Below are 115,343 nucleotides of genomic sequence, written 5' to 3'. Positions count from 1 at the left end.
GGCAGGAGGCGGTTTCTTCAGAATATCAGAAACTACTTCAAGTACCTCATGAGCTTCAAGTGGTCTATGAGGATGACCTTATGCTGATCGTCAATAAGCCGAGTGGAATGCTGTCACAGAAGGCAAGCGAGTCGGATATTTCTTTAAACGAGAGCATCCTTTCTTATCTGATCCATGAAGGGTTCTTATCAGAGGAGACTTATGCCGTCTTTCACCCGTCGGTTGCCAACCGGCTGGACCGCAACACCTCCGGGATCGTGCTTGCCGGAAAGACCTTAGCAGGGCAGCAGTTCTTATCGGATATTCTGCGGGATCGCAGTGCCAAAAAGATCTACCATTGTATCGTTCGCGGCAAAGTAGAAGAAGAGATGCATTTAAAAGGCTATCTGCTAAAAGACGAACGATCCAATCAGGTGCAGATATTTTCCGATGAAACACAAGATGCCAAACCGATCGAGACAGCCTATCGTCCGCTTGTCGTAGGACCGGATGCCACGCTTTTGGAAGTGCATCTGATTACAGGGCGCAGTCACCAGATCCGGGCACACCTGGCATCTATCGGACACCCGATCGCCGGAGATCCAAAGTATGGAGATATGGTCTGGAACAAAAAACTCCGTCAGGACTTTTCTGTCAGATCCCAACTGCTCCATGCTTATTCCATCACCTTGCCGGATGGACGTACCTTTATTGCAGACGAACCGGAGATTTTTTCACAGATCATGAGAGGATAATTATGGCAACATGGCATTCCAGAGGATTGCGTGGATCGACCTTTGAGGACTTGATCAACCGCACAAATGATATTTACGAGAATAGTAATCTTTGTCTGATTCAAAAAGTACCGACACCCATCACGCCGATCAACATTGATAAGGATACCAGACACATTACTTTGGCATATTTTGACAAAAAAAGTACCGTCGATTATATCGGGGTAGTACAGGGGATTCCTGTCTGCTTTGACGCCAAGGAATGTCACAGCGACCTTTTTCCCTTGCAGAACATCCATGACCACCAGATCAACTTTATGCAGACTTTTGAAAAGCAGCAGGGCATGGCATTTTTTCTGCTCTACTTTACCCAGCGCGACGAATTTTATTATCTGCGCTTAGAAGAAGTCATGCGCTATTGGAAGCGCGGGCAGGAGGGTGGACGCAAGAGTTTCCGCTACGAAGAACTGGATCCCGATTTCTTCTTTCATGCAAAGCCCGGTATCTTTGTTCCTTATCTGGATCCTTTGCAAAAAGATTTATCTATGCGAGATGCTTGACAGTTGTTCTGTCTTTTCCTATAATATGGATAGTTTAGTTGTTTACCACTGCACCATGATAAAGTTTAAAGGAGCCATAAACTATGCAAAATAAGAGATTACATACCCCGGAAGGTGTTCGCGATATTTATAATGATGAATGTGAGAAAAAGCATTATATCTTAGACCGGATGCGACAGGTCATACAATCTTACGGCTATCGTTTCATTGAGACACCGACTTTTGAGTTCTTTGATATCTTCGGACAAGAAGTGGGTACTACGCCGTCAAAAGATCTCTATAAATTTTTTGATCGTGAGGGCAATACCTTGGTCCTGCGTCCGGATATGACCCCGTCCATCGCAAGGGCAGCATCCAAGTATTTTCCGATCGAGACCGAGCCGGTGCGCCTTTGCTATGAGGGCAATGTCTTTATCAATAACAACAGTTATCAGGGCAGGCTCAAGGAAAGCACCCAGTTGGGTGTCGAGTTCATCGGAGAAAATTCAGTCGATGCTGACGGCGAGATCATAGCCCTTGTCGTCAATAACTTAAAGGCTGCCGGCTTAGAACAGTTCCAGATTAGTATCGGTCATGCAGATCTTTTCCGTCAACTCATGAAAGCAGCAGATTTTGATGCAGAGGCAGAAGAAACCTTACGCGACCTGATCTTAAATAAAAACTTCTTCGGCGTGGATGAATTCTTGGAGCGTCATCAGGTAACAGATGATCTGCGCAGCCTCTTTTCCATGTTGGGAAAGATGTATGCCAGTCCAAAAGAATGGGCAGGGATGAAAGAAATCGCCCTTCGTTTCCCGGGTGTAGCGGATGCCCTTTCTTATCTTCAGGAACTTTATGAACTTCTTGAAGTGTATGATGTGACAAAATATGTTTCCTTTGAACTGGGATTGATCAGTTCTTACAGTTATTATACCGGTATCCTATTTAGCGGCTATACCTTCGGAAGCGGCGAACCGATCGTAAAGGGTGGACGCTATGACGGGCTTTTGTCCTACTTTGGAAAAGAGGCTCCGGCGATCGGCTTTGCCCTTATGGTAGACCAACTTTTACTGGCATTGGAGCGGCAAAAGATCGCCATTTCGGCAGGACAGGAAGCAGAGATCATCCTATACACACCGCAGCAGAGAAAGATCGCTGCCACGACTGCAGAGGAACTGCGAAATGCAGGCAAGATTGTCCGCCTGCATCTGATGGATCTGGACAGCCACAGCATAGCGGATTACCGCCAGCGGTATCAGGGACAAAAGATCATTGTATTGGAGGACGAATAAGATGGAAGAACAAAGATATCTGACTTTTGCCCTGGGAAAGGGACGTTTGGCAAAGCAGACGCTTGCCACTTTTGAAAAGATCGGCATTACCTGTGAGGAGATGAAAGATCCGGGCACCAGAAAACTCATTTTTGTCAATGAAGATTTAAAACTCCGCTTTTTCCTGGCAAAAGGACCGGATGTGCCGACCTATGTCGAATACGGCGCGGCTGACATCGGTATTGTTGGAGAGGATACGATCTTAGAGGAAGCCCGAAATATTTATGAGGTTTTAGATCTTGGCTTTGGTAAATGCCGCATGTGCGTCTGCGGACCAAAGGAATCCAAGGAACTCCTGCAGCACCAGGAATTGATCCGCGTTGCTACCAAATATCCGAGGATCGCTAAGAATTATTTTTATAACGAAAAACATCAGACGGTTGAGATCATCAAGTTAAACGGTTCGATCGAACTGGCACCGATCGTGGGACTGTCCGAAGTGATCGTAGATATCGTAGAAACTGGCTCGACCCTGCGGGAAAACGGACTGGAAGTCTTAGAGGAAGTTTGTCCTTTGTCCGCGCGGATGGTCGTCAACCAGGTCAGCATGAAAATGGAATATGAACGCATCACCAAATTGATCGGTGAGTTAAAACAGGCATTATCAATCGAAGGGTAGGTATGGGATATGAGGATCTTAGACTTAAATAAAGAAACAACAAGCAATATTTTGGAATCTCTCTTAAAGAGAAGTCCCAACAGTTATGGCGAATACGAATCACGCGTGGCTGCCATCATCGAGGAAGTGCGAAAGAATCGCGATGCGGCGGTTTTTTCCTACACCAAGCAGTTTGACCGTGCCGAGATCAATGCAGACAATATCGTTGTGACCGATGAGGAGATCAATGAGGCATATGCGACAGTTGCACCAGAACTTTTGGATGTGATCCGCAAGTCCTTGGTCAATATTCGCGCTTTTCACAGCAAGCAGTTGCAGAATTCCTGGTTCACCAGTGGCGAAAACGGCACGATCTTAGGTCAGAAAGTCACACCTTTGGATAAGGTGGGCGTTTATGTTCCTGGCGGAAAGGCTGTTTATCCGTCTTCCGTTCTGATGAATGTCGTTCCGGCAAAAGTAGCGGGCGTTCCTCATATTTATATGACAACACCACCTGGGGCTGATGGCAAGATTGCTGCCTCTACCTTAGTGGCTGCCAAAGAAGCCGGTGTTGATACTATTTATAAAGTTGGTGGCGCCCAGGCGATCGCAGCCCTTGCTTTTGGTACGGAATCCATTCCGAAAGTAGACAAGATCGTTGGTCCCGGCAATATTTATGTGGCATTGGCAAAAAAGGCAGTGTTCGGTCATGTCAGCATCGACTCTATCGCCGGTCCGAGTGAAATTCTGGTTTTAGCCGATGAGACTGCAAATCCAGAATATGTAGCGGCAGACCTTTTGTCACAGGCAGAACATGATGAAATGGCATCTGCTATCCTGATCACGACCAGCCGTGCTCTGGCAGATCAGGTTTCCAAGGAGATCGATTATTTTGTGGCAAGATTATCCCGCAAGACGATCATTGAAAAATCTTTGGAAAACTACGGTTATATCCTGATCGCACCGGATATGGAGACTGCCATTGATACGGTAAATGAGATCGCATCCGAGCATTTGGAGATCGTGACCAAGAATCCGTTTGATACCATGACAAGGGTAAAAAATGCAGGTGCTATCTTCCTTGGCGAATACAGCAGTGAACCGCTTGGCGACTACTTTGCAGGTCCAAACCATGTACTTCCTACCAATGGAACCGCCAAATTCTTCTCTGCCCTCAGTGTTGATGATTTTATCAAGAAATCCAGCATCATTTCTTATTCCAGAGAGGCGCTGGAAGATGTCTACCGTGACATTGTGCAGTTTGCAGAGTGTGAGCAGTTGACGGCGCATGCAAATTCGATTAAAGTAAGATTTGAAGATGTTTAAGATTATGTAGAAAGTAGGGATAAAGGGTGAGTGATGTAAGACGCGCCCACTGTGTGCGCACAACAAAGGAAACAGATATCGATCTGACATTTACGATCGACGGCAGTGGCAAATCGATGATCTCCACGGATATCGGCTTTTTCGACCATATGTTGGAGGGCTTTGCCAGACACGGACTTTTTGATCTGGATGTAAAGATCAAGGGAGACCTGATCGTGGACTGCCACCATACGATCGAAGACTGTGGCATTGTTCTGGGTGAGGCTATCAAGCAGGCACTGGGCGATAAAAAGGGAATCTGTCGCTATGGCTCCTGTATCTTACCTATGGATGAGACTTTAGTGCTTTGTGCCATAGACTTGTCCGGCAGACCTTATCTGTCTTTTGATGCAGAATTTACCACCGATCGGATCGGCTATATGGATACGGAGATGATCCGCGAATTTTTCTATGCCATTTCCTATAGTGCAGGCATGAACCTGCATATACAGGTATTAAAATCCGGCAACAATCATCATATGGCGGAAGCCATGTTCAAGGCTTTTGCAAAGGCTCTGGATGCGGCAACGACCAAGGATCCGAGAATCGCAGACATTCTTTCCACCAAGGGAAGTCTGGCTTAAAATCAATAGAAAGTGAACATACTAAGATGGAACACAAAAATATCGTAGCAACAATCTATTTAAAAGATGGGATGGCAGTGCGTGATCCAAAGCATACCGACGAAAAGCAGGATGTCTTAGAATTGGCACGCCTCTACAACGACAGTGGTATTGACAAGATCATTTGTTATGATCTTTCTTCGGAAGATGAAGAACATGAGAAAAACATTTTAGCCATCCGTGAGATCAACCGTAATATCGAGATCAAGACCTGTGGCGGCGGCAACATTAAGCGACTGGAAGATGTTAAGAAATTTCTTTATGCCGGCTGTGTGGAAGTCATTTTAAACGGCTCCAAGCCATCCGCGATCGAGATCTTAAAGGAAGCCAGTGCCCGCTTTGGAGCGGAGAAAATGCTGGTATCCCTGACAAATGTGGATTTTCTCTTTAAGACCAAGGATGTCCTGGAAGACCATGTCCATGAACTTGTGATCTATGATCGCACACTTTTAAACAGCATTGAGAGCATTACCAATGTACCTTACATTGTTGATGTAGATTCTTACAACTTTAAAGATGTGATCGACCTTTTAAAGTCTGACAAGATCCGTGGTATCTGCGGTTCCTTTATCAACGATACCCAGACCGATATCATGCAGGTCAAATGTGAACTTTCCGATGCCGGCATCAAGATGGACAATTTTGAGCCAAAACTTGCCTGGAGCGATCTGAAAGTAAATGCAGACGGACTGGTGCCTGTGATTGCGCAGGATTATCAGACCGGCGAGGTTCTCATGCTTGCCTATATGAATGAGGAAGCCTTTAACACGACGATCCGTATCGGCAAGATGACCTATTACAGCAGAAGCAGACAGGAACTCTGGATCAAGGGTTTGACAAGCGGACACACCCAATATGTCAAGTCGTTAACCGCTGACTGCGATTATGATACTATTTTAGCCAAGGTATCCCAGGTGGGCGGTATTGCCTGCCACACCGGCGCACCAAGCTGCTTTTTCAATGAGATCATCAAAAAAGAGTACACAGAGCGCAATCCACTCAAGGTCTTTGAGTCCGTTTACCAGGTGATTGCTGACCGCAGGGAGCATCCAAAGGAAGGTTCCTATACCAATTATCTGTTCGATAAAGGTATCGACAAGATTTTAAAGAAAGTCGGAGAGGAAGCGACGGAGATCGTGATCGCTGCCAAGAACCCGGACAACGAAGAAGTCAAGTATGAAATGTCTGATTTCCTCTATCACATGATGGTCTTGATGGTGGAAAAAGGACTGACTTGGGAAGACATTACACGCGAACTTTCCCAGAGATAAAAGCGAGAGGAATTATACAATATATGAATAAACTAGCACTGTCAGATGATATCTTAATGCAACTCGATAAGCCTGCAAGATACATCGGCAATGAACTGAACATGGTAAAGAAGGATCCCTCCAAGGTCGATATCCGTTTTGCCATGTGTTTCCCGGATGTCTATGAGATCGGTATGTCTCATCTTGGCATCCAGATCCTTTATGAAATGTTTAACAGAAGAGATGATGTTTACTGTGAGAGAGTATATTCTCCCTGGCCGGATCTGCATAAGATCATGAAAGAGGAGGATATCCCTCTTTTTGCGTTAGAAACACAAGATCCCATCAAGGATTTTGACTTTGTTGGCATCACCTTGCAGTACGAGATGTGCTATACCAATATCCTGCAGATCTTAGACCTTGCCCAGATCCCTTTGTGGCAGAAAGACCGTTCGGATCAGGATCCGATCATTTTATGCGGAGGACCTTGTACCTACAATCCGGAGCCGATTGCTGACTTTTGTGATCTGTGCTATATCGGTGAGGGCGAGATCTCTTATGATGCGCTCTTGAGTCTATATAAAGATATGAAGCATGTCGGAAACTACACCAGAGCGGAATTTCTTCGCAAGGCTGCTCAGATCCCGGGCATCTATGTGCCATCTTTGTATGAAGTGACTTATCAGGAAGACGGAACGATCGCAGCCATGACACCGCGTTTTGCGGATGTCCCGGAAAAGGTAAAGCGTCAGGTACTGGTTAATATGGATGAGGGCGCCTATCCGACCAAGCCTTTGGTTCCGTTTGTGCGTGCCACACAGGACCGCGTGGTCTTAGAGATCCAGCGTGGCTGCATCCGTGGTTGTCGTTTCTGTCAGGCAGGTATGGTCTATCGTCCCAACCGTGAAAAGAGTCTGGATCTTTTAAAGACCTATGCCAAGGAAATGTTAGACTCGACCGGACACGAGGAGATCTCTTTGAGTTCCTTGAGTTCCAGTGATTATACCCAGTTGCCGGAACTGATCAATTTCCTGATCGACGACTGCTGTGGAGATGGTGTCAATATCTCCCTGCCATCCCTGCGTATCGACGCCTTTTCTTTGGATGTCATGAGCAAGGTACAGGATGTCAGAAAGAGCAGTCTGACCTTTGCCCCGGAAGCCGGTTCCCAACGGCTCCGCAATGTCATCAATAAGGGACTGACCAAGGATGACATTTTAAACGGTGCCGGTATGGCATTTGAGGGCGGCTGGCAGAAGGTAAAACTTTACTTTATGCTTGGCCTTCCGACCGAGACCGAAGAAGATATGCGTGCCATCCCGGAACTCGCCAATGAAATTGCGGCCCGCTATTATGAGATCCCAAAGGACAAGCGCAACGGCAAGTGCCAGATCACGATGAGCACTTCCTTTTTTGTACCAAAGCCTTTTACCCCATTTCAATGGGCACCTATGTATGAAAAAGGCGAATATCTCCGCCGCGCCAAAATTGTCAACGATACGATGAAGGAGCAGTTAAACCACAAAAGCCTGCGTTATAACTGGCATGAAGCGGATGTGACGGTATTAGAGGGACTTTTTGCCAGAGGCGACCGCAGACTTGCCAAAGCCATTTACGAAGCCTATGAAGAAGGCTGTATGTTTGATGCCTGGTCGGATTATTTTGATGTCGATAAATGGCATGAGATCTTGGAGCGAAACGGTATCTCTCTTGATTTTTATGTCTATCGCCAGCGTCCTTTGGATGAAGTTCTGCCATGGGATTTTATTGATGTTGGTGTGCGCAAGGAATTTTTTGTACGCGAATGGAAGCGTGCGACCATCGATCAGGTGGTAACACCAAACTGTAAAATGCAATGCTCCGGTTGCGGTGCAGCATCATTTGGAGGAGGCATTTGTTTTGAAGGTAAGAATTAAATTTAGCAAGAGCGGCAGTATGGTCTATATCGGTCATCTGGACATCATGCGGTATTTCCAGAAAGCCATCCGCAGAAGCGGACTGCCGATCAAGTATTCCGAAGGTTTTAACCCGCATCAGATCATGTCTTTCGCGGCTCCGCTGGGCGTTGGTCTGAGCAGTTCGGGCGAATATATGGATATTGAATTAAAAGAGTTTGTGCCAAGCCAGGAAGCCTTGCAGCGTTTGCAGGCTGCTATGGTAGACGGCATGGAAGTGACGTCTTTCCGCTATTTGCCGGACAATGCGCAAAATGCCATGTCCTCCGTGAGCGCCGCCTCTTATATTTTATCCTATAAGCACCCGGAGAAGTTTCCTTATACGATTACAGAGTTGCAGGCTGCCAAAAAAGCCTTTTTTGATGATGCAGGGACCATTCCCATCATCAAAAAGACCAAAAAGGGAGAGCGCGAATTGGATCTGAAACCTTTGATCTATGACTTTACCATCTCTGAGGTCTGCAATTCCTGCGGAGACAGCGGTATTATCTTTTCGCTTTTAGTCTCCACCGGCAGTACGGATAATATCAAGCCGGAACTGGTGCTGGATCACTTTTTTAGAAGCATGGGAAAGACCGACTTAGGCAGATATGACTTCTTTATCCATAGAGAGGATATGCTGACCGGTCAGGCTCCGGACTTTGTATCTTTGGGAGAGATCGGTCATGACAAAGAATAATCGTTGCTTTATTACAGAATGGACAAGCGGGCAAAAGCAGATGGAACTTTTGCTCTATCTGGACGCGCACGATCATCCCATCGAGATCCATCCATATGATGCAAGTTCACCATCCTTGATCGGCAATATTTATGTTGCAAGGGTCGATCGGGTGATGCCCCAGATACATGCCGCCTTTTTGAAGGCAGATGACCTGACCTTCTTTTATCCTATGGAAGATACCGCTATGGAAAATATCATCTTTACCGGAAAGAACGGAAAGAAGGATGCCTTAGTGGAGGGGGATGAATTGCTCGTACAGGTCATCCGTGATGCAATCAAATCCAAGGAAATCTGCGTTTCGACCAACCTTTCCTTTTCTTCCGCGCATCTCTTGCTCACGACAGGCAACCGCTTACATGGGATCTCCAAGAAGATCTCTGGGGAAAGGCGAAAACAGATCCAGAGTGGTTTTCTGGACCGGGTTGCAGACGAAAATTTAGGGATCGTTGTGCGAACCAATGCGATGGAATGTGACGAGGATCTCTTATATGCCGAATACCGGATGCTGCAGGATAGCGTGAGTGACCTGCTTTCAAGAGCGAAGCACCTTGTCGCTGGATCACTTCTTTCGGTGTCGGGACAAAGGCATCCTTTTTTTGAGCATATAGATCGTTTTCAAAGAGAAGGTCTGACAGAGATCGTAACCGATGATCCTGTCTGGTATGACCGGTTAAAAGAAACTGATACCGAGGGCATACCGGTACGCCTGTATGCAGATCCTGCCTATTCCCTCAAACAGCTTTACGGCATAGAGCAGATGCTGACCCAGGCGCTTGCCCAAAAGGTCTATCTTTCTTCCGGTGGCTACCTTGTCATTGAGCCGACGGAGGCACTGACGGTCATTGATGTCAACAGTGGCAACAATACCAAAAAGAAAAAGAAGGATGATTATTACCTCTCCAACAATATGGAAGCTGCCAAGGAGATCGCCAGACAAGTGCGTCTGCGCAATATCAGCGGCATCATTGTGGTCGATTTTATCAATTTGAAAAATAAGGAGCAAAAAGACGCACTGACTACTTATATGAAGTCCCTCTTAAAAGAGGATTATGTCAAGGCGAATGTTGTGGATTTTACCCGCTTAGACCTTATGGAGATCACACGCGCCAAGAAATATCAGTCCTTGCAGCAAGCACTTTCATATTGTACGCAATAAAATACAAAATATCGACATAATTTCCGACAAACGATTGACGAAAGCAGATTCCTATGCTAATATATCAAGGTATGCCGCACAACGAGGTTTAAGTTGCATTTTGCACACCGTAGTTGGCGAGTAATGATAATAGGAGGTGCCATATGTACGCAATTATAGCAACAGGTGGTAAGCAGTACAAAGTATCTGAAGGCGATATCATTACCATTGAAAAGCTTGGAGTAGAAGCTGGTGAAAAGGTTACATTTGATCAGGTTCTGGCTATCAGCGATAACGGATTAAAGATTGGTAATCCGACCGTTGAAGGCGCAACTGTAGAAGCTTCTGTCGTTAAAGAAGGCAGAGGTAAAAAGGTAATCGTTTACAAGTACAAGAGAAAGACTGGCTATCACAATAAGAACGGTCATAGACAGGCGTTCACACAAGTACAGATCAATAAGATTAATGGATAATCGATAGGAATTGTTATGATTTCGATAACGATTTTCAAAGATCAGGAGCAGTATCGGGGCATCCGTTGCAGTGGACATGCAGGATTTGAACAAGCCGGCAAAGACATTGTCTGCGCGGCAGTATCCATGCTGGTGATCAATACCATCAATGGGATCGATCAATTCACAGAGGATGCATATGCTTTGGATAGCAAAGAGGACGATACCAAGACATCGAAAAAGAAAAGATTTTTTCCCGGGAAAGAGGAATCCGATAATCTGATTGATTTCCGATTTACGGAGGCCGTTTCCAAGGAATCGAACTTACTTATGGATGTTCTGGTCTTAGGCTTAACAGAGATTTATAAGCAATACGGTGATTCGTATCTTACACTAAAATTTGAGGAGGTGTAGACATGTTAAAGTTGAATCTTCAATTTTTCGCCCACAAAAAGGGAGTTGGTTCTACTAAGAACGGACGTGATTCAGAGTCTAAGAGATTAGGCGCAAAGAGAGCGGACGGACAGTTCGTTAAGGCTGGAAATATTCTTTACAGACAGCGTGGAACAAAGATTCATCCAGGTACTAACGTAGGTATCGGTGGTGATGATACATTATTTGCAACAGCAGATGGTATTCTTCGTTTCGAAAGAAAGGGCCGCGACAAGAAGCAGGCTAGTGTTTATCCAGTAGCAAGCGAAAACTAAGAACATTTTGGTAGACTCGACTATTGTTTAGCCGAGTCTACTTTGTTATATAATAGTATTTAGAAAGCGGATACTACTATATAACAAAGTAATGTATACCAAGTATTTTTTGAAAGGTGTAATCATATGTTTGCAGATCGTGCACGAATTATAATCAAATCAGGAAAAGGCGGCGACGGACATGTCAGTTTCCGTCGCGAGAAATTTGTACCAAATGGCGGTCCGGACGGCGGTGACGGTGGAAAGGGCGGCGATATCATATTTGAAGTTGACGAGGGCTTAAATACCTTGACAGACTATCGCCATCGCAGGAAATTTGCCGCACAGGCAGGCGAAGAGGGCGGTAAAAAGAACTGCCACGGTAAAAATGGAGCCGATCTTATATTAAAAGTACCGGAAGGCACCGTGATCAAGGATGCAGAGTCCGGCAAAGTCATTGCAGACATGTCCGGCGACAACAAACGCCAGATCATTTTGACCGGCGGACGTGGCGGCCTCGGCAATCAGCATTATGCGACTTCCACCATGCAGGCGCCAAAGTATGCCCAGCCGGGTGGCGAATCCATTGAGATCGAGGTACAACTGGAGTTGAAGGTCATTGCTGATGTCGGACTGGTCGGATTTCCAAATGTCGGCAAATCCACCTTCCTTTCCCGCGTGACAAATGCCAAGCCAAAGATCGCAAATTACCACTTTACTACCTTAAATCCAAACCTTGGTGTGGTAGATTTAGATGGCAACGGCTTTGTGATCGCGGATATTCCGGGATTGATCGAGGGTGCCTCTGAAGGCATTGGTCTGGGGCATGAATTCTTACGTCACATTGAGCGTACCAAGGTTATCATCCATATGGTAGACGGTGCTTCTGTTGAGGGTAGGGATCCTCTTGAGGACATCAAGGCGATCAATAAGGAATTAGAGGCCTATGATCCGGCGATCTTGGAAAAGCCACAGGTGATCGCAGCCAACAAGATGGATGTCTGCATGGAAGGCAGTGAGGAGATCATCGAAAAACTCCGCAAGGAATTTGAACCAAAGGGCATCGAAGTCTTTTCCATTTCCGCCGTCAGCGGGCAGGGTGTAAAGGAACTTTTGTATCACGTACAGGAACTCTTAAAGACTTGTCCGGAGGAAGTGACCGTCTATGAGCCTGAATTTGATCCGGCGCTGCGTTTCTTTAGCGAAGAACCGTTTACCGTTGAAGTCAACGAAGAAGGCGAATATGTGGTAGAGGGACCTCGTATCGAGAAGATGCTGGGCTATACCAATATTGATTCCGAAAAGGGATTCCTTTTCTTCCAGCGTTTCTTGAAAGAGCAGGGCATTTTAAAGCAATTAGAGGAACTTGGCATTGAGGAAGGCGATACTGTTCGCATGTATGGTCTGATGTTCGATTATTATAAGTAAGGAGCAAAAGAATGATGAATAACAAACAAAGAGCCTATTTATCAGGTTTGGCAAGCAAAATGACACCGATTTTACAGATTGGAAAATCTTCTCTGACACCGGAGATCATTACTGCCGTAGATGAAGCCTTAGAAGCAAGAGAACTGATCAAGATATCCGTGCTCAAGAATTGTTTTGATGATCCAAGAGCCATTGCAGAGACCATGGCAGAGCGTACCCACAGCCAGGTAGTCCGTGTGATCGGTAGAAAGATCGTTCTTTACCGTGCGGCGAAAAAGCCAAAGATCGAACTTCCAAAATAAAAAAAGGTTGCTTGCTGTGAAAAAAATTGGAATTTTAGGTGGGACCTTCAATCCCATTCACGAAGGACATTTGAATATTGCAAGATGTGCCAGAGATTTTCTTTCCCTGGATGAAGTCTGGTTTTTGCCGGCGGGAACACCGCCACACAAGGATGTTGCAGAACATGTGTCTGCCTGGCACCGTAAGAATATGGTAAATGCTGCGATCGCGTCTGAACGGGCATTTTTGCTCTGTGATATTGAATTAGAAAAAAAGACACCGTGTTATTCCTGGGAGACCTTGGAAGAATTACATGCGCAGTATGGTCAAAATGCAGATTTTTATTTTATCATTGGCGAAGATTCTTTTGCCATGTTCGATCAATGGGTGCATCCGGAGCGCATCTGTGCCGTCTGTAAAATTGTCGTCGCCAAACGTCCACTGGATAAGGCTGCTATCAAAAAAGCCCATCCAATGGCATTTAACGAGCGTATAGAGACATATCGGCAGAAATTCTCGACGGAATTTATTGAGATGCCGGTAGAGGTGATGGATATTTCTTCTTCCTATATCCGCAAATGTCTGCAAGCAGGGGAAATGGAAACGAATTTATCCATGCTACCGGATGCGGTGCTTTCTTATATTGCTGAGCATCAATTATATCAGGCAGACTATCCGCTTTCTTTGATCGATACTTTACAAAAAAAGGTCAAAAGGGAGTTAAAACCGGAACGTTTTGAACATACCTTGGGAGTCATGTATACGGCAGGCAATCTGGCATCCGTCCATGGCTATCCGCAGATAAAGGCCATGGTTGCCGGTTTGCTGCATGATTGTGCTAAATGTCTCAGCGACGAAAAGCGATTAGACATCTGTCATAAGCAAAAAATTACGGTTACAGATATCGAGAACCGGCATCCGCATTTATTACACGGAAAAGTCGGTGCTTACCTTGCAAAAAAGAAATATGATATTACAGATCCACAGGTCCTGCATGCAATTGCTGTGCATACGACCGGCTGTCCGGATATGAATCTTCTGGATAAGATCATTTATATTGCGGATTATATAGAGCCGCACCGTGACAAAGCGCCACATTTGGAAGAGATACGCCGTAAATCTTTTGCAGATATCGATGCCGGACTTTTTATGATCTTGGAGGATTCTGTCCAATATTTAAGTCAGAGTCCATCCGATATGGATCCGATGACTTTAGAAACATATGAATACTATAAAAACTTGCAAAAATAAAAAAAGGAGCAAAATTTATGGAAATCAAGGAAATGGTGAAATTGGTATGTCATGCTTTGGACGAAAAGAAAGCAGAAGACATCAAAGTAATTGATATTAAGGGACTTTCCGTTATGGCTGACTACTTTATCGTTGCCAGTGGCGGAAGTCAGAACCAGTTGCTTGCTATGCAAAATGAAGTAGACAAGGAAATGTATGAGCATGGGATCCACGCAAAGCAGGTTGAAGGAAATCGTTCTTCTACCTGGATCCTGATGGACTACGAAGATGTGATCGTGCATCTGTTTTCACAGGATGACCGGCTTTTCTATAATTTGGAAAAGATCTGGCAGGATGGACGTGTTCTCTCTGCAGAAGAACTGGATAATTTATAAAATGATAAGTCGTAAGGTATAAGAAAACGCAAGGATCCGATCATAGATCCTTGCGTTTATAATTTACGGCATTTGCTGCCTGACGCTTGTGTTCATCCTCCATGGCAGCATAATAATCAATGGTGGTATTGATATTTTCATGCCCTAAAACATCGGCTACCAGACGGATATCGCCTGTCTCACGGTAAAGGGCTGTGCCATAGGTACTGCGCAGTTTGTGCGGTGTGATCTTTTTGTTGGGCACCGCCATCTGTGCATAACGCTTTACCAGACGTTCGATGGAATCTACGCTCATGCGCCGTCCTTGGATAGAGTAGAAGAGGGCAGGAGCATCCGCCTCATATGGCGTGATCAGGGCGCGTTCCGAACAGATATAGTCATCTAAGACCTGATGGATTTCATCACTAAAATACAAGACATCCTGCCCACCACCTTTGCGGACAATGGTCATAGAATTGACATTAAAATCCAGATCGTTTAAATCCAGACCACGACATTCCGAAACACGGATGCCGGTGCCAAGCATAAGGGTCATGATAGCAAGATCTCTTTTCTGGGTCTTGGCGGCATATTTTCTTTGTCTTTCGGTCATAGGCACGCCGGCATTATTTTCAATGACATTTAAAAGTGCCTGCACCTCATAATTGTTCATGCGGACAATGTTTTTATCCTTTTTTAACTTTGGCAATTTGACCAGTATCATCGGATTATCTGAAATATTCTTGCGTTCATAATGATACTGAAATAAACCTCGCAAAGGCGACATTTTCCGTGCGATGGCTTTCTTACCGTTTTCATGCATTTCACCATCTAAATTTAACTCCAGATAACGTTGGTATTCCACAATATCTTCTGATTGTAAGTGATCCAGGACGGACAAAGGGATTTCTGTCAAAGAAAGATCCTTTAAAGTTGAATTATGCGTCTGTAAAAAGCGAAAAAACGTCAGCAGATCGTAACAATAAGATATCAAGGTGCTGGGCTGTGTGGTAAGTTCTTTACTGTAGATATAATCTGCAGCCAAACTCGGCAACTGGTCGATAAGACCGCGCAGTTTGACTTTCTGTGATCTTGTTTTTGATTTGTAATAAGCAGAATCTTTTCCCATAATAAATCCTCATCCATATATAAAAACATTAGGAACTCATAAGAAAACGCATAGCATGCATAAAAGTCTTTGGGTGCGTTTCTATATATAAGTATATCATCTTCTGTCTTTTGGCACAACATCTTTCGGAAAAACAGATATTTATCCGCACGATACATTTTCAAACAAATACTGCTATGTCACCTATTTATTCTCATTCAAATTTATAATCATAGATACCATAGCAGTTTCTTATACATCCGAAGAAAACTTGATTGCCCTTCATCGGATCATAATTGTTGTATTACCTTATACCGATCAGATCGATGCCTGTCAGCCGGCATCCACAGCAAAGTCTGCCATGCGGGCAATGATGCGCTGGCGAACCAGTTTGGCAATTTCCGGTGTCTTCATATCTTTATACTCGTCATAATAGATGGCTGGTAAAAAAACAACCTTGGTCGTAACTGTTCCAAATTCCAAACTGTTGAAAGGCTTGTAGGAATCGATCAATGCAACCGGTACGATCGGTGTTTTGGAACGAACCGCACATTTAAAACTTCCCGGCTTAAATTGCTGTACCTTGTTGCGATTCCTATCATAACCACCTTCTGAAAACAGGATGTATTTCTTGCCCTGCTTGACTTCCTCTGTGATCTCATTGATAACGGTAAGATTTTGTCTGACATTATCCAGTTCCAGACGCTTGGCACCCAACATATCGACCAGTTCCTTGACCAAAAAGGAATTGGACTTTGCCTTGTCCATAACAAAGGAACAGGGCTGCTTGTGAGCATATATAATCCCTAATGCATCATACTTGCCCTGGTGGTTGGGATACATCACATAACCGCCCTCTAAAGGTAAATTCTCGGTGCCATAGACTTCCGTCTTGATCTTGCCGGAAGATTTCATGTAATTGATCAGTTTCTGTGCAAATGCATAACGTACCTGCTCGGAATAACGCTCCGGATGATGGAACATCTTTCGCATCTTGGGAATCAGATATGGTCCACGCTTTACATTGGCAAGTACTACTAAAATAAATCGTAACATAAATTCAATTTCTCCCTCTATCCTGTAGGTAAATATAATTTAACTACAATCTATATTATACTGGTAATAGTGGGAAAAGACAAGCAAACTACTGTACTTGTGCGGAATAATAAGGTATCGTCAGATACTCTCCTGCATGAATGTCATCCCCGGAGATATGGTTGATCTGCTTCACCTCATCAATATAATCGGTATAAGATGCGTAAGAGTCTACATCAGAGTACTCCTTGGCGATAGACCAAAGGGAATCCCCATCCTCTACCTGGACGCTGGTATAATACTTGTACATATTGTGGTCTTGCTTGGCATTGGATGTCATAGCAAAGGCACAGATAACGGTAACCATAATAGCGATTGCCATCAACAAATAAAATAAAATACACTGCTTTTGCTGGATTCTCTTTGTCATATCTCTCATCCTCTTTCTCAAAATGTATCAGAACGAACCTTTGTTCTGGTATTAGAATACAACGCGAACAGATGTTTGTCAAGAAGTTTTTCGAACAAATTTTCGGAATGTATGTTTGCTTTTTATACTTTCCTATGCTATAATCTGAATAAATCATTTATCTATTTGTTTACGAAGGGAGCTTTCTATGGAATACGGACGCATTACACCAAAGCAGCGTGAAATCTTAGAATACATCAAGCAGGAGATCTTAAATAGAGGCTATCCGCCTACCGTCAGAGAGTTATGCGATGCAGTACATTTAAAGTCTACATCTTCTATCCACTCTCATCTGGAATCCCTGGAGAAAAACGGCTATATCCGCAGAGACCCGTCCAAGCCGCGTGCGATCGAGATCGTGGATGACAGTTTTAATCTGACCCGGCGTGAGATGGTCAACGTTCCGATCATCGGTTCTATTGCCGCAGGTCAGCCGCTATTAGCCATTCAGAATATCGAAAATTATTTCCCGATCCCTGCAGAATACATGCCAAATCAGGATACCTTTATGCTCCGTGTCAAGGGCGAAAGCATGATCAATGCCGGTATCTGTGATGGTGATGTGATCATTGTCAAGCAGCAGAATACGGCTTCCAACGGTGATATGGTCGCTGCCCTGGTGGATGATTCTGCTACGGTAAAGACTTTCTATAAAGAAGACGGACACATACGCCTGCAGCCGGAAAACGACAACATGGATCCGATCATCGTCCCGGATTGCCAGATCCTCGGCGTTGTATTTGGTGTCTTCCGCTTCTTCTGATTTTTGCATGGCATATTTATTTACAGGGCTTTGCCCGTTTTCCTGTACCAGGAATTATATAAAAGCATAAAACGGACATTGCCTTGTCATGTAGGATTTCCATACAGACCAAGCGGTGTCCGTTTTCTTTTAAAACATCTGTATTCTTTTTTAGATTAGCCTTCTATTCCGGCAATATCTCCAGTAAATATTTGAAATAATCCGGTAATGGCGCCTCGACCTCCAGATATTCCCCGCTGGTTGGATGCACAAAGCCAATGACCGCGGCATGCAGTGTCTGTCCCTGTAATTTGTAAGGACACTTCTTTGGACCATATAGGACGTCTCCCAATAAAGGATGTCCAATGGACGCCATATGCACACGGATCTGATGTGTCCGACCGGTTTCTAACTTAAATTCCATATAGGAATAATCTTTAAAACGCTTGAGCAGGCGGTAATGTGTAATGGCATCTTTACCATTCTTCTCATTGATCGCCATTTTCTTTCGATCATTAGGATTGCGCCCGATCGGTGCGTGTACCAGTCCCTCATCCTCTGCCGGATGACCGATCACGATTCCCCGATAAATACGGTTGATCGAATGTACCTTGATCTGTTCTGCGATCTTGATATGCGCCTGATCATTCTTACATACGATCAGAGATCCGGTCGTATCCTGATCGATTCGGTGGACAATGCCCGGACGGATCTCTCCATTGATGCCGGACAGCGACTCCTTACAGTGATACATAATGGCATTAACCAGTGTACCATCGGGATGCCCCGGTGCCGGATGCACGACCATGCCCTTTGGCTTATTGACGATCAGAAGGTCTTTATCTTCATATAAGATATCCAAAGGGATATCCTGTGGCTGGATGGATGCTTCTACCGGTTCCGGTACAAATAAAGCGATCGTATCTCCTTTGTTGATGCGATAATTTGCCTTGCAGGCTTTCCCTTGGACAAGGACATTGCCGTCTTTGATCCATTTTTGTATGGCACTTCTGGAAACATCCGGCTGACACTTACATAAAAATTGATCGATGCGCATGCCCTGGTCCTGCTCTGTCACATGATACTCTGCCATAACTACTTGCGCTCCTTTTTCCTGCCAAGTGCTGCCGCAGAGATCTCATCAAACTCCTTGTCCGAATAGACAAAGAGGATCAAAAAGAAGAGGCAGATCACCCCACAGGTCACATAGATATCCGCTACATTAAAGACCGGAAAATTGATCAGTGAAAAATAAATAAAGTCAATCACATAGTGATAAGAGATCCGATCGATAAAATTGCCAATGGCTCCGGCTAATAAAAAGACCAGGATCAGACGCAGAGAGCCATATTCTTTTTTATCCGGCAATTTGATAAAAAGACAGATCATCAGAGCACATAAGATCGGCGTAATGATGCAAAAGAAGATTGTCTTATTCTCCATAATGGAAAAGGCTGCTCCCGTATTTTCCAGATAATGTAACTGCAATACGCCGGGGATCAATATGATATTCCCCTGATCCATCAGATGACTGACTGCCAACTGCTTGGTCCACTGATCAAGAAATACCAAAATTGCAAAGCCGATGAGTGCCAAAATATATTTTTTCGCAAGTGATCTTTTCATCCTGTTACCTCATTCATCTGTAAGCAGAACCTGAATGCCCTCTAATAATTCCTGATCACTAAAGGTCATGTCGATAGCAGCCTGCCCGATTTTTTCCAATACAATAAATTTGATCTTATCGCCCACCATCTTTTTATCGGACTTGGTGTTGGCAAGGATCTCCCCTGCATCATAGTCGGATACACTGACCGGCAGATCAAAGCCTTGAATCATCGCCAAAATATCCTCATACTGGTCTTTTGTGATATGTCCCCGTTTGAAAGACAGATATGCTCCACTGTGCATACCGATTGCCACGCATTGCCCATGATACAAAGAAAAATCAGACATCTTTTCAATGGCATGTCCTATGGTATGGCCAAAATTCAAATAGGCACGTATGCCCTGTTCCTTTGGATCAGTCTCAACCACATTCTTCTTGATCAGACAAGAACCGTAGACCATTTCTTCCAGAATATCCTCATCATGCGCCTGGATGGCAGCCTGATGATCTTTGAGCCACTGATAATAAGATGCATCCCGGATCAGTCCATGTTTGATGATCTCTCCCATCCCGGAAGCAAATTGTAAGTTTGGCAGAGACAAAAGACTATGGATGTTGATATAGACCATACGCGGCATATAAAAGGCACCGACCATATTTTTATATTGTAAAAAGTCTACACCGGTCTTACCTCCGATACTGCTGTCAACCTGCGAAAGCAGGGTCGTTGGCATCTGGATAAAATCAATACCACGTAAATAGGTAGCGGCTGCAAATCCGGTCAGGTCACCGACAACACCACCGCCCAAAGCCAGAAGCAAATCCTTGCGATCAAAGTGGCGTTTTATTAAATATTCATATAATTTCTCTACTGTAGCCATGTTTTTAGAGGATTCGCCAGCATCAAATACAAAGTATTCGACGACTGGAAATGCATTTTTGCAGATCTCTGTCACTTCATTTAAGTATAGTTTTGCCACGTTAGTGTCTGTGACAATGCATATTTTCCGATCTCTGGCAATGCCTTCCTGCTCTAACGCATCCAAAAATCCGTCAAAAGAATGGTTTAAAATGATCTTATAGCAGGGTTTCTCCTGATAATTTACCTGAACCTGTCGTGCCATATCTGTCTCTCCTTTTTATACATACCAGGCATACCTTATATGCAGTCTGCCCTTTTTTGTTGTATTTAAAAATGCCTCGAAACGTAACTTGCCATGACCACGCAGGGAAACGACATCTCCCTCTGCTAAACCCTGATTATGATTCGTCACAAGTGCGCCGTTAATAAAGACATTCTCTCCCAGGATAAATTGTGCTGCCTGCGCCCGGGACAATTTGCATGCCTGTGCCACAAAAGCATCCAGACGATTGGAGGCAATAAAGCCCTCTTCTGTACGGTACTGCATCTCAATATGCAGATCCACAGGCTTTACGCGCTGGGTCATGACCTGGGTATGTTTGATCTTGTATAGTTCCTTTGCGATAAAATCAGCCATCTTCTCTACACAGAAAATATAAGCCGACTTGTCCTTTATAAGGATATCTCCGATCAAAGACCGGTCGATACCCAAGTGCATCAAAGCCCCTAATATATCCCTATGGGACAGATCCTCGGAAAAACGATGGTTGAGTGGCTCTACCTGCACGCAGGAAATCGGATATTCCCAATTATAATAAAGAGCATCAGGCTGGAATGCTACCATCTGACGCTCTGCTTCCTGATAACCTCCATATAATGAGAACCCGGTATAAAAAAGGTTCTCATTCTGATGTAAAAGGTTAATTTCATACATATTGAGGAAATTACTAAATAATACGATCCCTTTTCGGTCTGCCTGATTGGCGAGATCTAAAAAGCGATGTAGGATCTCATCCGGATTGTCACATTTACTCATGATCTAAAATCCTGTCTGAATGCCGGAAAAATCAAAGGCATCCACGATTCCCTGCAGATCACCCGAAATATCAACGGCTGCCGGGGTAATGATAAAGATATAATTGCTTACCTTTTGCAGGTTGCCATCGATCGCATAGCAGCATCCTGAGGTAAAGTCAATGATACGCTGGGCAAGTCCAAGATCCAGACCTTCCATATTTAAGATCACGGTACGATCTGCCAATAATGTTTCGGATATCTCTCTTGCATCTTCAAATGAAGACGGCTTTATAACACATACTTCCATATTTGTACTATTACCCTTTCTACTAGCGCGCATTGGTGTGATCTTTGACGAAGCCTTGGCTGCCGGTTTCTCCTTGACACTTGGTGTCGGCTTTGCCTTGACTACACGAGGCTGCTCATCTTCTTCCTCATCCTCGTCATCGTCTTTCTTGCCGAACAGATGGAAGATAGAATGATCATCGTAATCATCGTAATCATCATAATCGTCGTCATCATACATCTCATCATCGTCGTAGTAATCGTCTTCATCTTCGCCTAATTTCATCACATCAAGCATACGATCAAAAAAAGCCATGATTTATCTCTCCTTAACTAATATCCTTTAGGTGTTTTGATAATTTCTTTTGCCAAAGATTCCTGTCCCGACGCGCACCATGGTCGCTCCCTCTTCGATCGCAACTTCAAAGTCACCCGTCATTCCCATAGACAGAATATCCATAGATACATTATCAATGTTTTGTTTTGCTATGTCAACAGATAACTCCTTTATTTTGCGAAAATAAGGACGATTTTCCTCGGCCTCTACAACATATGGTGCTATTGTCATGAGACCCTTGATCTCGATCGCATCCAGTGTTGCGATCTGTCTGACTAATTCCATGGCATCTTCTCTGGTAACACCAAACTTGCTTTCTTCTTCTGCGATGTTGACCTCTACCAGGATCGGTACGACAATACCCTTTTTCTTTGCCTGGATATTGATTTCTTCCGCCAAGCGGAAACTGTCAACCGAATGGATCAGGGCAACATTGCCAACGATATATTTGACCTTGTTACGCTGCAAATGGCCGATCATATGCCACTTGATGTCCTGTGGCATAACTTCCATCTTTGCACACAATTCCTGTACTTTATTTTCGCCAAAATCACGTTTGCCGGCATCATAGATCTCCTGTAAGTCTTCTACCGGTTTGGTCTTGCTTACAGCGATCAGTGTAACCTCACTCACATCGCGTCCGGCTCTTTTACATGCTGCCTCAACGCGTCCTTCAACTTCTCTTAGATTTTCTTTTAACATGCCTTTCCTCCTCAAAATAAATGTATGGATTGATCAACGAATGATCTGATTTTCCTTTACCAGATCTCCCTGCAACACAATGTGGTCGTACAGGGAAAGTCCATAGGTCGTGCCGGTACTGATAATGGCATAATCCTCGTTCTGATATAAGATATTGATCTGCTTAAATACCGCATAGCCCTTATTGATATTATACACGCCCTGTAAAGATGCTGTCTCAGAACCGATGGTGTAGGTTTCCTGCGAATCCGGTTTTAAAATAACGGTATCCTTTTTGACATCCTCGGAATCAATATAGTAATAATCGTCCGTCTCATAATAGATCGTTGGTGCTACGAACTGCGAATCGCCCTTCTTATCCCGCACCATCAGACCGGAAGAATCGGAATCATTTCCCATAAAGAAATAAGCCTTCGGAACAGTGAAAAATTCTTTTTCCACGATAGCACTGTTTGGAATCTTGAGCCCCGACTCCTCATTTAACAAAAGTTCGATCGGGATAAAACGGGAATCCCCATAACGGGCAACGCTATCATCCAGACTCAGCACCAGATAGTAATCGCCTGCCTTTTCCGTGATGCTGCATGCCGCCCAGGTCGTCGCATTGTCCGCGGCAAAACGGATCTCGATATATTCCATCTTCTCGTCCTGGATGATCTTGACCAGGTCTTCGTCGATCGGCATGATCATATTCCAGTCGTCGGAGGTGATGAGTTTATATGCCGGTTTCCCTGCTTCTACACTCTCCTGCGTCTTTAGATTGGTCACGGAAAGATTGCCCGTATCAAAAGATTCTGATGTGACCTGATCCAATGTCAGCCCCTCATAGCCATCCGTCTGGTAGACGACCACACCGGAGGTCGGTGCCGTATAAATGGAAAATTTTCCTTCCTGCGTCGCCTGTTCGATCTGCGGTGCAATCTCTGACATGAGACTATTGCTATAATACTGTTGCAGATTGGAAGAAAGATCTGACTTAAAGGAATAGACCTTCTGGAACTGATTGCTGTCATAATCATAGACAAAATCACCGATCTGCTTTTGTAGGCGGCTCATATCATTATCCGTCAGTGCTGTCGTATCCGTGGCATGGCTCTTTAACTGCTTGGTAATCTCTCCCGAAGTGTCAATAGAGTAAATATTGGATTTGACTCCTACCTGATCCAGATTGGATGCATAATAAAAAATATCTCCGGAACTATCCGCGTTGACAACCTGCTCCTGACGGATTGCCAGCGCCTGATAGATGTAATTCTGTGCGATCGTCCCCTCCTGTACCTCGTAGACCGTGATATTATCCGAAGTCATATAACTGAAGATATGGAAAAGTACATAAATAAAGATAATACCAAAAATGATCAGTCCGATATTGATCTGTATCTGCTTATGAAATTTTATAATATTATCATTTCTTTTCAAAAAACTGCTCCTTGGCATGTATAATCGCGCCTTACCTGTCCCATACTATCTAAAAAGGAGGTTATCATGAAAGGTTTAGATTATACATTACTCACTCTTGTAATCATCGGTGCAATCAACTGGGGGCTGATCGGCTTCTTCCAATTTGACCTCGTGGCCTTTATCTTTGGCAATATGTCATGGCTATCACGTATCATATATGCCCTTGTCGGTCTGAGCGGACTATACATGATCAGTGCCTATGGCAGAATCCGATCCAATTAAACTTTTATCATGTAAAAAGGTGTTCTCATATAACGAACACCTTTTTTGATACCTTTATCTAAAGTGATAAACAAATCTTTGCATTTAATTCTTCCGGCAATTTTTCCTCTTTTTGTGAAATGCTGAGGACAAAATTCACATGGAATGTCTTGCTGATCACGGATAACTTGTCGATCGCCAGACGAAGTCCTTCTGAGGTGTCAATGTATGCCAGTGTGAGAAAACTATCAATAAAGATCTTCTCAATGCTATTGTTCTGCGAGATCACACCACATAAAAATCCGATCAGTTCATCCGTATCATTGATCGGATAATCCGGCATATTGATCATGCGCACACGAGAATCCAACTGGTACATATATTTGGGACTCTTATCAATGTAAACAAGTGTCCCCAGCACTGTTTTGATCTCCTGATTGACGCGCTCCAACATGTGCTTTGTCTTTCCCGTTCCTTTTTCTCCAACAATAATCTCTACCATAGCGTCCACTCCTTATCTGTGCTTTACGATGGTGCTTCTCCGAATGTATATAACAATTCATTCATGAGATAATATAAATTCAGCGTACAATCTGAATTATATACAATAGAAATGATCGGCTGGTTCTGGTCGTTATAAGAGTAAAGAACCAGACAATAGCCAGCTTCGTAGGTCGTACCGGTCTTGCCGCCAACTACGGTAAACCCTGCCGGTGCGCTCTCCTTGCCATTTAGATAACGATTGGTCGAAACCCAGGTCTGTGACTTTGCCTGCCCGTCTGCCCCGGTATAAGAGACATCATAGGACGGCGTACTGATGACCTGTAAAAAAGTCTCATTCTGTACGGCTGCCTGAAAAATCAGATACATATCATAAACGGTCGTATAATGATCGTCCTCATGTAAGCCGTGCGGTGTCACAAAATGGGAATGTGTTGCCCCAAGTGCGGCTGCCTTTTCGTTCATTAACTTTGCAAAGCCTTCTTCACTGCCACCGATCGTCTCTGCTATGGCGATAGCGGCATCATTACCGCTGCGGAGCATCAGACCATATAATAGGTCTTTTAGTGTCATGGCATCCCCTTCCGCCAGATTGGCTACGGAAGAATCCGATGTCTGGTCGGCTGCATGGGCACTGACCGTCACCTGCGTATCTAAGTCTGCCTGCTCGATCGCAACCAGACAGGTCAGTATCTTGGTCGTGCTTGCCGGATACATTTTGCCAAATAAATTCTGTCCGTAGGTACACTGACCGGTCGCCAGATTAAAGACGCCTCCGGCTCCGGCAACATGGGAATCCACCTGATCGATCCCGAAATTGTCCTGATCGGTCACACACAGATTGCTACCGTAAAAAGATACATCCGATATATTATTGACCTTTGTGATCCCGTATTGATAGGAAGTCGTCTCCAGATCATATGATGTCTGATCAGTGCTCTCACTCCCGCAGGAGACAAGCCCCAATCCAAGACAGGCGACTAACAATAGGGAAAGCAGTTTATCGATACATTTCACGCCACTCAAGATCTCCTCTATCTAAGGATTTGATTAGAAGTTCCGCTGTCGCAAGATTCGTTGCCAATGGGATATTGTTGGCATCACAACAGCGTGCGATCGTGTTGACATCCGGCTCATGGGATTTGGCAGTGAGCGGATCGCGCAAAAAGATCACAAGGTCGATCTCGTTGTGCTCGATCTGTGCAGCCAACTGCTGGGTTCCTCCCAGATGTCCTGCCAGATATTTATGTACGGAAAGATTGGTCACCTCTTCGATCAATCTTCCGGTCGTGCCTGTGGCATACAGGTCATTTTTGGATAAAATCCCACGATAGGCAATACAAAAGTTCTGCATTAATTTTTTCTTTGAATCATGTGCTACTAAACCGATGTTCATAATGCAAATCCCCCTAATTTAATATTTTTTCGCTTGTAATCCAACATTTAATACAAATCCCATACCAAAATACATGGTCACCAGGGATGTCAGACCATAACTGACAAAAGGCAGTGGTAATCCGGTATTTGGAAAAAGTCCCGTAACAACGCAGATATTTACAAAAGACTGGAAACCGACCAGGGCTGCCATACCGGAGCAGATCAACTTACCGGAAAGATCTTTTGCCACCTTTGCCGTCTGGATACATTCATAAACAATAAAAAGAAGTAATAAAATGATCAAGACCGAGCCCAGAAATCCCATTTCCTCACCGGCAACCGAAAAGATAAAGTCGGTGTGGGGCTCTGATATATAATTACCGTTCTTGACGGAATCTACACTGTTATTGTAAAGTCCCTTGCCAAAAAACTGACCGGATCCGATCGCCATGATGGAATTCTGCTGCTGGTAAGCCGTCTCGGGATATTCCTCCGGTTTGAGCCAAGCCAAGATACGCAGGCTCTGGTAGCCCTGTAAAATGGAACTTCCCTTGTTTACAATGACAAGAAGTAAAATGGCAATGGCAGGGATCGTGATCCCCAGTACAATGCCGACCAACTTGTAACTAAGTCCGGTCACAAACATAAGGGATGCAATGATCAAAAAGGTAACGATAGTCGTCGACAGATCCGGCTCTTTTACGATCAGTGCCAGTGGAATGGCTGCTAAGATCGCTGTCTGGATGATAAACTTAGGATTATTGATCTCATCCTCATTACGCATCAGATAAGAGGCAAAGAAAAGGATCAGCAGAACCTTTCCAAGTTCCGAAGGCTGGAAACGGATACCAACATCGATCCAACGGGTCGCGCCCTTGGAACTATCTCCTACCAAAAGAACCAGAGCCAAAAGTCCGATCACGGCAACATAGTAAAGCCGCGAGAACTGTAGGACAAAATCATAATCAATCAGTGCCACGATCCCCATGACGATAATACCAAGGATCATACCTAAGATCTGCTTGTTCTGGTAGTCCGCATCAGCAGAGCCGATGATCAAGATCCCCAGGATTGTGAGTGCCAGAATCCCGATGATCAATTTTATATTCAGATTTTTTAATTTGTAAGTTCGAAACATAAACTACTCTCTTCTATTCTGTCTCTTTTGCCGGCATCAGGATGGTCCGACAGATCGGTAGGATCTCCTTGCCCCGGGTCAGAAAATCTGACGGCATAGCGCATTTCTTATGCATATCGGGCAGACTGCCCAAATACTCTGCATGAAAGGCATGTCTTGCCATCTCCTGCAGCCTGCTGCGGTTGCGTCTTTTTGCCATATCAGGTCCCATCTGATTAAAAATAAGACGGGCTGGAAGTCCTTGCTTTTGCAGAACATGGCAAAAGGATAAGGCATCAGCCAGAGAGGCCTGACTCATGGTCACGACCACAAGTGCCTGATCTACATAGGGAAACATAGCCTGATGTATCGGCGTGATCCCTGCCGGCGTATCGATCAAGACAATATCAAACTGCGCCTTTAATTTTTCGATCAGGCAGGAAAAGGCATCTTCCGGTAAGGAAAAATCATAATTCCTGCTGCCCGGCATAATATAAAATGTACGATTGGAATCCAGTGGTAAAAGAGCCTGCCGATAGGAACAAACGCCCTTTAATACATCCACCAGATTATATATGATCTTATTTTCCAAATGAAAATATAAGTCGAGGTTCCTTAGTCCGAAGTCTGTATCCAACATGACAACGGTCTTATCCATGCGTGCGAATTGGCTTCCAAACATGGCACACAGTGTCGTCTTTCCAACGCCACCCTTGCCCGAAGCGACCATAAACACATCGCCCACAACAAATCTCCTTATAAATGTTTTAATAGTCCACTCCGAAGTGGCTCCGCCAGAAGTTCCTGTTCCCAGACAACGACCGCATATGGCTCGCTCTCACTCTTTCTGGAGCGGAAAGACCATTTACTCGCCACCTTGACATCGCCTGCGACCTTGCCGATCTGCATGTGAGCGGCATTGATCTGATTGGCAGCGATATAGCATTTGTCATCCTCAGGATAACCGGCATAAACACTGCCTTCCAGGCTGCCCATAACGATGACATTGCCGGCGGCCTGAACAATCGCCTTTGACTTGACATCACCAAGGATCACAATGCTTCCGTCTGACGTCACGACATCCTTCTTTGTCACACTACCCATAATAATTTTAGCATTCTCATAAATATTTTCATAGTAGAATCTGTCGATTTTTTCTTTCATTTCGATATTCTTTAATTCGTTATCTTCCTCGATCAAAGAAATCGTAATGTCCGAATTTAACTGGATCGCCTCCACGATGACCGCGGCTTCCTCAGCACTGACCGGACGCCCCTCAATGGAAAGCACAAGTGTGGCAGTTCCAAAGAAACTGCGCGATGTGGCAAATTTTTTGCAGATCTCCCGCACTAATTGTTCAAAAGAAATCTCCCGATCCAAAACCAGTGTCAGTCCATAAGGACTGCTCTTGATCACTACAGAATCTTTTTTAACCATAAGCGCCTCCCTTTTAATCTGTCACACTGTTGGTGGTAGTCTCTGTGTTGGCACCACTCTGCGCAATGTTTTCCAGCGTCTTTTCGCCGAAGTAATAAGACATGATCTCAGCCGCAACAACGGATGCATTGCTGGATCCATATCCATGTGCGATACGGGTCGCAACCGCGATCTCCGGATCTGTATATGGTGCATATCCTACAAAAAGAGCGTGGTTTGGTCGAAGCAGGGACTCCTGCGCCGTACCTGTTTTTCCGGCTGCCGCAACGCTGGTTCCCTTAAATGCCGACAGGTCTTCTACGACCATACGAAGGCCGGAATTTAAGGTCGACCATTCACTGTCCGTCAATGCCGTGATCTGATTTTTCACAGATGGACTGTATGTTGCAACGGTCTCTCCGCTCGCCGGATCCTCCACATGGTCTAAAAGTGTCAGATCGTAGACAGTTCCGCGGTTGGAAACTGCCGTGATATAACGTGCCAATGAGATCGTCGTAAAGTTGTTATCAGACTGACCGATGGCAGCCATGACTGGGAATTCCGTTGCCGGTGTCGGCGTAGACTCATCGATCTCTACGCCCGTCTTGGAATCCAAGCCATACATAGATGCATATTTGGCAAGTTTTTCAATACCCTGACTGTCATTATAATTATTGCTGTTGCCACCAGCCAGATCATACCCCACTTCATAAAAGAAATAGTTGCAGGAAAAACGCAATGCCTCAGCCACATTGATCAGACCATGTGTACTTCGCGGATAGATCCAACATTCCGGTTTATTGCTGACTTTTTCAAACTTACCCTGATCCAGGATCTGGGTTGAAGTCGTAATGACATTTTCTGCAAGCCCGGCGGTCGCACTGACGACCTTGTAGGTAGAACCCGGTGCCGTCTTCTGCTGGGTCGCATGGTTATAAAGCGGTTCCGACTTACTGTTGGTCAGATAAGCATAATAGGTAGAATCCACCGAATTTGCCAGTTTGTTGTTGTCATAGCCCGGATAAGAGACACAAGCCAGAACCTCGCCGGTCTTTGAATCAATGACGACAGCAGATCCGGAACAAGGATCCAGTCCCAACTGCCCCGGTGTGATCTCAAGGTTCTTGATCTTATCCAAGACAAAACTGTAAGCAGAGATACGACCAGACAAGAGTGCATCGTGTGTCGTATCATCCTCCGGCAGAACGCCCTGCTCATATAAAAGAGCACACAACTGGTTGCCGGATATCATATCCTGCTGAATAGCATATTTGTAGACCAGTTTTTCAAAAGATGCATCGGTCTGCAACTGATCCAAGACATAGTCAATCAAAAGACCGTACAATTCATCCGTATCCACATACTTGGTATCTTTTGCATATTTTGTAATGTCGATCCAGTTCTGCTCGATCGCATAGAGTAAGTATTCGTTGACACTCAAAGACTCACTGGTCCATTTGGTCTGCATCTCATCCGAGGCGTCGATCGCATCTTTATCAAAAATGCCCTGTTTTTTCAGATAGGTCACAATGTAAGTCGCATAATCCTGATATTCCTCGGACAGATCCTTATAGACCGTACCGGTGGTCGGCTTAAGCTGGCTTTGCAACTGGCTGAATACATCCGCTGTCTTTTTATCATAAGCAGACTTTACTGCCCTCTCTGTATCCGTTGCATCCGCATCGGAAAACTTTGAGGTATCGATCAGGTTGTTATTGATAAAGGAATGATAGACATCATAGACCGGGATCATGATATCCGATTCTTCTCCTGTCGTATGATAGGTCTTGATATTGGCGATCTTGGAATAGACAATACTTGCGATCTCTTTTTCCAGAGCGCGATAGGTCGCCTCCTGTAGATCCTTGTCGATCGACAGATAGACATCATCCCCGGATTCCGGCTCCTCATAATCCGATACCTGGATCAGATTACCGACACTGTCTACATAAAGTTTTTGTTTGCCCTTGGTACCGGACAGATAATCGTTCATGACCTGTTCGATGCCGGATTTACCAACTACATCCGTCAGTTCGACGGAATCGTCATCCTTCTTTTTTTCGTTGTATTCATCAGTAGAAATGGTACCGGTATAACCGATGATATGTGCAAAATACTCGCTGTCTACATATTTACGGATCGAAGTTTCCTTGATGTCTACGCCGGTCAGTTCATTGCTGTTTTCCTTGATATAGGCAACAGACTCATCACTGACATTGCTGGCTATGGTCGTAGCAATATATTTCTGATAAGAATTCTGTCCGATATTGTAACGCACGATACAGATCTTATAGCGCATTTCTCCATCATATTTGTCGGAAATGTTGTAGCGTTCCTCTCCCATCAGATAGTCCATGATCTGATCCGGTGTGGCTTCCGCTTCATCAAATCCCAGTTTGTCATTGTATTCCAGATCATCAATGCTTGCATGTCCAAAAACATCCGCACGGAAACGCTGTAATGCTGTGCCGCTGTCATTGACAAAGGAATATTGACCGGAAGAAGACCGCGTAATACCAAAATTATTGTCAATACTGTCACCGTTCGCCTCGATATGGGTGATGATGTCAGAAATCTCCTGGTTCATCTTTTTATTGCGGTCTTTTCTGTTCTCATAAGTGCCGTTGTCTTCAATGGTAATGGCGTAGGCAAGTTCATTGTAGGCAAGGAGTTTGCCATTGCAGTCGTATATGTTGCCACGGGTCGCTGCGATCGTCTCATCCTTTTCTACAGTCAGGTCATAATTTTCCTGATAATCGGCACCGCGGACGATCTGCAAGACAAAAAGACGGGTGATCAGTATGCCCGCAAGCAAAACCATAACAGCCGTCAATACACGCAAACGCGACGTAAATATTCGATTCGTCAAAAAATCTTTTATTTGCTCAAACAAGTTTTCTAGAACTCCTTTTATTATCTTTGTCCAATCGCTGATTGATCTTTAAGATGACATAATAAATCGGGATGGCAACCAAAATCGTATAAGTGACCTCCGGTAAAATAAGGTTGGTCAGATAAAAGAGGAAGTCGTATCTTCCACGGAATAAAAACAGAACGACAAAGACTGCAATCCCATAGATCAGGTCACTCAGACCGATCAGGGCAAGCGGTAATTTGATATCATCACCAAAGAAGATCTTCTTGAACAGACCACACAAAAATCCCAGATAAAGATAGAGGATCGCATATAATCCAAAAGTCGTACCGCTAAAGAAATCCAAAATCAGTCCACTGCAAAAGCCTATGATCATCCCTTGTTTGCGTCCTCGCATCAATCCGTAAGAAGTGATGATGATGACCATGATATTGGGTGTGACACCTCCCAGTTCCATGTGTGGGAACACGGTCGTCTGCAATAAAAATCCTACAATGACGATAGCAAGAACCACAAGAATATATTTTATGATACCCTTGATCTCCATGACTACTTACCTGTCTCCTTTAACTGCATGATCACAAGCACATCCTGTAAATGTTTAAAATCGACCACCGGTGTGATCTCGCCCGATTTGGTCAGATTGTTATTGTCCTCTGTGATATCTGTCACATAGCCGATCAAAAGTCCTGGCAGATACTTGTCACTGATGTTGCTGGTAACAACAGAATCTCCTGTGGAAACCTTATCCTCACTGTCTTCTAAATTAGAAAAAGTGATCATGTTGGATTCCGTCATGGACTTGAGATTACCGGATACGATACAGTTGTCATTGTTGGATAAGATCATACCGCTGACATTGCTGGTATCATCGATAATAGCACGTACTACCGCATAATTCTTGCCCACGTCTGTCACGATGCCGACCAGTCCGCTTCCTGCGATGACGTTCATATCTACCTTGATCCCATCCTTGGAGCCTTTGTCGATCGTAAAGGTATTAAACCAGTTGCTGGTTCCCTTGCCGATCACGTGTGCCCCGGTCGTCTTGTAGTCTGCATAAGTCTGATCCAGATCATACAACTCCCGCAAAGTATCCAGTTCGGATTGCTGCAATCTGGTATTGGTCAGTTGTGTGGAAAGTTCGTCTATCTGCTCCTGTAACTGCGCATTCTCTGCGATCAACTGCTCCTTGGTCTTGGTATCATCACTGTTGATGGAGATAGATTCACCCACATAGTCCAAGCCCTTTTGCATTGGCACAAAGACATAGTTACAGATGGTCCGTATCGGTTCTCCCGCATAACCGGTCGCATAGCCGGCAAAGAGCAGCATGATACAGATCACCGTCAAAAGCAATAAAATATATTTACTTGGAAAAGAAGATTTTCCTCTGCGCTTCATAAAATCCTACCTTTATTTAAAAATTCTTGTTCGCATACTATAGCCAAAGCGTTTGTATTTGGCATCTGTCAAAACTTTTTCCAGTCCCAGAGCCGTTGTCTCTTTTGCATGCTCACTAACATTAACCTTAATGTTTGTCACTTCTGTGAACAGATCGGAAAGATCTGCGATGGCTGCACTGCCACCGGTCAGATAAATACCGGAATACACGATATCTTTTGCGAGTTCCGGCGGAACCTTCTCCAAGATCATCTTGATGGAATTGCAAAGATTTTCCAGATCAGACTTGATACCGTCATAAACGGTAGATGCCTGCACTTCCATTTCGATCGGCAGACCGCTTACCACATCACGTCCGACTACCGTCATAGAAGCCTCTTTGCCAGGCATTGCACTGCCGATATTCTCTTTTAACTGACAGGCTGTCTTGCGTCCGATCAAAAGATTAAACTTGCGCTTCATGTGTGTCACGATGGCATCATCCAGATGATTGCCGCCAAATGGCAATAATTCTGTCAGTACCAGTCCGCCCAGGGAAATCACAGAGATCTCTGTCGTATCGGCGCCAAAATCAACGACCATGACACCGGTCGGTTCTGTGATATCCAGATCCATACCAATGGCATCTGCCAGTGGCTTTTCACATAAAAGCACACTGTGTGGCTTGGTCTTGGAACGGGCAAACATATCGTAAAATGCCTTTTTTTCTACCTCTGTGATGTCGGTAGGAACGGCAACCACGATGTCCGATCCCTTGATCCTTGCCTTTGCTTTCTTTTCTAAGACCTCAAATAACATGGTCTGCATATTATCAAAATCAGCGATCACACCAGATACGATCGGAAATGAGACAGCGATCGTCTCCGGTGCCTTCTCATACATAGAATATGCATCATCGCCATAGGCATACATCTGATCTTTGTCTACAATGGCGATGGTATTTTTCACATTGATGATCTCACTGCTGTTGCTGCTATAAATTTTAAGGTTATTGGTTCCCATATCAATTCCATATGAATTGCTCATTTGTTCTTCCTCCGTTGCCTTTGTCAAAACGTTCTTGGCTACATTATTTTATATTAGCATAATTAAATACCCTTAACAAGATTGGCATCATAAAGTTTTTGCAGTGCCATCATGATACCGAGTTTGCCGTGATACCAGGTAAGTCCGCCCTGGAAAAAGGCTGTATATGGCGGGCGGAGCGGTCCGTCTGCGCTGAGTTCGATGGAAGATCCCTGGACAAAAGCACCTGCCGCCATGATGACCTGACTGTCATAGCCCGGCATATCCCACGGCTCCGGTGTCACATAGGAATCTACCGGTGCTGCTGCCTGGATCCCCTGGCAAAAAGCGATCAATCCTTCCGGCTTTTCAAAAGTCACTGCCTGAATGATGTCATGTCTGGACGCACTACCGTTCGGGATGACGGCAAAGCCCAGTCGTTCAAATACATTTGCCGCAAAGATGGCACTCTTTAAGGCTGCGTTTACCACCGTTGGAGCCAGGAAAAATCCCTGGAAGAAAGACTGCATCATGCCAAGGGATGCACCGACTTCCTTGCCCAGTCCCGGTGAGGTCAGACGGTATGCCGCATTTTCGACACATTCTTTCTTTCCGACAATATAGCCGCCGATCGGTGCCAGTCCACCGCCCGGGTTTTTGATGAGGGAACCGACGATCATATCAGCGCCGACTTCCAGTGGCTCTCTCTTTTCTACAAATTCGCCATAACAGTTATCGACCATACAGATGACATCCGGCTTGACCTCCTTGATAAAGGAGATCAACTGACCAATGCGTTCTACCGATAATGTTGGTCTGGAAGCGTAGCCCTTAGAACGCTGGATGGTCACGAGTTTTGTGCGGTCATTGATGGCATTTCTGATCCCATCAAAATCAAATCCGCCATCGGCAAGCAGATCGACCTGGGCATAGGTCACACCATATTCTGCCAAAGATCCCTTAGACGGGCGGATACCGATCACCTCTTCTAAAGTATCGTATGGTTTTCCGACCGGGGATAAGATCTCGTCACCCGGACGGACATTTGACATCAGTGCCAATGCCAGCGCATGTGTCCCACAGGTGATCTGCGGACGTACCAGTGCGGCTTCTCCTTTAAAGCAGGTCGCATAAACCTCCTCTAAGGTATCACGCCCCAGATCGTTATAGCCATAGCCGGTGGTTCCGTTAAAGCACTCGGCACTCACGCGGTGTTTCTGCATGGCTGCCAGCACCTTCATCTGATTGTACTCTGCAACCTCATCCAGTTTTTCAAATCTATCTTTGAGGGATGCCTCCACCTCCAGACAAAAATCTGAAACGGCATCCGCGATCCCAAAGTTTTTATACATTTCTTTCATATCTGATCTATTCTCCTAGTTTTCTTTTTGCATATTTTTTATCATGTAGGTCAAAATAGCGGCATTGTCATAGGAAAAATCCGCCTTATTGATCCAGATAACTTCCGGTTTGCTGTGAAACCAGGTCAACTGCCGTTTGGCAAAATGTCTGGTATCTCTTTTGATGCGGTAGATACCTTCCTCCAGACTGCAACTTCCATCTAAAACATCAAAGAGTTCCTTGTAACCCAGTCCCTGCATAGACACCATATCCTTGGTATAGCCCATTTTCTGCAAATGATCGACCTCATCCAAAAGTCCTTCTTCCATCATCTGATCCACTCGCTTATCAATGCGTCTGTAAAGATTTTCCCTGTCGTCATTTAAAACAAAATAACGGAAATCATAAGGTGATTCTTTTTGTCTTTGTTCCTGATTATGTAGGGAGATCGGCTTGCCGTGCATCCGGTAATATTCCAGTGCCCTTATCACACGTTTGATATTATTGGGATGGATGGCATCCGCGCTGGCGGGATCAACCTGTCGCAGACGATCGTGCAAGGCAAGTGCACCCTCCGCCTTTGCAAAGGCTTCTAATTCCGCCCGGATCTTTCCGTCACTGTCTTCTTTGGAAAAATCCGTATCATACAAAAGTGCCTGAATATAAAAGCCCGTACCGCCGACTGCAATGGGAATATGCCCGCGCTCATAGATCTCTGCCATAGCCTCTTTTGCCATAGCGACAAAGCGCGCCACATGAAATTCCTCATCCGGCAACAACTCATCTACCAGATAATGCCTGATGCCATCCATTTCCTCCGGCCGGATCTTGGCGGAACCGATATCCATATATTTGTAGACCTGCATAGAATCACAGGAAATGATCTCGCCTCCGATTGCTTTTGCAAGAGAGATAGAAAGTTCTGTCTTTCCTACTGCCGTTGGTCCGGCAAGGATGATCAAAGGTGGTTTCTTGCTCATAATTATACGATCCTCTTAAATTTCTTCTCTAATTCATATTTGGTCATGGCTATGATCGTCGGTCTGCCATGTGGGCAATGGTAAGGATTTTCCAAGGATAACAATTCATCCAGCAATTCCTCGATCTCCGGATAAGACAGGCGGTTGTTTCCCTTGACCGCCGCCTTGCAGGACATGGAAGCCACTTTTTCTACGATCATATCGTGACCGTCATTGCCTTTTAATTCGCCGCAGGAAGCCAGCAGTTCCATAAAAAATTCTTTGACATCAAAGGAAAAGAGATTGCCCGGCACACCCTCAATGGCAAATTCATTGCCACCAAAAGAGGAAATGACATAGCCCAATTCCGAAAAGACTTCCTCGTAGCGTTTCAGGATATCCTGCTCTGCTCTGGTCAGTGATACAATGATCGGCGGGCTGACGTATTGTGTCGTCATCTCCTTATCCTGCAACTGCTTCATCATGCGCTCAAATAAGACTTTTTCATGGGCGGCATGCTGGTCGATGATATACAACTTATTGTCATGCTCGATCAGCCAGTAGGTATCAAAGACCTGTCCGATGATACGGTGCTTGGCACGCGCCTGCTCGGATAAAAACGAGGTCTGCTCATAAGTAACCTTTTCCTCCCGGCTCTGGTCCTGCTCTTTTTCCTTTTCCTGATAATACTCCTGGTACTTTCTTTCGTATGGCGTGTCCGCATGGATCTGTGCCGTGATCTTCTGGCGCATTTTTTCCAGACGGGACTTTTCAAAAGGTTCCGGTGCCACTTCTATTATGGTTTCTTCTTTTTTGCTCTCCGGTTCGCATGTTATAGACTCACTCCCCGGATCTGTCGCATCGTTCTCTGTCGTCTTACGCAAAGAAGCAGCCTGCACATTTTCATCTAAGGTCACCTCTGCAATGTCCTCTCTTTGATACAGACGTTCAAAGATCAGCGACTTAAAGATGTCCGCGATTGCCATCTCATCATCAAAGCGGACTTCCTGCTTGGTCGGATGTACATTCACATCCACAGATGCTTCCTTGGTCGTGATCATTAGTACACAGAAAGGATACTGATGCTGCATCAGATAGCCTACATAACCTTCTTCCACAGACTTGGAAAGCAGGGGACTCTTGATATATCTGCCGTTGATATAAAAATTCTCCAGACTGCGGTTGCCGCGCGCCACATTGGAATTACCGATAAAACCGCTGACTTTTAAAAGGTCGGTCTCCTTTTCTACCGCAAGCAGGTTGGATGCGATCTGTCTGCCGTAGATCTGATAAATGGTATCCATGAGATTGCCATTGCCGGAGGTATGTATCTTTTCTTTTTTATTGGAAATAAAGCAGAAAGAAATATCCGGGTGCGACAGTGCCAGCCGCTCCATCAGTTCGGAAATATAGGAGGCTTCCGTCGTGTCTGTCTTTAAAAATTTCTTGCGTGCCGGGGTGTTAAAGAACAACTGATAGACCATGATCGTCGTTCCATCCGGTGCCCCGATCTTATCCAAAGATACTTCCTTAGAGCCCTCGATCACATAGCGCACGCCCATAAGGGTATCTGCCGGTTTGGTGATCATTTCTACCCTGGAGACCGCACTGATGCTGGAAAGCGCCTCACCGCGAAAGCCTAGGGTATGGATATCCGCCAGTTCGGATGCGTCCCGGAGTTTTGACGTAGAATGGCGCATAAAAGCGACAGACAATTCGTCCTCCGGGATGCCACAGCCGTTGTCTGTAATGCGGATATAGGATTTGCCGCCATCCTTGATCTCGACCGTGATGGCAGATGCCCCTGCATCGATCGCATTTTCCACAAGTTCCTTTACGACAGAGGAAGGTCTTTCAACGACCTCTCCTGCCGCGATCTTATCTATTGTCGATTTTTCCAGAACCGCTATCTTATTTCTTACCATCGATTTCTTACCTTTACCTGTAGTTCATTGAGCGCATTCATTGCTTCCAGTGGTGTCATATGACTGATGTCCAGATTGCGGAGTTCGTCAATGATCGCATCATCACTGACCGTATCCAAAAAGGACATCTGTGCCTTGTCTACATCATCCAGTGGCTTGGTCTGTTTTTTGCCGCCTGTCGTCTGCCCTTCGACCGCAATATTTTTTGCCAGGTCTACAATATCATTTTCACAAAGCTGGGTCACAATGCGGTTGGCACGATCAATGACCTCATCCGGCAGACCTGCCAATTTGGCAACCGCGATACCATAACTCTTGTCCGCGCCGCCCGGGACGATCTTTCGTAAAAATACAATATCATCACCGTTTTCTTTTACGGCAATGCAGTAATTATGTACACCCTCTAATTTGCCTTCCAACTCCGTCAATTCGTGATAATGGGTGGCAAATAAGGTCTTGGCTCCGATCAGTTTGACATTGCTGATATGCTCGACTACTGCCCAGGCAATGCTGAGTCCGTCAAAGGTACTTGTTCCCCGTCCGATCTCATCCAAGATCAAAAGGGAGTCCTTGGTAGCGTTGCGCAAAATGTTTGCTACCTCATTCATCTCTACCATAAAGGTGGACTGTCCGCTCGCCAGATCGTCCGATGCACCTACACGGGTAAAGATACGGTCTACAATACCGATATTTGCTGACTTTGCCGGAACAAAGCATCCGATCTGTGCCATGAGTACGATCAATGCACTCTGGCGCATATAGGTAGATTTTCCTGCCATATTTGGACCGGTAATGATGGAAACACGCTGCTTTTTGTTGTCTAAATAGGTGTCGTTATCAATAAAGAGCTGCTGATCCATCATCTGCTCGACCACCGGATGTCTACCACCCTTGATGTCAATCAGGCCGCGCGTATTGATCTTTGGTCTGCAATAATGGTTCTTTTCTGCCACATAGGCAAGGGATGCATAGACATCCAGTCTGGCAATGGCTTTTGCCGTTGTCTGAATACGGGACACCTCCGACGCAATGCGGTTGCGCAACTGCCGGAACAATTCGTATTCCAAGGAGATCAGTTTATCTTCCGCTCCCAAAATGGTATCTTCCAACTCTTTTAATTCCGGGGTAAAGAAACGTTCTGCATTGGCAAGCGTCTGTTTTCTCTGATAATCCGCTGGTACCAGATCCTTATAGGAATTGGTCACTTCCAGATAATAGCCAAAAACCTTGTTGTATTTGATCTTTAGATTTTTGATCCCGGTACGCTCTCTTTCTTTCACTTCCAGTTCTGCCAGCCACTTTTTGCCCTCGGTCTTGGCTTTTCTGAGGCGGTCTACTTCCTCATTGTAACCATCCTTTAAGATGCCGCCGTCTCTGGAAGATATCGGTGGTTCTTCACAGATTGCCGCATCAATATCTGCACAGATATCCGATAAACTATCGATATTTTCAGAAAGTTCCACCAGATTTTTTGACTTAAAGTCTGCCAGCACGGTCTTGATCGCCGGCAGCATGGCAACCGAATTTTTAAATGCCAGAAGATCACGCGGATTTGCCGTCTGATATACGATACGGGTGTTCAAACGTTCCAGATCATAGATCGGATTTAAGTATTCCCGCAATTCTTCTCTTGCCATCATATTATGTAAAAGTTCGTCCACGGCATCCAGCCGGTTAGTGATCAAGTCGGCATTGGTCAGGGGCTGTTCGACATCAGAACGGAGCATTCTTGCTCCCATGGCAGTCTTGGTCTTATCCAAGACCCAGAGCAGGGAACCTCTTTTTTGCTTTTCCCGCAAGGTCTCGACCAATTCCAGATTGCGTCTGGTCGAAGAATCCAAGAGCATAAAATTGCCATTGAGATAAGGCTGCACATGGTTGAACTGTTCCAAGGATGACTTCTGGATCTCGGTCAGATACTTCATCAAAGCGCCGGCAGAAATACTTCCCATAGGAAACTCTTCCAGACCAAGGGCAGACAGCCGACTGGTGTGGAAATGTTCCAGCAAGACAGCCACAGCCAGACGGTCATCAAAATAATGAACATCCAATTTTGCGATGGAGATCTGCATGCGTTCTTTGAGATCCGCAATATCGATACCGCTGATGGTAAAATTCTCATTGCAGATGATCTCCGATGGCACATATTTATTGATCTCGTCCAGACAGGAACGGTTGGAATCCACTTCTGTAACAAAGAAATCCGCCGTCGTCACATCTGCGATCGACAGACCGTATTTGTCACCGTCGAAAAAGATGCCCATAATATAATTGTTCTTGGACTCGTCCAAAGACATAGCATCCATATTGGTGCCCGGTGTTACGATACGGGTCACGGCACGCTTTACCATGCCCTTGGCTTCTTTTGGATCCTCGATCTGTTCGCAGACAGCCACTTTATAACCTCTTTGTACCAGGCGTGTCAGATAGGTCTCTGCTGCGTGATATGGCACGCCACACATGGGAGCACGTTCCTCAAGCCCACAACTTTTTCCGGTCAAAGTCAGTTCCAGTTCCTTGGATACGATCTCAGCATCCTCAAAGAACATTTCATAGAAATCACCCAGACGATAAAACAGGATACAGTCCGGATTGGCATCCTTAGTCTGTATGTAATGCTGCATCATGGGCGTTAATTGTTCAAAATCTACACTTTTATGATTCATAATTCACCTGATATCTCTTTATAATCTCTTCTGCAACTTTCATGCCATCCATGGCAGCAGACGTGATCCCGCCTGCATAACCGGCACCTTCTCCGCAAGGATATATCCCCTCCACACTGCCGACAAAGGATCCGTCTCTATGGATGCGGATAGGCGAAGATGTCCTGCTTTCAATGCCAGATAATATGGCATCTTTTCGGTCAAAGCCTGTCATTTTATGTCCGAACAAGGTCATGCCCTCCACAAAAGATGCATTGATCTCCTCAGAAAAAAGTTCCCGCAGATTGGCAAAATCTGTCTTTCCCTTGGTAAGCGAAGCAAAATCGCCATAGGAAGAACTTTTGACATTGCTGCAAAAATCACCGTATAACTGCTGGGGAACGGCTCCCTTTGCCAGGGTATAAGCCTTCTTTTCCAGTGCCATCTGATAAGCGATCGCTCCCATGGGATCATCTAGGGCATACTCGCCCGCCCCCACGGAAACCACAATGGCACTGTTGGCATTGGCAGAATCCCGCTTGGAATAACTCATACCGTTGACCGCCAGATGTTCCTGCATGGAAGATGCATTGACGACATAGCCACCCGGACACATACAAAAGGAATAGACACCACGTCCGTTTTTTAATTTGGTTGCCATCTTATAAGGGGCTGCCGCCAAAAAGCCCGGCGCATCCTTACCGTATTGCGCCTCCTGGATCATGGTCTGTGGATGTTCAATGCGCAGTCCGACCGCAAATTCCTTAGCACTCATGGAGAGTCCGCCCTCATAAAGCATCTGAAAGGAATCTCTGGCACTGTGTCCTAAGGCAAGCACCGCCACTCCGGCATCCAGCCTAATGCTCTCATTTAGACCTGCCTGTCGGATCTTTAAGGCAGACAAAACGCCATCCTTGACCTCGAAATCCTCAAACTTTGTCTCAAAATAGACAAGTCCACCAAGGCGCCGGATCTCCTGTCGCATATTCTTTACGACTTCCTGCAGGATGTCCGTACCGATATGTGGCTTTGCATCCCAAAGGATCTGCCTTGGTGCCCCAAATTCCACAAAAGTCTGCAAAACAAATTGATTTCTGCCGGTCTTGTCCTTAGTCAATGTATTTAATTTACCATCCGAAAAGGTTCCGGCTCCGCCCTCACCAAACTGCACGTTGGACTCTGTATCAAGCAATCCGGTCTGCCAGAATTTTTCCACATCCGCCTGTCTATCTTCGACTGCGCGTCCTCTTTCCAAAAGGATGGGTGAAAAACCGGCGCGTGCCAGCAAAAGCCCGCAAAAAAGCCCTGCCGGTCCCATACCGACAATAACCGGGCGCTTAGAGAGTGGCTGTTCTCCGCTCTTTGGCATCTGAAAAGTCATCGGTTGATACAGGGAAATGTCCGTATCCTTTGCGCATTTCTTTAGTAACTTCTTTTCCTGATGGATGTCCAGACGAACCGCCACGGTATAAATATAAAAAAGATCCGGCTTTTTCCTTGCGTCGATCGAACGCTTCAAGATCTCTATCTCGTAGATCGATGCCACCGTAATATGTATTTTCTTTGCGACCGCCTGCCGTATGCCTTCTGTCTCCTGCTCCGACACGGCAACCTTTAACTGTCTGATTAAGATCATTTTCTTTTTCCTATACAATGCATGCCTGCAAGGGCTCCGCTGGACCAGGCCCATTGCAGATTATAGCCTCCACAGATACCGTCCACATCAAGGACTTCTCCTGCAAAGAAAAGTCCCGGCACAAGTTCAGATTCCATAGTCTTTGGATCGATCCTGTCGGTCTTTACGCCGCCTGCCGTAACCTGCGCATTGGAAAATCCATGGGTATCCGTGATCTTTACTACATAATGACGCAGGGCTGCCAAGAGGCGGGTCACATCCTCTTTGTCACAATCTCCTGCCAGTTTTTCTGCCGAAAGCCCGGCTCTTTTTAAGATCGGGGCGATCAGTTTGTCGTGCAAGAGTCCCTGTAAACTCTGCTCCAAGGTCAGGTTTCCTTCCCGCATCTGCAAACGTCTCTGTAAGAGTCCTTCCGCCTCTGTCTTAGCATACTCTGGCAAAAAGTCCACTTCCAGACAGACATCTTTTTTCTCCAAGAGTCCATATGCCGCCAGCCGGCTGGACTGAAAGACTACAATGCCTGAAAGCCCATAATCAGTGATCTGTAATTCTCCCCGCCAGAAAGCGGTCTTCTTATCGTCGATCCAGGTCGTGATCCCGGCATCTGCCCGAACACCCGCAGCCATTTTTACCAAAGGATCCGCCGCATGCAGTTGCACAAGTGCCGGTACCGGCTCTGCGATCTCATGCCCCAGACAGGACGCCAGATAATAACCGTCCCCTCGGCTGCCACGGATAGCAGATGCCTTGCCGCCACAGGCAAGAATGACGCTTCCTGCCGTAAAGGTCTCTTTATCCGCCGTAGTAACGAGAAATCCCGGATCTGTCATTTCGATACGCTTGACCTGTTTTTCCATGACCAGCGTCACAGACAGCCTTTGGATCTCTTGTAATAAAGCCTCCTGAACACTCTTTGCCTGCTTGCTCCGCGGATACAAAAGCCCCTCCTGTTCATAGGGCTCAATGCCAAGCCCTCGAAAGAAATCTTCCGTATCCTGCTCTGAAAAGGCAGCAAAGACCTGCTCTAAGAAAGCCCTGTCGGCTCCATAATAATTGTGCAGGTCTATAGCCCGGTTGGTGTAATTACACTTGCCGTTTCCGGTCGCCAAAATCTTTTTTCCAAGTCTATCATTAAATTCGATCACAAGGACAGATGCACCGGCTCTGGCTGCAAAAATAGCCGCCATCATACCTGCGGCTCCACCGCCTGCCACAATGACATCATATCCCCTACTACTAGTATTCTTCATAAAAATCACCACATGTCATTGTAGCATAAGCCCTGTCAATTCTCAACACTGGCGAGGCAGTTTTATATAACTAACTGCTGTAATTTTCCAAAAAGGCAAAGAGATCTTTTTCGCTGGAAAAATCCATGCCGTCTCTTAAGTCTTCGACCACATCTTCCGGCAGGCGCTCCTTTGCGATATCCGTCGTCAGATACTTTTTCCAGTCAACGATCTCATAAACTACGACCGTGTCATTTTCTAAGAGCACCATATACTTTGCCTGGTTTTCACTGGCACTTGGTATGCTGGAATTTTCGGTCAGAAGCATCCTGTCTTCTTCCTCCGCCTCTCTCTGGTCTTTTTCACTTGTTTTTGCAATGGCAAAAAAGATGAGTGCCAGAGCCACCAGTCCAATACATAAAAAAATACAAATACTGTTTGTTCGTTTCATTTTCATCACCACAAACAGTATTTGCATTTCAAAAAAATATATTCATGATTCCTGCAACAAGTGCATTTTCTTTGCCAGCGCAATGATAGTATTGCCTTTTGGCATACGCGCCAGTTCGGATTCTGTCAGTCCCTTCATCAGCAAAAGCAGAACAAAGTAGATCAGAACACCGACACAGATACTAAGAATCGTTGCAATTGCATTGGAATTGATGATCTTGTGCACCAGTTCATAGGACAGGAAAACTCCGATTCCCATCACGATGGACGCAAACAGCGGAATGATATAGGTCTTTTGCAGATTCACGCTTGCTCCACTATAACGGCGCAGTGCCAGATCATTTAAGATGCAGACACACAGTCCGTAAATATTATTAGCGATCACGACCGCATAGATATTCAGATCAAACAGTTCCATCAAAAGGAATAAGGCTATGACATGTACCAACAAAGAGATCACAGCATTGATAACCGGTGTCTTCATGCGGTCGATCCCCTGCAAAAGTCCATTGGTCAGGGTCGATAGTCCAAAGAGTGCAATGGAAATGGTTCCCAGCAGCATGATCATCATAGTCGTCTTGTCTCCATCATGGAATAAAAGCAGGTTGAGCGGTCTGCCCAAGATTGCCATGCCAATCGTTGACGGAATTGCAATGACCATAATAAAACGTGTCGCCAGAGAGATCTGTCGATTTACCGTATCAAAATCTTTGGCATGGTATGCTGTAGAAAGACTCGGTACACTGGATGCCGCCAAAGAAGATGCAATGGAGATCGGCACATTGGTCAGAACAATAAACTGACCGGAATATACACCCCACCATTCCGAAATCTGCTTTGCGGAATAGCCTTGTAAAGATGCGATATTTTTAAATACCCCCTGGTCAATAAGGGTGCTGACATTGTAAACGATCGTGCTGAGCAGGATCGGGAAAATGGTCAGTAAAAGCATCTTTAATACATGTCCATAGGACTCCTGCTCGCGATGATGGTCGCGCCGCATACGCTTTTTAAAGCGTTTCCGATAGACCAGATAAACAAAGAGCACAAATAGGAAAGCCAGAAAGGCACCTGCCGCCGTACCAAGGGTTCCACCCGCAGCACCATAGGCTGCCGCGTAAGCATCCGCATCACCTAATACCGCTCCTACCCTCTTTCCGTAGGAATAAAGCATATAAGCGGCAACCACACTGACGATGGCATTTAAGATCTGCTCCGCTACCTGGGAAAAGGCACTCGGCATCATGGTATTTAAGCCCTGGAAAAATCCTCGGAATACACCGAGCAGAGCCACGACAAATACGGTCGGTGCCAGAACCTTAAGAGCGATTGCACTCAAAGGTGTCTTTAGCAGTGTCCCGGTAAAGTAATCGGCACCAAAATACAAGAGCAAAGCACCAAGCCCGCCACTAACGATAGCAAATCCAAGCGCTCCCTTAAATACCCGGAAAGCATCTTTTGCTCTGCCATTTCCCATTCTGGATGCGACCAGTTTGGAGACCGCCAGCGGCAGACTGAATGATGACATGATCAATATAATATTGTATATACTGTATGCCGTTCCATAATAATCATTACCCGTCTTTCCAATGATCGCCGTCAACGGGATACGATAAATAAGTCCCACGATACGGCTGATAATGGATGCAATGGCAAGGATGGATCCCTGCATAATAAAACTGGCATCACTGTTCTTTGACTTACCCAATTTTTACCTCTTAACTCTTACTGTGCTGATGAGAATTCCTCTTCGGTCGCATAGAATGCGGAGTCATCTGCATACTGACTCTGGATGATGCATACCCATGTCTTACCCTGATTTAAAACGATCTCATTGCCGTCGTTGTCATAGTAATGTGTGATACCGTCATCGCCCTTGCGCCATGTGATGTCGATCATCTTACCCTGGGTAAAGAACTTACCTTCTCCGGAACCGGAAACGGTAATATTTAAGTACTGGGTTCCCTCATAGATACTATTATTGACGTTCTGGAAAATAATATTCGAAACCTCTACCTGCTTACCGTCCACAGCGTCGATCTGCTCAGCGCCAAACTGGTATCTGGCATAGGTCTGGCTATCCTTATTGTAAATAAAATACGGATGGTTGTAGAAATAATACGGCTTTACAACCACACAGTCTGTGCCTGCGGATAAGGTATTTGGACTGTCATCCTCTGCAAAGATATAGTGTCCGTCATAAGATGCATCATACTGTGTGTCGTACCCCTTCTTTGCAATACCGCTGGCGATACCCTCTGCACTCGTATATGCGTTGTGTGGTGCAGCATGTTCGCTGGTACGGTAGAATGTATCTCCCAAAGATCCGTCCAAGCCGCTCAGATTATCCACGATACCGGTAGCAAGCAGTTGCTCGCCCTGTACGCTCTGTCCGAAATGCACATAAATGGCATCAAACTCTGCAGCAAACTGGGCATAATACGGACGACAACTACGCACATTTCCCATCTGTGTCAGATCGGCATAATCTTCGTAGATCGCCATCATTCTGGTGATCGAGCCTTCAACCGGAGCCTCATACAAAACACCGGCAGAATTGATACCATACTGTGGCAGAGCCGCTTTGGTATTCTCTGTCATGACGGCAACGGCACGACTGCGGCCGATCGACTGATCTACCCATTCTCCGGTCAGATAAGATTTGACCTGTCCGTCATGGTTGACTTCTTCCTCTTTTTCAACGACCTCTTTGGTCTGCCCATCATCTTTTTTCTGATGGGTGACAACAAATGCAGCAGTGCCTCCTGCGAGCGCCACTACAACGGCACAGATAATGCCGATCAATGCTTTCTTAGACATTCTTTTCTTCCTCCCTCGTAATATGTAATAAATCTAAGATATAAGACTGTTTTTCTTCCATAAGGGTTGCCTCATCCGGGGTCATATGATCATAGCCCATCAGATGCAGCATACTGTGTGCGATCAAAAAAGCATATTCCCTCTTCCGGGAATGTCCGTATTCTTTTGCCTGCGCCAAAACATGATCTACAGAGATCACAATATCTCCTAAGATCAGTTCATCATTTTCTGATGTTGCCGACAGATCAAGCAAAGAAAAGTCTCCCGGTGCCGGATAATCCATCATAGGAAAAGACAATACATCCGTAGACCGGTCCATTTCCCGGAATTGCTGGTTTAATTCATGGATCGCCGCGTCATCGGTAAGTACCAGGCTCACCTCGACTTCGTATGGAAATTCTTCCACTTCCAAAGCCTTATCAATGACATCCTCTGCCACCTTGCGGTAGTCAAAGGAAAATGGGATATCCACCTCTTCTTCTAATAATAATGTCATAACAAAGAATCCTCCCGGACTAATTTCTCACGGATCTTCAAAAACTGATTGATGCTGATCCCCGACTCGTCATAGATCCCCTTTTGCGATAATTCATTCAACGTCTGATATATTACCATATCTTGGTTCCATGTGCTAGACATAGTATCCTGATCCAAAAGTTCGATCTTGGTCACCAGAGCATCTACCATGTGCACGATCGCCGATTCCGGTGTCTGTGGCAGGCGCAAAATACCCCCGTATTCCTCCATGACCGCCATGACATCAGTCGGAAAACAATGGTTGTTTGCCAGCCGCAGTGCATTGTCAATCTCCGGCTCGCCTTCCATCTTGCCCAGTCGGTAATAAAATCCTGCCATCATAGCACAGGGTGCATCTGCACCGATCTCACCCGCGCAGATCCCCGCTAAACGCGAAACCCGCCTGCCGTGATTGTATTCTGCCATAGAAAACCGTCGGATATCCATGACCAGCGGATAGGTATCTTCCAAAAAAAGCCGATATGATCCTTCCAGTTCTGTCTGATTTTTTTGTAGAAGCCAGGGAACCAGGGCAAGAACTACAAAAGCGTAGGCTATGCCATCCCCCAATCCCCACAAGACCTGTCGGATCCCCAGTGTGTGATGGGAAAGATAATAAAATACGATCGGCAGTAAAAATCCCAGAACAAAATAAAGCAAATGAATGCCAAAAAACGACGTCTTTTCCCTGCCCTGCAAATAAGGGGTCAATAAAATACCACAGATGACCAAAAGGCTATAGCAGACGATCTCATACAGGCTGAGACTTTGTGTGATACCTAAGAGTAAGACCATATAAAGTCCAAGTCCTAAGGCAAGCACATCATCCATTGCCGGAAACAAAAGTATGCCGATCAGCAAGACCGGTGTAAAAAAATGCGGACAAAAGGATCCTGCAAGCAGGACTGCCCACGCCGGCAAGACCGATAAAAATACCTTTTGATAAGAAGCGGACTGCTTCTGGGGAAGTTCTCCTAATAAACGGTGCTTCATCAGGGCAAGCATAAAGATCAGAAAGAAACTGATGTCTAAAGTTACAAGGCATAAAAGTTGATCCAAAAGGATCTCTTGTCCTAGGCAAAGTAAGACCTGCCCCGCCAGGAAAAGAAGTCCCATACCCAGACAGTATGTCAGTCTTTTGCTGGAAATATTATTTTCTTCCACGGTCTTTTCCATGTGTCTTTCCAACCTTTTTCTTTTTGTTTTTCGTATCTTCTTTCTTCTCGTAGACCTCGTATGCGTGTACGATCTTTTGTACCAGAGGATGTCGGACAACATCCGCACCGCTCAATTTACAGATACTGATCTCATCTACACTGCTAAGGACATCCACAGCCACATCCAGACCGGATCTGGCACTTGCCGGAAGATCCTTTTGTGTCGCATCTCCCGTAATGACCGCCTTGGATCCAAAACCGATACGGGTCAGAAACATCTTCATCTGCGCCGGTGTCGTATTCTGTGCCTCGTCTAGGATGATAAAGGCATTATCCAGAGTCCTGCCTCGCATATAGGCAAGCGGTGCCACCTCAATCAGACCTTTTTCCATATTGCGTGCAAAACTCTCTGCCCCCATGATCTGATAAAGGGCATCATACAAAGGACGCAGATAAGGATCTACCTTGCTCTGCATATCCCCCGGCAAAAAGCCAAGTTTCTCTCCGGCTTCGATCGCCGGTCGTGTCAGGATGATACGGCTGACTTCTTCCCGCTGAAAGGCCGTGATCGCCATTGCCATGGCAAGATATGTCTTACCGGTACCTGCCGGACCGATACCAAAAGTGATCATCTGATCCCGGATCGCATCCACATAGGCTTTTTGTCCGATCGTCTTGGGCTTGATCGGCTTACCGGAGGTCGTATGACAGATACAGTCGTCTGCCAGATCTTCCACCGCCTTGGTCGGCAGTTTCTGTTCGGTCAGTCCCAGCAGATAATTGACTTCCTGCTTGGTGATCGTCTCTCCCTTTTTTGAAAGTGCATAAAGACGCTGCATGATATCAGCTGCACTTTTGATCTTGTCTTCCTCTCCGATTACCTTTAAGCGGTCGTCGCGTGCGATAAAGGTAACCGAAAGTGTCTGTTCGATCAGTTTAATATTGGCATCAAACTGCCCAAAGATATTCTCCAGATGTTCTACTGGTATATCAAGAATACATTCTTTTTCACTCATAAATGCTTTCCTTTATATCGGATATTTCCGGCAGGTCCGTTTGTTTCTTTTCGGTCGCCGGAGATTGCAAAAGCAATTCTCCGTGCATGGTGCACAAATCATTACTGTATTCCATAATAACATTTTTATCCATTATTTGAATACCTTTTTCCTCAAAGTTTTTTTGCAAGTCGTCAAGATGTATTTGCATGATTTCCTGCATTTCTTTTTTACTATGTGACGTTTTCTGCAATTTATAGGATTTTTCTGTCAAATAGTTGCAATAGATTGGAAGATCCCAAACGCCTCCCAGAGAGATCGGATGGATCTCTCTTAAGGTCGTATGCTGTGTTTTTCCCAACATATAGGGAACGACATTAAAATAAGAACCATTGGTGCCAAAGACAAGGTATTCCCTACGCTGCCCCATCTCGATCCTTTTCTGATAGGTCATTTCTTCCGCAAAGGAAAAGGCATAGACGCCCTCGATCAAAACATCCCCGTCCGCATTTTTGGGAGCATATGCCAAAGTCTGGTCTCCGGCATCGTTGGTGATGGCGATCCAGCCATAGATCAGGACATCCCCCTTTTTGACATCGCTTCCCTTTTCCACTGCCGCCGTTCCATCGCGTACATAAAGAGACGTGACCTTACCATCGCATGGTGCAAGCAGGTCCATGCCGCTTTTTTCTTCCGTCTGCGCTTCTTCGGCTGCCGCCATCTTTTCTTTCATAGCGATCTGTAAGGAGGAACCTTCCATGGAAACCGATACCCAGATGACCTCCGGAAAATCTGCAAGGATTTCTTTTTCCAGAATCTCGCAATCCATGTCTTTCTTTTTGCTGCCGATTCCCTGTCCTTTCCGGCTCAGATAGGATTCCAGCATTTCCTCCGTCACAAAGGAATTGCCCGACACCCGGATCATCCAGATATAACCTGAGACATAAAAAAGAAGGGCAAGCATGGCGAAGATGCCCAGGACATAGCCAGCCTTGTGACGGTATCTGTGCAAAGAAAAGGGCAGACCGATCTTCTTTTGTATCCGCACCCTAGATTTGGTCTTATGCAGTATGTCATGCAATTTCCAGACATCGTTTCCGTAGAGCATAGCCTGCATATGATAAGGATCCTGACTCTTTACATCCCATAAAAAAATCCCCCGGCTAATACATATTCTGATCAGACGGGGAAGATCATCTCCTGTAAATGCTACGCACACATAGCCTTTAAGAAAACGAAATAAGATCAATGATTCTTTTCCTTTACCTCTATTTTTTCAATGTTTCCGGCAATCTGCATCTCGGTCCTGGTATAATAGCAGATCCGCAGATGATCTCCCAAAATGCTGACTTCCTCCTCCTTGGACTGCACAATGATCAGTTTGTCATGATACTCGATCAGACCCTTGTAATTTTCGATCAAGGCGCTGCGGTTTCCCAGAAGGGTCAATTGGATCATACCGATCATCAAAGGATTTTCCAGCGGTTCCTCCCGCTCTAAAAGATTGCCGATCGTCCTCTTATCATTTTTCATCATAATGCAGTATATGAGTCATGCCAGAAACATATGCCTCAAAAGGTCTTTTTACTTGTGATATGGCTCGCCACGCATAATGCGGTAAGACCGGTAGATCTGCTCCAAAAGAATGACCCGCATCAACTGATGTGGAAAGGTCATCTTTGAAAAACTCAAGGCATAGTCACTGCGTTTTAAAACAGCGGTATCCAAACCGATCGAACCACCGATCACAAAGACCAGACTGGACTTACCCGCCAGTCCCAGACGGTCGATTTCCTTGGATAAGCCTTCCGATGTCAGCATCCTTCCATCGATTTCTAAGGTGATACAATAATCGCTGTCTTTGATGTGTTTGAGCAGACGCTCACCTTCCTTTTTGCGGATCAGATCGTTTTCCGCCTCGGATGCATTTTCCTTGGTCTTTTCATCGGCAACTTCGATCATCTGCAATTTGCAGTAGCGGCTCAGACGCTTTTGGTATTCTGCGATCGCATCACGAAAATATTTTTCCTTGATCTGTCCGACACACAAGATGGTAATATTCATACCTTAATTTCCTCCATATAAGCAAAGCATTAAAGCCACAGGAAATTCCTGCGGTCTTAATGCTTCTTTCTTACTATTGTGGTATATATTTGTAATTACACTCTAAAACGTCACTGGTCTTGCCATGCTTATCTACAAGGATCAGAGATAAGATATTGTTGCCCTCCATCATCTCGATCGGTCCTGTGTACTTGGCAGAAGCCTGTGTCGGTGTCGTACCGTCCCAGGTATAATAGACACTTGCACCTTCCGGCACTTCCACAGTGATCGTCGTTGGCGTCGTGAAACTGCCGCCGGATGGGGTGACAACCGGATAATCCGGGTCAGCATAGGTGATCTTATAATTCTTTTCAACTACCTGACTGGTCTTGTCGTCATTTTCACATACCGCCTTGACCGTCGTCGTGCCCTCCTCTAAAGTAAAGGCTTCCGTATAAAGAATGCCGCCCTCAGTCGGATCACTGCCATCTAAGGTATAATAGATCTTGCCTGTCTTGCAGGAAAGTTCGATGGTGACATCATCATCATATTTTCCTCCGTCTACGGAAAAGACCGGTGCGGACAAGAGGTTGTCATTAAAGAGATCCAGTAGTTTCTGGCTGGAAGCCTGTGTCTGTAAATTGGTCAACTTATCATAATCGCCTGTGGTCAGATATAGAACGATCAGCGATTTGTAGGCAGAAACGTTATCATCATCTTGAGCGATCACCTCTAATAATAAACTTTCCGCTGTATCATATTCTTCCAACTTGATATAGTCATTGGCTGCAAGTATCTTCGCCTTTGTCTTGGTATCGTTCTTTTCTATGGCACGATTGTAATAGACCAAAGCACCTGTATAATCCTCTTTTGTATCCAAAGTCTTGCCCTTGGCGACATAATGGTCGTAAGATGTCATATAAACGGTCAAAAAGACCAGCACAAGACACAGGGCAATGATCCCACCGATCAAACCAGCTCTTGCCTTCTTATTTGCCCAAAGCCCCGCAAAGCCCTTTTTCTTTTCCGGATTTTCTTCTACTGCCTTTTTAGCGGTAGAAGCACTCTTGCCACCGGCGGAAGTCTTCTTATCCGACTGGACATTTTGTCCAGCTGTCTCCGGCTGATTTTCTTCCGTTTTTCCGGCTGATTTTTCTTCTTCCAGAAGGGATATCAGAAAATCATCCTCTAAGATATTGTAGTCCGGCACCATCTGCACCGGTTCCCCACATTTTTTACAAAAAACACTGCCGGCATCAATCTCGGCTCCACATTTACTACATTTCATAGCAATCTCCTATTTTTGCAGATCAACGGATTCCAGACAATTATGCATGAGCATAGCGATCGTCATCGGTCCAACACCCCCCGGAACCGGTGTAATGGCGGAACAATGCGATGCTACCTCATCATATGCCACATCCCCACACAAATGGTTGTTCTCATCCCGATGCATACCAACATCAATGACAACGACTCCCTCTTTGACATAGTCTGCCGTAATAAACTGCTTCTTGCCGATCGCAACGATCAGGATATCTGCCTGTCTGGTCACAGAAGCAAGATCTTTGGTCTTGGAATGGGTCACAGTGACCGTAGCATTTTCGCGCAGCATCAAAAGTGCCATCGGTTTTCCAACGATATTGCTGCGTCCTACGATCACACAATGCTTGCCTTCCATGTCAATATGACTGCGCTTTAACAACTGGATAATGCCTGCCGGTGTGCAGGATACAAAGCCCGGCAGACCGATGGAAAGTGCACCGACATTCTGCGGATGAAAACCATCGACATCCTTAAGCGGATCAATGGCTCTGGTGATCTTGTCCTCGTCCATATGTTTCGGGAGCGGCAGTTGTACCAAAATACCATTTACATCCTTGTCGCCATTTAATTTGTCAATGAGCGCCAGCACCTCTTCTTCGCTGGTATCCTCTGCCAGTTCATAGGACAAAGAGCGGATGCCGATGTACTCACAGGCTCTTTTCTTATTGCGCACATAAACGCAGGATGCCGGATCCTGTCCTACCAGAACCACTGCTAAGGTCACTTCCTGCCCCTGCGCATGCATAGCGGCTACTTTTTCCTTTAACTCGTCCTTGATCTCCTGTGAAATCTTCTTTCCATCAATGATTTCTGCCATTGTATCTTCTCGCTTTCCAGTCTTTTTTAAAATAATCCGGTGATCACACCGTCATCTGAAACATCAATTCCAAATGCTGCCGGCTTCTTTGGCAAGCCCGGCATAGTCATGATGGCTCCTGTAACAACCACCACAAAGCCTGCACCGGCACTTGCATAGACTTCTCTTACATTCAAGGTAAAGCCTTCCGGTCTTCCCAGTTTCTTTGCATCATCAGAAAGGGAATACTGGGTCTTTGCCATACAGACAGGGAAATCTCCCATCCCTAGTTCCGTAATATGAGCCAGTTCTTTTTCCGCAGCCGGTGCATAAGAAACATCTGCGGCACCATAGATCTCCTTGGCGATCGTAGCGATCTTGTCCTTTAATGACATTTCAGACGGATAGATCGGTGCGAAATGACTTTCCTTATGATCTAGGACATCCAAAATGGTCTCTGCCAAGGCAACGCCGCCCTGACCGCCTTTTTCCCATACTTCGGATAAAGCGAAGGCACAGCCGCGTTTCTCACAGAAGTCACGGACAAAGGCTGTCTCCTCCTCGGTATCTGTAATAAAGGAATTGAGGGTCACTACGACCGGCACATCAAATTTCTGTAAGTTTTCAATATGCTTTTCCAAATTGACAATGCCCTTTTTCAAAGCATCCATATTTTCCTCTGACAAGGCATCCTTTGCCACGCCGCCATTGTATTTGAGGGCACGGATCGTTGCTACCAGAACAACGGCATCCGGGTGTAAACCTGCCATGCGGGACTTGATGTCAAAGAACTTCTCTGCGCCCAGATCAGCACCAAAACCTGCCTCTGTCACACAGATATCTCCCATTTTCAGTGCCATCTTTGTCGCGCGCACACTGTTGCATCCATGTGCGATATTGGCAAACGGACCACCATGCACCAGTGCCGGTGTATGCTCTAAAGTCTGGATCATATTTGGCTTCAAAGCATCCTTTAGCAGGGCTGCCATGGAACCGACTGCCTGCAGGTCTGCTGCCGTAACCGGTTCTCCCTTAAAGTTGTAAGCCACGATAATGCGGCCGAGTCTTCTCTTTAAGTCTGCCATATCATCTGACAGACAAAGGATCGCCATGATCTCAGATGCAACGGTAATGACAAAATGATCCTCTCTTACCATACCGTCCATCTTGCTGCCCAAGCCAACGACAATATTACGGAGCACTCGGTCATTCATGTCCAGACAGCGTTTCCATTTGATCTGTCTTGGATCAATGCCAAGTTCGTTTCCCTGCTGGATATGATTGTCTAAAAGGGCTGCCAGCAGGTTATTTGCAGAAGTAATCGCATGAAAATCTCCGGTGAAATGCAGATTGAGATCTTCCATAGGAACGACCTGGGCATAGCCACCGCCCGCAGCACCACCTTTGATACCAAAGCAAGGTCCTAAGGAAGGCTCACGAAGTGCAAGGACTGCCTTTTTTCCTAACTTTGCAAAAGCCTGTCCAAGGCCTACACTGGTCGTCGTCTTTCCCTCGCCTGCCGGTGTCGGATTGATTGCAGTGACAAGTACCAGTTTGCCATCTTCTTCCTTTGCCAAGCGCTCCATACACTCATCTGACAACTTAGCCTTGTATTTTCCATACATTTCCAAGTCATCTGGCGTAAGTCCTACCTGTTCTGCAATTTCGGTGATCGGAAGCATGGTCGCTTCCTGTGCTATTTGGATGTCTGTTTTCATGTTCTCTCTCCTTACATAAGTAAAATGTTGTCTGGTCTCTAGTAACCTCTATCCTAAAAGTCATCGCTGACCGGATATTCCTCTTCCACCGCTGAAACTGCTGATGGATTTAAGAATTGCTCAAACTGGGTCGGTGTCATATGTACCGTTCTAGGTTTGGTTCCCATTTCCGGTCCCACGACTCCGGCCTCCTCCAACTGATCCATAATGCGGGCTGCTCTGTTAAAGCCGATCTTGAAGTTGCGCTGTAACATGCCGATGGAGCCCTTTTCCTTGGATACGATCAGACGACCTGCCTCTGCGAAATAGGAATCCCTCGTATCTTCAAAACCACTGCCGCCTCCGATAGCGGTAGCACCATCACTGCCGTCCGCGCCGGACTCAATATGCTTGGTCACATTTTCATCATAGGAAGCCTCTTCATTGTTACCCTTGATATAGTCGACTACATCCTGCACTTCCTCATCTGAGACAAAGGCACCCTGCACACGCAGCGGCTTGGTATAGCCCTGTGGATAATAAAGCATATCTCCGTTTCCTAAGAGTTTTTCAGCCCCGAACATATCCAGAATGGTTCTGGAATCCACACCACTGTTGACCGCAAATGCGATACGGGACGGCATATTCGCCTTGATCAGACCGGTCACGACATCAACAGATGGTCGCTGGGTTGCTAAGATCAAATAAATACCGGCGGCTCTGGCCTTTTGTGCCAGACGACAGATGGATTCCTCGACTTCCTTGGCGGCAACCATCATAAGGTCTGCCAACTCGTCTACGATCACGACCATTTCCGGCATCTTTTCAAAGGTACCCAATTCTCCATTGGAATTGATCGGTAACTGATAATTATGTTCTTCCAGTTTTTTATTGTAAGATTTGATGTCACGCACACTGGCATCCGCAAATTTCTGATAGCGGTCATCCATTTCCGTAACCGCCCAGTGCAATGCCCCAGCCGCCTTTTTGGGATCGGTAACGACCGGGATCAACAGATGGGGTATGCCATTGTAAATACTAAGTTCAACGACCTTTGGATCGATCATGATAAACTTGACCTCGTCCGGTCTTGCCTTATATAAGATACTCATGATGATCGTATTGATGCAGACGGATTTACCGGAACCTGTCGTACCGGCGATCAAAAGGTGGGGCATCTTGGCAATATTTGCCGTAATGACATTGCCCGCAATATCCCGCCCTGCACAGAAAGTCACCTTGGACTCTGCCTTTTTAAATTCTGCGGAGGAAGCCATTTCCTCAAAGGATACCATGACTTTATTTTTGTTTGGCACTTCGATACCAACGGCTGCCTTTCCCGGGATCGGCGCTTCGATACGGATATCCGTAACCGCCAGATTCAACTTGATGTCGTCTGCCAGATTGGTGATACGGTTGACGCGTACACCCACTTCCGGCTGCAACTCATAACGGGTAACCGTCGGTCCACAGGTGACATCTGTCACCTCTACATTGATGCCAAAATTGCGGAGGGTCTGTTCCAGTTTGTCTGCCGTGGCTTCCAATTCTGCCTTGGAATTTCCGTTTCCGCTCGCCGCCTTCTTTTTCAAAAGTGACAGGGTTGGAAATTTATAGGCTGCCGCCGGCTTTGTCTCCTGCTTGCTCTTGGCGATCTCATCTGCCACCTGATCTGCACTCTTTCGGGTCTCCTGCATGCTTGCCGCTGTCTTGCGTGGACGTTTTTCCGGGGGTGCCACAGCCTCAGCCGCTGTGGGTGCTGCCGTCTCCTTTTCCTCAGCCCTGACAAATTCCGGCGTAGAAGGCATAACTGCCTGCCTTTGTGGCTGTACCGGAGAAGTCGGTCTTACCGGATCATTTTCTGCCTTAGGCGCTTCCGTGGTCACATTGGCGACAGGTGGGGTCGATAACTTAATGCGTCGGCTTGGACGTACCGATTCTGCCTTAACAGTTTCTACCGGCTTTTCCTCATCCAGCCCAATGACAGACGCAGATCCGGTGCACTTGGAAGATAAAGGCACACGCTTAACATTCTTAACCTCGACATCCTTTTGCGGTGCCATATGTACCTGTTCCACCTCATCCGAGGATGCCTGCACCGCCTGGATCTCCGGTTCCATCTTGGTATCAAATGCCACACCTGAGATCTTCCGATCTCTGCGCGGCGCGTTTTCATCTACCTGACCGGCAGCCGCCTGCCGTTTCTTATCGGCCCGGATCCTTGCCAGTCTTGCCTCGCGGTCTTCATTTGGATCTGCATAGCGTCTTTTCTTTCTACGTCTGCGACTGCCTGCCTGCTGTAGCAAAGAGCGTTCCGTAATGAGAATCAGGCAAACGATCATGATGACAAAGGTAAGCACATAAGCACTGATCAGCCCAAAACCTTCCACCAGCCCGGATGCAATCATTCCTCCCAAAAGCCCGCCGCCAGCCTTGCTCTCTCGTCCATAGTAAAAAGCACGCATGGCTGCATAAGGAGCATCCCCGTGGGCAAACAATTCCACCAAAACACTAAGAAAAACCGTAAGCACGCCACCGGCGATCAGTTTGATCGTGGCGATCCGGTTTCCCTGATTGGAAATGCCAAAGAAAGTAGCCACCAGAAGCAGGATGGGAAACAGATAGGCAACCAAGCCGAAAATGCCAAAGAAGAAACTACTGACAGCATTACCTACGATCCCACCGATCCCCAGATTACTCAAAAACAAGAGAACACAGACCGCAAGGAAGATCCACAAAAAGATCTCTTTGATGGCTTCTGCCTTTGCAACATCGACCACTTCCGCCTCGACTGTGACATTTTTGGCAGTTGTTTTCGGTTTTGTCCCCTTTTTCGTCGTCTGTTTCTTTGTGGCTGTAGACTTTTTGCTTGCGGAAGTCTTGGTCGTATTCCGTTTTGCACTTGTCGTTTTATTAGCCATAATTTACGAATCCCCTAATCTTATAATCACATACATCCTACGATCACTGCAATCACACCAACGATCATGCAATATACAGAAAAGATGGTAAATTTCTTCTTGCGGACAACAAGAAGCATGGTCTTGATACAAATATATCCTACGACAGCGGCAACCACCATACCGACAACATAATTGACGATCTCAGAAGATGCTGTTGTTGCAAGACTCAAATCCTTCAGTTCCAAAACGGCTGCCCCAAGCACTGCCGGAATGGACATGATAAAGGAGTATTTTACTGCGAAAGTGCGATCGAAGCCGCTCAAAAGACATGCCGTGATCGTTGTTCCTGAGCGGGATAAGCCCGGAAGTGTAGCAAAGCCCTGACATACGCCGATCACAACCGCATTGCCATAACTTGCGTTTTCTTCGGTCTTTTTACCGGTTTTCACACGATCGGAAATAAAGAGCAAAATACTTGTGATGATCAGACAGATGCCCGGAACCAATACCGTCGCAGATGCTGCTTCGATCAGGTTCTGTCCCAGAACACCCATGATACCGGTAGGGATAGTCGAGACAATGATCAACATAACAAAGCGGCGATACGGTGTATCCACCATCTTGCGGTACTTCTTTTTCCTGGAAGAAGAAAGATTGCCGATCGCGATGCCAACATTGGCAAGAAAGTCGATCACAATAGATACGCCCTCACAGATCAACTCCCAGATATCTTTATAGTAAACAGCAAAAATAGCAACCAGAGTCCCTAAATGCAGTAAAACGTCAAACATAATCCCGGTATCTGTCTGCACATGAAATAATGCCTTAAAAAGTGCAAGATGCCCGGAACTGCTGACCGGCAGGAACTCCGTTAATCCTTGAATCAGCCCCATGAAAATAGATTGCAATAATGACATAATGACCTCCATATATGTGATTTTACCAACTTTTTAATATTACCATATTTTCCAGAAGCTGTCATTATTACTTTTCTACAGATTACACGCCTTTTTGCACCGTCTTTTTGCCTGCTATCATTCTTTCCAAGGTCAGCATGGCATCCCCCAGACTGCCCACATGAGAGATCAAACCTTCATTGACTGCTTCTTCGCCTACCAGAATAGTTCCCAGATCCTTTGCCATGGTATCTTTAGCAAGCATGAGTTCTTCCAGACGTGTCTTTTTGATCGCCGCATGCCTACAGATAAAACCAATGATCCGCTCCTGCATCTGGTTGAATTGATAATAGGTCTGGGGTGCTCCCAGTACGGTTCCACTCATCCGTACCGGATGTGCCAGCATAGTCGCGGACGGCACGATAAAAGAACAATCCGTTGCGACTGCCAGTGGGATGCCGATGGAATGGCTGCCGCCGATCACAAGAGAGATCGTTGGCTTTTGTATGGCAGCAATCAATTCTGCCATCGCCAGACCGCACTCCACATCCCCGCCAATGGTATTTAAGACAAAAAGAATGCCGTCTACAGAGGCATCATTTTCCATGCCGATCAGAAGCGGTATCATATGTTCATATTTAGTTGTCTTAGCATTTGCAGCCAGAAGCGTGTGTCCTTCGATCTCGCCTATGATGGTCACAATTCCGATCCTGTGTCCCTTTTCTGTTGTAATGACTTCCTGTCCATATTCCTTCACACTATCCATTTTAATCTTCCTTTTTCTTTTTAGTGTGCATCAAAGAATATGAAAAAATACAAAAAGCGCCCGTTCCTAAGAACTGACGCATCTTTTTGTATCTATTACGACTCGCCCATCAGATAGGAGTAAAGTCCCTCATAATTGGCTTTAGAGTTTTTCCATGAATAATCTTTTTGCATGCCACGGTCTACCATCTTGTTCCACTCTGCCTTCTTTTCAAAGAAAACATACTTGGAATAATTGACAGTGTTCAAAAGTTCATCCCCATTATAATTGGCAAAGGAGAAACCATCCCCGGTATGCTCATATTCATTGTAAGGGATGACCGTATCCTTTAAGCCGCCTGTCTCGCGCACGATCGGCACGGTACCATAGCGGAAAGAGATCAACTGGGTCAGACCACACGGTTCAAAGCGCGACGGCATCAAAAAGGCATCTGCCGCTGCGTATAACTTGTGAGCCAGATCCTCGGAATAACAGATGTTTGCGGATATTCGATCCGGGTATTTCCATGCAAAGTGACGGAACATATTCTCGTACTGGGCTTCGCCGGTACCGATTACGACCAGTTGGGTGTTGTCATCCACCAGACGCTCGATACAGTAATTGACCAGATCCAGTCCCTTTTGGTCTGTCAGACGTGAGATCAGCCCGATCATGTACTTTTTCTTGTCTACGACAAGCCCAAGCAACTCCTGTAACTTCTCCTTGTTGACCTTTTTGTTTGTTCTAAAATTGGATGCACTGTAATTTTTGAAGATCAAATCATCCTTTGCCGGATCATACATAGCATAGTCAATACCATTGACGATACCGCGCATGTCAAAATGTCTGGCTGACAGAAGTCCGTCCAAGCCCTCGCCATAATAAGGGGTCTGGATCTCCCCTGCATAGGTATCACTGACGGTCGTAATATAGTCTGCATAGACCAGACCGCCCTTTAACATATTGGCACCCTTTTTGAACTCCAATTTGTCCGGTGTAAAGAGTTCCATCGGCAGACCGGAGATCCCCTGAATGGTCTCGATATCCCAGACACCCTGGAACTTGAGGTTATGTATAGTCATGACTGACTTCATGCCCCAGAAGAAAGGATTACCGGCAAATTCTGTCTTTAAATAAACAGGGATCAATCCTGTCTGCCAATCATGGCAGTGGATGATATCCGGCTGAAAGTCAATGAGCGGTAACATGGAAAGTACTGCCTTGTCAAAGAAAATAAATTTCTCGATATCGTAGCGCGTATCCCCATAAGGATAAAAGCACTCAAAGTACTCCAGATTATCGATAAAATAGTATGTGATTCCCTGATACTCATACTGCATGACGCCTACATAGCGCTCGCCGATATAAGATCCCATCCCCATCTGGAAATGACACACATACTGAAAGGAATCACGGTATTGTGGCGGGATACAGGTATAGTCCGGCAGGACCACACGGATATCCCATTCTGATCTGTCAAATTCTTTTGGCAAGGCTCCTACCACGTCAGCCAATCCCCCGGTCTTGACAAATGGCACACACTCGCTTGCCGCAAAAAGTACTTTCTTCATAGTAACCCCTCCTAATGAATCAAAATACTACTCGTCCCAGTTATGATATACTTCTTGAACGTCATCATCTTCATCCAGCAAAGATAAGATCTTGTTGATGTTGTAAAGATCCTGCTCATCTGTAAGTTCTACATAGGTCTGCGGGATCATGGTCACCTGTGCATCTGCCATAGCGATCTTCTCCTGCTCCAATGCTTCACGGACAACAGAAAAATCATCCGGATCTGTCAGCACGATGAAGGAATCTTCTTCCTCTGTGAAATCCTCTGCACCTGCATCCAGTGCCATCATCATCAGATCATCTGCATCCAGATCACACTCTTCCTTGTCAATGATGATCTGTCCCTTTTTATCAAACATGTAAGATACACAGCCCTGGGTTCCAAGACTGCCCTTGCCCTTGGTGAAAGCGCTGCGCACATTGGCAGCGGTACGATTCTTGTTATCGGTCAAAGCATCAACGATGATGGCTGTACCGTTTGGTCCATAGCCTTCATATGTAACCGATTCATAATTGACTGCATTTGCATCACCGGCAGCTTTCTTGATACCTCTTTCAATGGTATCGTTTGGCATATTGTTGGCCTTTGCCTTGGCAATAACATCACGAAGTCTGCTGTTATTGTCAGGATCCGGTCCGCCTTCCTTGACCGCTACTGCGATCTCACGTCCGATAATGGTAAATACCTTACCCTTTGCAGCATCATTTTTCTCTTTCTTATGCTTAATGTTAGCAAATTTTGAATGTCCTGACATAAAATTATATCCTCTTTTCTAAAGTATTCTTATCCAGTGTATCATTTTTTGTTTTATATGGCAAACACCTGTACCTGCCGGATCATTTTTCCTTCTACATCCAGCACTTTGAAGCGGTAGCCCTTGTATTGCACTTCAAAAGTCTCATGTTCCTCCGGGATCTTGTCAATATGGGAGATCAAGAAACCATTTAAGGTCTCGTAGTCCTCTGGGAAGGTAATCCCCAGAACCTCTGCCGCTTCTTCTAGGGAAGTGCCGCCATCCATGCGGTAAAAATTCGGTGCGACCTGTTCGATGGACGCTTCCTCCTTGTCGTGTTCGTCCTGGATATTGCCCACGATCTCCTCTAAGATATCCTCCATAGAAATAATACCGCTGGTCTGCCCATACTCATCCACCACGATCATCATGTGCTTTTTCTTGGACTGCATCTTGGCAAATAAGGTATTTAAACTGTGGGTCTCCGGCACAAATTCCGGTGAGTGCAGTAGTTTGTCAAAATCCCGCAGTTTCTGCCCGTAAGTCTTATGGTCTTTGGCAAAGACTAGTGCATCTTTAATATGTAAAAGACCGATGATATTATCCAGATCGTTCAAATAAACCGGATAACGGGAAAAAGGTGCATCCTGCATAAAGGTAAGCGCCTCGCCAAAGGTCATTTCGCCATCCAGGGCAATGATCTGCCTGCGGTGGACCATGATATCCTTGGCGTCCTTGTCGCCGAATTCAAAGATGTTATGTATCATGGCGGCTTCACTGGCTAACAGCACCCCATGCTCATGTCCCTCATTGACAATGGAAATGATCTCATCTTCCGTGACATCATCCACTTCCTCCTTGGGATCTACCCCAAAAAGACCGCTGATCTTCTTGCTGAGAAGATCATACAAAAGGATCAGAGGTCGAAAAACTTTTCGCAAGGTCTCATAGGCTCCCAGATAGCGCAGTGCGATCTTACAATGCTTTTTGGAACTGATACGATAAAGAGTTCCAAAAAAGAAAACCGCATATAATACGACAAAGACCACATACACAAGAATTGCAAATAAGACCCTTTCCCATGTATTTTCTGCAATGTCCGACAGTCCATTGTAAAGCAGGTAAAAAGAACTTGCTACAATGCCGATCCCGGAAAAAATCCGCAAAAAGGAACTGCTGATGACCAGCAAATGATCATCACTGTGATAACGCTCTAAGCACCCTGCCTTGGCAGGATCCCCTTTTTGTAACTCCTCCAGATCACTGTCGTTGATATGATCGATCGCGATCTTAAAACTACTAATGATGATCTGCATGATAGCACATAGGCAAAATACGATCATGCAGATCAAACACCTGACTCCTTCATCCATGGTATTCTATTCCCTCATTTCCTTTCTTATGTGAAAATCTTTGAAACTGCTATGTAAGCAATTCCAGACTGATCTCTAATGCTTTATCAATCTCAAATAAAACCTGATTATCCAGATGACATATCTTATCCTTAAGTCTGGTCTTATCGATGGTGCGAAGCTGCTCCAACAGTACGACCGAATCCTTGACCAGATCATATTTACCACTATCCAATGAAACGTGTGTCGGCAATTTTGCCTTGTGCAACTGTGATGTGATCGCTGCACAGATCACGGTCGGAGAATGGATATTTCCGACATCATTTTGAATAATCAGTACCGGTCGGATCCCGCCTTGTTCCGAGCCGACGACCGGTCGCAAGTCTGCATAATAAATATCGCCTCTTTTAATTGTCATACTACACTCTCCAAAATTGAATTTATAAATAGTATTTCCACAATTTCAAAAGCTATTCATATTAGATTATGCAAAATAATTCATTTCGTCAACGCATGCGCCGTCCTTCTGATAAAAACGTGGAATGCGGTCTCCCAGATTACATGCCAGTTCATAGTTAAAACGCCCGGACATTTCTCCCAGTGTCTCCATAGAAATGACTGCGTTCCCATCCTGACCGATCAAGGTCACGCGGTCCAGATATTCTGCATCCGGGATATCCGTTACATCCACCATCATCTGATCCATGCAGACCCTGCCCACGATCGGTGCAGGCTTGCCGCGCACAAGCACATAGCCCTTGCTGGATAAAGAACGAGGATAGCCGTCGCCATATCCTACCGGGATCGTCGCGATCCGGCTTTCTCTTTCAGTGACATAGGTGCCGCCATAACTGATCGCACTTCCCGCCGGAAGGGTCTTGATGTGTACGATATGACTGTAAAGAGATAAAATCGGATGCAAAGGAAAGGCATGATCCATCTCCTCTGACGGCCACAGACCGTATAAAGTAATGCCTGCACGCACCATATTTTCATGATAGCCCGGCAGTTCTAAGATAGCGGCACTGTTGCAGCAATGGCATATCGGAAACGTAATGTCCTCTTTTTGCAGTGCTCCTATCATATCCTTGAATAAGCTATATGCCTTTTTTGCATAAGATTTATCCGCTTCATCCGCTCGGGCAAAATGGGTAAAGATACCTTCCAGGCAAAGATGTTTGAGCCCTGCAATCTCTTTGATCTCTTCTACCGATTCCTGACAGACCGGATAGCCGATCCTGTGCATACCGGTATCGATCTTGATGTGGATCAGTGCCTTTTTATGACATTTTTCCGCTGCCGCATCCAAGGCTTGCGCCACATCCTTGCGGTAAATCCCAAAACGGATATCCTGCAGAATCAGATCTTCATAATCTTTTTCAAAGACATAGCCTAAGATCAGAATCATCTTCCCAATGCCTGCTTTTCGCAGTTCCAAGGCTTCTTCTGCCGTTGCAACCGCATAACCGCTGATGCGGTCATTGTCCTCTAAATGCTTAGCAATTGCCTTAGCACCATGCCCGTAGGCATTGGTCTTGATAACAGCCATCATGCCGACGTCCTGCGGCAGTTTTTCTTCCATTGCCTGCACATTTTGATCTAAGGCATCAAAATCTACGATGGCGTAAACACGCCTTTTTTCTATTTCCACTGTCATCTTCCTTCTTTCTGATAGATCGTTTTTATTCCTTTTATGATGTCACCTGCCTGCATGCAAAGATTAGCCTCTGTCCTTGCGGCTTCCTCTCCCGCAAGTCCATGCAGGTAAACGCCCAGTGATGCCGCATCTTCCGGTCTTAAGCCCTGCGCGATCAATCCTGCGATCACACCGGTCAAGACATCACCACTGCCGGCTGTCGCCATACCGCTGCAGCCGCTCGCATTGATATAAGTCGTGGCATAAGGCACGGATACGATCGTAGCCGCATCCTTAAGTGCACAAATGACCTGATAATCTCTTGCAAAATCCTGTGCTATGGATAATTTATGGTCAGTCACATACATAAGCGGACTGCCCATCAGGCGTGCCATTTCACCCAGATGCGGAGTGATGACGGTCTCTGTATGCGGCTTTTTCAGCCACTGTAAATGTTCTGCCAGAATCCCCAACGCATCCGCATCCACCACCATCGGCACTGCAGCATTTTCTAAAGTCGTGCGGACCAGGTTCTCCGCCAGATTAGACTTTCCAAGCCCCGGTCCTATGGCTATGGCATCCGCCCAAGCAAGTTCTTCCAACAACTGCTTTTCATTCCATTTATCATAGGTAACAAGAATGGCTTCCGGGAATCGTGTCAAAATGATGTCACGATTGCATCTTGGTGTATAGACCTTGACCATGCCGGCACCACTCGTCAGAGCACTTTTCGATGCAAGATAAGCCGCGCCTGCCATATCCTCACTGCCTGCGATCACAAGCACCTTTCCCCGGCTTCCCTTGTGATCATCCGGGCTTGCCTGCGGTAGTTGTTTTAGATCTTCTTTTTCCAGGCTCTTACAAGGAAGAACCTGATCTGCCAGACTGCATGATTCGATTCCGATTGCAGATACGATCAATTCACCACAGTATTTTTTCCCCGGATAAAGCATCTGTCCGACCTTGGCAAAAGCAAAGGTTATGGTCGCATCCGCCAAAAATGCCTGCCCCATGATCTGTCCGTCATCCGCAGATACACCGGATGGTATATCCACCGCCAGCCGGTAGGCATCCATGGCATTGACCTCTTGCAAAAGTGCAGGATAGTCACCGCCCAATTCTCTGGAAAGCCCGATACCAAACAGGGCATCCACGATCACCTGGGCGTCTGCAAGTGTATCCGTAGAACTAGACAATTCCATGCCATACTGCCGACAGATCTTTTGCTGCGCCATGTTTTCCGGCGAAGCCTTGGAAAAATCGCCCACCAGGAATACCGACACCTGACCCCCCTCTAAGTATAAAAGCCTTGCAATGGCGAGTCCATCCCCACCATTGTTGCCACTTCCACATAGTATGACGATCTTCTTTTGCCACAAATCTCTTTCATGCAAAAATGAAACAACCGATAACGCGGCTCTCTCCATCAGCACCATGGAAGGCAGACCATAATGCTCGATCGTGCGGCTATCGCATTGTTTCATTTCGCGACTGTTTAAAATATATTTCATACGTCTCCTTTTTGTACATCTTTTGATAACTGTTTGTCCTGGGTCGTATCACCGGACGGGCGATCCTCTCCTGTGATCAGATCCACATCATCATTTTGTACATCAAAAAGATTGATGATATCTTTTCCAAATATATCATGCATATATGCATAGATTTCTTTATTGTTGATCTCCCGATTCTGTTTGCGGATGATGTTCTTTTTTAATTCTACCCGGACCTTTTTGATCCATTCCGCAATCTCCTCGGCTTCTTTGCAATTGGTGCGCAGACGATCATAACAAAAGGTCATGGTCTCCATCATCAGCGCGTCATTGCAGGTCTGTATCTCCTTTGGGATCTCCAAAAGGGCATCCTCGTTGGCTGCGATCTTTTCCTTGACTTCCTCGATCAGCCGTTTGTTCTCGTCCATCTGCCGGCTGTGCGTCTCCTTGTCCTCCTCTGCGTCCATATGCTCTACGATATTCTGCATAAGGGATGACTTGACCTTCTTTAAATCCTTTAACTCCTGCGTCAGGCGTCCCTGCCGCTCCAAGATCTCCTTCAACTGGCTTTCCAGTTCCTGCACCTCTTTGGGCTTGCCATCTAAGGCAAAAAGCCGGTGCCATTTCTGATCCAAGACCAGAATGGGTATTTTTGTTTTCGCCAGTGCTTCTGTAAACGCCTGTCGTTCCATACGCTCACCTTCTTTTGAAAACTATTTTTTGTGGTTGGCAATATTGTAAGAAAGCTGCATCAGACTATCGGATAGATGCACATTCTCTACGACCATATCCTCCACATCATCCAGATCGACATGGGCAAAATTCCAGATGGCATGTACGCCCAGGGAAGATAACTGTGCCGCGGTCGCTTCTGCATTCTGCTTTGGCAGGGTCAGTGCCGCAATATCCACACGTGTTGTCTTTACAAATTCTGGTAATTCCTCCAACATACGGATTGGGATATCTCTTACCTCTTTCCCCTTCAATGCCGGATTGACATCAAACAGACCGACGATCTTAAAACCTAATTTTTCAAACTTAACATAATTGGCGATTGCCTGCCCCAAGTTACCGATACCGATCACGATCACATTGTGTGTCTCATTCAATCCTAAGATCTTGCCGATTTCATCATATAAGTACTGAACATTATAGCCATAGCCCTGCTGACCGAAACCACCAAAATTGTTGAGATCCTGCCGGATCTGGGATGCCGTCACATGCATACAACTGCTGAGTTCGTTGGACGAAATGCGCTCCACTCCTGCATCAAGCAATTCTCCTAAATATCTGTAATATCTTGGCATACGACGAATGACTGCCTGGGATATTTCCTTTTCCACGTTAAATTCCCCCTACTTCCACTGTCAATGATGACATGTATATCATATTTATATAAAAATTATAAATATTTTAAATATATATGTCAAATTTTTAACAGAATCCGCCTATCCTATGCGAAGTCATTTGTCAGTGTCTCCGACAATTCTTCCCAACTTTCATAGAGGGCATCCAATTCTTCCTGTAACTTTTCCTGTTTTTGTGATAATTCATTAAGCTTTGCCGAATTTGTCGCCACATCGTCCTTGGCAAATTCTTCCTCGATCTGACGCAGGTCTTCTTCGCAGGAGGCAATGCGGTCTTCCACCTCTGCCAGACGATTTTCTACCTTGCGCTTTTCGCTCTGGATCTTCTTTTGCTGCTTCCAATCCGTCTTTCCTTCAGATTGTCCGGAAATCGATTCTGTATCACCACGCTTTGCATCTTGTACTGCTTTTTCCTGTGCCATACGCTCTGTTTTCTTTTGGATGAAATAATCATAATTACCCAGATATACGCTGAACTGATGGTTTTCAAGTTCTAAAATCTTGTCTGCAGTCTGGTTGACAAAATAACGGTCATGTGACACATAAAGCACCGTTCCCTCATAGGCATTGATGGCATTTTCCAGGATCTCCTTGGACTCCATGTCCAAATGGTTAGTCGGCTCATCTAAGATCAAAAAGTTGGCACCGGACAACATGAGTTTGGCAAGGGAGATACGTCCACGCTCTCCACCGCTCAGATCGCCGATCCTCTTGTAGCAGTCATCCCCTAAAAACATGAATGCCGCAAGCACATTGCGAATCTTTGTATTGTTTAAGTTTGGATAGGCATCGCTCATTTCTTCAAAGAGTGTTTTGTCATCATCCAAAACCTGTTGTTCCTGATCGTAATAACCAATCGTAACATTTGCGCCGAGCCGGAAAGAGCCGGAATCTGCGGTCACAATCTCATTGATGATCTTAAGCAATGTTGTCTTTCCTGTACCGTTATCACCAAGGATGGCAACGTGCTCACCTCTTTGCAAAAGGAAATCTACGTTAGAAAAGAGCGGCATGCCATCATAGGATTTTGAAAGTCCGATCAGTTCCAGTACATCATTGCCGCTTGTCACATCTGGTTGCAAGGACAATTTCATATGTTCCTGCGCATCGATCGGTTTTTCCATAACATCCATTTTATCGAGGGCTTTCTGACGGCTCTCTGCACGTTTGATGGATTTTTCACGGTTAAACTGTTTTAACTTATCAATGACTTCCTGCTGATGGGCAATGGATGCCTGCTGTTTTTCATATTCACGCATCATGGTCTTACGGATCTCTTCTTTTTGCATGGCAAAGGCAGAATAATTCCCTTTGTAAACATGTGCAGTATGCATGCTGATATCAATAACCTTTGTAACGATACGATCCAGAAAATAACGATCATGTGCTACAATAACAACGGTTCCCTTATAATTCATAAGGAAGTTCTCTAACCACTCAATAGAATTCAGATCCAAATGGTTGATCGGCTCATCTAAAAGCAGGATGTCCGGTTTCATAACAAGGAGTCTTCCGAGAGATACACGGGTTTTTTGTCCACCGGAAAGCATATCCATCGTCTTTGAAAAATCCTCTTCGGAAAAACCAAGTCCACGAAGCACGCCCTGTACTTCCGATTCATACGCATAACCGTTCATATGATCAAAAACATCATGCATCTCATGATAGCGGACAAGCAGTACATCTAAGGCATGGTCTGTCAGTTTTGTCATCTGTTCTTCCATTTTTTGCAGGTTTGTCTGCATTTCCAAAATATCTGTACGCGAAGAATAGACGGTCTGATAGACCGTCTCATTTCCTTCCATATTCTGATACTGCGCCAGATAACCGATGGTGGTATCCTTGGCAAAAACAACCGTTCCTGCATCGGTATCCAACTCACCCGTTATCATCTTTAGCAGTGTTGATTTTCCTGCACCATTATTTCCGACAATGGCTACCTTGTCTCCTTCATTGATCTGAAAAGAGACATTCTTTATGATGTCATCACTTCCGAAAGATTTCGAAAGATTCTGGCAGGATAAAATCATGGCTTCCTCCTATAACATGCCCTCAAGCCTTGTTCTGATGGCTTTGATAAATTCCTCACTATTCAAAACGACTGGATTTGGAATACTTGTGATCAGAGCAAGATCTTTTGTCATCTTTCCATCCTCAATCGTCTTGATGCATGCCTGTTCCAATTTGTCTGCAAAATCGCAAAGTTCCGGTGTGCCATCCAACTCACCGCGTTTTCTCAGTGCGCCTGTCCATGCAAAGATTGTAGCAACAGAGTTCGTGGATGTCTCCTCTCCCTTTAAGTGCTTGTAATAATGTCTCTGTACGGTTCCATGAGCCGCCTCATACTCATAGACGCCCTGTGGAGATACCAGAACAGAGGTCATCATGGCAAGAGATCCAAAAGCAGACGATACCATGTCACTCATGACATCGCCATCGTAGTTCTTACAAGCCCAGATGTAACCGCCCTCAGACTTCATCACACGAGCTACGGCATCATCGATCAGGGTATAGAAATAAGTAATGCCTGCCTCGGCAAACTTATCCTTATAAGACTCCTCATAAATCTCCTGAAAAATATCCTTAAAGGTATGATCGTATTTCTTAGAGATGGTATCCTTGGTCGCAAACCAAAGATCCTGCTTTGTATCCAAGGCATAGTTAAAGCAAGCCTTTGCAAAACTTTCGATAGAATTATTAAGATTATGCTGTCCCTGAACGACACCGGTGCCGGTAAAGTTATGTACCACTTCTCTCGTCTCACTGCCGTCTTCAGCCGTATAAACAAGTTCTACTTTTCCCGGTCCCGGAACAATCATCTCTGTATTTTTGTAGACATCTCCATATGCATGACGCGCGATCGTGATCGGTTTCTTCCAATTCTTTACGCAAGGCTCAATTCCTTTTACGATGATCGGTGCGCGGAATACCGTTCCGTCCAAGATGGCACGGATGGTTCCGTTTGGACTCTTCCACATCTCTTTCAGATCATATTCACGCATACGCGCTGCGTTTGGTGTGATTGTGGCACATTTTACAGCAACGCCGTATTTCTTTGTTGCCTCTGCTGAATCGATTGTCACCTGATCATTTGTCTCATTACGATATTCAAGACCGAGATCATAGTATTCTGTCTTTAAATCTATAAACGGCAGTAACAATTCATCCTTGATCATCTTCCAAAGGATCCTTGTCATCTCATCACCATCCATCTCAACCAGTGGTGTCTTCATCATAATCTTGCTCATGTCATTTGCCTCCTTAGCATTTTCACTATTGTACTTTAGTATAGCAAAACTTTTTACTGTGGTAAAGTCACGAATATTCCATGTCGGTAAGCGTGGGGGCTTACCCCCACTGTTTGCTTGAAAATTCTGGTAAAACTGGATGCATTCTCGTATCCACACTCCATTGCGATTCTTTCCACGGGCAGTGTGGTATCCCGCAAAAGCATCTTTGCTCGTTCCATCTTCATATTGCGAATCACATCTTTAAAATTTTTCCCTGTTGCATTCTGCACAATGCGGATCAACTGGCGTCTGCTATAATGAAACCTATCCTCCAGTTCTTCCAGAGTCACACTGCGATAATTCTCACTAATATACCAAAAAATCTTAGCATATTCCTTTTTCCAGTTGGCTTTACAGTCCTGTGGCAAAACCAGATTCTGTTCATAATAGCGAAGCAAGTGCACAAAAATCGCATTCATGATAGTCTCACACATCTCACTGTGGTATTTTTCCTTGCATTTCTGTTCCTCCCAAAGATGATCAAACAAACGTGCAACCGTCATATCCGGCTTATCCTTTTCTGCCGTATGAAACAGAATATAACTCACATCTTCATCCCCTTGTAATATGCGCTGAAAGAAAGAATACAGCAAGTGATTGCCGGAAAATACCCGAAAGAAAATCTCTAAAAAGGTCCGCTTGCGGATCGCTGATGTCATCGTCCTGCCATCGAGATCTCGCACGCCTTCTCCATGCTCAATATCCGGCGGCACGATCAGCACATCCCCCTCAACGAGTTCTAGTTTCTCCTGACGGAAAAAGCACTGACTTTTTCCCTCCATAACATAAATAATATCGAAATAATCATTCTTATGCCAGTGTGGAAGCATGCCCGGCTGCAAAAAGGCAGATGAAATACTGCTATCATTTTGTAAAAAAATTTCTTCCTGCTGTACACGGAAGATCTCCTGCAGACGCTTTTGCGCATCCTGATCAGGTTCACTTTGTACTTCCAGAAACAATTGTGCCAAGGGTGTCCTATAACTTTGTGGCAATTCGCTGACTGTTTCAAATGCCTGCCAGCGATATTCCCTGTCATTCTCCTCTTTCAGACATTGGGCTGTCCGTATCATGCAGGCAATATAGTCATCGTTCTCCAAAATCTCGCAATCCCCGGAACATAGACTGCGAAAGATCCTCCCATACTCCTTTTGCATTTCCTCTTTCTGTCTCATATAGTCGTCCCTGCTTTCCGATTCTTTTTCCCCTTCGTCAAATGCATTCATGTTTTCTACCTCTGTTGATATACATGTCACTTTCTGCATATTTTTCTGTCATTTTATCCTATTCCTTTTTTTCTTTTTCTGCAATATGCTTTAGGTAGAATTTATTTATTCAAGGAGGTTTTTATGTACACAGAAAACACAAGCATAGGAGAACTCTTAGAGTTGCCCCAGGTCATGGCACTTCTGGAAAAAGCCGCACCACAGATGGTTAGCGGTCCTGCCAAGGGCTACCTGACACCCCTTACACTGGCACAGTTAAAAGTCGCACAACCGGAATCTGCACAACTTGCTGATGCCATACTCGCGCTGGCAAATGGAGCGGACGTGGATCTGACGCCTTTGGATCCAAGTAAGAAGAAGCCCTTCCTAAAGGGAGGTTCAACCGTGGCACAATATGACATTGATGATGTCGATGGCAAGATGTATATGCTCAATCATGCCTTTTCCGGTTGTTTCATCCTTTCCTTTTCCAAACCGATAGATGAACATATCAAAGGTCAGGTCACTTACGATGGAATTCCTGTCAAATACATTCTTTCCACCATGTCTATTGCGGGCGGTGTGCAGTTAATGGGCGTCTATGTTCGCGACATCTGCACCCAATACGGCACAGACTATACCTTCCACTTTGAAGGATTTACTGATACCGACGGTAATGTTATGGATCCACAGGATTATATCATTTCCACGGTTGCTAAAAATCTGCCGGATCCTGCCTACGCTACCCACGAAGCCATCGCGCAAAAGGCTGCTGAGGAAGGCATGGTTCTCTTAAAGAATGATAATGGACTGCTTCCCCTTGTCAAAGATGCTAAACTCGCCGTGATCGGTGAGGAAAATTTCCGTGACGGTGCTGTCGGTGCCGGAAAGATCAATCCGCGCTACCATGTACGCCTTGGACAGGCATTGGCAGACAGTAACTTTATCCTCACTGAAGATGCCGACACCTGTCTTTTTGTAATCTCACGCGCATCCGGAGAGAACTTTGACAACGGAACTTTTCAGGGGGAGTTTTATCTGACCGATGCGGAAGAAAAACAGATTTGCGAAGCCAAGAAAAAATATGCCCACATAATTGCTATCATCAATTCCGGCTATCCTATGGATGTCCGCTGGACACTGGACGTGGCAGTTGAGGCTGTTATCTGGACCGGATTTTCCGGCATGCTTGGCGGTAAGGCACTGGTAAATATCTTAAACGGAACGACCAATCCATCCGGTAAACTTCCGGATAGTTGGAGTCTCGATTACTTTGATATTCCTTCTGCACATAACTTCTATGTTGCACCAAGTGCAGAAGAATCCGTTGGCGCAGATGATGATATCTGGATCGATACCGTGTATGAGGAAGATATCTATGTAGGCTATCGTTATTTTGAAACGTTCAAAAAAGATGTCGCCTATGCATTTGGACACGGTCTGTCCTACACCAACTTTGCCATCCAATCTTTATGCACGGGACAGGACTTATCTCATATTTCCATTTCTGCCACTGTCACCAATACAGGAAAGGTAAGCGGAAAAGAAGTCGTTGAGATCTATGCCACCATCCCGGATGGGAAACTGGAGCAACCGGCACTGCGTCTGGTTGCCTTTGCCAAAACATCACTGCTTGCTGCCGGAGCCTCCGAGATTTTAACACTGGACGTTCCTGTAGAAAACCTTGCTTCCTACGATGAAGAAAGGCATGCCTTTATCACAGAGGCTGGCGAATATCATTTCTATTGCGGGGATGACATCCATGCCCTCACAGAAGTGGCTTCCATTACAGCAACAGAAACCCAGACCATCAAAATTGTTGGTGATTATATGAAACCACCGGTAGACTTTACCCGCCTTTCCAAAAAGGATGAAAACACGTATCCTAGCGGCAAAAAGAGTGGTATCATCGCAGACGTGCATGAACTTCAGCATAAGACCATCCGTGCAAACATTCCGGATACAGAAGCCATCGACGATTCCTTTATCGATGACTGGTCTGTCGAGGAACTAGCCCGCTTCTCTGTCTGTGCAAGTTCCGGCTGGGGTATGCAGGATGTCGGCGTTGCCGGACGCATCTATCAATTGGAAGGACGAGATATTCCTTACTTTGCTGTTGCAGACGGCAATAATGGTGTCAATATCAACAAACCAAATATTGGTATGCCTACCTCTAATCTGGTCTGTGCTAGTTGGAATCCTGATCTGGCTTACCAAGTCGGTCGCGTGATTGCCGAAGAAGCCAGAGAAAACAATGTGCAGATGATTCTGGCGCCGGCCATGAACCTGCATAGGAATCCACTCTGCGGCCGTCATCCGGAGTATTTTTCTGAGGATCCGCTGCTGGGCGGCATCATGGCAGGAAATCAATGCAAGGGATTGGAAGAAAATGGCGTATCTGCATCCATTAAACATGTTTGCTGTAACAATGCAGAATCATCCAGAAAGCGTAATCATTCCATCGTCTCACAGCGTGCCCTCCGCGAACTCTATCTGCGCACCTTTGAGGTAGCCTTTGACATCCACATACCGGATTCTATCATGACCGGTTACAATGCATGTAATGGTGTCTTTACAGCCGAGGACGAAGAGATGATCCAGGGCATCTTCCGAAATGAATTCGGCTTCAATGGCTATGTAATGACAGACTGGAACAGTTACGATACCGCCGATGTTGCCAAAGCCATTGCCGCAGGCAACTGCTGGATGACACCAGGCACTACGGACGATACCTATGTAAGTCCGATTATCGAAGGTATTAAAAATGGCACAATTAGCGAAAATCGACTTCGCCAGAATATCAAGTATATGTATCGCGTCATCCGTAAGCGGACACAGGCCTAAATAAGCCCCTTCTATTTATAGACAGTAAAAAGCAGTTTGTGAAGACAATCTATCATGTCTGATCACAAACTGTTTTTCTATTTTACACTTACATATGTTATCACTTTGTTTATATAACTGGTATCCGACATTCTACCCATGAGCCATCTTCTGTCTTAGCCTGAACCGTGACAACATTGGCATCCGTCACCCGGATGACCGCCAGTGCATTACCGTAGTATGTCGTATATTCCCCGGCATCAAAGCGATCTTCCGTTCTTGGATTGGCACTGCCAAAGCCAAGCAATTTTCCGCCTTCGACGGTAACTTGTACCTTGCTATCCTGATTGGATTCCACATTGCCGGAATCATCCGCGAGCACTGCCTTGACATAAACAATTTCTCCCACAGATACCTCTTTCTTTTCCGGCAGTAGATGAAGCGATGCGTTCTTTGCCGACTGTAGGCGACTTCTGCCGATTTCCTTGCCGGCTGCATCATAAGACACCGCCTCCACATTACCGGTGACATAGGTAGTCTTAAAGATGGCTCTTGCATCCTTTACTTTCTTGCATCCCAAGGATTTTCCATTGACAAGAAGTTCTACTTTGGCAGCATCTGCATAGACCTCAACCATCACCTTATTGCCATCACAGTTTTTCCATGACCAACTAGGGATGGCATTTGTACCACGCCAAGTAGCCTTAATAATCTTTTCATTTGGATGATTGCATGGCTGCACACCGATCAGAGGCTGCTTGGCATAGCCCCAGACTGCCTTTGCCCACATTGCCTCTCCGGTCGGATTTCCCAAAAGATCAAATGCACCTGTATCTGCTAAAAGCCATGGATAAGGCTTGTCAAAACCTTTTGCATCCGCCTCGTAAGACCAAGTGCCAACGCCTGCTTCTCCGATATAATCCCATGCTGTCCACATAAAATCACCGATCAGATATGGATATTTTTTGACCATAGCCCAGTTTCTGGCGATATCCTGCGGAAAAGTCTCGCTACCTACCACAATACGATCCGGATGAATCTGTCCTTCCTTTGCATAGCGCCCAGATGCATAATTATATCCGCAAATATCAAGTATCGCACATCCCGGACTGGTCACTTCATCTGCCTTTCTCCCATTGGCAGCCTTGTTCATACCTGTTCCAACCATGGACGTGATCATGTTAAACATGGTACTGCTCATACCGGCGGCTTTTGCCTCATTACTGTCGTTTCTTCCACCCTCTTCCTTATAGACGCCTTTACCTTCTGCGGAAGACTTGATAATCATAAGGTTAAATCCTGCCGTAACGGCTCTCGTTTCATCCAGATTTCTGAGATAGTCTGCCATCTCCTGTGATAGGGCAACTCCCTTTTGACTTGCCGGTTCGCTGACCTCATTGCCAATGGAATACATGACAACAGATGGATGGTTATAATCCCGTCTGACCATAGCCTCCAAATCTTCTTTGTAATGACTCATAAACTCTGTCGCATAATCATATTTGGACTTGTGGCTATACCACATATCCCAGGTTTCATCCATAATGTAGACGCCAAGCGCATCACAAGCACGAAGAAGCGCCTTAGAACAAGGATTATGTGCACAACGAATGGCATTATAGCCATTCTCTTTTAAAATACGGATTCGGCGCATTTCGCTCTCATCATAGGTGCAAGCCCCTAAAACGCCATTGTCATGATGAATACATCCACCTCGCAAAAGCGTTTCTTTTCCATTTACAAAAAATCCCTTAGGGCTCCATGTAATCAGGCGAACACCAAAGGTGTCCTTCGCCTGATCCAGGATAGAGCTATCTGCCCCCAGAAGGGATGCTCTTATACCATACAGATAGGGAGTCTCCTCCGACCAAAGATGTGCCTTTGGTAGCGGAATCTGTACAGAATCCTTTTCTAATAAAGCAGTAGCGGCCTGCTTGCCCTCTGCATCGATAATTTCTACTTGCACCTTGCCGGCGGTGCGCTCTACAGATACTTCCATCACGGTAGGATCTATAGACACCGTTTTTACACGGATGCCTTCGATGGCAATATGATCTTTGGGTTGGATATGTAGCCAGACCGGACGATAGATTCCGGCACCACTGTACCAACGACTGTCCGGTTGTTGGCTATTGTCCGTCTTAACAAGAATTGTATTTTCTCCTGCCTTGATGTGCCCATCCAAGATGACGAAAAACGGACTATAACCGTAAGCAGCCTGATAAACCTCTTGACCATTTACGAAAACTTCAGCATTTTTATATGCACCTTCAAATTCAAGGGTCAGGTGCATTTGCACCTGATCCTCCGTCAACATTATTTTTCTTTCATAGCAGAACACGCCGCCCGGGAAAAAAGCACCGGCACTTCCACTTTCTGCTTTTGGATCTCTTTTTTCATGCAGCATGGCATCATGGGGAAGCATCACTGATTGTTTCTGCTTATCTCCCTCCTTATAAAACAGCCATCCGTCATTCATACTTTGAACCATGATCTTCTCCTATTATTTCTTTTTCTTCTTAGCAGCCTTTGCCTCTGCTTTTGCTTTTGCCTCGGCTAATTTTGCCTGATACTTTGCTTCTTCTTCGTCAAAATTCAGCCCCTTCTTAGCACATTTTTCCTTTAATTCTTCAATACGCTTCTCTTCTGCTTTACGCTCCTGTTCTTCCTGTTCCATTGCCTGCTTTTCTTCCGGTGAAATCCATACTTCACCGCGTGCTTCTGCCTCTGCCTTATGACGGGCTGTGATATCAGCAGAAATCTGCGGAATCTTTGCTTCCAGATCATAGAAGGTAAAGATCAGGGAAATGATCAGATATCCGATCATTTCGACACCTACAAACATCCAGATGATAAAGGACTGTGTAGAAGCCGGCTGGTTGATAATGGTATCTGATGTAGCTCCGATCGATGCCGGTGATATGTATCCAGATGCGTTAAGTCCACCCAAAATCAAAGTCTGCGCAATACCTGCGGAGATTGTAATAATGATCGTGTTCATAGAAGCGATAAAACCATCTGCACGATAGTGATTCTTCCACTCGATATGATCCATTGCCTCTGCCAAAAATGCTGCCATGGCATAAGTTGGAAGCATACCAAAGGATTTCAGGACACATCCACCCAAAACCGTACCAAGACTGTGTGGATTCAGGAAAATGATCAGACATCCGACAGCAGCGATTACAAAACCAATCTGGGTAACCCAGCGCTTACCAAACTTATGGATCAACGGCCAGAGAATAAAGATACCAAAGCCAAGCGGTGCCTGACCGACAGCATTTACCAGAATCTGATTGGTCGCGCCCTGCGTAACCGAACTTCCCAATACCCAGTTACAGAAATAAAGCATAACATTTGTCTGCAGATTCTGTGTCAACTGGAAAATTGCCCAGAATGCCATAACCATCCAGAAGTACTTGTTGGTCACACATGCCTTGATCTGATCTTTCATGGCAGCAATCTGCATGGTATTCTCACCATCATCGCTGATGTTTTCTTCTGTTACACGTTCCTTTGTAAAGTAGTATTCCACCAATACCGCAGGAAGGGCAAAGATAGAAATAATACTCATAACTTTTGCCCAATTGCCCTGTGCAGACAGTCCAACGCCCATCTTGGCAACCAGAATCGGCATAATGATAGTAACCAGCATTCCCGGAATCATAGATGTTCCAGTGGATGTCAGCATAGCAAGACTGTCACGCTGTCTTGTATTTCTTGTTGCCAATGGCACCATCAACGTATGTGACATATTGTAGATGGTATAGGCAAAGGCAAAGAAAAGATTGTAACTAATGACAATCCATACCAACTGTACACTTTGGCTTGCCCTTGGCACATTGTAAAGCATAATACCGGTAAGCATGATCAGCACACCGGATATTAAAATCCAAGGTCTTGCCTTTCCCTGTCTGGTCTTTGTCTTATCAATGATACGCCCCATGATGATATTGGTAATGGCATCAAAGATCTTAGAAAAGACTGGCATCATGGTAAGTACCACACCACTCAAGCCCAAGACATCCGTATAGAACTGTGTCAGATAAGTACCGGCAATACCATAATACGCCATACACATAAACATTGGTCCTACAAAATAACCCCAAACTTTTTCTTTGCCCTCTGTGTTTGCCGATTTGATCTTAGAATCAAAAAGCGGCTTTGCAAAGAGTTTTGTCATCATTTTACCCATAAACTTTTTCTCCTTCTTCCTTTGAAATAAAATAGGAATCCCTTTTGTTAAACTAATGTTAACAAAGGAACCCCTATATAGTTATCGTTATATTTGCTTTTTTATCTTTTATTTTTCCAAAATATAAAAACTACTTTTATTCCACGAAATCACGTATCTTGTGCTCACGTCGATAACACACCGGCGTCTGTCCATATTTTTTCTTAAACTTTTCGCCGAAATAACTCTGCGATGAAAAGTTCAAATACTCCGCGATCTCGCCGATCGACTCATTGGAATATTGAAGCAGGTTGGCAGCATTTTCCAGGCGCACATTCATGGCATAATCCTGCATAGTCATGCCTGTCTGCTCAGAAAACAGACGAGAGAGATAACTGGCATTCTTTCCAACCGCCTCGGATACCTTTTCCAGAGAAAACTTCTGGGTACGATGTCTTGCAATATAATCCTTACATTGCTCCACACAGTCATAATTGCGGTTTTCTTTTGACTGACGCACCAATTCCGCGAATTTTAAAACCGCCTGCATATGAATCTGCAATATCTCCATAGCGTTGGTACAAATTGAGATTTTCTGCATATATAGTTCACTCAACCGATAAGACTCATAAGCATTAACACCGCCACGAATGGCTGCACGGGAAGCGAGCGTAACCGATGTCACTGCCATGTACTCATACTGTTTCATAGAATTTCCGCCAGTCAGTGTACCAATGCGTTCCATCTTTTCCAGATTTTCCGGTGTCATCTGATCATCCAGTGTCTTTAAAGTACCATTTTCAATCCGACTCAGCCAGTTTAATTCTTCCTGATATGCAAGGTGCTGCTTCTCTTCCACAGTATTTTTTGTCTCATAGACCATCATATCCTGTTTCAGATCAATATCCCCTTCTTTCAGATGACTTGCTTCAAAGATATGTCTCTCCGTCACCTGTCTTCCTGTCAGCGTGTAATAGACAAGTGCTACACCGTTCAAGGAGGATGCCAGCGGTATCTTTGGCACCAGATAGCCCTGTTTTTTTATCTGATGTCTTCTTCGATAGGCGATTTGTTGGGCAAAAGATAATTCCTCAATTGCCGCCGGGCCAAAAAGAAAGAATCGTTTCTCATCATCCCAAAATGCCAGATAGTAAATTCCATCCTGCCCCACATAGATAATTGGCGCATTTGCCTTCTCTGCTTTGCTATGGATCGTATCATATAAGTCATTATCCTCGACATCTATGCTACCTTCCAGTTCCTCTTTTTTTGAAAAATCCACCTTTTCCCTGGTTCCCATAACAAAGTCCACAAGTTTGCCATCGGCATCAAAAACGATAGCATTCATTTTCCACCCATAGAAAAAACGTTCCAAGACAAAGCGCACATCATCCATCTTTACATCTTTCATCTGCTTTCATACCTCTCTGATTGCTATACTAAAGCATTCATCCGTTTTTCTCAAGATATGACACATATAAAAAAGGCAAAACCTTTCGCTCTAAGCCTATCTATAAATGATATTTTCCGGCGCCAAGTGTCTGCTTTCTTCCATCTGGAAAACGTACCAATGCTGACGTATTCGCTGGAATTTCAATCTCATAAGAGATGTTTTTCTCCTCTTTTTTCCATGCAACCGACACTTTTCCATAAATACTCTGATAAGATGCACTGGCATCGGTCAGACTGCCACCCGGTAAAGGTGCGATCACGAAATGATTTTCCCCTTCTACCTGAATACCGCAAACGCCGCTAAAAAGCCATTCACAGACAGCGCCCGGTGAATAATGATTGTGACTGACGTCACCTTCCCAGTTTTCCCAGATTGTTGTTGCTCCATCTGCCACCTCCCCAAGCCAGCCTGGTTTTTTTGTATTCTCCAACATCTTATAGGCAGTCTCTACTTCTCCGGCATCTGCTAATACAGGAAGAATAAATGGGGTAGATAAAAAGCCCGTTCCAACACAATACGCATAGCCTTTTACTGCCTCAACCAATTCCTTCTCGGCATCTTCTTTTTCTGCCCCATCCAAGAGTCCAAGCGCCAGCGGACGTACTAATTTTGCCTGACGGTTGGTACGCAGTTTTCCACTTTCCACGATTAGGCTATGATAGGCTTTCTTTGCACCCTTTGCATATTCCTGACACTTTGCCTCGATTTCTTTTTTGCCAAGGAGTCCGGCAATCTCTCCAATCGTCGTCATAGACAGATAGAAATAAGCCGTACATTCTTCCGGATGCTTTGCCTGTGCTCCATATTCCTTGTCCCTAAACTTCTCCGGCTCCAGCCACTCGCCCAGATGCACGCCTTTTTCATACGTGTAGGCATTGTATGGATTCTCTTTTGCAGCCTTCTTGTCTGTCATGCCCAGATGTTTCCATAGATATGCGGCATACTTTTCTATCATATCCCAGCAATCTTCCAACACGGACAGATCACCATAACGCTTATAATAACGATAAGGGATCAGATAAACAGCATCCGCCCAGCCCACAGAAACACCTGTCGCCTTGTACATCATGTCTACACCCTGATATGGAAGAACCGCCGGAATGGTTCCATTTTTATACTGAGCATCCTGCATATCCAAAAGCCACTTTTTGAAGAAAGCCGCTGTATCCATCATATAAGCACCTGTATAAAAGAAAATCTGCGCATCCCCTGTCCAGCCCAGACGTTCTCTCGTCGGACAATCCGTCGGAAGATCTAAGAAGTTTCCTTTCATACTCCAAAGTGTATTTTGATACAACTGATTGATCATTGGATTAGAGCAGTTAAATTCTCCTACGGTTTCCATATCCGAATATACTGCAATGGCGGTAAAATTCTCCGGCTTGATGGCAATATCTGTCTCCACTTCAGCATAACGGAAACCAAATACAGCAAAGGATGTCTTGTAGGAATCCTCACTTCCACTACAAACAAAGTTGATCTCCTGCTTTGGTGTGACCTCTGTCGCTCCCTTGATCGGTGCTCCCATCAATTTCTTTATCAGATCCATCTGGCTCCACCCCTTTGCCGGTCTGGTCTCCTGAATACCGGACAAATCAACTCTTCCCTCTTCATCTAATACCTCGCCACATTTCAGAACAAGTTTCTGCCCTTTTTCTCCATGGATAGAAAATGCAATATATCCGGCCATGTTCTGCTCAAAATCCAAGACTTTTGTGCCATCTTTTGCGATCAGAAGTTTTGGCTGAAAGGTTTCTTTTTCCTGTACTGCTACATTGTTGGATGCCTGTAAATGTGGCTTGTTTTTTGCAGAATCCATGATCTCAACTGCTTTTCCCTGATAAGACGGCTTTTTCTCGGCATCATAGATTTCTCCATCCTTTAAATCTGCAAAACGGATTGGTCCATCATTGCTCCATGCAAATGAACCGTCCGTTGCAATGACATCTTTACTTCCATCGGTATAGATCACTTCCAGTTGTGCGATCAGACTGGTCTGGTTTCCATAGACCTCCGTTACGCCATAGGCTGCACTGCTACCCCGATACCAACCATCTGCCAGACGTAGTTCTAAAGTATTCTTGTCCTGCAAAAGTCCGGTCACATCATAAGTCTGATACTGTATGCGTTTTCTGTAATCCGTCATACCCGGTGCTAAAATAAAGTCCGTCAGGCGGCTTCCATTGATACAGACATCATAGAGCCCCCGCGCACTCGCATAAAGTCTGGCCTTTTTTATCTCTTTTTTCGTCTGAAAATCCTTTTTGAAACAATCCACAGGATAGCGTTCCTTTTTCTTAGGCTTGTAGTCTCCGCTGATCCATTTTGCCAGCCAGTCACTTTCTTCCAAAAGTCCCATCTCAAAGCTGGCACTGTTCCACGCTCCTGGTTGATCTTTTTCATCCCAAAGTCTGACCTTCCATGTCACTATGTCTCTACTCTGCAAAGTCTCTCCGGCGTATGGAATATGTGTCATGGCATCAGAGACCACCTTGCCGGTATGAAAGATTTCTTTTCCATTGCATTCTGCCATGATTTCATAGGCAGTCTGTTTCTCACCACCCTCGCAATTCCAATAAAAACGCGGCTTTGTAATATCCATCCCCATGGGATTTTTTAAATATGAAGTTCTAAGTCTTACTGCTCTCATAAAAATAACTCCCTTTCTGACAAATCGTTTCTAGCATTAGTATAAATGGAAAAAATGGTTCTTTATATTTTTTTCTTTTCTTTATTATCGTTTATTTTACTTTTTGATTATTTCTGTAACCGTTTTTAAAAACCAGCATAAGATACAGTGTAAATATTTAGGAGGGTTTCTTATGAGTGACCTTGTAGCAACAAATTGTGGATGTGGAAATGACAACAATAACGGATGCTGCTCTTCTTTGATCTGGATCATCCTGATCTTAGCATTATGCGGTAATGGATCATCTTTCTCAAATGACGGATGTGGATGTGGAAACAGCATCTGGATCATCCTCTTACTTCTTTGCTGCTGTAACGATGGCGGCGGCTGCGGAAGTTTCTTCTAAAAACCTTCATCGAAAAAGGCGTCCTTATTTAGGGCGCCTTTTTATTATGCTATCTTCCTCTCTTTTTCCTGGCATTCCAACGATCGTCTTTTCCTTTTTCGTTCTTTTTACAGTGCATACATTCTTCTCCCTGCATTTTCTTTTTCCGCAGGCATTCCTCATCCACTTCAAAACATTCATTTCCACGCAGGATCAATCGTCTCATATTTCTATTTTCCTACAAGTATTTTCTTATTATCTTATTCTAACTTTTAAAATCCGTCATATAGTAAATAAAAAACGCTTATGGAAAATGAATCTCTTTCTCTTTATGACAACCGTTTACAAAATAAGGAAATAAACATATTAAAAACGATCCTGCCTTACCTGGGATCGACGGCACAAAAGAATATCTCCATGATGATCTCCTATCTGCAAATGCAAAAGACGATGGAATATTTTGAAAATCCGGAAAATACCATGCAGATCAGTGCCATGGAAAAAAAGAATTCAACATCTGACATCTTAAATGCCATCAAGGTCTATTGTAACGACAATGAAAAAAGACAGATCGATCAGGTATTAAACGCCATGCAGATGTTATCCACCTACGAAATCCTATTTAACGGAGGCAACGACTAATGGATCCTTCTTTTCTGAACAACCCGATCTTCCAATCCATTCCCAAAGAAAAGCAACAGTTTTTGCAGGCTTTTGCCGCCAGATCCCACACGGGGACAGCCAATGAACTGGCAAGCCAGTTATCCAGTGCCGCAATGGAGGCAAGATCCAAGGGACTGACTTTTACCGATTCTGAGACGACACTGCTCATCGGTATGTTAAAGCAGAACATGTCACCGGAAGAACAAAAAAAGGCGGATCGTATCATCCAACTGGTACATACTTTCCGCCCACATTAAGACAGACAATAAGGACGACCCACATGAGTCGTCCTTATGTATATCTTGCTCTTATTTTGCTACGATGTTGACAATGCGTCCCGGTACATAGATCTCTTTTACAATGTTACCGGTCAACTTATCTGCAATAGATTCTTTTGCTTTTGCAATAACATCATCTTTTGCATCGTCTTTACCAATGGTGATCGTTCCTTTTGTCTTTCCGTTGATCTGTACTGCGATCTCAACGGTTGACTCAACGGTCTTTGCTTCATCATATTCCGGCCATGTCGTCTGGTAAAGGTATCCCTCTCCACCAACGATCTGCCATAACTCTTCTGTAATATGAGGTGCAACCGGATTCAATAAGGTGATCAGGGTCTTATATTCGCCCTTGGTAACGGCATTCTTCTTATAGAAGTCATTGATCAATGCCATCATTGCTGCAATTGCTGTGTTGTATTTTAAGTTTTCAAAGTCATTGCTGACCTTCTTGATGGTCTGATGCATCTTTGTCTCTAAATCCGCAGAATAACCTTCCTCATCTGTCATGATATCCTGTAATTTCCAGACACGCTCTAAGAAACGGCGGCAGCCTTTTACGCCATCTTCTGACCAGGATGCTGCCAAGTCAAAGGCACCGATAAACATTTCATAAGTTCTTAAGGTATCAGCCCCGTACTCTCTTACAATGTCATCCGGATTTACGACGTTTCCTCTTGACTTAGACATCTTTTCGCCATTCTCACCGAGGATCATTCCGTGGGATGTTCTCTTCTGATATGGTTCCGGTGTCGGAACGACCTTCTGATCATAGAGGAATTTATGCCAGAATCTTGAATAAAGCAAATGCAGGGTCGTATGCTCCATACCGCCATTGTACCAGTCAACCGGAAGCCAGTATTTTAACGACTCCGGACTGGCAAGTGCCTTATCATTATGCGGATCACAGTATCTTAGGAAATACCATGAAGATCCTGCCCACTGCGGCATGGTATCTGTCTCACGTTTTGCAGGTCCTCCACAACATGGACAGGTGGTATTTACCCAGTCTGTCATGGCAGCAAGCGGTGATTCTCCGTTATCGGTAGGCATATAACTCTCTACTTCCGGAAGCATCAATGGAAGTTCGCTTTCATCAATCGGCACATAACCGCATTTCTCACATTCTACAATCGGGATCGGCTCGCCCCAGTAACGCTGGCGTGAGAACACCCAGTCACGTAATTTGTAGTTTGTCTTTGCAGTACCGATTCCTTTTTCCTCTAAGTAAGAGATCATCTTTTCTTTTGCATCTTTTACTTCCAATCCGTTTAAGAAATCGGAATTGATCAAAACTCCTGTTGCAACATCTGTAAATGCTGCCTCATTGACATCAACAGCCTCGCCATTTTTTGCGACTACCTGAATAATCGGAAGATTGAATTTCTTTGCAAATTCCCAGTCTCTCTCATCATGTGCCGGGACCGCCATAATGGCTCCTGTTCCATAACTCATCAGTACATAATCAGAAACCCAGATCGGCACTTCTTTTCCATTGACAGGATTTACGGCAACAAGGCCATCGATCTGAACGCCTGTCTTATCTTTTGCAAGTTCTGCACGCTCAAAATCGGATTTCTTGGAAGCAGCCTCACGGTATGCTTCGATCTCAGACCAGTTTTTGATCTCTGCCTTGTATTTGTCAAGATATGGGTGCTCCGGAGATACTACCATGTAAGTGACACCGAATAAGGTATCACATCTTGTTGTATAAATGCGGAGTTTGTCTTCTTTTCCCTTGATAGAAAAATCAACTTCTGCTCCGGTTGATTTTCCGATCCAGTTCCTCTGGGATACTTTGACACGCTCAATGTAGTCGACATCATTCAAGCCTTCGATCAATTTGTCAGCGTATTCTGTAATCTTAAGCATCCACTCGCTCTTTACCTTGCGGACAACCTCAGAACCACATCTCTCACAACGTCCGTTGACAACTTCCTCGTTTGCAAGACCTACTTTACAGGAAGTACACCAGTTGATCGGCATCTCTTTCTTGTATGCAAGTCCAGCTTTGAATAATTTTAAGAAGATCCACTGTGTCCATTTGTAATAATTCGGATCTGTTGTGTTGATCTCTCTATCCCAGTCAAAAGAATATCCAAGGGAATGTAACTGATCCTTAAAATGTGCCACATTGTTTGCAGTTACGATCTTTGGATGTACTTTATTTTTGATGGCATAGTTCTCGGTTGGAAGTCCGAACGCATCCCAGCCCATCGGATAAAGTACATTGTATCCCTGCATTCTTCTTTTTCTTGCCACAATATCTAATGCGGTATATGGTCTCGGATGACCTACATGAAGTCCCTGTCCGGATGGATATGGGAACTCCACCAATGCATAATATTTTGGTTTTGAATAATCATCTGTTGCGGCGAAAGCCTTCTCATCATCCCAGACCTTCTGCCATTTCTTCTCAACGACTTTGTGATTGTAAGGTTTTGACATTTTCTTTTCCTCCTAAAAAACAAGCCCCTAACTAGAATCATCTAATTAGAGGCGAAGTATCTTACTCCGTGGTACCACTCTATTTCGTATGATACAGATACCTTTCCTAGTCGATTTCATTTGTACATTCACGATAGCAATATCATATATCACGAATGCAATTCGTAATATATTTTAGCATATCACTACTATTTGTCAATAAAGAAATCTTATTCATCTGTCAGCAGCAGAGCTTATAAAACTGGCTTTTACACGCTTCAATCATAAAAAATGCTCTCCTCGGAAAGCAGGAGGATTTTATCCAGCGGATACTTGCAGGTTCCCTTGCCGTCGCTCCCCTCAAAATATTTATAGGAAGCCGTTTCAAACAAAACATAGCAAAGCCCGTTTTCCACAGCGATCGCCTCCGATCCCGGCGGCATTTCCACCCGTGCAGAAGGCGTCCAGAAATTTTTCTGTAAATGGTCCACGTCGGAATAAATATTTAAATAGGAAGACTGATTGCGCCCATAGGACAGGCTTAAAAAAATACGTCCAGTCTCATCCCGGCAGATCCCCTGCACCTTGGGCGGCAGCAAACACTTTTTGTCTGCTGTAAGGCTTTTGCCATCATAAGTATAAGCACACAGGATCCCGGGCGTATAAACATGATGGGTTGCGACATAGATCTGACCATCCATACAGGCAATGGCAGACGGGGTATTGTCGACCGGATAACGTTCAAAGCAGGAAGTGATGTCGATAAAATTCTGCCGGCTCACCCCCGCCAGTTTTTTGATAAAGGCATAGGAGATCCGCTCCACTTCTTTGCTATTGGAATGACAGATCCAGAGTGCCTTGCCGTCATAAGCGATCCCGCCAAGATGGCTGTCTGCCTCCATGCCAAAAGACATGATATAGGTATGACTTGTCCGGTCATACAAGGTCAGGGCGCCCAGTTTATCTTCTTCCAGTGCATAGGACGATACGATGATATAGTCCGGTGTGATGCAAAGCCCCTGCGGACACTGATACTCTGAGGCATACTTTTGCTGCAAAAGATCCTGGATCCGGGTTCCGGGATTGCCCGGCGTTTCCAGTTCATATAAAAAACTGTAGGTCAGGTCTTTGAGCAAAAGATCGCCATCCTTTGCCTTGTAAGGATATTCCTGCACATTGCGGTTGGGTTCGATGCAAAGATTCCATTTGGCATACAACCGTTTGCCCCCGGTATCCTCTATGCGATAGATCCGTTCTTCCCAATTTTCGTCCAGATACCAGCCGCCAAAGAGATATCCCTCTCTTTTTGGATTTTTTAAAAGGATAGGCAGTTCATCTTCTGTTACAGACTCCGGGTTTAAGATAGAATTGCTCCCGCCGCCCAGTTCATAAAGGATCTGTCCTTTTTCTATGACATCTTCCAATCCCCATTTTGCCTCTAATGTCTGCCGCATGCCAAGCAAGGCGATCACAAAACAGGCAATGATACACGTTTCTTTTACTTTCATAAAAGTAGTCTTCCCAATTTTATGGATTTGATTATTTTTCGTACTTTAAACTTTTACGCTTTAAAGTGTTGACTTTAAGAATAAAAGTGACTATGATAAAATCTGTATTTAATATGAAAAGGAGTAATGCACTATGATCTTAGTAGTCAAACCACAAACACCTGAGGATGCCCTGCATCACCTTATAAAAGATATCGAAGCCACCGGATTACATACACACCTGTCCCGTGGCGAGGAAGTCACGATCATCGGTCTGATCGGTGATAAGACCAAGATCGACCTGACTGCCATCGAGTCCAACCCGATCGTCGACAAGATGATCCCGGTCACGGAAAGTTACAAACTTGCCAACAAAAAGTTTCATCCACAGCCAACCGAATTTGCTGTCAAAGACACCAAAATCGGTCCAGACAACATCACGATCATGTCCGGTCCTTGTGCCGTGGAATCCGAAGAACAACTGCTTACGATCGCCAGAGCCGTAAAGAAAGAGGGTGCGACCATCTTGCGCGGCGGTGCCTACAAGCCACGTACTTCCCCATACTCTTTTCAGGGCTTGGAAGAAGACGGTCTCCGCTATATGCAGACCGCATCCAAAGAGACCGGTCTGGCTACCATCTGTGAAGTCACTTCTGCTCACGCCGTAGCATCTGCTTTTAAATATGTAGATATGTTACAGGTTGGTGCTCGCAATATGCAGAACTTTGAACTCTTAAAAGAAGTCGGAAAAACCGGTATGCCGGTACTTCTAAAGCGGGGACTTTGCGCTACGATCGATGAATGGTTAAATGCAGCAGAATATATCATGTCTTCCGGCAGTTCCAAGGTAGCCTTATGCGAGCGCGGTATCCGCACCTATGAGACTTCCACCAGAAATACCTTGGATTTGTCTGCTGTCTGCGTCTTAAAGGAACGCACACACCTTCCGGTCATCGTCGATCCAAGCCATGCTACCGGCGTGCGCTCTTTCGTAGAACCTTTGGCAAAAGCAGCCATCGCCTGCGGTGCTGACGGTCTTATGATCGAAGTCCACAATGATCCGGCACATGCCCTGTCCGACGGTCCGCAGTCGCTTGATTTTGACCTGTTTGCTTCTGTGATGGAAGGCTTAAAGCCTTATATTTCACTTGCAGGTCGGACATTATAGTTACATAAGGAGAATCATTATGTTATACCCAAAAATCGGATTTATCGGTCTGGGATTGATCGGTGGATCCATCGCTAAGATTATCAAAGAAAAATACCCAGAAACGGAAATGATTGCGATCGCCTCACGCGAAAGCACCATACAGGCTGCCTATGCCGATGGCATCATCACAAACGATACTATGCTGGATTTGGAGGCTTTTGCGGATTGTGACCTTTTATTTTTATGCGGTCCGGTCAGGGTCAATGTCGATTACCTTACCCGTCTGGCGAATATTCTGCCGGCTCACTGTATCATTACAGATGTAGGAAGCGTCAAGGGGGATATCACAAAAGCCGTTGCTGATCTGGGACTGACCTCCCGCTTTATCGGCGGTCACCCAATGGCAGGTTCAGAAGCCATCGGTTACGACCACTCCAGTCCATACCTTCTGGAAAATGCTTATTATATCCTTACGGTAACAGATGATTTTTCTAGTGAAAGACTGGCAGACTTTTCTGCCTTTATCACTTCTCTTGGTGCGCTCACACTGATCATGAGCCCGGAAAAACACGATTTTGCAACGGCTTGCATCAGTCATCTGCCTCACGTCATTGCAGCATCTTTAGTCAATTTTGTTGCAGAGAATGATTTTGTGGATGAGACCATGAAGACGATCGCCGCCGGCGGTTTTCGCGACATTACAAGGATCGCATCCTCCTCTCCTGTCATGTGGCAGCACATCTGTGCCACCAATCGGGATGAGATCTTAAAGGCTGCTGCCCTTTACCAGAAAAGCCTGCAGGACTTTATCACATCTATCACAGACCAAAAGGACGATGCTGTGATAAGGCTCTTTTCTTCGGCAAAAGATTACCGGGATGATCTTCCCCTCAAAAAACAAGGGGTACTTCCTTCGTCCTACGAGTTTTATCTGGATCTTGCAGATGAAGCCGGTGCCATTGCCACGATCGCGACAACACTGGCAGCCAACGGCATCAGTATCAAGAATATTGGTATTGTGCACAACCGAGAATTTGAAAAAGGTGTCCTGCGTATCGAGTTATACGATCAGGCTGCCATGGATGCAGCAGAACTTGTTCTCAGCAAGCATTACACGATTCACGAATCCTAGACTATCCGAGGTAAGAAAATGGAAATCAAAAAAGCAAATCATATCAAAGGTCAGATCCACATTCCCGGTGATAAATCCATATCCCACCGCGGTGTCATGTTCGGTGCCATTGCCGATGGCACGACCGAACTGACCGGCTTTTTGGATGGGGCAGACTGTCGTTCCACGATCGCCTGCTTTCAAAAAATGGGCATTGCCATTAAACAGGATGCCGATCACGTCGTGATCCAAGGAAAAGGCTTACATGGTCTGACGGAGCCAAGGAACATTTTGGACGTTGGCAACAGCGGCACCACGACAAGACTGATCAGCGGTATCCTATCCGGCTGTCCTTTTACCTCTACCTTAAATGGGGATGCATCCATCCAGAAAAGACCTATGCAGCGTATCATCAAGCCACTTTCTATGATGGGGGCAAGAATCACCTCCCTGCGTGGCAATGACTGCGCGCCTTTAGAGATCAAAGGTGGTGATCTGCATGCCATCCACTATGACTCTCCTGTGGCTTCCGCCCAGGTCAAATCCGCCATCCTTTTGGCTGGACTTTACTGCGATGGCACGACTTCTGTCACAGAGCCGGTCTTATCCCGTAACCACACCGAACTTATGTTGAGTGGTTTTGGTGCGAATGTGACCTCATCCGGAAGAACTGCAAGCATTGAGGGCAATCCGCACCTGGTCGGACAAAAGATTCAGATTCCGGGCGACATTTCTTCCGCTGCTTATTTTATTGCAGCCGCTTCTATCGTTCCGAATGCAGAACTTATGATCTACAATGTCAACTGTAACCCTACACGCGACGGTATCCTAAAAGTTGCCGAACAGATGGGTGCAGATATCACTTACGAAAACAGACGCAAGGTATCCGGTGAGGAGGTCTGCGATCTGATCGTCCGTTCTTCTTCTTTACACGGTACGACCATTGAGGGAGACCTGATCCCGACGCTGATCGACGAGATCCCGGTCATTGCTGTCATGGCTGCATTTGCAGAGGGCGATACCATTATCCGGGATGCCAAAGAACTCCGTGTCAAAGAGTCTGACCGTGTTACCTCAGTTGTAGAAAACCTCAATGCCATGGGGGCTGATGCCATCGGAACAGAGGACGGCATGATCATTCATGGCGGACGATCCATGCATGGAACTCAGATCAAGACCTATGCAGATCACCGCATTGCTATGTCCTTTGCCATTGCCGGACTTGCCGCGGATGGCGTAACAACTTTTGATGACCCGGATTGCGTTGTCATCTCCTATCCAAACTTTTATGACACTTTACAAAAGATCTCATCGTAGATCGATCTTTCGCACATAAAAAAACCTCTGGCTTAAGATGCATTACATCCTAAGTCAGAGGCTTTTTTGTATTTCTTATTTATTTTTCTTGCCGCAGCACTGCTTGTACTTGCGACCAGATCCACATGGACAAGGATCATTACGTCCAACCTTAACGGTATTACGGATCGTGTGTGCATTCTTTGCCTCACGATACAAGGTTTTTTTCTTGTCTGCATCAAAGATTTCATCCCACTGTGGAAGTTCATAGAGCCAGTCAGCCTTAGCATCTACCATATTCTCATATAACTTCTCCTTATCAAAAGCCAGAGAAACTACGGTATCCTCTTCCATGGTCTCGATCGGGTTCGGTGTGATCAGACTGTCATTGATACCATCCAAAAATCCGGTCATAGCCATAATGTCGATCTCATACTTATCAGCCAATTCCTTGACGGTGCCGGAAACTTCTTCATCCGGATTGTCCAGTAATTTTTCATAGATACCCTTCTCGATCAAGAAATAATTCTGCCAAAATCTCTGTAATGTGGCACGATCCTGCTCCTGGTTGTAGGAGATTTTCTGCCATTCCTGTAATAATGCCATATCTTTTTCCATCCTTTATCACTTTTGTAGCACATATACGATACCACAGACCATAAAAAAAAGCAAAACATAATTTTGCCAGAGGGCAAGGACGGCTCGCGCTCTCTCCACCGTCCTCTAGCACAATCCCTTTATATGTGGTATCATGTCCTTATCAATTATGAAGGAGAACCCTTATGCAACGTTTACGACAGATCCTTGCCATCATCGGCATTATCTTATTGGTCGGCATGTATGTCCTCACCATCTTTGCCGCCGTCTTTGACAATACCAAGACCATGTCTTATCTGACAGCCTCCATTGCGGCAACCATTCTCGTGCCATTTACCCTATGGCTGTTAAATATCATGATCCAGAACAAAAAGAAAGATCAGGACGAAAAAAAGGAGCACTAAGACTCATCCGGCATTAAGTCGGAAGTGCTATAGCCGCATGCCGTCAACATAGAAGAATCGATCACATAGACCTTGCTCTCATCATAATTTACCATGAGATAATATTTATCGGTGATGGCGTTTTGCATACCGATCGTAAAGGTCGTCTCACTATCTTTGGTTGTGACGGTCACTTCATTGGTGGCTGACGAAAATCCATACTGGCTGATATCGTCTGTGTCCTCAATGACATCACTGGCTTTGATGGTGGTAAGATAAGATAACATGGTCTTGACCTTGTCATCATCTAAGATCACACCGTCCGCATCCTGCCACTGATCATCCGTTTTCGTCAGTGTCACCTGCGCACCATTGTTATAATAGGCTACCTTTGTCACATCATCTGCATCCACAGAATATACCTGAATACTTTCCTCCGCAGAGTCAATGGCATCTGCCTTCTCTTTTTTATCTGCCAATTTCTTAGCCCCCAGCAATCCCAGCAGTGCTACACCCAATAGCACTGCCAGAATGAGCAGGGTCTTTTTTTGCTTATCCATCTAACGTTTTCTCCTTCTTGCCCAGACAATGATACCGATAATGATAAGTGCGATCGGCATAAAGATGCCCCAAAGAATACCATAGACAAGCATGGCATTTGCTGAAACTGTCAGGTTGGATACAGTATAATCCTTGGCTGCGATCACTACCGCATTATCACTGTTTCCATCATCTGTTGTCACAAGTGCATTTACGATTCCATTGAAAAGCGTTGCATTATGACCGGATACGATCTGATTGGCACTATCTGTACACATCATAGCTGAACCAAGCACACAGAGTTCGCCGCCATTTTCATTTGTGACCATCATGCCCAGACTATATTGGCCCTGGGTATCGCCATCCTGAGCACTCGCTATATTGGCCGCATCCGCCTGTGACTGAACGGCAGCAATATTGGCCGCTGCTTTAGCAATCGTAGTGTCTGAAGTCGTCATAAATGATGTCACATTGCTGTCATCCTCTCCCGTATAGGTAAGTCCCACACTGTAAGGCACAAAGACCTGTGTCATACCAGCCACAGAAGAAGACACTTCCGTATTTTCTACATTTGGCAAAAGATAAAATGGACTCTGATAATAATAAGAACGATCTGTCTCTGCCAAAAGACTCTCAGTTGTCTCAATGTTATTATCAGAAAGTAATTTCTTAAAGTTTGTCAGATCATTCCACTTGGAATAATCGATCGACAGATAGATCTTTCCGCCATTTCCCAGATACTGGCTCAATTTGCTCAGATCATCCTCAGACAGATCCGACTGCGGTGCTGTGATAAAGATTGCCTGACAATCCTCCGGGATCGCATCTACGGTCAAAAGGCTGAGTGATCCTACATTCATGAAACGCTTCTGGAATACTTCTGAAAAGTCACCGGAAAGCGTTGACTCATCATGCCCTGTCAGTTCATATACATTAGTCGTAGACTCGGATGTCACATACTGGATGGCTGCTGTCACCTGTCCCTCACAATCATATCCTGTCACGGAATAATTGTAACTGGAGTCATAAGAATACTCATAAATATCGGAATTGTAGTCAATGACCTTAGAGCGGTCTCCACAGACAACAATAATGGAATTACTGGTCACATCATTGTCCGTATACTTGGATGCAAAAGTCGGACTGACATTCGGATCCACATATTTTACCTTGACATGCTTGGATGCAGATGCATATTTCTGCAAGGTGCGGTCTACATTATCATCTTTGCTGTTTTTATTTACCATGACATAAAGTGTCACATCATCTTTTAAGGTATCCAGATACTTCTCCGTGTCTTTCGTAATGGAATAAAGTTTCTGGGATGTTGCATCGATCTGCGTATAAGTCTCCGGCAAAGCGGATGCGATCAGATTGACAACCACCGTCAGTGCCACGACAATAGCGATCATACCGGTACTAAATACGGAGGTAGAGATCATGTTGCGGCTGATCGTCCATCTACGCTTCTGGATCATCTGCTCTGTCAAAAAGAGTGCCAGTGCGATCACAGAAAGATAATAGACGATACCGGTAACAGAAAGGGTTCCATTGAAGAAATCATCCAATGGCGTATAAAGGTCATAACATCCTAAGATCTTGGTCAAAAGATTACCGGATGATGAGATCACGCTGCAGATGGATGACATCATATAGCCAACAAAGATCAAGCCAAAGGATACAACAGCGGAAATGACCTGGCTCTCTGTGAGTGAAGATACAAAGGTACCGATGGCGATCGTTGCCAGACCATAGAGCCAGAAGCCTAAAATACCCACATAGGTCTCTGCCAGCGGCACCTCACCAAAGATCATAAGTACCAAAGGTGCCACACAGATAACGCCGATACAGATCGTATAGACAAGGGCAAGCGCCAAAAACTTACCAAGTACGATCTTTCCTACGGATATCGGTGCCGTCAAGAGCAACTGGTCGATCTTGGCATGTTTTTCCTCTGCCAAAACACGCATGGTAAGGATCGGCACGGTCACCATAAATAAAAAGGCGATGGCTGACAAAGAATAAGATATATAAGGATAACCATAGGACAGATTATAGACAAAGAAATAGAGTCCAAATAGTGCTAAGGTAATACCGATGAACAGCCATCCGGTAATGTTCCAGAATAAGGATTTAAATTCTCGTTTAAAAATTGCAAGCATTATTCTTTGTCCTCCTTTCCTGTCAGTTCGATAAATATTTCTTCCAAGGATGCTGCTTTCTCTTCATCCATGGCAAAATCTGCCACTAATTTTCCATGATCAATGATATAAATGTAGTCACATACGGCACTGACCTCGGATAAGATATGGGAACTTAAGATCACGGTATGGTCTTTGCCAAGTTCCTTGATCAGATCACGCATTTCGATCATCTGCACCGGATCCAGACCAACGGTAGGCTCATCCAAAATGATAATGGATGGGTTGCCTAGGATTGCCTGTGCCAATCCGACACGCTGTTTGTAACCTTTTGACAAATTGCGGATCAGGCGATGCTCCATCTCAGAGATGCCGGCTTTTTCCATGACATCCACGATATGTTCGTCGCGCTCTTTTTTACCGATGCCTTTTAACTCTGCGCAAAAGTCCAGATATTCATATACGCTCATATCCGTATAAAGGGGCGGGATCTCCGGCAGATAGCCGATCTCCTTTTTGGCAGCCTCTGCCTCTTTGAAAATGTCATGCCCACACACTTTGACACTGCCGGATGTCGCACCGATATAACCTGTGACCATATTCATTGTCGTTGTCTTGCCTGCACCATTCTTTCCAAGCAAGCCATAAATATGCCCCGGTTCAATCTTCATGCTCAGATTATCCACAGCCGTAAGTGAGCCGTATTTTTTTACCAGATGTTCTACTTCTATCAAATTGATTTCCTCCCTAATTTTTCCAAAATCACACATTGATTATTGTATTTCACCTATGTGCTGATAAGGTGTTAGAATTGTGTCAATTCTGTGAATAAGATAAGGCGTACCACGAAAAAAGAGAGCCCTCCACCAAGTGCTCTCTTTCGTCTTGTCTTTATCTTATCTCATATTAGTTTACATCGCGATAAATAATATCTTCTCTTCCCGGTCCATTAGAGATCATAGTGATCGGGAAGCCGATCTCTTTTTCTACAAACTCAATATAGTTGCGGCAGTTCTCCGGAAGATCTTCATACTTTCTGATACCGCGGATATCACATTTCCAGCCCGGAAGAGTCTTATAGACAGGTTTTGCCTTTTCCAGTAAATGGGTAACCGGAAAGTCGGTCGTAACCTGACCATCGATTTCATAGCCCACACATACCGGGATCTCATCCAGATAGCCCAATACATCAAGCACGGTAAAGGCTACATCCGTCGTGCCCTGCATACGGCAACCGTATTTGCTGGCAACACAGTCAAACCATCCCATACGTCTTGGACGACCTGTTGTGGCACCAAACTCACCGCCATCACCACCGCGTCTGCGGAGTTCGTCTGCTTCATCACCAAAGATCTCGCTGACAAAAGCACCGGCTCCAACTGCGGAAGAATAAGCCTTACATACGGTAACGACCTGCTCGATAGACTGTGCCGGAATACCTGCACCAATGGCACCGTAAGCAGCCAAGGTAGAGGAAGATGTTACCATCGGATAGATACCATGATCCGGATCCTTTAAAGTACCAAGCTGACCTTCCAAAAGAATAGTCTTGCCTTCCTTTAAGGCATTCCACAAATAAGAAGAAACATCGCAGACATAAGGTGCGATCATATCGCGGTAACTATGTAAAGTCTCCAACAAATCATCCGGGTCAATGAGTGGCTTGTGATAAAGGTGCTCTAACAATACATTCTTGGACTCACAGGTACGTGCAACCTTTTCCTTTAAAAGTTCATCATCAAAGAGTTCGCTGACCTGATATCCAACCTTTGCATACTTATCAGAATAAAATGGTGCAATGCCGGATTTGGTAGAGCCGAAGGAAGCCTTTCCTAAACGCTCCTCTTCATACTGATCAAATAAAATATGATACGGCATAACGATCTGTGCACGATCTGATACCTTGATCTTTGGCATTGGCACATTTTTGTCTGTAATAGACTTGATCTCGTCAAACAAGACAGGAATGTTTAAGGCTACCCCATTACCAATAACGCTTGTTGTGTGATCATAAAATACGCCGGATGGCAAGGTATGAAGGGCAAACTTACCATAATTATTGACGATGGTATGTCCTGCATTCGCTCCTCCCTGAAATCTCACAATGATATCTGCATTCTGCGCAAGCATATCTGTGATCTTACCCTTTCCTTCGTCACCCCAATTGGCACCAACAACTGCTTTTACCATGCTCTTGTTCCTCCTAAAAAATTTATTAAAATGATGTTAATTTCTTTGTACAAGTCACTGCAAGTGCACCCGGTCCAATATGACTGGATACGACCAAAGATAAAGGATCCACAAAAATATCATGTCCCGGGAAGCGTTCTTCCACTTCTGCCTTGAACTTGGCGATCTCTTCCTCATTCTGGGTATGTGCCATAGCAATGATAGTATTCTCGCCGGTCGGATCATGGAGCACTTCGTCCATATCCTTGGCAATGGCATCCATCATGATCTGCTTTGCCTGTTTGACCGTTCTCGCCTTAGCAAAACTGTCTAACTTTTCTCCGCGGATCTGCAATACCGGTTTTATCTTAAGCAAAGAACCAATAGCCGCAGCAGCCGGTGTGATCCTTCCACCCTTTTTGAGATACTCCAGCGTATCTACCATGATGTAGATGGTTGACTCAAACTTCATCGCCTCTAATATCTCTTTGATCTCTGTGGCAGACTTTCCTGCATCTGCAAGTTTCTTGGCATCATAAACGGATAACTTCATGGTAACGGAAATACGCTGATTGTTGACAACCTGCACCTTACCATCGTAATCCTCAGCCAACATGATGGCTGTCTCACAGGAACTGCTGAGTCCGCTGGACAAAGGAATATATACGACCTCATCATATTCCTCAAGCAGACTTTCCCACTTGTCGATCACATCACCTACGACCGGCATGGAAGTTTTGATCTCTGCCCCCTCTGCCTGTCTTGCAAAGAACTGGTCTGTCGTAAGATCCACGCCTTCATAAAAGACCTCGTCATTGATATAGACCGGTGTCGGGAAGACGTAAATCCCTGCCTGCTCGGCTTCTTCCTGTGTGATTCCGCTGTTACTGTCTGTTAAAATCGCTACTTTACTCATATGGTCCTCATTTCGTTTTTATCCATCTTGTGCATGTCTTCACACACATGGTTTATCATACCATACTTTATAGGTACTGGCAAATGCGTTTTGCACAAAAAAAGGGCGGCGTTTCCGCCGTCCTTTTTAAAGATCTTACATCATTCCCATACCCGGATTTGCTGGCATTTCCGGTGCCGGTTCCTTGATGTCTGCAACAACAGATTCTGTTGTAAGCAAGGTAGATGCAACAGAGCATGCATTCTGTAATGCGCTACGTGTTACCTTGACAGGATCCAGGATACCTGCCTCTACCATATTGACATAAGTCTCATTATAAGCATCAAAGCCAAATCCCGGCTGTGCTTCTCTTACCTTATTGATGATAACGCTTCCTTCCAATCCGGCATTTGCTGAAATATGGAAAAGCGGAGCCTCCAGCGCCTTTAATACAACCTTGGCACCTGTCTTTTCATCACCTTCCAGAGAATCAACCAGTTTTGCAACTTCCTTGGAAGCGTGGATGTAAGCAGATCCGCCACCTGCGATGATACCTTCCTCTACAGCAGCACGTGTTGCGTTTAAGGCATCTTCCATACGGAGTTTGCTTTCTTTCATTTCTGTCTCGGTAGCAGCACCTACACGGATAACGGCAACGCCACCGGCAAGTTTAGCCAGACGCTCCTGTAATTTCTCTTTATCGAACTCAGAAGTTGTCTCTTCGATCTGTCCACGGATCTGTGATACTCTGGCTGCAATGGCATCCTTATCACCCTCGCCGTCAACGATAACGGTAGACTCTTTCTGAACCTTAACTGATTTTGCACGACCAAGTTGATCCATGGTAGCATCCTTTAATTCCAGACCTACTTCTTCAGAGATTACCTGACCACCGGTAAGGATAGCGATATCCTGTAACATTTCTTTTCTGCGGTCGCCATAACCAGGTGCCTTAACAGCAACAACATTGAAAGTACCTCTCAACTTGTTCAGGATCAGGGTTGTAAGGGCTTCACCCTCTACATCCTCTGCAATGATAAGAAGGCGGGATCCTGACTGCACGATCTGCTCTAAGAGTGGCAGGATCTCCTGAATATTGCTGATCTTCTTGTCTGTGATCAGGATATATGGATCATCCAGAACGGCTTCCATCTTATCCATATCGGTTGCCATATATGCTGAAATATAACCACGGTCAAACTGCATACCTTCTACCAAGTCAAGTTCTGTCTGCATGGTCTTAGATTCCTCGATCGTGATAACGCCATCATTGGAAACCTTTTCCATGGCATCTGCTACCATGTTACCAACGGCTTCATCACCTGCTGAAATTGCAGCGACCTTAGCGATCTGCTCTTTTCCGTTGACCTTTTCAGACATGGAAACAATAGATTCTACTGCGGCATCTGTAGCCTTCTTCATACCTTTACGAAGAACGATCGGATTTGCTCCGGCTGCTAAGTTCTTCATACCTTCTTTGATCATAGCCTGTGCCAATACGGTTGCGGTTGTTGTACCATCACCGGCAACATCATTGGTCTTGGTAGCAACTTCCTTGACAAGTTGTGCTCCCATGTTCTCAAACGGGTCTTCCAATTCGATCTCTTTTGCAATGGTAACACCATCGTTTGTGATGAGTGGAGCACCGTAAGACTTATCCAAAACAACGTTGCGTCCCTTTGGTCCGATCGTAACTCTGACAGTGTCTGCCAACTGATCTACACCTGCTTCTAATGCTTTCCTAGCTTCTGCGCCATATTTAATTTCCTTAGCCATAATTTAATCCTTCTTTCTTATATCTATTTTTACTCTACTACAGCAAGAATGTCATTCTGACGAACGATGATATAATCTTCGCCTTCTAACTTTACTTCTGTTCCGGCATACTTGGAATAGATGACCTTCTGACCAGCCTTAACCTGCATAACAACCTCTTTACCATCTACCATTCCGCCAGGACCTACGGCAATAACCTCTGCCTCCATTGGCTTTTCCTGTGCTGCACTTGCCAGGATAATGCCTGACTTTGTCGTTTCTTCTGCCTGACACTGTTTTAAAACAACGCGATCTGTTAATGGTACTAATTTCATTTCTATATGCCTCCTTATATTTCTCTCATTCTTTGTTAGCACTCACTTTGTACGAGTGCTAACCACAATTCATATAATAGGATTCTAAGAACCAAGTTGCAACTTTAGTCACATCCAATAATTCCAAGAATCCTATCTTTATCTAACGTATACTCTTATTTTCTCACTTTTTCTTACGCTCAATACTTTTTGTCGTATTCATAAGCCTTTCTGACAGCGGATTGTGAAAGAGTTTTTCCTGCACATTATCTGCAAAGGTCTCTCCGCTGGAATAGGCAAAACGGCAGATGACATCCTTTAAGACCTGCTGCTTTTCCACCGGCATGGCAGATAGGGTCTTAGAGATATTGGTCATCATGGAAAATTTGTTTGCCGTCAGTTCGTCCAGCGTCGTTGCTCCGGTCGATTGCAGGGTACCAAATAAGATATTGACAAATTCTTCCCTCTCCTCCGCACTCAGACCATAGATCCAGTTTTTTAAAGTACGATCCAGCATCACGGAAGACTCTGACAGATTTTCGGCAAAAACAAAATGGTTGCCAAGGACTTCCCATGACATGGCATCATGCTGCATGGCGCCGGTCTGTGAACTCTTTACCACCCGATGATCCATCTCGTTTTCCAAAAGCATGCCAACAATGGAAGATTCCGGTATGGTACTGACGACCCGGGGCATAATGCGCTCATAAGACTCCTGCGTCGTGATCTCTTTTAAAAAGCCCGGACCATCATTGGAATAAACACAAGTAATGCGATCCTGAATGGCAGGCTGGCAAAATGCAGATGCATATACGGCAAAGTTGCCGCCCTTGGAATGTCCTCCTACAAGCAGTTCATAAGAAGTATCGCCATAGCAGTCATTCAGATACTGGGCTGCCCGGATCTGACCCTCCGTCTGATAAAGGAAAGACATATTAAAGTCTTCTTTCCAGCCGACAATGGTATTATCCGTCCCGCGGAATGCCACATAGACCCTGTCATCATCTAAAAGAAAAGACAAAACCGAAAACTGGGTCTGATTTTCTTCGTCGATCTCATTGACATAGTTCATAAGCCGCAGATTTTGAAAACGTGCAGATGCTACCATCTTGTGCATCAAAAAAGGTGCGACCTTGGTGGTAGAGTTCTTCGCCATGATCTCTTCTTCTGAATACATAGAAAAGAAGCGATCGTGTGCCTCCCGGATCGTGATCCATTGTCCCTTTTGATTCAAGCCCGGGACAATGCCGCCAAAATCTGTGTATGCCAGTTCTGCTAAGACCAGATTATCTACTTCATTAAAGGGGTCAATCTCCATGGTAATATCACCACGCCAATCTAAATAATCCGAAATATTTGCCATGCCAAACTCCTTTCAAAAATCCTACACTTCTTCCTCTACCAAGGCAGAATCCGCTTGATCTGTATCCGGCAGTGGATCACTTTCTGTCTCATCGGCATGGTCCTCTTCCACTTCCTCCGTAATAGCCGTGGTCGTCTCCTGCTTGCCTTCAAACCACTGGTCGGATTCTTCGATATTGCGTTCCAACTCCCGTTTGCTTTCCTTGTGATAATGCTTGGTCCTCACCCCAACAAAACACAGGGATAAGAGTGCAAATGCACCAACCATGATCAGGATACCATAAAAGGCAGTCTCATACCTTGTTATCATATTCCCAATATCCAGTAATATGACAACCGATCCTGCTACGGAAAGCAGGGAAAAGATCAGACTGACGATCCAAAGATCTCCATGTAAGTTCTTTAACTGGACGGTGTTCTGCAACATGACAACGCCCTCGATCAGAACCAGGATACCCAGATAATTGGGTATGGAGTCCGCAATATCCTGTGCACGGATCAAATCAATGGCTCCCAAGATCACGACCAGCGTGCCGACCGAAAAGCCATAATTGGTCGTTCTCTGAAATTCCTTATGTAAAAAGTAACGGCTGATCATCCAGATGCCCCATACCAAAAGACAGGCACCGGCACCGTAGCAGAAATAGATCATCCTGACCGCATCCGTAAATAACATGATGCAGCCCACGGCGATCAAGAGGATCGACATAAAGACGATCGCAATATTTCCAACAACATTGGGATTATCCTGTTTGCTCATCCATTCCTCCCCACTGTCTTACAGTGTTTCTGCTCTCTCTGAAATGTTCTTCTTGAAGTTGATCACATCATGATTGTATTCCTTGTCGATGAAATCCGATGTGATGATAAAGTCAGCCGTCGCCTTGTTGTTGGCGATCGGAATGTCATAGACCTGTGCGATACGAAGCAGTGCCTTTACATCCGGGTCATGCGGCTGTGCCGTAAGCGGATCGGAGAAGAAAATGATCAGATCGATCTTGCCCTCTACGACCTTGGCTCCTACCTGCTGGTCACCGCCTAAAGGACCGCTGTTATAACCGCGTACCGGAAGTCCTGTACGATCTGTGATCATACGCGCGGTCGTGCCGGTACCGCATAAAAAGTGCTTCTTTAATTCTTCTTTGTGTTCTTCACACCATGCAATGATCTCAGCCTTTTTTCCGTCATGTGCAATGAGTGCAATGTTCTTTTGCTTACCAATGGTAAGTGTGATCTTGCTGTCGTCCATAATCAGATCCTCCTTATGTCTCTTTTAAAAATGTCTTATCTATCCAAGGCTTGCCAATATGACAACGATAAAATTTGTCAATCCATGAGCCACGATAACGACCCAGAGTTTGCGCGTTTTGATATATACCGTTGCGATCGCAAGCCCTACCAGAAATCCATATAAGAATTGTACCACATTAAAGTGCATGATACCAAAACAAAATGCAGAAATAATGACTGCAATTTTTTCGTCATACCAGAGGCTCAACTGCCCGCATACGATCCCACGGTAGACCAGTTCCTCCAAAATCGGAATACTGATGCAATTTGCAAAGATCTTGGTCAAAAGACCGCCCGCATAAAGCGTGGCATTCGCCTGGGCATAGCCGGAAGAATAAGCCACCAGCGGCGTATGGGAAATGATGAAATTTAAGATCAGTCCCAATGCCACAACACCAAGGATATACAGACATTCTCTTGGGAAAGTCTCTTTATCCCAGACTTTTTCTGCCCGCACGATCGGGGCTTTTTTGTAAATACCATAGCAAAAAGGTATGGTCAAAAGACTGGCGATCCCCAGCAAAAACAAATGACTGGCGTGTGCGCCAAAAAGCAGGCGCAGTGCCACGAAAAATACATTGTATAGCAGATAATATACCACAATCGGATAAATGATCTGCCAGAGTCTGTTTGTCCGAAACTTACGCATTTTCTTTTTCCTTCAACATGTAATAGAGATCATAGATGGTACGTCTTCTGACCGGATGTACCAGCCCCGGTGCGATCTGCATGAGCGGTTCTAAGACAAACATGCGGTTGCACATATCAATATGCGGCACGATCAGGTCTTTGGTATGGATGCAGGAATCATCATACAAAAGAATATCCAGATCCAGTGTCCGTGGTCCCCAGTGGATCTCGCGCTTACGGTCTGCTTTCTCCTCGATCCTATGTAAAAAGGCAAGCAGGTCTTCCGGTGATAAAAGGGTCTCTATGGTCGCTGCCCCATTTAAGAACTTATCCTGATCCACATATCCATAAGGCTCGGTTTCTATATAGTCTGAAACAATGACATTTCTGACATTAGGATCACTGATCAACTCTTCCATGGCATCGGTCAGATACTTTTCCTTGTCGCCCATATTGCTTCCGATCGCAAGGGCTACCTGATGCCATGCCTTTTCTACCTTGACACCCACGTTTGCAAACTCCATAGGAATCGGTGCATGCGGTTTTTTGATCTCTAAAACTAACTTTTGTACGCCCGGAAAAGCATACATGATGGATGTTGCAAGTTCATCTGCTACCTTTTCCAAGAGATCATGTGCATTTTCCGCAAAATATTTTTTGATAAAAAGACATACATTTCCATAGTCCACCGTATTTGACAGGTCATCGGAATGAATCGCTCCGGCAAAGGAAGTATCAATCCAGCAATTCACGACAAAGATCTGTCCTTCCTCTTTTTCCTGTTCATATACGCCATGGTATCCAAATACTTCTAATCCTTCTACTATGATCTGTTCCATTTTTACCTGCTTTCCCGGATGCGTTCTAACATCTGAATCAATTCCACATTTTCTTTGACATCATGCACACGCACGAACATACAGCCTGTCTGTACGGCTACGGCACTTGTCGCCAGAGTTCCCACCAGACGCTTGTCGGTCGGCACATCTAAGACATAACCGATCACAGACTTTCTGGATGTCCCCAGTAAGACCGGATAGCCCAGTGCCTTGAGGCGGTCCAGATTTGCGATAGTCATAAGGTTCTGTTCCTGGGTCTTGGCAAAGCCTACCCCCGGATCCAAAATAATCCGCTCTTTCTTGATGCCGGCATCCAGTGCCCTTTTTGCATCTTCTTTCATCTGCCCGATAAAAAGATCGGCGTCCATCTCCTCCGTGATCTTATCCCGATTGTGCATGAGGCAATAAGCGACACCGCTGTCTGCTACGATCTTTCCCATGGCAGGATCATACTGTAAACCCCAGATATCATTTAAAAGATCGGCTCCTGCCTGAATTCCCTCTTTTGCCACGGCTGCCTTATAGGTATCTAAGGATACCGGGACGGAAAATTCCTGCTTGATCTTTTCGATCACCGGAAGGATGCGGTCGATCTCCTCCTGGTCTGTGATCTTTTCATGTCCCGGTCTTGTAGACTCTCCACCAACATCAATGATAGCCGCACCATCTTTTATCATCTGCTCAGTATGTTTTAAGGCAGCGTCCAAATGATTATATCTGCCGCCATCCGAAAAGGAATCCGGTGTCACATTTAAGATTCCCATGACATAAGTGTGTCCCTCTTCCAAAAATTCCTGATTTCCTATGATCATAGCAAGCCTCTCTTTCTTATATCATAATCTTCCTTTATCTCAAAATAGGGTCTGTCGATCCTTTCTTCTGCTTTCCATTTGCAGGTATCGCTTGCTAGGCAGGCAAAGCATTCCCTCGAAAAATGATCGGCAAAGGAAAGCAAGTCTTCCAAGGTCTTTTGGCTGCCACGCTTGGCATAACGAATCTTGACATCCTGCCTTTTGCTATGGCATTTCACCGCTGCACATATCCTGTCTGTCTTAGCAGGATCATAGCCAATAGACAACAAAATCTCCTCTGCAAGGATCGCTGACGATTCTGCATGGGAGATTCCATTCTGATACTGCAAGGCACGCCCCAGATCATGAAAGAGGGCTGCAAGCATGATCTCCTCTGCATCGATCGAAAGCCCATTTTCTTTTGCCAACAAAATAGCGATCTGTCCTACCCGAAGAAAATGTTCCATATCATGTCTGCAATAAGTCCTATCTGCTTCGTAGTCCGTGATCGTCTCGCAGCATGCCTTATATTGGGGATGTTCTAAAACCTGTGTCACTGTGTCCATATGCCGTATCCAAACTTTATTTTACTAATTGAAAAAAACGATCCTGTAGTGCCGTATCCTCTGCAAAGATGCCCCTTGTCACATAACTGACTGTCTTGCTGCCCGGCTTTTTGACGCCGCGCATGGTCATACAGGTATGCTCTGCCTCAAGCATGACCATAACGCCCATGGGATGCAGTTGTTCATTGATAGCATCCGCGATCTGTGCCGTCAACTGCTCCTGCAGCTGGGGTCTTTTTGCAAAGACCTCAACCGTCCTGGCGATCTTGCTGAGTCCCACGACCTCGCCCTTTGGGATATAGGCTACATGTGCCTTGCCAAAGAATGGCATCAGATGATGCTCGCAGGTGCTGTAAAATACAATATCCTTTTCCAAGACCATCTCATTTCCAGCCACATGAAAACGCTTGGAAAGCGGCTCTGCGGCATCCTGATACATACCGGCAAAGATCTCCTCATACATGCGTGCTACACGATCCGGTGTCTCTAAAAGTCCCTCGCGCTCCACGTCTTCGCCCACGCCCTCCAAGATCAGGCGCACGCCCTCTTTTATTTTTTCGTGATCAAACATCTCTTACTCCTTTACAGATGCTTTTACAATCTTCTTAAAGTCTCCCAGATAAGAAAGGGAACCAAAGGCTAAGATCATATCATCCCCCGCCTGCAGTGCCTGATAAAGTGCATCCTCTAAAGAAGGACAGGCAAGCGCCGCATAGGAAAGATTCTCTATGGTCTTTTGCAATTTTTCGGCCGGCAAGGCTCTGGCATTGTCCGGTGTGACCGTATAGATATGCCCTGCTCTTGGCAGAAGCAGTGCCAGCATTTCCTCGTATTCCTTATCCGCAAGTACCCCCATTATATAGGTTATGGATTTATTTGTAAAATCACTTTCCAGCGTTTCCCATAATCTTTTGGCTGCGGGCAGGTTGTGTGCCCCATCCATATAGATCAGCGGTTCCTTACAAAGGCACTCCATCCTTCCATGCCAGACGGTCTTTTGCATGCCCTCTTTTACCGCCGCATCCGAAATAACAACGCCCAGTTTGCGCAAGGTCCGAATGGTCTCTAAGACCAGGACACTGTTTTGCAGTTGATAGGAGCCCTCCAGGGGTACCTCTATATCCGAAAATTCCCTATAGTCATAACAGAGCGGCTTTCTTTGCTTTATCTTTACCTTGCTCTCATCACAAAAAGTAAGTCCGGTCTTTCCAGCCTTAGCCACATCCTCTAAGACTTTGGCAGCCTTTGGCTCCTGCCAGGTGGAAACAGCCTGTCCCCCTGCTTTCATAATGCCAGCCTTGATGCGGGCAATGCTTTCCAGATCCGGTCCTAAGAACTGCATATGGTCTCTGCCGATTGCGGCAAAAACGCTGCATAGGCTATGGTTCAATACATTGCTTGCATCGGTCGCCCCGCCCATGCCAACTTCCATGATGACATAGTCACAGCCTGCTTCGTAAAAATAAAGATATGCCAGTGCCGTCTCCACTTCAAAAATGGTCGCGCATACACCATGCTGTCTTTCAACTTCCTGCCAGGCATCCTCCATGCGGTGCATATAGGTATTAAAAGTCGCTGCGTCTATGTACGCGCCATCGATGGAAAAACGTTCCTCGTAGCAAAAGACTGCCGGGGACGTATAAAGCCCGACCCGGTAGCCCTGCAGGCATAAAATACTCTGCAGCATAGCACAGGTAGAACCCTTTCCATTGGTTCCTGCCACGTGGATGACCTGTAATTGCTCCTGCGGATCGCCCAGAGCCTGCATAAGCAGGCACATGGCATCCAGCCCTAAGACACTGCCTTTTTTTGCAATTTTATCCATAAAAGCACGGGTCTTATCATCAAACGTCATTATTTCTTGACACCTTTCGTATCGCGATTGCCAATGTGCAGGCGGTTTAAGACCACATCCTTGCCCTTGACTTTGACCGTCTTGCTATCACCTGTATGCAAGAGATAGACAGCCTGCAAGAGATCCTTATCGGCTAAGCGCATGCCCCTGACACCAATCGCGCCCTTCTTTTTCTCCGGTATGGCCGCCGTATCAATGCGCAGGAACATTTCCTTCTCGCTTTGCATGACAATGCTATCCTGGTCTTCTAAGACTCCGACTAAAAGCAGACCATCATCCGGGGCTAACTTGGTGGCAGCCGTCGTTCTCTTTGCCACATCAAACTCGCCGCCATCGACTACCTTTAACATGGATGTCTTGGTCGCAAATACCAGTTTTTTATCTTTTAATGCAGCAACGGACGCGATCAAAAGGCTTTCTTCCTTGCTCGCATCAAAGTTACTTACATTATCCAGCGGCTGTCCCTTATCGCGGAACTTGCCAAACGGCAGGTCTAAGACCTTGATCAGATGCATCTGTCCCTTATCGGTAAAAAGTGCCAGTTTATCCGTATTTTTACAGAAGATGATCTGGCGGCTCTCTGCCTCAGCCGCCTCTTTGTTGCGTTCAAAGGTAGGCATATCCACAACACGGCCGTAGGCAAAACGATCGATCATGACAGCAACATCCACTTCCTCGATCGGCTTTTCTTCTACCACAACTTCTGCCACATTATCAATGACCGTGCGGCGCTCCTTGGCATATTCCTTCTTAAACTCTTTTAATTCCTTCATGATGACCTTTGCCATGGAAGCACGGTTTTCCAGGATATCAGAATATTCCTGAATATTTTTCATGGTCTTTTCATAGTCGTTCATGAGTGCCTGGATCTCCAGACCGATCAGTTTATACAAACGCATTTCCAAGATGGCAGTTGCCTGTCGTTCTGTAAAATGCAGTTTTTCGGCGTCTCTTTTTGACACTTCCGACTTAAAGCGGATGCCTTCGGTAATCCCCTCAACCAGACATGCTTTTGCCATTTTCATATCCTTACTGCCGCGCAGGATCTCAATGATCAGATCAATGACATCGCATGCCTTGATCAAACCTTCCTGAATCTCCTTTTTCTGGCGTTCCTTGGCAAGCAGGGTCGTATATTTTCTGGTAGCCAATTCATACTGGAAGTTGACATGATGGCGGATGATCGGGACAATGCCCATGGTCTCCGGTCTGCCGTCTGCAACGGCAAGCATATTCACGCCAAAGGTATCTTCCAATCTTGTCTTTTTGTAGAGCAGATTGCAGAGATTTTCGGCATCGGCTCCCTTTTTCAGATCAATGACGATACGGATGCCTTCTTTGGAAGACTGGTTGGAAATATCAACGATATCTGTCGTCTTTTTCGACTCGACCAGACCATATACGTCATTTAAGAACTTTCCGATATTGGCACCGATCATGGTATATGGGATCTCCGTGATGATCAGACGTTCCTTGCCGCCCTTGACCTTTTCGATCTCCACCTTGCCACGCACCTTGATCTTACCGACACCGGTCGCATAAATGGCATGCAGATCATCCTTGTTGACCACGATACCGCCGGTCGGAAAATCCGGTCCCTTGATGTATTCCATCATCTGCTGGGTATTGATATCCGGGTCTTTCATATAGGCAATGACACCGTCGACCACTTCCCCAAAATTATGTGGCGGAATACTGGTCGCCATACCAACGGCGATACCTTCCGCACCGTTGATGAGAAGGTTTGGCACCTTGACCGGAAGGACTTCCGGCTCTTTTTCCGTCTCGTCAAAGTTTGGAATAAAATCAACGACATCCTTATCCAGATCCGCCAGATAACACTCCTGGGTCACCTTGTGCAGACGTGCCTCGGTATAACGCATTGCCGCTGCACCGTCACCCTCGATCGAGCCAAAGTTACCATGCCCTTCCACCAAAGGAAGTCCCTTTTTAAAGTCCTGTGACATAACGACCAGGGCGTCATAAATGGAAGAATCACCATGTGGATGATACTTACCCATGGTATCTCCGACGATTCTGGCTGACTTACGGAAAGGCTTATCGTAACGGATCCCCAGTTCGTGCATATCATAAAGCGTACGTCTCTGCACCGGCTTTAATCCATCGCGGACATCCGGTAAGGCTCTTGCAATAATAACGCTCATGGCATAATCGATATAGGATTTCTCCATGATCTCCGAATATTCCATGCGAATCAATTTTTCCTCTACTGCCATCTGTTCTTTCTCTCCTACTTACTATTTCAAACGTCTATACGTCAAGCTGCGCATCTCTCGCGTGTTCGTAGATAAAGGCACGGCGCGGTGGCACATCATTTCCCATCAACATTTCGGTCACATCGGATGCCATACGTCCATCCTCGATCTCTACCTTCTTCAAGATCCTGCGTTCCGGATCCAAAGTCGTCTCCCACAACTGTTCCGCATCCATCTCACCCAGTCCCTTATATCTTTGCAGGGTAAAATTACCCGTATGGGTCTTTCTGTATTTTTCCAAGGCGGCATCATCATAGAGATATTCTTCCTTTCCCTTGGATGGGATTGCCTTATAAAGAGGCGGCATAGCAATATAGACATGTCCCTCATAAATGAGTTCCGGCATAAAGCGATAGAACAAGGTCAAAAGCAAGGTAGAAATGTGGGCACCGTCCACATCGGCATCCGCCATGATGATGATCTTGTCGTAACGCAGTTTGGTAATATCAAAATCGTTGCCGTAGCCCTCGGAAAAACCACAACCGAAAGCATTGATCATAGTCTTGATCTCGGCATTGGCAAGTACCTTATCGATGCTTGCCTTTTCCACGTTCAGGATCTTTCCACGGATCGGCATGATTGCCTGATACATACGGTTTCTCGCCATCTTGGCAGAACCGCCCGCAGAATCTCCCTCCACGATAAAGATCTCGCACTTGGAAGCATCCCTGCTCTCGCAGTTGGCAAGTTTTCCGTTGCTGTCAAAAGAAAACTTCTGCTTGGTCAGAAGATTGGTCTTGGCACGTTCTTCTGTCTTACGGATCTTGGCTGCTTTTTCCGCACAGGAGATCACGGTCTTTAAAGTGTCAAGATTTCGGTCAAAATACAACTGGATCTCGTCCCCGGTCACTTTAGCGGTTGCCTTGGCAGCGTCCTGGTTATCCAGTTTGGTCTTGGTCTGTCCCTCAAAACGCGGTGCCGGGTGCTTGATGGATACAACTGCCGTCATACCGTTTCTGACATCAGCCCCGTTAAAATTGGCATCTTTATCCTTTAAAATGCCAAGTTCCCTTGCGTAATTATTGATGACTGTCGTAAAGACCGTCTTAAATCCGGTAATATGGGTACCCCCCTCTGCATTGTAGATATTGTTACAAAATCCCAGAATATTTTCATGGAATTCGTTGCAATACTGAAAAGCGATCTCCACGCTGATTCCATCAGACTCTCCGCTAAAATAAACGACATCATGGAGTTTTTCTGCATTTTTATTGATGTCCTTGACAAAGCCGATAATGCCGTCCGGTTCGTGATACTCGATATGCTCGACTTCTTCTTTTCTTCTGTCCTCATAAATGATGGTCAGTTTGGGATTCAGATAGGCCGTCTCATGCATACGGCTCTTGATCTCGTCCTCTTTGAAATTGGTCTTTTCAAAAATTTGGGGATCCGGCAGGAAATTGATCTTTGTCCCGGTCTTCTTAGTCTTGCCGATGGTCGGCAGCAGACCATTTTCCAGTGCGATCACCGGATGTCCCTGCTCATATCTGTCGTGATGGATAAAGCCATCGCGGGAGATCTCCACATCCATATAGGTAGACAGGGCATTGACCACGGAAGAACCTACACCGTGTAAGCCACCACTGGTCTTATAGACACTGTCATCAAATTTTCCACCTGCATGTAATGTGGTAAATACCACGCGCGCGGCAGAGGCACCGGTCGCATGTAAACCAACCGGAATACCTCGTCCATTATCTTCTACGGTACAAGAACCATCGGCTTCCAGTGTCACCCGGATCGTATCACAGGCTCCTGCCAAATGCTCATCTACCGAGTTGTCCACGATCTCATACACCAGATGGTTCAGCCCCTTGCGGGATACACTTCCGATATACATACCCGGTCTTTTGCGCACTGCCTCAAGTCCCTCTAATACGGCAATACTGCTCTCGTCGTAAACGTTCTTTTTCGCCATTTCCTAACCTCACTAAAAAATTGCCTAAAGAAATGCGCCGAAGCAATGCTTGGCGCATCCTTTTGCTCTTATTATAACTTTGAATAGCCGAAGCCATTGACCATGGCCTCGATCGGTATGCCTTTCTTGCAATACGGACATTCATGCGGTGCATAGGTCTGATAGCCCGGCAGATCATCCGTGGTAAAGAGTGGAAATACCTCGGTATTGCCAACCTTGGTCATGGTACCAAAGATGGAAGATACACCCACGATATTACCTCCGTAATACTCAATACATTCCAGACTCCTGCGCACGGTCTCGCCCGTCGTCATGGTTGCCAGCAAAAGCAATACATTTTTCCCCTCAATCGCCGGACGTACATTTTCACGGAAAAGCAACTGGTTGATGCTGTTGACTTCCGGAGACACGATATAAACAGTCTCATGTTTGTTGTTATTTGCGAAATGTCCTTTTTCTAATTCCTCTGCCAGATAAGCGCCCAGTACCTCCGTACCATCCATGCAGACAATGGTATCCACTGTCGTCACATGATGCAGCATCTTGTTCTTGATGCTTCTTGCTGCTTCCCTCGCCTCATTGGCACGTACCTTTAATCGCGTCACATCGATATAGAAGTTGATGTGTGATGAACTCGTTGCAAAATGCCCCGGTGTCGCGTTTAACGTAATGGTATTGTCATCCTTTGCATAAAACTTGACCATACGATCCCGAATACTCTTTACTGCCTCTCCCATAATGCATACCTCCTACATTTTACCGGTAGATCCAAATCCACCTTGGCCCCGTTCTGTCTCGTCTAAGTCTGCAACCTCTTCAAATTCTACGGAAAGAAATGGCATGATGACCAGTTGTGCGATCTTTTGTCCCGGCGCTACGACGCGCTCCTCCTCGCTGTCGTTATGTAGTGCCACCTTGACCTCACCACGATAGTCTGCATCGACCACGCCGGTACAGTTGGCAGGACGAAGTCCCTCCTTGGCAGAAAGTCCGCTTCTGGCAAAAACACCGCCAAAATATCCTTCCGGCACTGCCAGTGCGACACCTGTGCCGATCATTTTGGTTTCGTGCGGTGCAAGCCTTGTCTCCTCTGCAATATCTGCAAACAGATCATAGCCCGCTGCCCAAGCACTTCCTCTCTCCGGCATTTTTGCGGAAGATGTCAGTTTTTTCCATGCTATTTTCATTCCATCTACTCCTAAAAAAGAATTGCTATTTACAATGTAACACGATTTCGTTTGTTTTTCTAGTGGCAACTACATCGATCACACGCTGATTGCTGCTGCCGCGCCAGTAAAGACTGGTATCTTTCTTTTCTACGACAAATTCTCCGTCCACCAAAACATCCACGTATTCCATGACAGGAAGCGTCTGGATAGTCTCGTAGGTAAAGCCGGTATAAAGCCATATGGTTTTTTCCGGAAAACGATCCTTTACCTCTTTGGCAAGCAGGGTCACATCTTCCCGGTTGCCATAAAAAAGAGGATCTCCACCGCTAAAAGTGATACCGGAAATATAATCATGATCCAGTGCCTCAAATAACTCTGCCTTTGCCTCTGCATCAAACTCCAGACCGCCATTGGGATCCCATGTGACCGGGTTCTGGCAATCCTTGCAGCAATGATCGCAGCCGGCAACCCATAAGACCACACGCAGACCGTCGCCGTTTAGCATATCGTCTTTTGTTATATTATGATAACGCATTTATTCCACCTATACTACATACTCTTTCTTTCTGCTATTTCTGCCATCTTGGCATCATTCAATCTGGTATCTCCCTTGACTCTGGAGTAAGAAAGATATCCATTCATACGCTCGATCTTGGTCAGATTCTTGCTGCCGCAGACCGGACACACATCCATATCCAATTCCTCATGACCACAATCATCACAATAGGAAAGGGAAAGGTTGACGCCCTCGTAAAATCCCATTTCCATAGCACGGCGTACCAAGGTCTTGACTGCCTCTTTGTTGTAGCCGATCGGGTATTTTACATACTGGATCTTGCCACCATTGGAAAGTTCCCAGAAACGATATTCCAGATCCTGCTTCTGGATCGGTGTGATATCTTCTGTGACATGACAATGAAAACTGTTGCTGACATATTCACGGTCAGATACATTTTCAACGATACCGTATTTCTTGCGGAACTGCTTTACCTGTAAACCGCAGAGGTTTTCTGCCGGTGTACCGTAGATCGCATAAAGATTGCC

108 protein-coding genes and 1 pseudogene (2 of these 109 cut by a window edge) are annotated in these 115,343 nt (G+C 45.4%); 27 read left to right on the top strand and 82 right to left on the bottom strand.

What is annotated here, in order from left to right:
• The 17 genes from H8R94_RS00850 to rsfS form a co-directional block, all read left to right on the top strand.
• On the top strand, positions 1-734 hold the 3' portion of the coding sequence (locus H8R94_RS00850; RefSeq protein ID WP_186853605.1) for an RluA family pseudouridine synthase. The gene continues 217 nt to the left of window position 1, outside the view; 734 of the gene's 951 nt are visible here — the last part of the coding sequence; its start codon lies beyond the left edge, outside the window; it ends in the stop codon at positions 732-734.
• Between the two features lie 2 nt (positions 735-736).
• Positions 737-1,273, top strand: a complete 537-nt coding sequence (locus tag H8R94_RS00845) for a Holliday junction resolvase RecU (RefSeq protein ID WP_118281190.1) — start codon at positions 737-739, stop codon at positions 1,271-1,273.
• A gap of 83 nt (positions 1,274-1,356) precedes the next feature.
• Positions 1,357-2,544 carry an ATP phosphoribosyltransferase regulatory subunit gene (hisZ, locus tag H8R94_RS00840; protein ID WP_186853604.1) on the top strand — a complete coding sequence of 396 codons (1,188 nt, stop codon included), beginning with the start codon at positions 1,357-1,359 and terminating at the stop codon, positions 2,542-2,544.
• A 1-nt stretch (position 2,545) separates the two neighbouring features.
• Positions 2,546-3,202, top strand: coding sequence for an ATP phosphoribosyltransferase (gene hisG, locus H8R94_RS00835; RefSeq protein WP_118281192.1), 657 nt, complete (start codon positions 2,546-2,548; stop codon positions 3,200-3,202).
• 9 nt (positions 3,203-3,211) lie between these two features.
• Complete coding sequence (hisD, locus tag H8R94_RS00830) at positions 3,212-4,507, top strand: histidinol dehydrogenase (protein ID WP_186853603.1); 1,296 nt, start codon at positions 3,212-3,214, stop codon at positions 4,505-4,507.
• A gap of 26 nt (positions 4,508-4,533) precedes the next feature.
• Positions 4,534-5,130 carry an imidazoleglycerol-phosphate dehydratase HisB gene (gene hisB, locus H8R94_RS00825; RefSeq protein WP_118281194.1) on the top strand — a complete coding sequence of 199 codons (597 nt, stop codon included), beginning with the start codon at positions 4,534-4,536 and terminating at the stop codon, positions 5,128-5,130.
• 26 nt (positions 5,131-5,156) lie between these two features.
• Positions 5,157-6,440 carry a bifunctional phosphoribosyl-AMP cyclohydrolase/phosphoribosyl-ATP diphosphatase HisIE gene (gene hisIE / locus H8R94_RS00820; RefSeq protein WP_118281195.1) on the top strand — a complete coding sequence of 428 codons (1,284 nt, stop codon included), beginning with the start codon at positions 5,157-5,159 and terminating at the stop codon, positions 6,438-6,440.
• A gap of 23 nt (positions 6,441-6,463) precedes the next feature.
• Positions 6,464-8,335, top strand: coding sequence for a TIGR03960 family B12-binding radical SAM protein (locus H8R94_RS00815; RefSeq protein WP_186853602.1), 1,872 nt, complete (start codon positions 6,464-6,466; stop codon positions 8,333-8,335).
• Positions 8,319-9,053, top strand: a complete 735-nt coding sequence (locus H8R94_RS00810) for a TIGR03936 family radical SAM-associated protein (protein WP_178009413.1) — start codon at positions 8,319-8,321, stop codon at positions 9,051-9,053. The genes H8R94_RS00815 and H8R94_RS00810 overlap by 17 nt, the downstream gene beginning before the upstream one ends.
• Positions 9,040-10,251 carry a ribonuclease E/G gene (locus tag H8R94_RS00805; protein ID WP_186853601.1) on the top strand — a complete coding sequence of 404 codons (1,212 nt, stop codon included), beginning with the start codon at positions 9,040-9,042 and terminating at the stop codon, positions 10,249-10,251. Before H8R94_RS00810 ends, H8R94_RS00805 begins: the two co-directional genes overlap by 14 nt.
• Positions 10,252-10,394: 143 nt before the next feature.
• Positions 10,395-10,703: a 50S ribosomal protein L21 gene (rplU, locus tag H8R94_RS00800; protein WP_118281199.1), complete on the top strand. Its 309-nt coding sequence runs from the start codon at positions 10,395-10,397 to the stop codon at positions 10,701-10,703.
• A 15-nt stretch (positions 10,704-10,718) separates the two neighbouring features.
• Positions 10,719-11,096, top strand: a complete 378-nt coding sequence (locus H8R94_RS00795; RefSeq protein ID WP_186853600.1) for a ribosomal-processing cysteine protease Prp — start codon at positions 10,719-10,721, stop codon at positions 11,094-11,096.
• Between the two features lie 2 nt (positions 11,097-11,098).
• Positions 11,099-11,389 (top strand): 50S ribosomal protein L27, encoded by a 291-nt coding sequence (gene rpmA, locus H8R94_RS00790; protein ID WP_118281201.1) that lies wholly within the window; start codon positions 11,099-11,101, stop codon positions 11,387-11,389.
• Positions 11,390-11,515: 126 nt separating this feature from the next.
• Positions 11,516-12,796, top strand: a complete 1,281-nt coding sequence (gene obgE, locus H8R94_RS00785) for a GTPase ObgE (RefSeq protein ID WP_118534789.1) — start codon at positions 11,516-11,518, stop codon at positions 12,794-12,796.
• A gap of 14 nt (positions 12,797-12,810) precedes the next feature.
• A complete protein-coding gene (gene yhbY, locus H8R94_RS00780; RefSeq protein WP_118281372.1) occupies positions 12,811-13,098 on the top strand; it encodes a ribosome assembly RNA-binding protein YhbY in 288 nt (95 codons plus the stop codon).
• Positions 13,099-13,114: 16 nt separating this feature from the next.
• The gene (gene nadD, locus H8R94_RS12315; RefSeq protein ID WP_330592947.1) at positions 13,115-14,329 is read left to right on the top strand and encodes a nicotinate-nucleotide adenylyltransferase; all 1,215 of its coding nucleotides are present in this window, start codon (positions 13,115-13,117) and stop codon (positions 14,327-14,329) included.
• A 17-nt stretch (positions 14,330-14,346) separates the two neighbouring features.
• Entirely contained in the window at positions 14,347-14,703 is a 357-nt protein-coding gene (gene rsfS, locus H8R94_RS00770) for a ribosome silencing factor (protein WP_118281204.1), read from the top strand.
• A gap of 40 nt (positions 14,704-14,743) precedes the next feature.
• Here the strand turns inward: rsfS and H8R94_RS00765 are convergent, their stop codons facing one another.
• The 3 genes from H8R94_RS00765 to yneA form a co-directional block, all read right to left on the bottom strand.
• Positions 14,744-15,811, bottom strand: a complete 1,068-nt coding sequence (locus H8R94_RS00765; protein WP_118281205.1) for a tyrosine-type recombinase/integrase — start codon at positions 15,809-15,811, stop codon at positions 14,744-14,746.
• 312 nt (positions 15,812-16,123) lie between these two features.
• On the bottom strand, positions 16,124-16,846 hold the full coding sequence (locus H8R94_RS00760; protein ID WP_118281206.1) for a lysophospholipid acyltransferase family protein: 723 nt from the start codon (positions 16,844-16,846) through the stop codon (positions 16,124-16,126).
• An 88-nt stretch (positions 16,847-16,934) separates the two neighbouring features.
• Complete coding sequence (gene yneA / locus H8R94_RS00755) at positions 16,935-17,255, bottom strand: cell division suppressor protein YneA (protein ID WP_158573032.1); 321 nt, start codon at positions 17,253-17,255, stop codon at positions 16,935-16,937.
• A gap of 187 nt (positions 17,256-17,442) precedes the next feature.
• Between yneA and lexA the strand changes: the two genes are divergently transcribed.
• Positions 17,443-18,057: a transcriptional repressor LexA gene (gene lexA / locus H8R94_RS00750; RefSeq protein ID WP_118281208.1), complete on the top strand. Its 615-nt coding sequence runs from the start codon at positions 17,443-17,445 to the stop codon at positions 18,055-18,057.
• Positions 18,058-18,220: 163 nt separating this feature from the next.
• Here lexA and H8R94_RS00745 read toward each other — a convergent pair whose 3' ends face one another.
• The 7 genes from H8R94_RS00745 to H8R94_RS00715 are packed head-to-tail and all read right to left on the bottom strand — an operon-like array spanning position 18,221 to position 24,267.
• Complete coding sequence (locus tag H8R94_RS00745) at positions 18,221-19,129, bottom strand: RluA family pseudouridine synthase (RefSeq protein ID WP_186853599.1); 909 nt, start codon at positions 19,127-19,129, stop codon at positions 18,221-18,223.
• A gap of 2 nt (positions 19,130-19,131) precedes the next feature.
• Positions 19,132-19,662 carry a signal peptidase II gene (gene lspA / locus H8R94_RS00740; RefSeq protein WP_178009268.1) on the bottom strand — a complete coding sequence of 177 codons (531 nt, stop codon included), beginning with the start codon at positions 19,660-19,662 and terminating at the stop codon, positions 19,132-19,134.
• Positions 19,663-19,671: 9 nt separating this feature from the next.
• On the bottom strand, positions 19,672-20,769 hold the full coding sequence (gene aroB, locus H8R94_RS00735; RefSeq protein ID WP_118534794.1) for a 3-dehydroquinate synthase: 1,098 nt from the start codon (positions 20,767-20,769) through the stop codon (positions 19,672-19,674).
• 15 nt (positions 20,770-20,784) lie between these two features.
• Complete coding sequence (locus H8R94_RS00730) at positions 20,785-21,543, bottom strand: YlmH family RNA-binding protein (protein WP_186853598.1); 759 nt, start codon at positions 21,541-21,543, stop codon at positions 20,785-20,787.
• Between the two features lie 3 nt (positions 21,544-21,546).
• The gene (locus tag H8R94_RS00725; RefSeq protein WP_186853597.1) at positions 21,547-22,125 is read right to left on the bottom strand and encodes a cell division protein SepF; all 579 of its coding nucleotides are present in this window, start codon (positions 22,123-22,125) and stop codon (positions 21,547-21,549) included.
• A 27-nt stretch (positions 22,126-22,152) separates the two neighbouring features.
• Positions 22,153-22,848: a YggS family pyridoxal phosphate-dependent enzyme gene (locus tag H8R94_RS00720; RefSeq protein ID WP_118281214.1), complete on the bottom strand. Its 696-nt coding sequence runs from the start codon at positions 22,846-22,848 to the stop codon at positions 22,153-22,155.
• 33 nt (positions 22,849-22,881) lie between these two features.
• Positions 22,882-24,267, bottom strand: coding sequence for an HlyD family efflux transporter periplasmic adaptor subunit (locus tag H8R94_RS00715; protein ID WP_118281215.1), 1,386 nt, complete (start codon positions 24,265-24,267; stop codon positions 22,882-22,884).
• Between the two features lie 66 nt (positions 24,268-24,333).
• Between H8R94_RS00715 and H8R94_RS00710 the strand changes: the two genes are divergently transcribed.
• Entirely contained in the window at positions 24,334-24,531 is a 198-nt protein-coding gene (locus tag H8R94_RS00710; RefSeq protein WP_118281216.1) for a DUF378 domain-containing protein, read from the top strand.
• Positions 24,532-24,589: 58 nt separating this feature from the next.
• On the opposite strand, the gene H8R94_RS00705 is transcribed toward H8R94_RS00710, so the two are convergent.
• From H8R94_RS00705 to H8R94_RS00500, 42 genes are all read right to left on the bottom strand, one after another.
• Positions 24,590-25,012 carry a twitching motility protein PilT gene (locus H8R94_RS00705; RefSeq protein ID WP_186853596.1) on the bottom strand — a complete coding sequence of 141 codons (423 nt, stop codon included), beginning with the start codon at positions 25,010-25,012 and terminating at the stop codon, positions 24,590-24,592.
• Positions 25,013-25,035: 23 nt separating this feature from the next.
• Positions 25,036-26,028: a D-alanyl-D-alanine carboxypeptidase family protein gene (locus tag H8R94_RS00700; RefSeq protein WP_186853595.1), complete on the bottom strand. Its 993-nt coding sequence runs from the start codon at positions 26,026-26,028 to the stop codon at positions 25,036-25,038.
• A complete protein-coding gene (gene mgsA / locus H8R94_RS00695; RefSeq protein ID WP_118281219.1) occupies positions 26,012-26,407 on the bottom strand; it encodes a methylglyoxal synthase in 396 nt (131 codons plus the stop codon). Before mgsA ends, H8R94_RS00700 begins: the two co-directional genes overlap by 17 nt.
• An 18-nt stretch (positions 26,408-26,425) precedes the next feature.
• Positions 26,426-27,526, bottom strand: a complete 1,101-nt coding sequence (locus tag H8R94_RS00690) for an FtsW/RodA/SpoVE family cell cycle protein (protein WP_118281220.1) — start codon at positions 27,524-27,526, stop codon at positions 26,426-26,428.
• A gap of 13 nt (positions 27,527-27,539) precedes the next feature.
• Positions 27,540-28,250 (bottom strand): nucleotide-binding protein, encoded by a 711-nt coding sequence (locus tag H8R94_RS00685; RefSeq protein ID WP_186853594.1) that lies wholly within the window; start codon positions 28,248-28,250, stop codon positions 27,540-27,542.
• A gap of 11 nt (positions 28,251-28,261) precedes the next feature.
• Entirely contained in the window at positions 28,262-28,942 is a 681-nt protein-coding gene (locus H8R94_RS00680; protein WP_118534800.1) for a septum site-determining protein MinC, read from the bottom strand.
• 13 nt (positions 28,943-28,955) lie between these two features.
• The gene (locus H8R94_RS00675; RefSeq protein WP_243098644.1) at positions 28,956-31,814 is read right to left on the bottom strand and encodes a penicillin-binding transpeptidase domain-containing protein; all 2,859 of its coding nucleotides are present in this window, start codon (positions 31,812-31,814) and stop codon (positions 28,956-28,958) included.
• Positions 31,807-32,343, bottom strand: coding sequence for a rod shape-determining protein MreD (mreD, locus tag H8R94_RS00670; RefSeq protein ID WP_118534801.1), 537 nt, complete (start codon positions 32,341-32,343; stop codon positions 31,807-31,809). Before mreD ends, H8R94_RS00675 begins: the two co-directional genes overlap by 8 nt.
• A 2-nt stretch (positions 32,344-32,345) precedes the next feature.
• Positions 32,346-33,200: a rod shape-determining protein MreC gene (mreC, locus tag H8R94_RS00665; RefSeq protein WP_118534802.1), complete on the bottom strand. Its 855-nt coding sequence runs from the start codon at positions 33,198-33,200 to the stop codon at positions 32,346-32,348.
• A gap of 12 nt (positions 33,201-33,212) precedes the next feature.
• Positions 33,213-34,226: a rod shape-determining protein gene (gene mreB, locus H8R94_RS00660; RefSeq protein WP_118281225.1), complete on the bottom strand. Its 1,014-nt coding sequence runs from the start codon at positions 34,224-34,226 to the stop codon at positions 33,213-33,215.
• A 62-nt stretch (positions 34,227-34,288) separates the two neighbouring features.
• Entirely contained in the window at positions 34,289-35,557 is a 1,269-nt protein-coding gene (locus H8R94_RS00655) for a methionine gamma-lyase family protein (protein ID WP_408638998.1), read from the bottom strand.
• Positions 35,558-35,581: 24 nt separating this feature from the next.
• Positions 35,582-36,526: a tRNA (adenosine(37)-N6)-dimethylallyltransferase MiaA gene (gene miaA / locus H8R94_RS00650; protein WP_186853593.1), complete on the bottom strand. Its 945-nt coding sequence runs from the start codon at positions 36,524-36,526 to the stop codon at positions 35,582-35,584.
• A gap of 2 nt (positions 36,527-36,528) precedes the next feature.
• Complete coding sequence (mutL, locus tag H8R94_RS00645; protein ID WP_186853592.1) at positions 36,529-38,430, bottom strand: DNA mismatch repair endonuclease MutL; 1,902 nt, start codon at positions 38,428-38,430, stop codon at positions 36,529-36,531.
• The gene (gene mutS, locus H8R94_RS00640; protein ID WP_243238424.1) at positions 38,424-41,096 is read right to left on the bottom strand and encodes a DNA mismatch repair protein MutS; all 2,673 of its coding nucleotides are present in this window, start codon (positions 41,094-41,096) and stop codon (positions 38,424-38,426) included. The genes mutL and mutS overlap by 7 nt, the downstream gene beginning before the upstream one ends.
• Entirely contained in the window at positions 41,086-42,711 is a 1,626-nt protein-coding gene (locus H8R94_RS00635; protein WP_186853591.1) for an NAD(P)/FAD-dependent oxidoreductase, read from the bottom strand. The genes mutS and H8R94_RS00635 overlap by 11 nt, the downstream gene beginning before the upstream one ends.
• Positions 42,708-43,961 carry a BaiN/RdsA family NAD(P)/FAD-dependent oxidoreductase gene (locus H8R94_RS00630; protein WP_186853590.1) on the bottom strand — a complete coding sequence of 418 codons (1,254 nt, stop codon included), beginning with the start codon at positions 43,959-43,961 and terminating at the stop codon, positions 42,708-42,710. The genes H8R94_RS00635 and H8R94_RS00630 overlap by 4 nt, the downstream gene beginning before the upstream one ends.
• Before the next feature lie 70 nt (positions 43,962-44,031).
• Positions 44,032-44,391: a hypothetical protein gene (locus H8R94_RS00625; RefSeq protein ID WP_118281231.1), complete on the bottom strand. Its 360-nt coding sequence runs from the start codon at positions 44,389-44,391 to the stop codon at positions 44,032-44,034.
• A 42-nt stretch (positions 44,392-44,433) separates the two neighbouring features.
• Positions 44,434-46,098 carry a putative polysaccharide biosynthesis protein gene (locus H8R94_RS00620; protein ID WP_243238423.1) on the bottom strand — a complete coding sequence of 555 codons (1,665 nt, stop codon included), beginning with the start codon at positions 46,096-46,098 and terminating at the stop codon, positions 44,434-44,436.
• Between the two features lie 17 nt (positions 46,099-46,115).
• The gene (locus tag H8R94_RS00615) at positions 46,116-47,210 is read right to left on the bottom strand and encodes a DUF3048 domain-containing protein (RefSeq protein ID WP_118281233.1); all 1,095 of its coding nucleotides are present in this window, start codon (positions 47,208-47,210) and stop codon (positions 46,116-46,118) included.
• Complete coding sequence (gene ybeY, locus H8R94_RS00610) at positions 47,203-47,706, bottom strand: rRNA maturation RNase YbeY (RefSeq protein WP_118281234.1); 504 nt, start codon at positions 47,704-47,706, stop codon at positions 47,203-47,205. The genes H8R94_RS00615 and ybeY overlap by 8 nt, the downstream gene beginning before the upstream one ends.
• Positions 47,703-48,902, bottom strand: coding sequence for a hypothetical protein (locus tag H8R94_RS00605; protein ID WP_118281235.1), 1,200 nt, complete (start codon positions 48,900-48,902; stop codon positions 47,703-47,705). The genes ybeY and H8R94_RS00605 overlap by 4 nt, the downstream gene beginning before the upstream one ends.
• The gene (locus H8R94_RS00600; RefSeq protein WP_118281236.1) at positions 48,877-49,899 is read right to left on the bottom strand and encodes a PhoH family protein; all 1,023 of its coding nucleotides are present in this window, start codon (positions 49,897-49,899) and stop codon (positions 48,877-48,879) included. Before H8R94_RS00600 ends, H8R94_RS00605 begins: the two co-directional genes overlap by 26 nt.
• The gene (locus tag H8R94_RS00595) at positions 49,892-51,127 is read right to left on the bottom strand and encodes a sporulation protein YqfD (protein ID WP_118281237.1); all 1,236 of its coding nucleotides are present in this window, start codon (positions 51,125-51,127) and stop codon (positions 49,892-49,894) included. The genes H8R94_RS00600 and H8R94_RS00595 overlap by 8 nt, the downstream gene beginning before the upstream one ends.
• A complete protein-coding gene (locus tag H8R94_RS00590; protein ID WP_118281238.1) occupies positions 51,124-51,414 on the bottom strand; it encodes a YabP/YqfC family sporulation protein in 291 nt (96 codons plus the stop codon). The genes H8R94_RS00595 and H8R94_RS00590 overlap by 4 nt, the downstream gene beginning before the upstream one ends.
• A gap of 48 nt (positions 51,415-51,462) precedes the next feature.
• Positions 51,463-51,942: a 23S rRNA (pseudouridine(1915)-N(3))-methyltransferase RlmH gene (rlmH, locus tag H8R94_RS00585; RefSeq protein WP_118281239.1), complete on the bottom strand. Its 480-nt coding sequence runs from the start codon at positions 51,940-51,942 to the stop codon at positions 51,463-51,465.
• A gap of 73 nt (positions 51,943-52,015) precedes the next feature.
• A complete protein-coding gene (locus H8R94_RS00580; protein WP_118281240.1) occupies positions 52,016-53,209 on the bottom strand; it encodes a chitobiase/beta-hexosaminidase C-terminal domain-containing protein in 1,194 nt (397 codons plus the stop codon).
• Between the two features lie 9 nt (positions 53,210-53,218).
• Entirely contained in the window at positions 53,219-54,064 is an 846-nt protein-coding gene (gene folD / locus H8R94_RS00575; RefSeq protein WP_118281241.1) for a bifunctional methylenetetrahydrofolate dehydrogenase/methenyltetrahydrofolate cyclohydrolase FolD, read from the bottom strand.
• A gap of 26 nt (positions 54,065-54,090) precedes the next feature.
• Complete coding sequence (locus H8R94_RS00570; RefSeq protein WP_118281242.1) at positions 54,091-55,761, bottom strand: formate--tetrahydrofolate ligase; 1,671 nt, start codon at positions 55,759-55,761, stop codon at positions 54,091-54,093.
• A 53-nt stretch (positions 55,762-55,814) separates the two neighbouring features.
• Complete coding sequence (locus H8R94_RS00565; RefSeq protein WP_118281243.1) at positions 55,815-58,661, bottom strand: FtsK/SpoIIIE family DNA translocase; 2,847 nt, start codon at positions 58,659-58,661, stop codon at positions 55,815-55,817.
• Positions 58,662-58,687: 26 nt separating this feature from the next.
• Complete coding sequence (locus H8R94_RS00560; protein ID WP_118281244.1) at positions 58,688-59,560, bottom strand: undecaprenyl-diphosphate phosphatase; 873 nt, start codon at positions 59,558-59,560, stop codon at positions 58,688-58,690.
• Between the two features lie 82 nt (positions 59,561-59,642).
• A complete protein-coding gene (locus tag H8R94_RS00555; protein WP_118281245.1) occupies positions 59,643-60,305 on the bottom strand; it encodes a ClpP family protease in 663 nt (220 codons plus the stop codon).
• A gap of 95 nt (positions 60,306-60,400) precedes the next feature.
• Positions 60,401-61,855, bottom strand: a complete 1,455-nt coding sequence (glgA, locus tag H8R94_RS00550; protein WP_118281246.1) for a glycogen synthase GlgA — start codon at positions 61,853-61,855, stop codon at positions 60,401-60,403.
• A 27-nt stretch (positions 61,856-61,882) separates the two neighbouring features.
• Positions 61,883-62,611, bottom strand: a complete 729-nt coding sequence (locus H8R94_RS00545) for a YebC/PmpR family DNA-binding transcriptional regulator (protein ID WP_118281247.1) — start codon at positions 62,609-62,611, stop codon at positions 61,883-61,885.
• Positions 62,612-62,664: 53 nt separating this feature from the next.
• Positions 62,665-63,963: a hemolysin family protein gene (locus tag H8R94_RS00540; RefSeq protein ID WP_118534812.1), complete on the bottom strand. Its 1,299-nt coding sequence runs from the start codon at positions 63,961-63,963 to the stop codon at positions 62,665-62,667.
• Positions 63,964-64,012: 49 nt separating this feature from the next.
• Positions 64,013-64,360, bottom strand: a complete 348-nt coding sequence (locus tag H8R94_RS00535) for a type II toxin-antitoxin system PemK/MazF family toxin (protein ID WP_118281249.1) — start codon at positions 64,358-64,360, stop codon at positions 64,013-64,015.
• A 66-nt stretch (positions 64,361-64,426) separates the two neighbouring features.
• Positions 64,427-65,593: an alanine racemase gene (gene alr, locus H8R94_RS00530; RefSeq protein ID WP_330592942.1), complete on the bottom strand. Its 1,167-nt coding sequence runs from the start codon at positions 65,591-65,593 to the stop codon at positions 64,427-64,429.
• A gap of 2 nt (positions 65,594-65,595) precedes the next feature.
• Positions 65,596-67,089 (bottom strand): NAD(P)H-hydrate dehydratase, encoded by a 1,494-nt coding sequence (locus H8R94_RS00525; protein ID WP_186853588.1) that lies wholly within the window; start codon positions 67,087-67,089, stop codon positions 65,596-65,598.
• Positions 67,086-67,763 (bottom strand): hypothetical protein, encoded by a 678-nt coding sequence (locus H8R94_RS00520; RefSeq protein ID WP_118281252.1) that lies wholly within the window; start codon positions 67,761-67,763, stop codon positions 67,086-67,088. Before H8R94_RS00520 ends, H8R94_RS00525 begins: the two co-directional genes overlap by 4 nt.
• A 21-nt stretch (positions 67,764-67,784) precedes the next feature.
• Complete coding sequence (locus H8R94_RS00515; protein ID WP_118281253.1) at positions 67,785-68,414, bottom strand: redox-sensing transcriptional repressor Rex; 630 nt, start codon at positions 68,412-68,414, stop codon at positions 67,785-67,787.
• 110 nt (positions 68,415-68,524) lie between these two features.
• Positions 68,525-70,468 (bottom strand): ribosomal protection-like ABC-F family protein, encoded by a 1,944-nt coding sequence (abc-f, locus tag H8R94_RS00510; RefSeq protein WP_186853587.1) that lies wholly within the window; start codon positions 70,466-70,468, stop codon positions 68,525-68,527.
• A gap of 9 nt (positions 70,469-70,477) precedes the next feature.
• Positions 70,478-71,686, bottom strand: a complete 1,209-nt coding sequence (locus H8R94_RS00505; RefSeq protein WP_186853586.1) for an NADP-dependent isocitrate dehydrogenase — start codon at positions 71,684-71,686, stop codon at positions 70,478-70,480.
• 53 nt (positions 71,687-71,739) lie between these two features.
• Positions 71,740-72,954, bottom strand: a complete 1,215-nt coding sequence (locus tag H8R94_RS00500) for an AraC family transcriptional regulator (protein ID WP_186853585.1) — start codon at positions 72,952-72,954, stop codon at positions 71,740-71,742.
• Positions 72,955-73,077: 123 nt separating this feature from the next.
• Here H8R94_RS00500 and H8R94_RS00495 point away from each other — a divergent pair, with 123 nt between their 5' ends.
• On the top strand, positions 73,078-75,777 hold the full coding sequence (locus H8R94_RS00495; protein ID WP_186853584.1) for a glycoside hydrolase family 3 protein: 2,700 nt from the start codon (positions 73,078-73,080) through the stop codon (positions 75,775-75,777).
• 109 nt (positions 75,778-75,886) lie between these two features.
• Here H8R94_RS00495 and H8R94_RS00490 read toward each other — a convergent pair whose 3' ends face one another.
• The 4 genes from H8R94_RS00490 to H8R94_RS00475 form a co-directional block, all read right to left on the bottom strand.
• Positions 75,887-78,247, bottom strand: coding sequence for a glycoside hydrolase family 2 TIM barrel-domain containing protein (locus H8R94_RS00490; RefSeq protein ID WP_186853583.1), 2,361 nt, complete (start codon positions 78,245-78,247; stop codon positions 75,887-75,889).
• Positions 78,248-78,259: 12 nt separating this feature from the next.
• Positions 78,260-79,951 (bottom strand): MFS transporter, encoded by a 1,692-nt coding sequence (locus H8R94_RS00485; protein WP_186853582.1) that lies wholly within the window; start codon positions 79,949-79,951, stop codon positions 78,260-78,262.
• Between the two features lie 136 nt (positions 79,952-80,087).
• Entirely contained in the window at positions 80,088-81,341 is a 1,254-nt protein-coding gene (locus tag H8R94_RS00480) for a helix-turn-helix transcriptional regulator (protein ID WP_118281260.1), read from the bottom strand.
• 100 nt (positions 81,342-81,441) lie between these two features.
• Positions 81,442-84,033 (bottom strand): family 78 glycoside hydrolase catalytic domain, encoded by a 2,592-nt coding sequence (locus H8R94_RS00475; protein WP_186853581.1) that lies wholly within the window; start codon positions 84,031-84,033, stop codon positions 81,442-81,444.
• A gap of 172 nt (positions 84,034-84,205) precedes the next feature.
• Between H8R94_RS00475 and H8R94_RS00470 the strand changes: the two genes are divergently transcribed.
• Positions 84,206-84,418: a chorion class high-cysteine HCB protein 13 gene (locus H8R94_RS00470; RefSeq protein WP_118281262.1), complete on the top strand. Its 213-nt coding sequence runs from the start codon at positions 84,206-84,208 to the stop codon at positions 84,416-84,418.
• Positions 84,419-84,467: 49 nt separating this feature from the next.
• On the opposite strand, the gene H8R94_RS00465 is transcribed toward H8R94_RS00470, so the two are convergent.
• Positions 84,468-84,623: a hypothetical protein gene (locus tag H8R94_RS00465; protein ID WP_178010979.1), complete on the bottom strand. Its 156-nt coding sequence runs from the start codon at positions 84,621-84,623 to the stop codon at positions 84,468-84,470.
• 80 nt (positions 84,624-84,703) lie between these two features.
• Here H8R94_RS00465 and H8R94_RS00460 point away from each other — a divergent pair, with 80 nt between their 5' ends.
• On the top strand, positions 84,704-85,039 hold the full coding sequence (locus tag H8R94_RS00460) for a hypothetical protein (protein ID WP_118281263.1): 336 nt from the start codon (positions 84,704-84,706) through the stop codon (positions 85,037-85,039).
• Positions 85,039-85,317, top strand: coding sequence for a hypothetical protein (locus H8R94_RS00455; RefSeq protein WP_118534819.1), 279 nt, complete (start codon positions 85,039-85,041; stop codon positions 85,315-85,317). Before H8R94_RS00460 ends, H8R94_RS00455 begins: the two co-directional genes overlap by 1 nt.
• A 51-nt stretch (positions 85,318-85,368) precedes the next feature.
• Here the strand turns inward: H8R94_RS00455 and leuS are convergent, their stop codons facing one another.
• Together leuS and H8R94_RS00445 are read right to left on the bottom strand one after the other, a co-directional pair.
• A complete protein-coding gene (gene leuS / locus H8R94_RS00450) occupies positions 85,369-87,786 on the bottom strand; it encodes a leucine--tRNA ligase (protein WP_118281265.1) in 2,418 nt (805 codons plus the stop codon).
• A gap of 257 nt (positions 87,787-88,043) precedes the next feature.
• Positions 88,044-89,273 carry an InlB B-repeat-containing protein gene (locus H8R94_RS00445; RefSeq protein WP_186853580.1) on the bottom strand — a complete coding sequence of 410 codons (1,230 nt, stop codon included), beginning with the start codon at positions 89,271-89,273 and terminating at the stop codon, positions 88,044-88,046.
• A 133-nt stretch (positions 89,274-89,406) separates the two neighbouring features.
• On the opposite strand from H8R94_RS00445, the gene aroF reads away from it, so the two are divergent.
• Genes aroF through aroA form a run of 3 tightly spaced genes read left to right on the top strand, consistent with a single transcriptional unit; the run spans position 89,407 to position 92,830 of the window.
• A complete protein-coding gene (gene aroF / locus H8R94_RS00440; protein WP_186853579.1) occupies positions 89,407-90,420 on the top strand; it encodes a 3-deoxy-7-phosphoheptulonate synthase in 1,014 nt (337 codons plus the stop codon).
• Between the two features lie 19 nt (positions 90,421-90,439).
• Positions 90,440-91,534, top strand: coding sequence for a prephenate dehydrogenase/arogenate dehydrogenase family protein (locus tag H8R94_RS00435; RefSeq protein WP_186853578.1), 1,095 nt, complete (start codon positions 90,440-90,442; stop codon positions 91,532-91,534).
• Between the two features lie 18 nt (positions 91,535-91,552).
• Positions 91,553-92,830, top strand: a complete 1,278-nt coding sequence (aroA, locus tag H8R94_RS00430) for a 3-phosphoshikimate 1-carboxyvinyltransferase (protein WP_186853577.1) — start codon at positions 91,553-91,555, stop codon at positions 92,828-92,830.
• A gap of 75 nt (positions 92,831-92,905) precedes the next feature.
• On the opposite strand, the gene H8R94_RS00425 is transcribed toward aroA, so the two are convergent.
• The gene (locus H8R94_RS00425) at positions 92,906-93,415 is read right to left on the bottom strand and encodes an SEC-C metal-binding domain-containing protein (protein WP_118534889.1); all 510 of its coding nucleotides are present in this window, start codon (positions 93,413-93,415) and stop codon (positions 92,906-92,908) included.
• A 176-nt stretch (positions 93,416-93,591) separates the two neighbouring features.
• On the opposite strand from H8R94_RS00425, the gene H8R94_RS00420 reads away from it, so the two are divergent.
• Positions 93,592-93,810: a hypothetical protein gene (locus H8R94_RS00420; protein ID WP_118281270.1), complete on the top strand. Its 219-nt coding sequence runs from the start codon at positions 93,592-93,594 to the stop codon at positions 93,808-93,810.
• Here H8R94_RS00420 and H8R94_RS00415 read toward each other — a convergent pair.
• From H8R94_RS00415 to nrdD, 22 genes and pseudogenes are all read right to left on the bottom strand, one after another.
• Positions 93,807-94,349, bottom strand: coding sequence for a DUF4340 domain-containing protein (locus H8R94_RS00415; RefSeq protein WP_118281271.1), 543 nt, complete (start codon positions 94,347-94,349; stop codon positions 93,807-93,809). The genes H8R94_RS00420 and H8R94_RS00415 overlap by 4 nt on opposite strands.
• Positions 94,350-96,491, bottom strand: coding sequence for a Gldg family protein (locus tag H8R94_RS00410; protein ID WP_186853576.1), 2,142 nt, complete (start codon positions 96,489-96,491; stop codon positions 94,350-94,352).
• A gap of 5 nt (positions 96,492-96,496) precedes the next feature.
• Positions 96,497-97,204: pseudogene (locus H8R94_RS00405) on the bottom strand (ABC transporter ATP-binding protein); the annotation flags it as partial.
• A gap of 172 nt (positions 97,205-97,376) precedes the next feature.
• Entirely contained in the window at positions 97,377-98,660 is a 1,284-nt protein-coding gene (locus H8R94_RS00400; protein ID WP_186853574.1) for an adenylosuccinate synthase, read from the bottom strand.
• A 25-nt stretch (positions 98,661-98,685) separates the two neighbouring features.
• Positions 98,686-99,555 carry a DegV family protein gene (locus H8R94_RS00395; protein WP_186853573.1) on the bottom strand — a complete coding sequence of 290 codons (870 nt, stop codon included), beginning with the start codon at positions 99,553-99,555 and terminating at the stop codon, positions 98,686-98,688.
• A 135-nt stretch (positions 99,556-99,690) separates the two neighbouring features.
• Positions 99,691-101,310 carry a chaperonin GroEL gene (gene groL, locus H8R94_RS00390; protein ID WP_186853572.1) on the bottom strand — a complete coding sequence of 540 codons (1,620 nt, stop codon included), beginning with the start codon at positions 101,308-101,310 and terminating at the stop codon, positions 99,691-99,693.
• 29 nt (positions 101,311-101,339) lie between these two features.
• Positions 101,340-101,624, bottom strand: coding sequence for a co-chaperone GroES (locus H8R94_RS00385; RefSeq protein ID WP_178010961.1), 285 nt, complete (start codon positions 101,622-101,624; stop codon positions 101,340-101,342).
• Positions 101,625-101,787: 163 nt separating this feature from the next.
• A complete protein-coding gene (locus tag H8R94_RS00380; RefSeq protein WP_118281278.1) occupies positions 101,788-102,966 on the bottom strand; it encodes a DUF2974 domain-containing protein in 1,179 nt (392 codons plus the stop codon).
• Positions 102,967-102,987: 21 nt separating this feature from the next.
• Positions 102,988-103,725 (bottom strand): DUF308 domain-containing protein, encoded by a 738-nt coding sequence (locus H8R94_RS00375; protein ID WP_118281279.1) that lies wholly within the window; start codon positions 103,723-103,725, stop codon positions 102,988-102,990.
• An 18-nt stretch (positions 103,726-103,743) separates the two neighbouring features.
• Positions 103,744-104,214 carry a methylglyoxal synthase gene (locus H8R94_RS00370; protein WP_118281280.1) on the bottom strand — a complete coding sequence of 157 codons (471 nt, stop codon included), beginning with the start codon at positions 104,212-104,214 and terminating at the stop codon, positions 103,744-103,746.
• A 39-nt stretch (positions 104,215-104,253) separates the two neighbouring features.
• On the bottom strand, positions 104,254-104,904 hold the full coding sequence (locus H8R94_RS00365) for a CPBP family intramembrane glutamic endopeptidase (protein WP_118281281.1): 651 nt from the start codon (positions 104,902-104,904) through the stop codon (positions 104,254-104,256).
• Positions 104,897-105,724, bottom strand: a complete 828-nt coding sequence (gene folK / locus H8R94_RS00360) for a 2-amino-4-hydroxy-6-hydroxymethyldihydropteridine diphosphokinase (protein ID WP_186853571.1) — start codon at positions 105,722-105,724, stop codon at positions 104,897-104,899. Before folK ends, H8R94_RS00365 begins: the two co-directional genes overlap by 8 nt.
• A 2-nt stretch (positions 105,725-105,726) precedes the next feature.
• The gene (gene folP / locus H8R94_RS00355) at positions 105,727-106,536 is read right to left on the bottom strand and encodes a dihydropteroate synthase (protein ID WP_118281283.1); all 810 of its coding nucleotides are present in this window, start codon (positions 106,534-106,536) and stop codon (positions 105,727-105,729) included.
• Positions 106,533-107,081, bottom strand: a complete 549-nt coding sequence (locus H8R94_RS00350) for an HD domain-containing protein (protein WP_118281284.1) — start codon at positions 107,079-107,081, stop codon at positions 106,533-106,535. Before H8R94_RS00350 ends, folP begins: the two co-directional genes overlap by 4 nt.
• A gap of 16 nt (positions 107,082-107,097) precedes the next feature.
• Positions 107,098-107,652, bottom strand: coding sequence for a GTP cyclohydrolase I FolE (gene folE / locus H8R94_RS00345; protein WP_118281285.1), 555 nt, complete (start codon positions 107,650-107,652; stop codon positions 107,098-107,100).
• A 3-nt stretch (positions 107,653-107,655) separates the two neighbouring features.
• On the bottom strand, positions 107,656-108,936 hold the full coding sequence (locus H8R94_RS00340; RefSeq protein ID WP_186853570.1) for a bifunctional folylpolyglutamate synthase/dihydrofolate synthase: 1,281 nt from the start codon (positions 108,934-108,936) through the stop codon (positions 107,656-107,658).
• Positions 108,936-111,173, bottom strand: coding sequence for a DNA gyrase/topoisomerase IV subunit A (locus H8R94_RS00335; RefSeq protein WP_186853569.1), 2,238 nt, complete (start codon positions 111,171-111,173; stop codon positions 108,936-108,938). Before H8R94_RS00335 ends, H8R94_RS00340 begins: the two co-directional genes overlap by 1 nt.
• 34 nt (positions 111,174-111,207) lie before the next feature.
• Entirely contained in the window at positions 111,208-113,130 is a 1,923-nt protein-coding gene (locus H8R94_RS00330; RefSeq protein WP_186853568.1) for a DNA gyrase/topoisomerase IV subunit B, read from the bottom strand.
• Positions 113,131-113,201: 71 nt separating this feature from the next.
• Positions 113,202-113,867 (bottom strand): type I phosphoribosyltransferase, encoded by a 666-nt coding sequence (locus tag H8R94_RS00325; protein ID WP_243069530.1) that lies wholly within the window; start codon positions 113,865-113,867, stop codon positions 113,202-113,204.
• Positions 113,868-113,879: 12 nt separating this feature from the next.
• The gene (dut, locus tag H8R94_RS00320) at positions 113,880-114,317 is read right to left on the bottom strand and encodes a dUTP diphosphatase (RefSeq protein ID WP_118534832.1); all 438 of its coding nucleotides are present in this window, start codon (positions 114,315-114,317) and stop codon (positions 113,880-113,882) included.
• Positions 114,318-114,342: 25 nt separating this feature from the next.
• The gene (gene nrdG, locus H8R94_RS00315) at positions 114,343-114,834 is read right to left on the bottom strand and encodes an anaerobic ribonucleoside-triphosphate reductase activating protein (RefSeq protein ID WP_118534833.1); all 492 of its coding nucleotides are present in this window, start codon (positions 114,832-114,834) and stop codon (positions 114,343-114,345) included.
• A 14-nt stretch (positions 114,835-114,848) separates the two neighbouring features.
• Positions 114,849-115,343, bottom strand: the final stretch of a protein-coding gene (gene nrdD / locus H8R94_RS00310; RefSeq protein ID WP_118281291.1) for an anaerobic ribonucleoside-triphosphate reductase. Its footprint extends 1,626 nt past the window's final position; only the last 495 of its 2,121 coding nucleotides appear in the window; its start codon lies beyond the right edge, outside the window — the gene reads right to left on this strand; it ends in the stop codon at positions 114,849-114,851.

This window comes from Roseburia lenta (genome assembly GCF_014287435.1).
In the GTDB taxonomy this organism is placed as follows: Bacteria; Bacillota; Clostridia; order Lachnospirales; family Lachnospiraceae; genus Pararoseburia; species Pararoseburia lenta.
Note: the sequence above shows the minus strand (reverse complement) of the source record. Positions and strands in the feature narration are given on the sequence as shown.

Coding starts and splice junctions, on each gene's coding strand:
- H8R94_RS00415 (WP_118281271.1), bottom strand. CDS start 94,349: ATGGATAAGCAAAAAAAGACCCTGCTCATTCTGGCAGTGCTATTGGGT.
- H8R94_RS00535 (WP_118281249.1), bottom strand. CDS start 64,360: ATGACAATTAAAAGAGGCGATATTTATTATGCAGACTTGCGACCGGTC.
- H8R94_RS00495 (WP_186853584.1), top strand. CDS start 73,078: ATGTACACAGAAAACACAAGCATAGGAGAACTCTTAGAGTTGCCCCAG.
- mreB (WP_118281225.1), bottom strand. CDS start 34,226: ATGAGCAATTCATATGGAATTGATATGGGAACCAATAACCTTAAAATT.
- H8R94_RS00590 (WP_118281238.1), bottom strand. CDS start 51,414: ATGATGAAAAATGATAAGAGGACGATCGGCAATCTTTTAGAGCGGGAG.
- H8R94_RS00385 (WP_178010961.1), bottom strand. CDS start 101,624: ATGAAATTAGTACCATTAACAGATCGCGTTGTTTTAAAACAGTGTCAG.
- H8R94_RS00630 (WP_186853590.1), bottom strand. CDS start 43,961: ATGAAGAATACTAGTAGTAGGGGATATGATGTCATTGTGGCAGGCGGT.
- mutL (WP_186853592.1), bottom strand. CDS start 38,430: ATGGTAAGAAATAAGATAGCGGTTCTGGAAAAATCGACAATAGATAAG.
- yhbY (WP_118281372.1), top strand. CDS start 12,811: ATGAATAACAAACAAAGAGCCTATTTATCAGGTTTGGCAAGCAAAATG.
- H8R94_RS00570 (WP_118281242.1), bottom strand. CDS start 55,761: ATGAAAACAGACATCCAAATAGCACAGGAAGCGACCATGCTTCCGATC.
- H8R94_RS00725 (WP_186853597.1), bottom strand. CDS start 22,125: ATGGCTTTTTTTGATCGTATGCTTGATGTGATGAAATTAGGCGAAGAT.
- H8R94_RS00490 (WP_186853583.1), bottom strand. CDS start 78,247: ATGGTTCAAAGTATGAATGACGGATGGCTGTTTTATAAGGAGGGAGAT.
- hisG (WP_118281192.1), top strand. CDS start 2,546: ATGGAAGAACAAAGATATCTGACTTTTGCCCTGGGAAAGGGACGTTTG.
- aroB (WP_118534794.1), bottom strand. CDS start 20,769: ATGGCACGACAGGTTCAGGTAAATTATCAGGAGAAACCCTGCTATAAG.
- rsfS (WP_118281204.1), top strand. CDS start 14,347: ATGGAAATCAAGGAAATGGTGAAATTGGTATGTCATGCTTTGGACGAA.
- H8R94_RS00380 (WP_118281278.1), bottom strand. CDS start 102,966: ATGGCAAATATTTCGGATTATTTAGATTGGCGTGGTGATATTACCATG.
- H8R94_RS00370 (WP_118281280.1), bottom strand. CDS start 104,214: ATGGACGACAGCAAGATCACACTTACCATTGGTAAGCAAAAGAACATT.
- mutS (WP_243238424.1), bottom strand. CDS start 41,096: ATGAATCATAAAAGTGTAGATTTTGAACAATTAACGCCCATGATGCAG.
- H8R94_RS00395 (WP_186853573.1), bottom strand. CDS start 99,555: ATGAGTAAAGTAGCGATTTTAACAGACAGTAACAGCGGAATCACACAG.
- H8R94_RS00365 (WP_118281281.1), bottom strand. CDS start 104,904: ATGCGTAAGTTTCGGACAAACAGACTCTGGCAGATCATTTATCCGATT.
- H8R94_RS00475 (WP_186853581.1), bottom strand. CDS start 84,033: ATGAGAGCAGTAAGACTTAGAACTTCATATTTAAAAAATCCCATGGGG.
- H8R94_RS00765 (WP_118281205.1), bottom strand. CDS start 15,811: ATGGGAAAAGATTCTGCTTATTACAAATCAAAAACAAGATCACAGAAA.
- H8R94_RS00335 (WP_186853569.1), bottom strand. CDS start 111,173: ATGGCAGTAGAGGAAAAATTGATTCGCATGGAATATTCGGAGATCATG.
- folK (WP_186853571.1), bottom strand. CDS start 105,724: ATGGAACAGATCATAGTAGAAGGATTAGAAGTATTTGGATACCATGGC.
- H8R94_RS00465 (WP_178010979.1), bottom strand. CDS start 84,623: ATGAGACGATTGATCCTGCGTGGAAATGAATGTTTTGAAGTGGATGAG.
- H8R94_RS00745 (WP_186853599.1), bottom strand. CDS start 19,129: ATGGCAGAGTATCATGTGACAGAGCAGGACCAGGGCATGCGCATCGAT.
- H8R94_RS00680 (WP_118534800.1), bottom strand. CDS start 28,942: ATGGTTAAAAAAGATTCTGTAGTGATCAAGAGCAGTCCTTATGGACTG.
- H8R94_RS00555 (WP_118281245.1), bottom strand. CDS start 60,305: ATGGATAGTGTGAAGGAATATGGACAGGAAGTCATTACAACAGAAAAG.
- rplU (WP_118281199.1), top strand. CDS start 10,395: ATGTACGCAATTATAGCAACAGGTGGTAAGCAGTACAAAGTATCTGAA.
- H8R94_RS00815 (WP_186853602.1), top strand. CDS start 6,464: ATGAATAAACTAGCACTGTCAGATGATATCTTAATGCAACTCGATAAG.
- ybeY (WP_118281234.1), bottom strand. CDS start 47,706: ATGACATTATTATTAGAAGAAGAGGTGGATATCCCATTTTCCTTTGAC.
- H8R94_RS00625 (WP_118281231.1), bottom strand. CDS start 44,391: ATGAAACGAACAAACAGTATTTGTATTTTTTTATGTATTGGACTGGTG.
- H8R94_RS00805 (WP_186853601.1), top strand. CDS start 9,040: ATGACAAAGAATAATCGTTGCTTTATTACAGAATGGACAAGCGGGCAA.
- H8R94_RS00845 (WP_118281190.1), top strand. CDS start 737: ATGGCAACATGGCATTCCAGAGGATTGCGTGGATCGACCTTTGAGGAC.
- H8R94_RS00795 (WP_186853600.1), top strand. CDS start 10,719: ATGATTTCGATAACGATTTTCAAAGATCAGGAGCAGTATCGGGGCATC.
- H8R94_RS00425 (WP_118534889.1), bottom strand. CDS start 93,415: ATGGCATTATTACAGGAATGGCAGAAAATCTCCTACAACCAGGAGCAG.
- H8R94_RS00710 (WP_118281216.1), top strand. CDS start 24,334: ATGAAAGGTTTAGATTATACATTACTCACTCTTGTAATCATCGGTGCA.
- miaA (WP_186853593.1), bottom strand. CDS start 36,526: ATGAGCAAGAAACCACCTTTGATCATCCTTGCCGGACCAACGGCAGTA.
- H8R94_RS00580 (WP_118281240.1), bottom strand. CDS start 53,209: ATGAAATGTAGTAAATGTGGAGCCGAGATTGATGCCGGCAGTGTTTTT.
- H8R94_RS00435 (WP_186853578.1), top strand. CDS start 90,440: ATGTTATACCCAAAAATCGGATTTATCGGTCTGGGATTGATCGGTGGA.
- folE (WP_118281285.1), bottom strand. CDS start 107,652: ATGTTTGATCACGAAAAAATAAAAGAGGGCGTGCGCCTGATCTTGGAG.
- H8R94_RS00635 (WP_186853591.1), bottom strand. CDS start 42,711: ATGATCTTAATCAGACAGTTAAAGGTTGCCGTGTCGGAGCAGGAGACA.
- H8R94_RS00455 (WP_118534819.1), top strand. CDS start 85,039: ATGGATCCTTCTTTTCTGAACAACCCGATCTTCCAATCCATTCCCAAA.
- H8R94_RS00540 (WP_118534812.1), bottom strand. CDS start 63,963: ATGGATGAAGGAGTCAGGTGTTTGATCTGCATGATCGTATTTTGCCTA.
- H8R94_RS00600 (WP_118281236.1), bottom strand. CDS start 49,899: ATGAGTGAAAAAGAATGTATTCTTGATATACCAGTAGAACATCTGGAG.
- H8R94_RS00500 (WP_186853585.1), bottom strand. CDS start 72,954: ATGAATGCATTTGACGAAGGGGAAAAAGAATCGGAAAGCAGGGACGAC.
- leuS (WP_118281265.1), bottom strand. CDS start 87,786: ATGTCAAAACCTTACAATCACAAAGTCGTTGAGAAGAAATGGCAGAAG.
- H8R94_RS00400 (WP_186853574.1), bottom strand. CDS start 98,660: ATGGTAAAAGCAGTTGTTGGTGCCAATTGGGGTGACGAAGGAAAGGGT.
- hisZ (WP_186853604.1), top strand. CDS start 1,357: ATGCAAAATAAGAGATTACATACCCCGGAAGGTGTTCGCGATATTTAT.
- H8R94_RS00325 (WP_243069530.1), bottom strand. CDS start 113,867: ATGGGAGAGGCAGTAAAGAGTATTCGGGATCGTATGGTCAAGTTTTAT.
- H8R94_RS00340 (WP_186853570.1), bottom strand. CDS start 108,936: ATGACGTTTGATGATAAGACCCGTGCTTTTATGGATAAAATTGCAAAA.
- H8R94_RS00565 (WP_118281243.1), bottom strand. CDS start 58,661: ATGGCTAATAAAACGACAAGTGCAAAACGGAATACGACCAAGACTTCC.
- folD (WP_118281241.1), bottom strand. CDS start 54,064: ATGGCAGAAATCATTGATGGAAAGAAGATTTCACAGGAGATCAAGGAC.
- H8R94_RS00505 (WP_186853586.1), bottom strand. CDS start 71,686: ATGAGCAAGATTATGATGAAGACACCACTGGTTGAGATGGATGGTGAT.
- H8R94_RS00760 (WP_118281206.1), bottom strand. CDS start 16,846: ATGTTACGATTTATTTTAGTAGTACTTGCCAATGTAAAGCGTGGACCA.
- nrdG (WP_118534833.1), bottom strand. CDS start 114,834: ATGCGTTATCATAATATAACAAAAGACGATATGCTAAACGGCGACGGT.
- H8R94_RS00520 (WP_118281252.1), bottom strand. CDS start 67,763: ATGGAACGACAGGCGTTTACAGAAGCACTGGCGAAAACAAAAATACCC.
- H8R94_RS00605 (WP_118281235.1), bottom strand. CDS start 48,902: ATGGAAAAGACCGTGGAAGAAAATAATATTTCCAGCAAAAGACTGACA.
- H8R94_RS00690 (WP_118281220.1), bottom strand. CDS start 27,526: ATGTTTCGAACTTACAAATTAAAAAATCTGAATATAAAATTGATCATC.
- obgE (WP_118534789.1), top strand. CDS start 11,516: ATGTTTGCAGATCGTGCACGAATTATAATCAAATCAGGAAAAGGCGGC.
- dut (WP_118534832.1), bottom strand. CDS start 114,317: ATGAAAATAGCATGGAAAAAACTGACATCTTCCGCAAAAATGCCGGAG.
- H8R94_RS00485 (WP_186853582.1), bottom strand. CDS start 79,951: ATGGGTAAAATGATGACAAAACTCTTTGCAAAGCCGCTTTTTGATTCT.
- hisIE (WP_118281195.1), top strand. CDS start 5,157: ATGGAACACAAAAATATCGTAGCAACAATCTATTTAAAAGATGGGATG.
- H8R94_RS00615 (WP_118281233.1), bottom strand. CDS start 47,210: ATGTCTAAGAAAGCATTGATCGGCATTATCTGTGCCGTTGTAGTGGCG.
- H8R94_RS00560 (WP_118281244.1), bottom strand. CDS start 59,560: ATGTCATTATTGCAATCTATTTTCATGGGGCTGATTCAAGGATTAACG.
- H8R94_RS00375 (WP_118281279.1), bottom strand. CDS start 103,725: ATGAGCAAACAGGATAATCCCAATGTTGTTGGAAATATTGCGATCGTC.
- H8R94_RS00655 (WP_408638998.1), bottom strand. CDS start 35,557: ATGTATAAAAACTTTGGGATCGCGGATGCCGTTTCAGATTTTTGTCTG.
- H8R94_RS00445 (WP_186853580.1), bottom strand. CDS start 89,273: ATGAAAGTAAAAGAAACGTGTATCATTGCCTGTTTTGTGATCGCCTTG.
- H8R94_RS00330 (WP_186853568.1), bottom strand. CDS start 113,130: ATGGCGAAAAAGAACGTTTACGACGAGAGCAGTATTGCCGTATTAGAG.
- H8R94_RS00480 (WP_118281260.1), bottom strand. CDS start 81,341: ATGAAAGATGTAAAGATGGATGATGTGCGCTTTGTCTTGGAACGTTTT.
- H8R94_RS00720 (WP_118281214.1), bottom strand. CDS start 22,848: ATGTTAAAAGAAAATCTAAGAGAAGTTGAAGGACGCGTTGAGGCAGCA.
- H8R94_RS00420 (WP_118281270.1), top strand. CDS start 93,592: ATGCAACGTTTACGACAGATCCTTGCCATCATCGGCATTATCTTATTG.
- H8R94_RS00460 (WP_118281263.1), top strand. CDS start 84,704: ATGGAAAATGAATCTCTTTCTCTTTATGACAACCGTTTACAAAATAAG.
- H8R94_RS00730 (WP_186853598.1), bottom strand. CDS start 21,543: ATGAGTAAATGTGACAATCCGGATGAGATCCTACATCGCTTTTTAGAT.
- mreC (WP_118534802.1), bottom strand. CDS start 33,200: ATGAAGCGCAGAGGAAAATCTTCTTTTCCAAGTAAATATATTTTATTG.
- lexA (WP_118281208.1), top strand. CDS start 17,443: ATGGAATACGGACGCATTACACCAAAGCAGCGTGAAATCTTAGAATAC.
- H8R94_RS00470 (WP_118281262.1), top strand. CDS start 84,206: ATGAGTGACCTTGTAGCAACAAATTGTGGATGTGGAAATGACAACAAT.
- H8R94_RS00350 (WP_118281284.1), bottom strand. CDS start 107,081: ATGGACACAGTGACACAGGTTTTAGAACATCCCCAATATAAGGCATGC.
- rpmA (WP_118281201.1), top strand. CDS start 11,099: ATGTTAAAGTTGAATCTTCAATTTTTCGCCCACAAAAAGGGAGTTGGT.
- yneA (WP_158573032.1), bottom strand. CDS start 17,255: ATGACAAAGAGAATCCAGCAAAAGCAGTGTATTTTATTTTATTTGTTG.
- aroA (WP_186853577.1), top strand. CDS start 91,553: ATGGAAATCAAAAAAGCAAATCATATCAAAGGTCAGATCCACATTCCC.
- hisD (WP_186853603.1), top strand. CDS start 3,212: ATGAGGATCTTAGACTTAAATAAAGAAACAACAAGCAATATTTTGGAA.
- H8R94_RS00525 (WP_186853588.1), bottom strand. CDS start 67,089: ATGAAATATATTTTAAACAGTCGCGAAATGAAACAATGCGATAGCCGC.
- groL (WP_186853572.1), bottom strand. CDS start 101,310: ATGGCTAAGGAAATTAAATATGGCGCAGAAGCTAGGAAAGCATTAGAA.
- aroF (WP_186853579.1), top strand. CDS start 89,407: ATGATCTTAGTAGTCAAACCACAAACACCTGAGGATGCCCTGCATCAC.
- H8R94_RS00410 (WP_186853576.1), bottom strand. CDS start 96,491: ATGCTTGCAATTTTTAAACGAGAATTTAAATCCTTATTCTGGAACATT.
- H8R94_RS00705 (WP_186853596.1), bottom strand. CDS start 25,012: ATGGTAGAGATTATTGTTGGAGAAAAAGGAACGGGAAAGACAAAGCAC.
- glgA (WP_118281246.1), bottom strand. CDS start 61,855: ATGAAGAAAGTACTTTTTGCGGCAAGCGAGTGTGTGCCATTTGTCAAG.
- rlmH (WP_118281239.1), bottom strand. CDS start 51,942: ATGAATATTACCATCTTGTGTGTCGGACAGATCAAGGAAAAATATTTT.
- abc-f (WP_186853587.1), bottom strand. CDS start 70,468: ATGATTTTATCCTGCCAGAATCTTTCGAAATCTTTCGGAAGTGATGAC.
- lspA (WP_178009268.1), bottom strand. CDS start 19,662: ATGAAAAGATCACTTGCGAAAAAATATATTTTGGCACTCATCGGCTTT.
- mreD (WP_118534801.1), bottom strand. CDS start 32,343: ATGGAGATCAAGGGTATCATAAAATATATTCTTGTGGTTCTTGCTATC.
- mgsA (WP_118281219.1), bottom strand. CDS start 26,407: ATGAACATCGGTTTAGTAGCACATGATTCAAAGAAAAAATTAATGCAG.
- H8R94_RS00545 (WP_118281247.1), bottom strand. CDS start 62,611: ATGTCAGGACATTCAAAATTTGCTAACATTAAGCATAAGAAAGAGAAA.
- folP (WP_118281283.1), bottom strand. CDS start 106,536: ATGATCATAGGAAATCAGGAATTTTTGGAAGAGGGACACACTTATGTC.